This is a genomic window from Bacillus sp. FSL E2-0195 (genome assembly GCF_038003645.1).
Taxonomy (GTDB): Bacteria; Bacillota; Bacilli; order Bacillales; family Bacillaceae_G; genus Bacillus_A; species Bacillus_A mycoides.
In genome coordinates this window covers 881,715-997,057 of sequence record NZ_JBBOPN010000001.1, presented here as the reverse complement: position 1 = coordinate 997,057, position 115,343 = coordinate 881,715, and the positions used below count along the sequence as shown (strand labels likewise).

The window sequence follows — 115,343 nt, the reverse complement described above, 5'->3', positions numbered from 1 at the left end:
GACATGAGCAGAATGCAAATCCTGTTTTTAGCAGGCGGTATCTTCAATATTGTTACCGATTGGATTAAAAGAGGGTCAAGGGAGTCTCCTCAGGCACTTGCTGCAAAAATATACGAGATTCTTCCATATGGGACAACAGATACAAGGAATTTGGCAAATTCCTGATACAACTATTCTACCTTTTATTACATCTTAAAAAATGGGCACCACATAAAAAGCTGTAAGTATTTCATCTAACCATAAACGACCGTTTTTGGTTAAAAGAGCAAAACTTTCTTTCATATAGTCTCGCCACACATCCATCAACTTAAGATCTCATAATACCCTCAGAACGAAAAACGTGTACATTTCGCCCGCTTTTTATTGTTTTGGGGTAACTCGTTCTTTTTAGCTTGATGGGCATGGGGTACCGCCAGCATTTCGGAAAAAAACCAGGCTAAGAGTACGCAAGATTTTATACAGTTTTTCTGCTAATCCAGTAACCTAAAAACCATGCCAGGATAGGAATGTATAAAAAAATGCATAGATCCATAGAACAAAAAAGGGAGATTTACTTATGAGATTAGGGCTCCTCCTTATTCTTGCTACTGATAATGAGACGTTATGTTAACTAGACGTGTATGAGATATACAATCAAACAAAATTTTTCCATTTTTATTCTTATTTTAAAATAGATGCACAATCAAAATTCCACCAACAAATAAGATTGAAAATCCTACGACTATATATAATCCGTTTTTTGGTATTCCTAATATAATTGCAAGATAACTAAAAGAAAAAGCCCATTATGCTAAAACTATGATTTCTAACATCTTCTTTTTCATTAAAAGTTAAGCACCCCAAATCCCCTTAAAAAAGTTGCATTCGGAATATTGTAAAAAAACAAAAAAAAGACCCTACAAGAGGGTCTTTCATCAGCTAATATTAAGCTTTTTGAACATTAGTAGCTTGTAGGCCACGTTGTCCTTTTTCTACTTCAAATGTTACACTTTGTCCTTCGTCTAAAGATTTGAAACCGTCGATTTGGATAGCTGAGAAATGTACGAATACGTCTTCTCCACCTTCACGCTCGATGAATCCAAAACCTTTGTCTGCATTAAACCATTTTACTTTACCTTGTTCCATAATTGTTGCCTCCTAGTGTGGATACCCACACATATGTTACTACCCTTGCTCAAATACCTTAGACGAAAAACAAAATTTATTCTTAATCTCAAACCGAACAAAAATAGGTCTTTCTTAAATTAACATACTTTCTAAAAAATAGCAAATTTCAAAAATAAGTCCTTATGGTAATTAGCTACTAATAGTTGTTACTGGAGAAAAAGTCACTATGATAGTCATCACAGCAAGAAATTTCCAAAGGATCTCAACAATATCATTGGTTTGATTTTTTTCAGACATTCAACAACTGATAAAATTAGCTATTTTCGAGTTAAATTTTACTTCTGATAACGGTAATTATGTAAATGAGCTGTCCATATGGACAGCTTATTGTATTTTTGCTTAGCGTGTTTTTTTTGATGCATGTTGATCGTTTTTATCGTTTTGGAGTAACTCGTCCTTGTTAGCTTGATGGATATGGGGTATTTGCATTTCTTATCTTGATGGCAATGTGAAACTATCCCTAATATAAAAATACTTTGTCTTTACAAATAATACTCAAACATTTTTGCAACCTTTTCTTTCATTTTTTCTTTTATAGATAATTGATTGACGTCAGAGGATGTTACTTGCTTTGAATTTTGTAAGTCTGCATTAATCACTGGTTTTATTCTCGAAATATAGATAGGGTCATGAATATAACAGTTCATTTCTTCATTTAAATGAAACGAGCGTGAATCAAAATTCACGGTCCCAACCATCAATACTTTTTCATCAATCAAAAATACTTTACCGTGTAACACCCCATTTTTATAACCATATACTTCCATCCCCTGTTTTAATGCTTTTCGGATATATGGATATGCTGCTTCTTTAACTAATAGTGCATCCGAATGAGGTGAGAATAGAATTTTGACACGGACTCCCCTCTTTCTTGCATCTACTAATGCGTTCCAAATAGTTCTGTCTTTTGGTATAAAATAAGGTGTTAATATAATGATGGATTCTTTTGCTTGTTGAAACAGCATTGCATAATCTTGCCCAAGTTTTTCTCCACTATAATATGCAGTAAATCGTTGCGAGGTTGCTCCCTTTTCCTTTACCGCATTGTGTATCGGAATCGGTTTCTCTGAGTTTTTATTCCAGTCTAATACAAATTGGTGTTCTAAATCTTGAACTCCTTCTCCTCGTATTTGAAGATGATAATCTCTCCAATAACCAAGTTTTTCTTTTTCCCCCAAATACTTCTTTCCGATGTTGAATCCGCCAATGTAACCAACCTTTCCATCAATAACTGAAATACGACGATGATTCCGATGATCCAAAGAAGAAAAAAGATAAGGGAAAACAGGTTTATTGTAATATGTAAAATGAACTCCTTTTTTAACTAATAATTCTCTTTCCTTTTTCTTTAGTAAAATTCCACCTAACCTGTCCACTGCATAGTATACTTCTACACCTTCCTGACTTTTTTTCCGCAATAGCTCTAGAAACTGATGACTTACTTTATCATCAGCAATAGAAAAAAAGTTAATATGCACGTAATGCTTTGCTTTCTCTATATCTGAGAATAATTGATTGTTTAACTGTTTCCCATCTGTATACATAGTAATATCACTTTGACGCATAGGGTATTGACTAGAATTCTGGCTAAATACCCCATTTTTTTCGGCTATTGTTCTGTCAATTTCCCCCCAAACAAACAGAACTAAACATCCACCGATAAATAAAAAGAGGAATGCTCGGAAAATTCTTCCTATCTTTTTCAGCATATTTAATCTCCTTTATATATTATCGTTTTATTTCTGTTAGTTTTTGTTATTGGGACAAAACTATTCCATGCATCTATTAGCTAAAAAATTCTCCTTTGAATGATTAACTATAAAATTTCTCATTCGTATATCCCTAAAATTGGAAATCGTACTTTGATAACAAAATAGGCATTCTATATTTTGAAGTACATTTACAAGGAGGAATACTACATGACAGTAAGTACTAAACTTAAACAAACTATCGCTGGATTAAAGAGTGCTCAAGCATGCCTAGAAGGATTTGTTCTTGATACTGATAACAAGCAAGCAAAACAATTATATAAAGGTGCAGCACAACAAACTCAAGAAATTATTGAATCTTTAAATCCTCGTCTTCAACAAATTGAACATGAAGAGCCTCAGTACAAGTAATAACATAATACCTTTCACATAGAATATCGTCCCCATGGAAGAGTGCCCAGCTTAAATAACGATTATCATAATGCTGATTACGATTAAAGGGTATCGCCATATGCCCATCAACTTAAGAAGCGGAATACACAATCTGCGTATGCTTTTATGAAACGACTCGTTCAAACTTTTGGAGAACCAACGGTTCTGACAACAGATAAGGCCCTTTCTTTACTTTGTTCACTCAAAAAATTAAAGGTGAATGACTTTTATAAAAGTACTACTCATTCTACAATCAAACATTTCAATAATTTCAATAATTACATAGAACAAGATCATCGCTATGTAAAGCGCCGGTTTGCTAAATCCTCAGGATTCTAACACTTCGCATAAATCTGTCCTTATAGGTCAAAATATGTAAGGTATTGTGCTGGAATGCACTTGCCTATTCTAAATAAGGAGTGAGATGCGTGGCTGATAAAAACGAACGTAACCGTGTTGATAATGATACTGGCGAAGCGGTAGGAACTGGTGTCGGTGCTGTCGCTGGAGCTGCTTTGGGTTCTGTTCTTGGTCCACTTGGTACCGTTGCAGGAGCTGTTGCAGGAGGAGCGATGGGTAACAAAGTCGGCGAAGGTGCCGATGAGGCTAATGACAGTGTTGCGAACCGAGAAGATTAGACTTTAACCAAAGTGACACTGAATGAATTGGATTCCCAAAAAGGGAGTCCTTTTTTTTATTAAGTTAATTCAGCTTTTTTAGGTAAATTCCCAGTAAGATTGTGAATCAATTCACTTAAAGTAACGTGTGCGTTAGTTCAACAAGCTATAAGCAGCAATCATAATCATTTTCTTGGTCTTCCGCAATCGGGCGCTATTGCTGAATAAACCTTAGATTATCAATCGACTTTATTGTTATATTTTTGAGTACAGTGAAGTATCTTATATCGGAAATTAAACAACTATATTTTAACCCCGTCCTAAATTTAGAACGGGGTTATGCTTGTTTTAGCTTTTTAAATTTAATAGCACCACCTAAATGGAAGTTTTACCTCGAAACGAAGAGGTAACTCCAATTCTAAAAGAAGGGCCTGAAGTGTTTTGGAGTTTGTAGAGTTGATAGATGCTTTAAAATATATTTCACCAAGTCGTGATAAACCTTTTAAAGCTTATAAGCATATTACTGAAAATTGGGATGATAACTGGGATAGTGTAAATTCACAGTGGAAAAATATAATTGGAGGATTATCAATTTCTAGTGTCCAAGGTGAAGCATTCAAGGAAGTTACTAGTACCATAGAAGGTTTCTTTAAGGAACAGGAATGACTTAATAGTCATTCCTGTTTGTTTTTTTGCGGTATCAAGTTAAGAAGCACATTCTTCCCCAAAAATCATAAAAATGAACTTCGGTGCTATAAAAAAATTCCATTTAGGGGGTACTTTAATATCCTAAAACAAAAAATGAGCTAACTCCTCCTAAATAGCTATATAGAGATAAAGTTGTTATTACAACATATTTTCCACTTTCAACTTAGTTATCATTAGAATGTTTTTCTATAAAATCAAGGATTCTGGCATTAACTTCGTTAGAGAACTCACCATTGATTGCGTGAGATGCATTTTTCCAGTTAACTATATCTATATCTTTAACGTATTTTTTCCCAGTTTCAACTGCTTTTACAGAATTGTGCATTGTACTTTTTTCAGCCATTAATGCAAGCACTGGAACATTGATATTTTTCAAGTCTTCTTTACTAAATAGATCAGGTGCTGGTGTTTTAAGTTTATAGTTACGCATACCCGACTCGATTAACTTAGCGATAGGCTCATCGTCATTTGTTTCTGCTCCTCCAGATACATAGCTTAACATCTTTTGTCTTATAAACTTAGGTACAATAGGGACGGCAGCTGGAATAGATGCAAGAATCATCTTTATGGGCATTTGCGCAAATACAAAGACTGGGTCCAATAAACTAGCCGTAGCAATATGCTCTGAATTATATCTGGCCAAATTCATTGTTGTCCAACCTCCAATGGAGACACCCACGATATGCACTTTTTCTAAACTTAATTCTTCAATTACTTCATTTAACCATTCTGCTTGTTGTTTTTGGTTTTCAATCACCTTCGTTTGCACACTCATTCCAGGTTCACCGAGTAAATCTATCGTGTAAACAGGCCTTTTCTCCCTTAGCCCTTCTAAATTGGGTACCCACATTGGAGTAGATGCACCACGTCCAGGGAGTAAGAGTATTGGCTCCTTATGTTTGTTTTCCTCTTTAGTAAAGTAATAAGCACGAATTGTGCCATATTTAGTTTTTATATCTTTCGTATCGTTAGGTTTTGGAAGAAGTGCCATTGATTCATCGTAGGCAATTTGAAAGTCTTCCTTTCCTTTTTCAGATGTAAAGTGACCAATCCTATTTTCATCTCTCTTCACTTGAATTCCTCCTTTCTACAAATATATTAATGAACTTTATCAATATATTCATGACAATAATCCGTTGAAAATTTATCTTCTTTAAGCCAAAATTCTCATTTAGAAAAAAGAAAAGACACCCTAAGGTGCCTTTCTCCGACTTGAACCATCTTAATTTTAATAATATATATTGGACTCCCATCCAAATATTATTTTACCATGTTAAGTTGTTTTGTTCATTGAGAAATATGGTTCAAATCTATATTTTGTTTTAACTACCTTTTTAAAGAATCTTCTAGGAATCCTTCTAATTCCTTTTTGATTTCTTCAGGTTTCATCTGGTCAACTGGTTTATAATTACCATTAGCATCATAGTTAGCCGAATCCTTTTTAGGATCATATGTAGATGGTGCCTCTTGTCCTGCAGATGAAGAAGGAACTGAGTTGGAATTCGTAGTAGTATTAACAGGTTCTTCTTTTTTCTTTATTTGATTCATATCAGAATTATAATCTGATTTAGTGTATTTTTTATTATCATTAATTACTAATTCTTTATAAAAAACATCCATTGTGTATTTGTCATTGCCATCAGAAATATGGAGATTGTCATAAATGCAACGGTTGTCATTCCCACATTTAATTAGGCTTGAAGATCCATCTAGCTTATTAACAGCATCTTGCATCACTTCATATTTTTCCATTGTTTCTAAATCAGAGAATCGTTCATCTACATTTATATTAATGTTTACTGAAGTTCTATCTTCCTTTTTACCACCTTCTTTGTAACTAGCCTCTTCAATATACGGAAACAACTTGCTATCTTTTAATTTTTCCGTAGCATCTTCTTCTACAACTTTCATGTCTGCTGAACAACCAGTGAATATAAGACACGTAGTAGCTATCAATAAACTCATAAATACTTTCTTCATATACATCACCCCTGATTTTATTTATGTCTGAGGACAAAATAAAAGCACTCTTTCGAGTGCCTAATTACGACTAACTCCCAATTTCGATTCAACTTCAGTTAAACTAGCTACAGCATTGATTAGTTTTTGATCAGAAAGTTGGATTGATTTTTGAGCCTCATCCATTCTTTCTTTCATTGGAGCTACCCCTTTTATTCCTTGAGTCACAGCTCTTCCAGCATTACTTCTATAGTTCGTTGCTAGTCCAAAATCAACTCTGAATTTCTCAATCTTCTCTTTTAATACAGGATCGTTTAGCTTCGCACCGCTTTTAAACGCAGTATTTTTATTGGATAGTTCATCGTATCGATTTGTAACTGACTCCATTTTCTCTTTTAAAGTGTTCTTGTCAATAGATGCAGGATCTTTGCTTGCTTCGCCCCAAATAGGTCTCCAGTCCTGATTCCAAATTTCATCATATTCTTTTATCATGGCATCAATAGTAGGCTTGATTTCGTTTTCGTATGTAGCCTTATCAGCGTTTACAGCTGGCTTAGGTTCTTCCTTTTTCTTAGCTTCATCTTGTTGCTTCTTCTGTTCTTCTTTTATTGGAGCATCCTTTTTGCTTTCTTGTTTTGGATTAGTAGATGCTTTTTCTTTCGAATCATTACTACCATCAATAACTGCAGCAACAAAAATGATGACTACTATTGCTATTACCCCTAAACACCCAAACTTAAAAATTTTACCCATTATGTAGTTCCTCCAGTGGTTAAATGTAAGATTTACTGCACAAGCATAACAGAAACAGTTACAACTATTTTGTCATATTCTGTCGAAGAGCAATAAAAAAGACACCCTAAGGTGCCTTCCTCCGACTTGAACCATCTTAATTTTAATAATATGTATTGAGGTAGCGTCAGGAAAATGCGGATTTACAACGTTAAGGAAATTTCAATATTAAAAAGCCTAATTTCTCAATTAAATATGAAGAAATTAGGCTTTTTTCATTTAGTGATGAAACCCATTATCACATTTCGTATCATGTGGCATAGGCCCGTCCAGGGAATCCAGAAAGGCAACGGTCTGTTTGAGGTTCCTCAAAAATAAATGCGCGAGATCCATGGAAAATCCATTTCGAACCACAACGCGCATAATCGTCACCGCTTCCATATCTGGAGGCAATGGATAGGCGGGTACTTGCCAGCCGAACACACGCAATTGTCGAGATAAATCATAAAGATTCCAGTTTAATGTGTAACCATCTTTCAATCGCCAAGCGAAAACCGGAATATCCGAACCATCGGACAAAAGTTCGAACGGTTCCATCTTCTGAATCGCCTTGCTAAGAAAAAGAGCGACTTTCTGAGAAGCCCTTTGGACATCATAGTACCCACTTTTCCCCAAACGCAGGTAATTGTAATATTGCAGGAGCACTTGTGCGCCAGGACGAGAGAAATTCAGGGCAAAAGTCGGCATGTTCCCGCCCAAATAGGAGACGCGGAAGATTAGATCCTCAGGGAGATCTTCAGCTTCCCGCCAAATTATCCAACCCAACCCAGGGTAGACTAATCCATATTTATGTCCGGATACATTGATGGACTTCACCCTCTGTAATTGAAAATCCCAGACTAAATCTGGTTGAAGAAACGGTGCTATAAATCCCCCCGAAGCCGCATCCACATGCATGGGAATGTCGAGGCCTGTCCTCTCCTGTAAATCGTCCAACGCTTTCGCAATGGCGGCAACCGGCTCGTAAACCCCGGTATAAGTCTCACCGAGAATCGGTACCACACCAATCGTATTTTCATCCACGGCAGCGAGGACCCCCTGAGGATCCAATCGGGGATGCTCTGGGCTAACCTTCACATAGCGTGGTTCAACCTCCCAATAGTTCGCGAATTTTTCCCACACAACTTGAACAGCAGAACTAAACACAATATTGGGCCGATCCACCGGCTTCCCTTCGCTTTTGCGTGCATTTTGCCAGCGTCTCTTTAACGCAAGCCCCCCGAGCATACATGCTTCCGACGATCCAGTTGTTGAAACGCCCATAGTCGTAAGGGGAGTGGGCGAATGCCAGAGGTTTGCTAAAATGCGGACACACCGCTCCTCAATTTCGGCTGTCTGTGGATATTCATCCTTGTCAATCATGTTCTTGTCGAATGATTTGGCATATAAGTGCTCTGCGGCAGGCTCCATCCATGTGCTAACGAATGTTGCAAGATTCAAGCGGGCATTGCCATCAAGAGCAATTTCATCATGGACGATTTGATACGCTGTTTCTGGTAACATGCCTTCATCAGGCATGTGAAAGCGCGGAACGACTGATTCTCCTTCGCGGGCAAACAGAGGATTTACAGAAAATTCGTGAGGCAGCTCCATTTGCACGTGACGCGGTAGATATTGTAGATTATCTGGCATGATCTCTTTTCCTTCGTATGCATCGTTTTGAACTTCTGCTTTTCGATCCTGTGGCATACAAGTCCCCCTTAATTAATTGTTTAACAAACATATTATTTACAAAAAAGCATTTGTTACACCAAGGGGACAATTCTAATAAAAGGTGCTGCCACCATTCGAATTAAAGGAGAAGCCATGAATGGACTTGCAAGAGCTATTTTCTTCGGAAAACAAGGTGAGCTTAGGGAACAAACCATACAGCATCAATTGCAAAGGGCCAGTGCCTTAAACATAATTATCAATGCCATCAGTATCTGGAATACTTTACATCTAACAAAAGCAGTTAAATATCAAAAACGGATAGGTAGTTTTAATGAAGACTGATTGCATCATATGTCACCTTTAGGTTGGGAACATATCAATTTACTAGGAGAATACCATTTTAATTCAGAGAAAGTGGTCTCATTAGATTCTCTAAGACCATTGAAACTTTCTTAGCGTTGTAAATCCGCATTTTCTTGACTCTACCCCATGCCCATCAAGCTAACCAAGTACACCATTTACAAATTCAAAAGAATCCCCCTCAAAGCATCAGCTTTAAGGGGGTCCTCCTAGTATTTTCTCTCTTCATACAATCGATTTGCTTTATATGAGAAAAAGAAAAACATACCAATCGCAGCTGGGATAAACAACCATGAAATGCCCCTCATTAATGCAAATGGCGTTTCAAATAAGAATGATCCTAAAAATGCTGCGCCGTGCATATCCCATAATCCTGGTGTATAGTATAGGCCTTTCGGATTTAACATCACTCCTAAATCAATTGTATTATTAAACATAAATAGCATTAATAGAGGAAAATAACATATTGCTAATTCTAAAAATGTCTTAGATAAACGTTTATACTTCCCTGCTCGTGACATTTGATCTGAAAAAATGTCATCTTCACTTTCCTCATCTATCTTTTTAAAATATTGCGTGCCTGCCCACCATTTACCGGCTATATGCTTCCAGCCGCTATCTTCAAATAACGTACAATAATTAATAAAATCACTTCGTCTATAAAATATTCTATAATCTATTTTAATTGTCGCATCCTCTGGTTCTGCGATTTTAAATTTATAACCAAATGTATTACTTTTTAGTTGATAGCCTTTCCAAGCCATCTCTTCTAACCATTTTTCCTCTTTCTCAAAGTCTAAAAAGAATTTCAATCTCCACATCTTCGCTTCCTCCTAACTATACATTTAATAAGCTTTTTGTAACCCCAATAATGTGCTGCATCCTCATAAAGTCTAAATGTAATACTTCTTTCCCCCGCTCAGTAATGACATACACTTTTCTTCGTTTATCTTCACTTTTTACCGATTCTATTAATTGTTGCTTTAATAAATTTTCAACCGCACCATACAATGTACCCGCTGCGATTTTCACTTGATGATTACTAAGTTCCTCAACCTTTTGCATAATTAAATATCCGTGTGCTGGCTCTAATAAAGCTAAAAGAACGTAATACGTTGTTTCCGTTAATGGTAAATTTTTATCTCTATTCATAAAGACCTCCAGTGTAACGATTAATATATAGCTAAACTATATAGTTGAACTGTATAGTTGAACTGTATAGTTGAACTGTATAGCTTTATTTTATACAGTCTAACTGTACATGTCAAATTTAGGTACAAAAAAACAACCTAGATCTCATAGGATCTAGGTTGCTTTTTTACATAAACGTAATCGTCACTAAAGAATATCCTTCTTTCGCATTATACGGCTCAGCTTTATAAGAAACACGGTTCGCTCCTTGCGGATAACCGATTTCTCCAATTACTTTTTTCACATCTTGCAATGCGCCATCCATTGATTGTTTATAAAGAATTTCAATCTTTGCTGACTTTGTGCTATAACGTTGCTGCATTTTATTTTTGAATTCATTATAGTTATTTGCGATATATTCATTTCCTAAATAATTTAACTTTGTATCTTTTAATATTTGCTGATATGCAGGTGTTTTCGTACCACCTGTCGCAATTTTATTTGTTAATGTACTATAATAGTTTGTTGTAGCTTGCGGATAGTCCCCGCGGTTCCACTCATGATTTCTTGCGATTTGCTCATCTGATAAGTTGAAATAAGAATACGTTACGCGGCCTTGTTCATCTGGCACTGGATCATCAAATGTTGTATCAAGATGGTACCATTTGTTATCGATTTTCACTAAATTCCAAGCATGAGGCTGACCGTCTCCAGTTCCTACTACAAAATGATTCTCAATTCCAGCTTCTTTTAATAATTGATAGGTTAATAGTGTGTAACCTTGGCAAACGGCAGAACGATTCGCGAGTGCCTCATATGCTGTATACGCTTTATAAGACGTATCGTAAGAAACATGTTTTACAACATAATCATGAACCGCCTTCACTTTTTCATGATCATCCATTCCCGTTTGAATAATAGAAGAAACGATCGCTTTCGCTTGTTTCATCACATACTCTGTTTGTTCTTTCGTTTCGCGATATGTAATATTTAGCGTAAATGTATAATTTCCAGGTGATCCAGATAGTGAGTATGAAATATTCGATCTATTATAATTTGTATACTCATTTTTATTTGCGACTTCTTCATATGCGTTAAAAAGTGTATTCATCACTTCTTTTGTATTACTGTTTTTCGTTTTATATGGAAGTGTAATATTCGTTTCATACGTATTAATACGCGTTTGTACTTCATTTTTGAATGCTGCTAATAATGCCGCATCTCCCGTATCTTGCACCGCAACCTCAGGCTTTTTATATTTCAATGCATTATATAAAAACTGTGCATACTGTTCACGCGTTACCGTTTTAGCTGGTTCAAATTTCCCGTCTCCTGTACCAGATGCAATCCCGTTTGACTGCACCGCACTAATCGCGTTTTCTGCCCAAAACCCATTTGGAACATCATTAAATGTATGTTTTTGTTTAGCTGAAACTTGGAACGCATTTTTAATAATTTGCGCCATTTCTGCACGGCTAACAGAATCTTTCGGTCTAAAACCGCCATTTCCATCACCTTTAAAAATTCCCAATTTCGTTAACGTTAAAACCTCTTCCGGAAACATTGTAGAACCTGAGCGAATATCACGATACGGATTATTTAAAGTAGACCCATCTTTTAATACATAACGAGCACCATCATTACTAAACGTACCACCTTGCTTATTCGGTACTAACACACGATAAATTAAAGCTGCAACTTGCTCCCTCGTCGCAACATCACCAAAACCAAACTTTCCATTTCCATAGCCTGAAATAATATTTTTGCTCGCTAAGTCTTTAATCGCAGGATAGGACCAGTGCGATGTAGGTACATCCGAAAAAGTACCCGTTTCAGCAGCTTTCACATCACTGCCATTTGTATATAATAAAGCACCACCAATAAGTGATAAGGATGTAATTGATTTTAATAGTTTTATGTACATAATGTATTCTCCCAATACGTCTTCTATTTTTGTTATTTTTTGTCGAAAAATCTAAAAGAATATGACAAAACACATTATACAATTAAAACTTTTCGGAGGATATATTAAATTTCAAAATATGCAAAAACTCATATTGTTATAGAGATTCATACTGATATTATGCTGTTTTACTTACGAATATATAAATAATATCGTTTTTCGAGCTTTATTTCGCTAAAATGTAGCCTATAAAAACAATGCTACCCCCATTAAAATCGCAATATAATCCTGAGAACATACCTTTTAACATAATTCATTGTATGATTGCCAATTTCATGTCCTTTATTTAAAACAGTTTTTACTAATTGTAATTATTGGAATCCACTTCATACCTCCATGCAATATTCTTTGGAATTTTTGGATACATTAAATGTGCATAGCATTGGAGTTTGCATATATTTCACTTTTGTATTTTTGGACCACGTATTAGGAGGGTATTTATGATGAAAAGCTGTACAGCATTCCTTATTATTGATGTACAGGTAGGTTCATTTGAAGAGAAAAAAGTCCTATATAATAGAACGGAATTATTAAGAGTTATTCAATTATTGATTTCTAAAGCCCGTTCTGCTTCAGCCCCTATTTTTTATATGAAGTTTAACGGGAAGTCTGGTTCCTTGCTTAGCCAAGGGACACCTGGATGGGAAATTCATAAATCAATTGCTCCAGCAACAGGAGATGTCGTTCTTGAAAAGAATCATCCGGATTCTTTTCATAAAACGAGTCTTCAACAAGAGCTGGAAATGAGAAATATAAAACGAGTTGTTATAGCAGGAATTCAATCTGAAATTTGCATAGATGCAACATGCCGGCGTGCATACAGCTTAGGGTATGACGTTACTCTTGTAAAGAATGGACATAGTACATATAATTCTACAATATTATCGGCGTCTCAAATTATTAAGCATCATAACGAGATAATAGGTCAATGGTTTGCCTGCGTAAAAAATTCCGAAAGTATAGAGTTTTGATTCCATTTCTATATTTGATAGTCTATATATTTTTTACTATAGCCACTTTCAAAGAATTGCTTTCCAGTGAACTGCTTCCTAAACTAAGCTGCCTCGTTTCCACAATAAGAAGAGAGCTGTCCATAAGTCAGTTTCACCAACTTATGGACAGCTCTCATAGTTTCACCTTATTCTATCGATGAATCCAAACTGCACCTGCAGACTTGTCTTCAGCTTGACCTACTACTTCAAACTTCAATCCTAGTTTCGGCAACTTACGTCCTGCATCTGGAATTGCACTGTTGATGTACTGCTTAGAGTCATCAAATTTTGCAACGCCTGGTAATCCTTTATAGTCAAAGATACCGCGAGTTGGCGAATCTACTCTCCATGCTGGCGTTTGATCAAATGAGAATGCCGCATCGGCAATTTGATAACGCGTACTGCTCTTCACAGTCGGTTGTCCGTTTAATGTACCTACGATTGCCTCTGGATGAGAATCTACTACTCCTAAGAATCCTTCACCTGGATGAACACCTACCCAGTTATCTGTAAAGCTTTGATCCGCATACCATACAACCATTCCTGTATTAAAGACTGGACCACGCGCATGTTGTAACGCCGTGTCAGAACCAGCGTAATTTCTCCACTCTACATAGTAGTTATTTTTTTTCTGTTCCAATCCGTTAGACACAGTAAATCCTTTTAATGTCATTGCTGGCTGGCCTTCTGCATCATCCGAGAAAACAACTTTGCCATCTACAGTTAATGCAGCATTATCTAACGCAAATCCTTTATAAGCTACTGCAATATCTGTTAAATACTCAAATTGCAGTTTTACTTTTTTTCCTTTGAATTGGCTTAAATCATATGATTTATCAACCCACTTACCATCAGTTGTATCCGCGCCGCCTTTTACATCTTTTTCGCCCATTCTATCAATACGTGTCTTCGTTCCGTCTTCTGCAATCGCATATACGTCAAGGAAATCATACTTCGCTTCAAGTTCGTAGAATGCCTTATAATCAAACTTAGCATCCTTTGCATTTGTTAAGTCAAATACTGGTGTCTCAAGTGTTGTATGAATGTCATTTCCTTTTGTGCTGTAATAAAACTTCTTCCCAAATGCCGATTCGATATTTTTAATATCCTTGTCCGGCAAGTTAACACGAACGATTCCTGGTCGTTTTGATTTTGTAACACTTTGATCTAAATATGTTGCAACACCGACTCCTGTGCGAAGTTTATCATAATCTACCTCAACGATATTTGCCCAGTTGCCCTTCATATTCTTTTGGAAAAACTCTTTATTTTGTGGTGAGAAGCTTGTTGGCTCTGTTCCTGCAATTTTTCCAGCCCAGCTGCCGCCGCTCATAATAGACCATGACTCAACAGGTTCACCTTGTCCCGAGTACTTCGTATCGTACTCATCTGGTAATCCTAAATCATGACCATACTCATGCGCAAACACACCAACCGCTCCATCTTCAGGCTCGATTGTATAATCGTATGCAGCCATCTTTCCGCCCCAATTTGAAACAGAAGATTTTGTGCCATCAATCGCATATGGTTTTGATCCAAGTTTTGAACGATGAGACCAAATCGCATCATCTTTCAATTTACCGCCGCCAGCTTCTTGACCAACGCCAGCATGTACAACCATTAAATGATCAATAATGCCATCTGGCTCGTTTTTATTTCCATCACCATTTTGATCGTATTGATCAAATTGGTCATAATCAGCTAAGTTAATTCCTTTTGCTACCGCTGCTTTTAATGCTTCTTTCACAAGATCACGTGGCCCTAAAGGACCTTTGTTATCATGACCAGTACCCGCATCCGCACCATAATCTGAAGCTTTTCCTGGAACAGTAAGCCATTCCGTTACAGTTCCATCCACTGTGTAGCTCCCGCCAGATTGTTCTTCATAATATTGTTTAAATGTGTTAATCTTCGATCCATCAAATAACGTAAATGGTTCATTACCAAATAACATTTTTTGATAATGTTCACGATTGAAGTCCTTAGAATACATGTATCCTGGCTCTTGATCAATATTGTTATGCTTAAAATCGCTAAATTCTACAAGTAAAACAAGTACTTTATCTTTTCGAACAGCACCGTTGTACTCTTCTTGCTTCGCTGGTGCAGTAGGTACTTTTCCATTTAATTTACTAGAATTCAATCCTGCACCTTGTCCAGCTACTGGCCCTACTGTTGGCTGCTGCGCCTGTTCATTTTCCTTCATTTTTGCATCTTTTACTTTTTTCATAAAATCAGAAGCTTCTTGCGTAAGACTATCTCCTGTCAAGATTTCTTTACCAGGGTTTTCCCCTTTCTTTTTCTCAACATATTTCTCGACAGCCTTTGACGTCTCAGCTTGTGATGCAGATTGATCAATTACGCCCCGTTGTTTTAGCGCTTCTGCCAAACGCTCCTCCGGTATTAAATGCTCATCTATTGGTAGAGATGATGGCGAATCAGCATACGCCGCATGACTTCCAAAAGCAAAACTACTACTTAGTACTGCCGCTGTTGCTAAAACTGATAATGGTTTTAACTTCTTATTCTTTTTCAATGCATTTCCTCCCCAGTGTCTGCGAATTATCGTTTTTTTTGCCGATAGCAACATAATATTCTCTTTATAGAGAATATTCAATGTTTTTCAACAATTAAATGTTGAGAAATATTTTTTTGTGCAGGGTGGGATACGTAGGATAAAAAATACAACATAAAAACTGATACTTTTCTTGCTGGTGCAAAAACTCTAAAAACCTTGTAAGTACGCTCTTAAACTTGGACATACTGATACTATTAATTTAGCAAAGGTTTGCAACAGAACCTTATTTTTTAATCAATATTATTTAACTGACTCTACTTGTTTTTCTAATTCTATTCCAAGGAATTTAGCAAGCTCAAGCATACCAAATTGATTAGCTACAGACTCTGCGTCAGAATTATAGTTTGTGTTTGTATTAATATCATACGTATAAATTGTTCCATCCGAACTGCGAATAAATTCAATACCAGCGACAGTAATTTCGTTTTCTTTCAAAAATTCTTTGTATTGTTCAATAATTGGCTCTTGGAAGTCCGATATAATTTCAAATTTTGTTGACGACTCTTTCTTACTCTCTTCTCCTACTGGGCAAAAAGCATCGTGAATAGAGCACGCATCTGCTGGACAAAGCTCAAATCCTTCTGATGTATCTACTGTAACTGCATATACAAACTGACCGCCTACAAACTCACAACGTGTAATATATGGTTCTGGCGCTTCAATATACTGCTGGATTAAAGTAATTCCATCAATGGGCTCTTCAAATGTCGGACCATCCAAATATTGCTCTAAAGCATCAATGGAATGAAACAGTTGAACACCAAGACCTTTACCTGCACGGTTATGTTTTGTAATGAATGGCACTTCCCCTAACTCCTTTGCTGCTTTTACTATATTATCACGGCCAACAGCACCAATTGTTTTCGGCACTTGTATCCCAAAATTTCTTAATGCTGCATATTGATTCAATTTACTTACTTCAAGGCGTAATGCACGAGACCCATTAAATACTGTTCGTCCGTATCCCTCTAACCAAGCAAGAACTCCTTCAGTCAACTCAGGTGCATATCGATGCCCTCTCGTATGTGAAGAAGCACTCATACGGCTATAAAAAACACCTTGGGGAGGTTCTTTTTCTAACGAAAGTGTTCCTTCATTTAAAAACCATTCCTCATAAGGTAACTCCAGTTCTTCCAATCTTTTCACCAAATGATCCGTCCATTCCTTATTCTCATGTAATATGTAAATTTTACTCATTTGTAATCAATTCCTTTCTTTTTGCTTCAACTAATGGCATCACTTTTTCAGAAAATCGTTTCATCTCTTCAAGCTGTGGAGAAAATTGTAAAAGTAATAACGTAATACCCACTTTTTCAAAAGCAAGTATCCTTTCTGCAATTTGTTCTGGTGTTCCGATTAAATTAGGACGTAATCCACGATTAGATACGGAATAATCATTGAGCTTCACTTGCTGTTCCAAATGCGATTTACTAATAAAATCTTGGTAACCCGCATAACCTAGAGCATCGTCTTTCACATCCGTTATACGTCTCCATTCTTCTAACGCCTCTTCTTCTGTATCACGACAAATGACGTAAGCCGCGAGCCCGAATGACTGCAATGGCTCCTCTGTAACTTTCTTTCTACGATTCTTCATATCTTCTATTTTCACAAATACTTCTTCCACTGTTCCCCCATGCATTACATATGCATCCGCGTGATTTACAATGACCTCTTTTCCTCGCTCACTCTCACCACCTGCATAGATCTTAATCCCTTGTTTCTGCACAGGTTTTGGACTTAAATGTGTATTATGAAGCTCATAAAAATTCCCTTTATAAGAAAACTCTTCTTCTTTCCAAAGCTCTTTCAAAACTGTTACAAATTCCTCTGTGCGATCATACCGTTCATCATGTGCGGTAAATACCCCGCCGTACTGTCTCGCTTCTTCTTCCCACCATGCTGAAACTACATTCAATGTAAAACGGCCATTACTTAATTGATCAATATTCGCTGCCATTTTCGCTGTAACTGCTGGATTGTGAAAACCAGGTCTTACAGCTGTCATAATCTCTAATCGATCTGTTACCGCAGCAAGTGCTGCCGCAGTTGTCCACGCCTCTAAACTTGGTGCTGAAACACCTTTTATATCATTTAAATTTAATTCTGCTATAAGTGTTGTTGAAAAACCTAATTGTTCTGCCGCTTGCGCTGTTTGTTTTGCATACTCAAACGTAGGCGGCATAGATTCATCATCTACATTTCGAAGCCATCCCCCAAAAATCGGCAACCAAAAACCATACTCCACTACCTATTCCCCCTTTAACTTTTAACCATAAAAAAAGCTACTCTTATCGAAATAAGAGTAGCCTTCTTGACTAAATGAACCGCTCTTATCTTTCAGGTGTTTTTCACCTGCAGGATTTGGCACCTTTCGTCTAAAACGAGGTTGCCGAAGTTTCATAGGGCCCGTCCCTCCACTTCTCAACATAAGAATTGTTTGATTTCCATTTATTATAATCATCAGAATAATAAAAATCAATCGTTTAATACTTATTTTTCCGATAAACATTAAATGATATATGAAACATCATATTGTTATAGAGATTTATAGGGTATTATGTTGTTTTACTTGCGGATATATAAAGGGCTATGTTATATCATGTCGAAAACATCATTTATAACCAAGTTGCTTTACTTCTATCTTAAAAACACAGAAAAATAAATATCAATCAAATGAGGTGTTAGTAACATGAAAAATAAACGATGCGAGAATTGTGGTTCTACTACATTTAAAGAAGGAAGGATTGGATCTGCTTATCATGCATATGTTTGTGAGGATGAATCTAGTAGATTCTTTTCAGGAGGGAAACGTTCCAAACTATTAACCACATTTTGTTTAGAGTGCGGTGAGGTGCAATCATTTAGAGTTGAAAAACCGGAGATATTTAAAGAATAAAATAATACTAATTACATATTTACAGTAGGAATGATAACAACGGACGATTTCGCTACAACTAGAGTAAATACACCAATCATATTAATAAAAAACAAGAATAAGGTGTCTAAAGGACCCCCTATTTTGAGCCAATAATGAGACATTATGTTAATCTTAATAGAATCTCTTTATAATATGTATAGTTGCACAAAATTGAGAAACTTAAGGAGACAGATCAATTTTATGAGAAAATCATTCATATTACTTACTTTAATTCTAGTATTAGTCAGTGTTACGGCTGCTTGCACACAAGATAAAAAAGATAGTGCCGTTGAAAATGGTCCAATAGAAGAACCAACCGCAAAAAATGAAAATGAAGAATTAATAAATTTTGAAGAAAAAGAAGATATGAGCCGCTTGGAACAAGGTATTTTATTAGTTGGTGAGAGTGTTAAGGGAGGCTATTACTTGACCGCCGTTCAAAATGCATATTTAAATGCTAGTAACGATTCCGTCGTTGTTAATGTCTCTGTAAAAAATGTACGAGGTCAAACGATTGGACTATCAGAATTAAAATATAACTTAAAAGATGAAAAAGACGGAAAGGCCTATGAAGGAAAGGTGCTTGATCAAAACCCTTCTGATATACAAGTTAAACCAAATGAAACGGTAGAATTAAAAATAGCTTTTGAAGTACCAAGTACCGCAGATGAATATATGTTTTATATTGAAAGCTCTTTAGATCCTCTAGGAGCACACTGGAAAATCGATAAGCTGCAATCACAAAAAAACTAAATCTAAAATACAATATAAAAGTCCCTCTACCTAAGGCAGAGGGACTTTCTAATTACTATCTCAAACTACCCGCAATCTCCGTAAAGATAACTCCAAGTGCATGTGCACCTGCATCTGGATAGCCTAAACTTCTTTCACCAACTGTACCGGCGCGGCCCATACGAGCTACGATTTCTTTCGTATACTCTGCTCCTTTAACCGCTGCTTCTGCTCCTTTTTCAAAGGCAGTTTTCACGTCTACTTCGTTTGAAGCGCTGTCTAACCAAGAGTCTACACATGGAGCAAGTGCATCAACAAGCGTTTTATCACCAACTACCGCTCCTCTACCGAACGATCTTTCACCGATAGATTGTATGCCTTGAAGTGCCGCTTGCAACATTTCAGCGAACTCTCCAGCTGTTAGCTCACGTTTTTTGCCTGCTGCTTTACTAGCTGCGCGGAACGCTCCGCCCCAAATTGGACCAGAAGCACCGCCGCAATGTTCCATAATAATCATCGAACAACCGTCAAGGAACGAGCCAATCGTTACATTCTCTTGTCCTACAATAGAATGCCACTCACGTTTTAATTGCTTAAATCCTTTTGCGACACTCATTCCGAAGTCTCCGTCACCTGCATGTGTATCTAACTCACAGAACGGTACTTCGTTTTTAATAATAATGTCGCTCATTTTATCAACGAGATAAATCATGTTGTTTAATGTAATGACATTATCTTTAATAACAGCGTGCTCTTCCGCTGTTTCTATTTCGAAGAAAACTTCCTTCTCTTCTACATCTTCAAGCACATTCACGTACTCTACACTTTCAACTGGTCCATCTACTTTAAACGCTGGTGTATTACACTCTTTCGATAACAACGTTTTTAACTCGTCATCTAACTTCATTACTGTTAAAGACATACCTGCCATATCAATACTCGTCATATAATTACCGACGAATACTCTATTAATCTTAATATTTCTAGCAGCTAATTCTCTCGTAACTGCGTTATTAAATAGGTAAAGTTCTTGCAGTGGTGTTCCGCCAAAACCATTTACTAGCAGTGCGATTTCCTCACCATCTTTTACTCCTAAATCTTTTATTAAATCATTTGTCATACGGTTAGCTAATTCATCTGCTGACAGCGTTTTTTCACGTTTAATACCTGGTTCACCGTGAATACCTACGCCGTATTCCATTTCATCTTCCGCAAGTGTAAAAGTAGGTGATCCGCTTGCTGGAACTGTACAAGAAGTTAATGCTAAACCGATTGTGCGCACGTTAGCCACTGCTTTTTCCGCTACAGCTTTCACCGCTCCTAAATCCATTCCTGCTTCCGCTGCTGCGCCGGCAATTTTATGCACTAAAATAACTCCCGCAACACCGCGGCGTCCTACTGTATACAGGCTATCTTCTACCGCAATATCATCGTCTACTTTTACGTAGTCGACTTCAATTCCATCTTCAGTCGCTAAATGTGCACCGTTTTTGAAATTCATAATATCGCCGCTATAATTTTTAATAATTAATAACGTACCTTTTTTACTAGCTGTCTCTTTAATCGCCTGATATACCTGAATTTGTGAAGGAGAAGCAAACACATCTCCGCACACTGCCGCATCTAACATTCCTTTTCCGACTAGACCTGCATGCGCTGGCTCATGACCACTACCGCCGCCGCTAATTAACGTTACTTTATTTTCATTCATTTCTTTCTTCTTAATAACTTTATACTTTTTCAAAAGCTCAAGCTCTGGATGAGCCATAACCATTCCGTTACACATTTCCATTACTAATGTTTCTGGTTTGTTTATAATCTTTTTCATTGTAGTTCTCCCTCAATTCCTTTAATATATTGTGATATATTTGAAATCTTCTTCTTACTACTCATGTTAAAATGAAAGCGTTTTATAGTAAACGGACAAAATGGACAATCTGTCTAAAGACACCGCTCTCATTTGTCCCGCATTAACGGGCAGTAAGACCCCCACCTCAAAATGCAATGAAAGCAAAGAAGTTAGGTGGGAGATCAACTGCCCGTAAATGCCCGATTGGTTCAACTAATAATCAGTGGGGGATGAACCTCCCCACTGATTAAAGTTTCACTGTATAGATAAGATTTTCATATTACTAACATTCTAGGGATGATTCAGATGACCTCTTCTATAATTTCTAAAAAGATAATCGCGAACTCATTGAAACATTTAATGGAAACAGAATCGTTTCATAAAATATCAGTGAGCGATATTATGTTACACTGTCAAATGCGTAGACAAACTTTTTATTATCATTTTAAAGATAAATTCGAACTATTAAGCTGGATTTATAAAGAAGAAACGAAAGAAAATATTATAGACTTTCTTGATTATGAAACATGGGAAAACATTTTCGATTTATTATTTGATTACTTTTATGAAAATCAAAAATTTTACCGAAATGCCTTTAAAGTCATTGAGCAAAATTCGTTTAATCACTATTTATTTGAGCATACGAAAAACTTATATATGAAGATTATTGATGAACTATCCATGAGCTGTAGATTCAGCCTTTCGAATGAGACAAAAAATACGATTGCCTCTTTTTATAGTCACGGCTTCGTTGGGACGATAAAAGATTGGATTGAAAGCAAATGTGAAGTAGATCCATCCATTATGTCTTCTCTCATGAAAAATATGATAAACAATCAATTACTACTATTACTCGAGCAATCAGCAAAGTAATTAAAGGGTGGCAAAAGCAATGAAAAAGATTATGAATGATGTAGAAAATATTGTTCAAGATATGCTGCATGGCTTTTATTTTGAACATAACGACAAAGTAAATTACGACGAAACACATAACATCATTTATGTAAAAGATATCGCAGAAATGAAACAAAATGTCGCCATTATAAGCGGCGGTGGTAGCGGACACGAACCAGCCGATATTGGCTATGTAGGAAAAGGTATGCTTACAGCGGCAGTAAACGGCAGTATCTTCACTCCCCCTACAGTGGAACAAATTGTGGCGGCAACTCGCTTAATGCCACAAGATAAAAGTATTTTATTCATTATTAAAAACTTTAAAGATGACGTAGAAAACTTTTTAGCTGCAGAACAAATCGCCAAAGAAGAAGGAAGACAAATTGACCACATCATCGTAAATGACGACGTTTCAATTGAAGATGATGCTTCTTTTAATAAAAGAAGACGCGGCGTAGCTGGCACCGTTTTCGTTCAAAAAATAGTAGGTGCGGCCGCTGAGAGCGGTCATTCTTTAGAAGAACTAACAGCACTTGGCCAATCTGTCATCCAAAACTTACACACATTAGGAGTCGCCCTTTCACCTGCAAACGATCCAGTACAAGGAAAAGCTTCATTCACATTAAACGACGATGAAGTCTTTTACGGCGTTGGTATTCATGGCGAAAAAGGTTACCGCAAAGAAGCACTATCCTCTTCTGAAATATTAGCAATTGAACTTATGAACAAACTAAAAAGCATTTATCGCTGGAGAAAAGGTGACAACTTTGCCATCCTCATTAACGGACTCGGTGCGACACCATTAATGGAACAATACATTTTCGCAAACGATATTCGCCGTTTATGTGAGCTGGAAGGCTTACATGTGAAGTTCGTAAAGGTTGGTACCCTTCTCACTTCTTTAAATATGAAAGGTGTTTCGCTCAGTTTGCTTAAAATAGAAGATTCGGATTGGGTGAAGTGGTTGAAGGCGGATGTTAGAGCGAGTGGTTGGTAACAATAAACTAAACATTATGATGATTGAACGTTTAGTAATCAAAAGTACTGACTTATATGAAGAATGTATAAACCTTAGGTATCTGTAAATAAATCGAAGCATACATACTATTTGCAAGTTATCCGCCAGTTTCGAAATGCGGTTATCCAGTCGGAGAAAGGCACCTTAATGTGTCTTTTTTTTATTTTCAAAAGGACCTGCTCAATTATTGCGTAAAAAACATAAAGTAAATTGAATCCGTTAAAATACATGAGTGACCCCTTGTTTTCCCCTCTTATTAAAGGAGGAACTATTATGGGATTTGGTGGTAGTTGTGGCGGCTGTGGATTTTCTGGCGGCTTTGCTTTATTAGTAGTATTGTTTATTTTATTAATCATAGTTGGAGCTTCTTGCTTCTGCTAAACAAACTATCGGAAAAGACACTCTTATATGGGTGTCTTTTCTTTGTAAACTAAAAAGAATGAGAATGAAAGCCTTTGGTCATAATTACGACTAAAGGCTTTTTCTATATAAAAAATGAAACATAGTAAAAATAAAGTACTTACTTAAATTGTTTTTCACTTTACAAACTATATCCAAAAAGTTGGATAGTTCCTTTTACTACTCATATTATTAATAAATAAAGCAATAACTACAATAACAACGGAACCAACTAAAACCGGCGTTACTAAATAACTCCAACTATTTGCTCCTAAAATAACGACAATTGGATCAGCCCCTGCCGGAGGATGCGTTGTTCTTGTTAACATCATAATAGCAATCGACACCCCGACTGCTAAAGCAATTGTCCAATATTCATTCCCAAACAAATGATATATTGATAGACCAATGAAAGTTGAAATCAAATGTCCTCCAATAATATTACGCGGCTGAGATAGCGGTGCATTCCAAACTCCAAACGCTAATACACAACTCGCTCCAAATGGAGCCATTAGTAATTCTGTAGAAGTTATACTCGTTAAATATGTTAAGGTGAGAATTGTTAAAAATCCCCCCAGTAGTCCCGTTAAAGAATCCTTTATATTTACTTGTAATGGACTTCTCCCTTTCCCTTTCATTTTTGCAAAATATCGTACACTTATTGGTTGAGCCTCTTTCTGCTTAGCTGCTGTTATATTATCCATCGTTTTCCTCCTTTATCGCGCTATTCGCAGGGATGGACATCCCACTGACTAAAGTCTCACTTTATTTACCAATAATTATAACCCGAATTAACTAACCTGTAAATATTCATTTTAGAGGTTAGTTAAAAGATACAAAAAAAAGAATCAACTGCTATAAGCTGATTCCTAAACCTCTTCAGATTTTCGAACCTGAAATTTTGCTGCTTTTTTCCGGTTCCCACATATTTTCATAGAACACCATTTTCGTTTTCCACTTTTATCTATAAATAATAAAACACAGTCGGGGTTTGAACACCTTTTAAGAGAAATAAGCTTATTTTCTGCTATTAACGTTAAAGCATCAAATGCAATTAACGATACAAGTACATCCTCAATTTCTCCAACTGGGATAGGTACTAGACGCTGTTCAATGACTTTATATGTAAATGGTGCCTTCTCAATTTGTTTTTCTAAATACGCAATAAAATCATTAGAAATTTCGTGCAGATCAGCAATTGCCTCAAACTGTTTTCTCAGTACTTCTCTTACCTCTAATATGCTAGATGTAACTTGATTCACTCGCTCTTGAATTCCTATAAGTGTTTTTTCATTCCAAAAAGGAAGATTAGCCTTTATTACATGTAGCCATTCTAATACATCTTCATCTGTTATTAATAAATCATAACGTTGTCCACGCCTAACTAACTCTGTATTCACTAAATCTAATGAGAGATTTCCAGATATAAGCGGGAATTGTTTTGTTTCCTGCATGTACTCATCACCTACTCTTTAACCAATCATATTCTAAAGCAATATGACGGTGCAACTTTTTATAAATTCACATCCAGAAAAAAGCCCTATTACTAGAACATCTCATCCACATTTAAAGGAATCTACATACGCCTTCTCCCCTTAAAATCACCAAAACCCATTTACAAATCTATAAAAGTAGATATAATATCCTTATGGAACCTTTATTAATTTATAAAGCATTGTCAAATGAAACAAGATGTCAAATTTTATCATGGTTGAAAAATCCAGAAAACCATTTCGATGAAAAACCTTATCTAGAGCAAGGCCTTAACTTTCAAGTTGGAGTATGTGTAGGAGATATCCAGCTTAAAACTGGCTTAGCCCAATCGGTTATTTCTAGTTATTTATTAACTATGAAAAAAGCAGGACTACTAGACTCTGACCGAATTGGAAAATGGACATACTATCGCCGAAATGAAAAAACAATACGAGAGTTTTCTGAATACGTTCAAAACGAATTATAAAATGAAAGCTAATAATCAATCTGCATACTAATTGATTATTAGCTTTCACACATTCTGCTTTTTTACAGGCATCAATTATTTTTTTATAAAATTGCACTACCTATAAAGCAAGAAACATAGAAAGGAGAAAATTTTTTAACATATCATATCTAGTTATTTAGATATCTGTTATTGTATTTCAAATTACATAGTCCTGATAATATTGGCATCCAATCATACTTGTAATAATGCTTCTTTGTTAATGAATTTACTTTCAAAATACTGATACGAATGGAGAGTTTTATAAATGAAAAAAGTAAATCCTTTACTTATTCTGACACTCGCAATAGGTGTGTTCGGAATTATTACTACCGAGATGGGTATTGTCGGCGTATTACCACAAATCACTGAAAAATTCGGAATTTCAACTACACAAGCTGGATTTTTAGTAAGTATATTTGCACTAGTTGTTGCTATTTCTGGTCCGTTTTTAATTCTGCTCGTCTCTAGTATTAATCGCAAAATAATTTTATTAACAGCAATTTTTGCATTTGTTATTTCAAATATAATCTACGCTTATACAACACAATTTGAAATCATGCTTATTTTTCGTATTTTACCGGCAGCACTTCATCCACTCTTCTTTTCAATCGCTCTTGTAACAGCTGCTAAACTTGTCCCTCCAGAAAAGAGCGGTCAAGCGGTTACAAAAGTTTTCATGGGAATTACTGTTGGCTTTGCTTTAGGTGTACCACTAACCTCTTACCTTGCAGACCAATTTTCACTCGAAATTGCTTTCTTATTCGGAGCGCTTGTTAACACTCTTGCATTCATTGGAATACTAATTCTACTTCCTTCTATGCCTGTTAAAGAAAAAATGTCTTTCGGCAAACAAATTCGTATACTCGGCAAACCAGGATTATGGTTAAATATTTTAACCGTCACATTCCTTTTTGCAGCCACGTTTTCCGTATACAGCTACTTCGCTGAATACCTTGCAAAAGTAACTTCCATGAACGGATCTCTCATCAGTATCATGCTATTCATATTTGGTATCGTTATGATTTTAGGCAATCATTTATTTGGTAGTCTCCTGCAAAAAAGTATAGTAAATACAGTAATATTATTCCCTATCCTATATTCTATTGTTTACATATTGGTTTATTATTTAGGTTCCTACCTTGTTCCAATGATTTTTATCGTATTCATTTGGGGAATCGTACATGCTGGTGGATTAATTGTTGGTCAAACATGGTTAATAAGCGAAGCAAAAGAAGCGCCTGAATTTGGTAATAGTCTATTCGTTTCGTTCTCCAATCTCGGAATTACTTTAGGAACAACTATTGGAGGCTGGTTCATTTCAAACTTAGGTATTCACCAGCTTATTTGGAGCGGATTCATTTTCACACTACTCTCATTTCTGTTAATTATAATAAAACTAAAATTTTTCAATTCTAATAGCCAGGCTTCATTATCAAGTTAGTACATTTTCAGTTTCAAATTTTATAAACTAAAAAGTATAATGATCAAAGCCTTTAGCCATAATTACGACTAAAGGCTTTTTTGTATATAAAGTGAAACTTTACTCAGCGGGGGTTTTGTTCATCCCCCCACTGAGTATTAGCCTTCACCAATCGGGCGTTTACGGGCAGCAGGGCTCCCACCTAACTTCTTTGCTCCAGCTGAATTTTGAGGTGGGAGTTTTACTGCCCGCAAATAGCGGGATAAAAATAAATCTAAAAGGAGCTAATTTTATGGAACATAATCAAAATGGAGTACTTGCTTTAATTGTTTTGTTTTTAGGATTAGTGTTTTTTGTTAGTGGAATGGTTTATCATTTATGGGGTTCTTATTAATTTCAACTTTTAGAAAGATAAATAATTTAAAAACTAAAACGTATATTGTAATTATCGATATGGCATATTTCCAAAAACAACTTAACATGGTAAAATAATATTCGGACGGGAGTCCAATATTATTAAAATTAAGATGGTTCAAGTCGGAGAAAGGCACCTTAGGGTGTCTTTTCTTTTTTGTTAATTAATAGCTTGTTCTCTTCTAGGTAACTCTTTAAAATATAAATTTTAATAAAAAAGACGCTCATGCAGGATCCTTTCTATCCTCTTCATTATAATCAAGAAGACACTCTTTCATTATTTTTGTATCTCTCGGTAACCTTTTTTCAAACTTTGACCATCCGTCGAAGATCATTTTGTTTGGCAAAGGACACACAAATCCTGTAATACAATCCCAAAAAGCATCCCAGTTTTCCACGTACAAATCAGGAAACTCAAGCTTCTCTTTAAGAAGTAAATGCAATTCTTTTGCATTATAAATGTTGCTTACATCTATGACAATAATTGATTCATGTTCATTACTCAATTATATATATAAATCATACTTAGTTAAATTGGGTTGATTTTATAAGGAGTCAAAAACCTCTAAATGTTTATTTTATAATTATATAAATAATCCTAACATCTTCAAAAATTGATATAATGATACAGTTATTTATAGCAATCAGGGAGATGTACAGCATAAACTATACACATATGCCAAAAGAAATAGGAATGATTAAGCGGACTCCATTCGCTTCAATACCGAAGAAATTCATCGGTATTGGTAATATTGTTAAAAAACAAACAAAAGTGGAGCGCCCTAAATTAGCCCAAGACAAACAAGAAATTATTGAAAACAAGTTACTATGTTCATTTCTTTCTGAAGAGAAGGTATTGATTACTTATTATAGAGATGGTCATTTACTTACTAGATATGTGACTGTAACTGACATAAATCCGATAAAGAATTTAATAACTTGCACTGATGCATCTTATAACAGAGTTTTCCTTAAATTTATAGATGTAATTGATTTGAGATAAAAAACATACAGTTTTTCAAATATATCCAGGAATAAAAATGAAAGAATCTTGTATTCTAGGTTAAATACAGATAGAGAAAAAGTGTAAGTTCTTGTGAGAATTAGCAAGATAAAGGCTGTTTGTTTAGGTTTTGGACTGTCTGTTATGGTTATCGAATTTACAAATACAAAAGAGGAACAGAACACAATAGAGAAAACTAAAGAAGCATTTAGATAATAGTTGAAAACGCCCGATTAAGGACGGCTTCAACTATTATCTAACTTTAATATATTCATACCACCATTTACCACCTGATCAAGTATCCACCCACCAAGTAATCTTATCTAACTCTGTATTAGGTAGGACATCGGTTTGGATATAACACATAGTCCAGAAAGTGAATCAACATTAACGCTACCTTTTATTCCTCGTTCTGCCATAGCTTGAATAGCTTCATCTAAGGAGTTAGTATCGAATCCACCTGACTTAACGTATTGATATCCACATTAGAACCGCCGTTTCCTTCACAATTCCCAACAGTTTGTCCCGTTAGAGCGTATAGTCATACCCCCTCCTTATGGTAATTCTTTTTGTAAATCTCTTTATTTAAATGTATAATTGTATGAAAAGTTCTAAAACTTTGAATCGAGGTGAAAAGCATGAGAAGTTTTGGCTCATTAATGATCTCTACTATCTGCTCAATAATCCTTATAATTTGGAATGCCTATTCCTTCTATGATGGATTCACGATGGGACGTACGTATTACTGGGTTAATGGCATCGCAGCTGTTATCTTCTTTCTATTCTTTATCGTAGACATGCGAGAGATCTGCAAGAAAAACTATAGAACCTCAGAACAATAGGAGTTGATACATATGTGGAAAAAAATTAAGAATTATAGATTGAGCTTAAAAGATTTAAAGTTCATGTTATGGCTGTTCGGTATTACATGCTTTATATACAGCTACAATTTCATTGTAGGACTTGCTTTTGTCCACAAATTCCAAATTTATGATTTAGGTGGTGCTATAGCGACATTCGCCGCATTTATGGATACTAGAAATAGGATTAAAAATAAAAATTATAAAGCAGCTTAATATAAAAAGGATCCTTTGCGGTTTCCTTTTTTCTATGTAAAATAAAAAAGCATCGAATTCGCTACTTTAATTGTTTGTTGTTTGCTTCTATTTCTTCTTCATTAAATAATTTTTGTACATTTCTTTTTAAATCCAATCCTTTATAAACAAGTTCCTTGAACTCTTTCATAGATAATGGATCATTCAATACTTCCCATAATCCTATCAATTCTGTATATTTAGGTGCCTCCGTAACATACTCGTGTGATTTAACTGTTTCGAAGTGTCTATGGAATTCCCAATGACATTCTTCGCATAAATAGTAGAACCCGGAACACCTGTCATTTACACTCAAACTATTTTCTGTTCTATGGTTTCCTAGCCCCATTGTTATTCCTCGCTTTCTACTTGTAAATTTCTATTTCAATTGAATATGCAATATTTCATATTTCATTATTGTAATATTTCTTTATTAACTATCACTTTCTAGTTTATCATTAATATCCATTGATAAATCAACGTTTGTAATTTAATTCCTTATATTAAACCCCGACAAGATACTTTTAAACACTTTATTCAAATAATTATATTGGAATTTCTTGTTATACAAATCTATACGTGTTTTGTGTATTATATAGCAGAAGAGTAAGGTAAGAGTTACTCTTTGCCATTTTAGAAAAGGTTCTGTTGGAGACAACAGGACCTTTTTTGTTCGAATTTCAATAAAACAATTCTTAAATTCCATCTCATTGGAAATAACTATATAATGAAACTGATTAAATATTAGGAGTGCTATTAATGTCTGATATAATCCGTCTCTTAATTATCATGATGATTGCAACCTTTTTATTTTCTTCCATAATAATGGAGTTTAAAAAACCTCAAAAAAGCATGTTTTGGTTCTCAATTGAAGTCTTGTCTCTCCTCGGAGTTTTACTGCTAATAAAGGAATTTTTTATCAATCATATAACATAGTCCCCTGAATAAAATTCAATATTCCGTCAATACTGTAGACAACCGATTAAGTTACTTTCTCCTTGTTCCCCCTTGGAGAACCGAGCAGTTAGCTTTTGCTGACTGTTCTTTTGTTTGAAATTAAAATAGCGTTTTTGTTCCAAATGATGCCCTCATTAATTCGGACACATTTACCATTATTTTTACCAAAAAATTCATGATATCGTTAATTAGTCGAGTACGTCATTACTTGACGATTACCCTTAGGAGCCCCGCAGACAATCGGGGTTTCTTTTATTTAGAGCCATTGTCTCTTTTAGGGTGATATAGTCCTTAAGATCTTGTTAAACCAGTGTAATTACGGTTGGAACTTCATTCTGTTTGACACATATCCCCAGGCTATCTGGACATGATAAAAGATGAGGTGACTGACATGAAGGATAAAATATTAGAATTAGTACCAGGATCGGTAAAAAAATTACTCCAGAAAAAAGTTAAAGATGGAAACCGATGCATCATTGATTTGGTTGTGGATGATGCAACTGCTTATGGATTTGAACCGGAGCAAGTAATCCCCTGTATCATGGCGGGTTATTATGTTTATGAATCTACCACCTATCCCAGTGAAATGGAAGAAGAATTGAAGCTAAACTTGGTTTTTCATGCGGCCAATCGCTCGGCAATGAAGCTTCTGTCTTATGGGAAGTATAAAGCGAAACAATCGGAAAGTGGATGGATGAGATATACAAATCCATAAGGTTTACTTAACATACCCTAACTAGCTTGGTGAGCATGAGGCAACGTCACATGCCCATCGACTTGAGATTTTGAAATACCCCAAAGTATTTTGGTGAAAAAAAGCAACATTTAAGTTCCTTATGACATTTTTCTAATATAAGTTGTAACATTGCCTAAACAACAACTACCTTGTGGATTGTTTACTTCACAACCACATCGATTTTCTCTTATGTTTTCGCGAATATGCTCTACTGGATTAGGAGTAAGTCCATTTTCTACATATTGTTTGATTTTTTCTTTTGTCCAATCAAAACAATAGCAAATTGGTGTAGTTGCTGAGTCATCTTTTTGATTTACAGCTACCTTTATGTCCGATACAAAGTATTTTTTATTATTCGTATCAAAATAGACTACATCACAATCTTCGTTTGAACAAAAATAGTGATTTTCTTTAGCATTTAATGTTTCTAATGCCGATGGTTTAAGCAATGATTTTAGTGTAATCAACTTTACATTCTTAGCTTTATTTTTACATGATGGACAATGACCATTATTTTTAATTTTTATTCCTTTAAGGTTACTACAACAATCTTCCATTATTCTCCCACCTTTACAATTTATTATTTTTATAAATATTCTTCTACTTTCTTTTCTGAATCTATTAAAGTTTCGATAATAAGATATTGCATCTGTCTCACCTCATATAAAGTATAAACCCTGTGCCATAGTACAGGGTCAAGGAAAGTATTATTTACTATATTATCGATTTACTTTCTTAAAATAAACTGTCATTATTCAATAAGCCTTTTTCAGCAATATACTCCGATTGCGAAATTCTAAAACTACATTTAGGGCGATTAACCTTTATCACCTCGTAACTCTTTACTACAACGTTTTACAAAAAATACTGTTATTAAAATAATAATTCCTATACTCAAAACAAGTAATTGATCGAGTGCAATCACATCACGAAAAATCCAACGAGAAACAAAACCGAAGCTAGACATGCACACACATATAAAACCAAAATAATTTAACCATCTATGTACATTTTTCATTCTTCCCCCTCCTTAAACTTGCATTTTATCATTCCATCCTGTTTTTGGGTGTGAGTGCTGGCTAGTCGTGTGGTGATACCCCTATATAGGGCTTTTTCTTTTTTCTCAATGACCAATATTATTAAAATTAAGATGGTTCAAGTCGGAGAAAGGCACCTTAGGGTGTCTTTTCTTTATTTTCAAAAGGACCTGCTCAATTATTGCGTAAAAAACATAAAGTAATTTGAATCCGTTAAAATACATGAGTGACCCCTTGTTTTCCCCTCTTATTAAAGGAGGAGCTATTATGGGATTTGGTGGTAGTTGTAGTAGTTGTGGCGGCGGCTTTGCTTTACTAGTTGTATTGTTTATTTTATTGATCATTGTTGGAGCTTCTTGCTTCTGCTAAAAAACTATCGGAAAAGACACTCTTATATGGGTGTCTTTTCTTTGTAATAAAAAGCTCTCCATAAAGGAAAGTTTTTAGGTTTATACATTCAAGTCATCCAGATTAGTTATTTACACAACACTTTATCACTTTCGGTCTTTAGTGTGAAATACAAATAATCCTTCCGCTACACAAAGCTGCTCAACTAACTTTAATTCCTTAAGTTCAAAACTTATATAGTTAAAAAAGCCGATTAGTGTGTGTTGATTAAAGTTTCACTTTATTTCTTCGCATCTTTCATGCTGTAATATCCTAAATTAATAATAATTAAGAAATACCCACCCATAATTCCAGCAGCAAATGTCCACATGAAATCATGGTGTTCAATTTCATACATAATAATCGCACCGAGTATCGCGGCTGCAAATCGATTCATCATTCCAAGCATCGGTGCTTTTTCTTTTTTTACAATGCTATCTCCGAACTTTTCAATACGCCTCCCTAAAATCCATACGCAGTACATACTAACTAGAAGGCCAATGCTTATCCCTACAAAATGGGCTGAGAAAGGTGTCATAGACCAGCCCAATAACATCACGCCTAGCAAACAATATATTTGTATGTTAAATGATCTTAGTGCCATACGAATCATGTTACGCTCCTTATCTTTCTCATTATATTTCCGTATCATCAATCCCATCTTTCGAACTTCAAGCTTTCCGATATATCTTTTTTAAAATGAGGGAATTTTATTTTACTCACCATTAAATAAGCGAGTATGCATGTGCCAAACGCCACGGAAACTGGATTATTCAAAAAGCATAAAATGAGAAGACACATTGCCGCAAATGGAATGGGCATTCCGATAAATGTCGGAAGTTTGCTTTGTTGCGTGTTAAATCTCGCAAGTCGAAGCATGCCACAAACACTGTAAGCAAGCGCACATAACATCCCGATGGACTGCAAATCTTTTAAAGCGACACTATATGCAAGAATAGACGGTGCTACACCAAAAGTAACTAAATCCGCAAATGAGTCTAACTCTCCACCTATTTCCGAAACAGCATCAAGTTTCCGAGCGACCATGCCATCAAAAAAATCAAATAACATTCCTGTAATAATAAAAACTGCTCCCAAATACATATCGTGAACGAAAACAGCATAAATAGCCAAAAGCCCACATACAAAATTTGCTATCGTGATCATATTTGGTATGTAACTCATAACAGGATTTTCCTCCTTTCTACTAATCCCTTCATGTAGACTTTCTTACTCATTAGAATCAATAGCCTTCTGTTTTTCTTCCAATATAACTTTATTTATTTTCATTAACGTATCAGTCATTTGCTCTAAAGCATTTATATCGATTTTAGAAAAGTATTTCTCAATTAATACGTCATCTAACTCAGACAACCGCTCTATATACTTACTACCGTTTGGACCAAGTGTAAGGAAATACTCCCGTTTATTATTAGGGTTTACTTGTTTCGAAATCATCTTCTGTTTTTCCAATTTCGATAAAACTTGGCTCACAGCACTTTTCGATATATTAAAAGTACTCGCAATGTTATTTGCTGTCGTGTTTTCATTTAAATTGATATAAAATAGCATGCTCTCTTGCTGCCCTGTAAGACCGAACTCATCCTTTAACTCCTGAAATAGTAAAATGTAGAAGTCATTGTAGGCTCGATTCATTTCATTAATTACTTCTTTATACGATCTAGTCATAGCATTCTTCCTCCAGTCATGCTGTTATTTTATTTCGTTTCAGAATATAGTTTAGTTAACTTAACTAAACTATATTATACCTTTATGTTCGTGTAAAGGGAAATATCGCTCCATCCTTCACTTACCATCTTACAAAAAAGAAGACATCTTAATTGATGTCTTCTTTTTACATGTGACTTTACCCACAAAGTTGCCACTAAAGAAAGCATATCTTTGCCGTGGATTAGTTATTAACCCATAAGCTTGCCGTGAATGCTGTTGGTTTGTAATAAAGTTTGATTAAAATGCTTGGGGTTATTTATTGTTTGTGAATAATTTTTTTTAAAAGTTTACTCCTTTTTCTACCTGTGTTTGCCCAACAATCTCGCCCTATTGTTGAATAAGGTTCAATTTCAAACAAATAAAGCCATTAATATTAAATCTTGATAGTCGCCATCCAATTTTACACCCTTTACTTTTCTACCCTCTTCAAAAAAGCCTAGATTCTTATATAACTGGATTGCCCCTAAATTATCCTCCATTACCTCAAGAGAAATTTTTTCAATCTTACTGTTATTTTTAGCCCAATTGATTAGCGTTTCTAGAAGAGCTCTTCCAATACCATAATTTCGATATTCAGGTAGTATGGTCATCGCAAAAGCCCCTTGATGACTAATTTTTTCTTTGTTTCCGTTCTTAAAATCGATTGCACCGACTAACTTACCATCAACTTCAGCAATAAACTTTACATAATTTGGATTTTCATAATAAGCTTTTAACGTTTTTTGAATAGCATCAACACTCGTCTTTTTTACATCCTCAACCGTACTTAGCATGTATGGAGCGTTTATTAAAGCTTTTGAAGCAGAATCTAGCATTCTTTCTGCATCCTGTTCTTTAGCTTCTCTAATTGTTACTGTTTTTCCATCTTTAGATTTATAAGTAAAAACGTTAGTTGATAATATATTACACACACCCTTTCGGAATATAATTAATCGGATTTTTTAACTATTCCAGAATTCTTAAGTAAGAGAAAGTCGTATCACCTTTTTCTGCAATCGATCTCCTTCAACCTAATAACAATTATTTCAAATATTTTCAATTTTGACAAGAATCCATTCCATTATATGGCCCTTTAGTGGAGTAACTTTATTGCTACTCAACAGTTCCTTAATCCGCCTTTCAGTCCAGACCTTCTTTTCACTATAAAAACATCTCTTTAGATAAACAGATTCAAAAGGACAAAACATCACGTCTTTTTTATAAACACCGTGACTTTATTTAAAAGCGGCATTAAAAATATTCTTCAAATCCTAGAAGCATAAGTTTGCCGCAACCAAAAAACATAAGCTTGCCGTTTCGGCAAACTTATGTTCATATCACATTATACTTAAGACTCCAAACTCTCACCATTCGTCTCAATTACTTCTTTATACCAATTGAAACTGTTCTTTTTCAATCTTTTTAATGAACCTTTTCCTTCATTATCTTTATCAACGTATACATATCCGTAACGTTTTTTCATTTCTCCAGTAGAGGCACTTACAAGATCAATCGGTCCCCAGCTTGTATATCCGATAATATCTACCCCGTCTTGGATTGCTTCTGACATTTCCGTCATATGTTTTTGCAAGTAATCAATACGGTATTCATCATTCACTTCGTCTTCACCATTTAATTGATCAATTGCACCAAGACCATTTTCAACGACAAATAAAGGTTTTTGGTAACGATCGTAAAGCTGGTTCGCTGTAATACGGAAGCCTGTCGGATCGATTGTCCATCCCCACTCTGATTTTTCAAGATATGGGTTTTCAACAGAACCAAATACATTTCCGCTCGTTATACTTTTTAACACTTCGGGATCCGTACTTGTTACTCGGCTTGAATAGTAGCTAAAGCCAATATAATCAACGGTATACTCTTTCAAAATGGACTCATCTTCTTTTTCCATTTCAATCGTTAAACTATTATCTTTAAAGAATCGTTTCGCATATCCAGGATATTCTCCTCTTGCTTGTACATCAATGAAGAAGAATGATTCACGGTCTTGCTCCATCGCGCGTAGAACATCACCTGGATTACATGTATATGGATACGTCGCACCTGCAGCAAGCATACAACCAATCTTCGCATCTGGAATAATTTCATGACACGCTTTCACAGCTAAAGCACTTGCGACAAGTTGGTGATGCGCTGCTTGATATTGAATTTGTTTTTTGTTCTCACCTTCTTTAAATGCTAGCCCTGCTCCCATGAAAGGTAAATGCAAAAGCATATTAATTTCATTAAATGTCATCCAATATTTCACTTTATCTTTATATCTATTAAAAATCGTTTTTGCATACGTCTCAAAGAAATTGACAAGCTTTCTACTTCTCCAGCTTCCATACGTTTCTACTAAATGAACAGGAACATCAAAGTGAGCCATCGTAACGACTGGTTCAATGCCATACTTCAACAGTTCATCAAATAAATTATCATAAAACTTTAATCCTGCTTCATTTGGCTTTTCATCATCACCATTTGGGAAAATACGTGTCCATGCAATAGATACGCGTAACGCTTTAAATCCCATTTCTGCAAACAGCGCAATATCTTCTTTATAACGATGATAAAAATCAATTGCTTCATGTGATGGATAAAACTCCCCTTCTACCGGTGTAAATGAATGAATGTTTCCTTTCATAATGTCCCAACGGTTTTCACCAGTTGGTAATAGATCCACCGTCGTTAACCCTTTCCCGTCTTCTAAATATGCGCCTTCCGCTTGATTGGCTGCGATTGCTCCACCCCATAAAAATCCTTTAGGAAAAATAACTTTAGACATATAGAAAAACTCCTTTATATAAGAATTAACGAGGAAAGGCATTGCAAGTTTTAAAGAATACCTTTCTTCGTTTGAACCTGTATGAAATGTAACTACTATTTAACTGCTAACTCTAGTAAAGAATCTCCTGCTTGAATCTTTTCTACTTCAGTTTTTTTAATGCTATATTTATCATAATTTGTAACAACAACTGGTGTTGTCACAATATAACCCGCCTTTTGAATTTCAGCTATATTAAATTCAATAAGTAATTGCCCTTTTTCTACTCTTACTCCTTGTTCAATATGAGAAGAGAAAAATTCGCCATTTAATTTCACAGTATCCATACCAATATGGATTAAAATTTCAGCACCTGAATCCGCCGTAATTCCTACTGCATGATTTGTTGGGAAAAGTGCAGAAATCGTACCTGAAACTGGTGAAAATAACTTTCCTTCTGAAGGCTCAATTGCAACCCCTTCACCTAACGCACCTGATGCAAATGCAGCATCATCAATATGTTGGAGTGGCTTAACTACACCATGAAAAGGACTAAAGATTATTTCATCATCGTTTGATGCAGCAATTTTACCAATTGTTTCAGCTGTTTTTGTAGATGTTTGCTTTTTAGTAAAACCAAATAAGTAAGTAAGAATAAAACCTAATATTAAGGAAACAACCATCGCAATAATTGCGCCCCAAAATCCAGCTGTGATACCTTCTTTCGGACTAATAAATGTTGGAAGCGCAAATATCCCAAGACCACCTGTCATATAAGCTTGCGTACCGAATATGCCAAGTATTCCGCCGCCAATTCCTCCCGCAATACAGCTCATAATAAACGGCTTTTTAAGAGGAAGTGTAATACCATAAATCGCCGGCTCTGTAACTCCGAAAATACCTGAAATAAAAGCTGGAATACTGAGCGTTTTTATTTTCTGGTCTTTCGTTTTCATCCAAACTCCAAGAACAGCCCCAATTTGAGCAAATGAAGTAGCGAATATAAGCGCTAATATAGGATCAATACCATGCACTGCTAAATTATTATAGCCAATCGGGACAATTCCCCAATGAAGTCCGAAAATAACGAGCACTTGCCAGAAAGCACCAAGTACTATCCCTGCTACTAATGGACTTAAATTATAAACCCAAAGTGTAGCCTGTCCTAAAAATTGACCTGCCCACGTCGCAATCGGGCCAATCACAAGAAATGTAACTGGTACAACGATAAGTAATGTGAAAAATGGTACTAAAAATGTTTTCACAACATCCGGAATGACTTTCTTTAAAGACTTTTCTACTTTCGATCCAAAATAAGTAGCGAGAATAATTGGAATAACAGATGACGCATAATCCATTAAAATAACTGGTATTCCTAAAAACGTAATATGAATTGGTGATTCAAACATCGTTCCAGCAAATAGCGTATATAATGGCTCACTTGCTTTTAAACCTGATAAAGCTGGATAAACTAAAGCTCCCCCAATTGCCATACCAATGAAAGGCGATCCTCCAAATTTCTTACTTGCTGTATATCCTAGGAAGATTGGGAAGAAATAAAATAACGAATCCCCAACCCCGTTTAATATTTGATACGTTCCTGACTGCGTACTTAACCAACCTAACGCTACAAATAGTGCATTAAATCCTTTAATCATCCCTGTTGCAGCTAGTACTCCTAAAATAGGAGTGAAAATGCTAGAAAGAATATCTATAAGACTACTCTTTTTCTTCTCACCCGCATTTTCTTCCTCTGTTTCTTGAAACCCTCCAGCAGCAATAACCGCTTTATACACGTCGGATACATGGTTACCAATAACAACTTGATATTGTCCACCGCTTTTCATAACAGTTACAACATCTTCCATACTCTTCAGTATTTCCGTATTCGCTTTACCTTCATCTTTTAACTGAAACCGTAAACGAGTTATACAATGTACAACGCTATTTATATTTTCTCTCCCGCCAACATTTTTCAGTATGTCTTTTGCCAATTGTTCATACTTCATAGTAGTTCCCCTCCTTACAATCATCCCATTTATCATTTATAAAAGAAAAAACCTAAACTAACTCTAATAACGTGATACATACGAATCACTCAATTAGAAGTCAATTTAGGTTTTGCCTGCCAAACAGTAACAATCCCGTCTATTCAATTACATAGTTCATTGCGCTTCGTTACACGATGAATGTGCAACGTTACATACACTTTTTCATCTTTTGAAAGATGACTATTATGTGCTTTTCGTAAGTATGCTTCTATTTTTTCTGTACAACTATATGCTTCATGATACTTACTTCTCACTTGCTCATATAAAAAATCATCTTCGGCCGAATTCAATTCCTTCTGCATTAAACGCTGGGCAAAATATCGTAAATGTGTTACAAACCGACTATAATTAAATGAATTTTCATCTAAGTTCATCTTATAGTGGTACTTTACAATATTTAAAATATCTTGGACGATTTTCGTCATCGCCACCGTTTGCTGCATCGCCGGCTCTCCTTGCTGCGCATTAACGAAATGTAGCGCAATTGACCCTGCTTCATCTTCAGAAAGTCTAAACCCAGTCTCTTCTTCAATCATATTCAAAGCTTGTAGACCAATTTCAAACTCTTTCTGATAAAACCTCTTAATCTCCCAAAGCAAAGTATTTTTGAGATCCATTCCTTCTTTATGCCGCGTTAAGGCGAAACTTAAGTGATCCGTTAATGTAAGATAAATATAATCACTTAAAGCCCCTGGCAAAACTGTCTTAGCAAACTGAATAATTCTCTCTGTAATTTCTAAATTCTGCACAGGAATTTCAGTTAACAATCTAGCAAGTTTCTCTGATAATTCTTTTGTTTCTAAAACAAAGGTTTTTTCTATTTTAGATTCATCAATTGTATCGCCTACTTTTTTCTGAAACCCCAAACCTCTGCCCATAAGTACAACTTCTGTCTCATTATCCTTCATCGTACAAATAACATTGTTATTTAAGATTTTATGGATTCTCATATTGTTCCGCCTTCTTTTTCTTAAAATCACAAAAGGTAATAAAAAAACCTAAACTGATTCCAAAAAACTACATATGTAGCCTCCTTGGATCAATTTAGGTTTTGCCTGCCGAACAGTAACAATCCTTGTAATTATTAACTTACCTTTATTATACACAAGGGGTAAGCGTTTGCAATAATAAATTATTGAAATTTTTTTTACAAAGGAAAACATGCCTAATCATTTTTCAATTCCTCATTAAATTCCATATAGACCCATTACTGGTTAAAATGTTATAATTAAAACACCCTACATAGTTACTCATGTTCAGGATGAGAAACTAGCGTCTTATTAAGTAATGCGCATAACTTAAATAAACAAGACACTGCAAAGTGTCTTGTTTATTTGCATCAAGTTTCCTTTTTATCCCAAAACCAATATAATAAAATGTAACATTTAATACATATAAAGAAAAATATAGATTTATTAAATCATTATGGCACCCATGAAAGTACTTTTATTTTGGAGGAACAAACTATGAACAAAAAGTTATTAACATCATTATTATGTAGCTCATTCTTATTTGGATTATCAGCTTGCAGTTCACATGATACATCTAGCAGTAACACGAAAAACGAACAGGAGACTTCTAAAGAAACAAAGAATGATGAACTTAGCAACAAGGATCCTCAAAAAGAACTTCCCACCCATGGAGATTCTTCTGATGTATACATATCAATACACTCTGCCGATTCATTAGATGTTATAGGTAATGGAGAAGTTAAAGCACAAGGTGTATTTAAAGTATTAGACGTCGCAGTTTATAATCGTCAAGAGGAACCCATTACACTAAATAACAATAACTTTAAATTAATTGACGGAACCGGAAGAGAATATCACATTTCTAATGAATCTCAATTAGTACTTAAAGCTGCAAATACTGCTACATTTAAATTTGGTGTTCTTAATCCTAATGAAAATTCGGAAGGGAACATTGTATTCGATGTTCCGAAAAATACGCAAGGATTAACTTTGAAAATTAATGGAGATATGCTGGATGAAGGGATCGAGTTAAAGGTGGAATAGTCAAAGAAAATACAAACCGCCTATCACAACTTATACTAACATAACAAAAAGTACAGCCTCTGTATTAACTACAGTAGACTGTACTTTTTCATTTGTGATTTTGTATAACTCACTATAATAGGATTCCTTAGTTCTTTTGAGAAGATGCTCTCCAATCACGAAAAGATGTTGGAAACCCAGAATGTCCACGTTGCTTTGTAACAACTGGTTTCTCTTGAAGAGTAGTTGATTTCTCTTCAGGAATAGTTGGTTTTTCTTCAAGAATACTCAAAGCTGTTTGCATTTTCTCCAGCTGTTCTTTTAAAGCTTGCTGCTCAATCTTTAAATCCGTAAGTAAACGTAATATCATCTCAGAATTAGCCATAACGATCTCCTTTCCCCCAATGCACAGAATAAAATACCATATGTAATAAGCGGAATACTCGTGACAAAAATAAGTTCGTCAACTCTTTTAAAATACCGAGTACTTTTATTTTTTCAAAAGGACCTGCTCAAGTTTATCCGTAAAAACATAAAGTGATATAAATCCATTAATATATGGACTTTATGGAAGGAGGAGTTAATATGGGCTATGGTGGTAGTTGTGGAGGCTATGGTGGTAGTTGTGGTGGAGGCTGTGGTTTTGGCGGTGGATTCGCCTTACTTGTTGTGCTCTTTATCTTATTAATCATCGTTGGAGCTAGCTGTTGGGGCGGCGGATTCGGCTGCTAATAAGAGGCACTCTTGAGAGTGTCTTTTTTTTATTTCTCAATATAGGGCTAACATATATGTGTTACTATCAAAAGGCGAGATTCCCTAAGCGTAATATAGTAGTTTACCAACTATGAAAGCCACTGTCACAAGAAAACAGTAGGCTTTTATTTTGTTATTTAACAAGATTAAAACATGAATTGCCATTTCCCCTCAGTAACATTTTTAAATTGACATAGCACTTCCTGCACCATATACTGTTAACAACAGTATACTGTCATTAACAGTATATATTCTAATTCATTCTAGGAGGTATATTCATGAAACATACAGGAAGACATACAGGTGCATTTCTTTTGTTATTTTTAGCAGAAGGTGATAACTATGGCGGACAGCTACTTCAGAAATGTGAAGAAGAACTTCCGGTCAATCCAATTGATAGTGCCATCCTTTACCGCACGCTGAAGAAATTAGAAAACGAAGGTGCTATTGAATCTTATGTAAGTACATCAGTTCCAGATAAGCCGAGAAAGATGTACAAAATTACTACAGCCGGAAAAGAACAATTAGCGGATTTTCAAATGGATATTGAGGAAAAAATGAAAAACTTATCATTTTTCTTAGACAAATATAAAGACTTAAAGGAATCTAATCATGATTAATGGCGCTATCCTTTACACTTTGGCCATTATTCTTACGGGGATTTCTTTTATGAAGGATCGGAATAAAACGAAATTTGCCCTATTAAAATCATGGAAAATATTTCAAAACCTTCTCCCTGCCATGCTCTCCATTATGCTTTTCGTTGGACTATCACTTTCTATCTTAACGCCGTCCTTCATCTCTTCCATCATTGGAGAACAGTCTGGATTTTTAGGTATTATTTATTCAGCACTACTCGGATCTGTGGCACTTATCCCAAGCTTTATCGTGTTCCCACTTGGTAATACGTTAGTACAGCACGGCGCAGGTCTTCCTCAAGTTGCGGCACTCATGTCTACACTAATGTCAGTAGGAATTACAACCTTGCCTATGGAACAAAAGATATTCGGACGAAGCTTTGCTTACGCTCGTAATGCATCTGCATTACTCATGTCACTCCTATTCTCATATATCATTTGGGTGGTGATGGTATGAAGGAACTAAAAAGATATCGCTTCTTTTTCATTTTGCTGATTGGACTTATCATTCTAACTTTTATAAACCAATCTTTAGGATGGAGCGCATTACAATTAACGGGGAATAGCATTTTAGATATGTTGTTTCTACTCCCCCCTGTCCTAATATTTGTAGGGTTACTTGATCAGTGGGTGAAGAAAGAAACGCTAATGAAATACATGGGAGAAAAGTCCGGCATATATGGAATATTATTCTCCCTATTATTAGGCGGCATTGCAGCTGGTCCCCTCTATGTTGCCTTTCCGATTGCAGCACTACTATTAAAAAAAGGTGCAAGCATTAGGTACATCGTATTTTTCTTAGGCGTTTGGACAACTGCGAAATTACCAATTATGGTGTATGAATTTTCTTCATTCGGAGCTACCTTTACGCTCATTCACATTTGCTTCGGTCTGTTGTTCTTCTATGTAATGGGCATCGTTTTTGAGAAGTTTTATGATCAACGGCAGTTGTTGCAGTATGATATTACGAAAGAAATGTAAAAAGACATCTTTATCTTGTAAAGATGTCTTTTTAATATGAACCTTAATTTTCGTTCTGTAAAACCCTCGCTGCCTTTACTTCCTTTTTCTCTTCTTTTAAGAACAACGATACGATAAAAGCAATAACGATAAAGATTAACCCTAGTGTAAATGCGCCTTGGAATCCAGATGTTAAACCGTTTAACTTCTCTACTGGATCCATTGGATTTGCTGAGCTTTCCATATACTTAGTTGTTCCTGAAGACATTTTCGAAATAAAGATAGCTGTACCAATTGCGCCAGCTACTTGCTGTAACGTATTAAACAGTGCTGTTCCGTGCGGATATAAATCTGGTGTTAATTGATTTAATCCATATGTTTGTGCTGTCATGACAAACATGAGTCCAACCATTAATACGCTATGCATGACAATAATTTGTACCATTGATGTATCAGGAGTAATGCCTTTAAATAAGAACATTGCAATACCCACTAACACAATACCGGGAACGATAACAACTTTCGGGCTAAATTTATCAAATAGTTTACCTGCGATTGGTCCCATTATGGCGCTAATAATACTTCCTGGAAGCATTATTAGTCCTGATTTAAATGCTGTAACGAGTAAAACTGTTTGTAGGAACATCGGTAATAAAGTCATCGTTGAAAATAACGACATCATCACAATGACGATTAATCCAACTGATATTGTAAACATCGGCACTTTAAATGCACGTAATTCTAAAATTGGATTCTCAATTTTTAATTGTCGCACGACAAAAATACATAGTGATATAAGCCCAACAATTAAAGCGCCGTACACTTTAGCATCGGACCATCCTAAATCACCTGATGCACTAAAGCTATACACAAGCCCGCCGAATCCTAATGTCGATAAAAGAATAGATGGATAATCTACTTTTGGTCTTGTTAACTCCGTAACATTTTGAATGTATTTCATCCCAATCATAATTGAAATGATCACGATAGGAATAACAATGTAGAATAACCAGCGCCAATTTAATGAATCCACAATTACTCCTGATAATGTAGGACCAATTGCTGGAGCTGCCATCATTACAAGTGCGATTAATCCCATTGTGGCACCGCGCTTTTCAGGCGGGCAAATAATTAAAATCGTATTCATTAATAACGGTGAAATTAACCCGGTCGCTACTGCTTGGACGATACGGCCGATTAATAAAACGGAAAATGTCGGTGCGAATCCCGCAATTAATGTACCGACTAAAAATGTTACCATAGCGATCAAAAACATTTGTCTCGTTGTGAGCCATTGCTGAAGTAACGCTGTAATCGGGACTAAAACACCAACTACTAACATGTATGCTGTAGAAAGCCATTGAATCGTTGAAGCTGTTACGTCGAATTCTTTCATTAATACAGTTAACGCATTACCAAGTAATGTTTCGTTTAATAATGCAACCATTGCCCCTAAAAGTAATGCAATTAAAATCGGGGTATGTTTCATATTAGAAGTATCAACTTTGCCACTTGCAGGGCTCTTAGTTGTTATATTCATTTACAAATTCTCCTCCTGTTTCTTACTTAAAAAGCTTTAAATACACCGGAACACATGTAATATAATATACATATGTAGATTAAAAAGGGAGAATCAATTTTCAGCCATTGTATATTTAATCTACAAAAAAGGAGAATTGTAGATGAATGATAATGAAAAACAACTTGATTTACGTATTAGACGTACACATAAATTACTATGGGATTCCTTATTTGAATTAATGACGCAATCAAAACAGAAATATAGTACTATCACGATTAACCAAATTTGTGATCGTGCAATGGTACACCGAACAACTTTTTATAAACACTTTGAAGATAAAGATGCTTTATTAGCATTTGGATTTAAACGCTACAGCAAGATGATTGCTGAAATACCGATTTCAGATCGATTAAGTAAACCATTTCAAGTAATGGAACAATTTCTACACCATGAAGAAATCGGTAAAATATTAGAGACGCAAATGTCTGATGAACAATTTATTAGCCGTACACAGTATTTAAGTCACGAAACGAGAAAACAAGAAATAGAAGCGTTAAATCAACTTTGCAAAAACCATACGATGCCAAATGATTTAATCATTGAATTTTATTCAGGGGCAATCACCTCATTAAGTGCATGGTGGTTTAAAAATGAAAGAAGCGTTTCTGCTGCTGAAATGGATAGGTATCTCCACCAACTTATTAACCGGAATATTTTTCAGTTTGAAGAAGAATAACTTCACCATCAAAAAAACGCCTATATGAAATAGGCGTTTTTTACATACTATTACTTACCGATTTTCTTCAAATCCGAACTTTCTATAATTGAACGAGAATATCCATCTTTCCCAACTCGCACCATAGCTCTTCCCAACTGCTCAGAAGTTATCACACTGCCGAATCGCTTCAACAGAGGATTAAAGGGCTTCATCACATCATACATTAATTGGTACAATTTCGTTTTTGATTTCACACCATTTGCCGGAATGATTAATCTTAGTCTAAACATATACGCAGATTTGAAAGGTAAACGTAATAACTCATTTTCCGTTCTCTCCTTCACTCTCGCCCACATCGTACGTCCTGATTCTGTACTATCTGTTCCGCTACCGGATACGTAAATGAATGTCCTGTTTGGATTTAACTTCGCTAATGTTTTTGCGGTAGATAACGTTAATTCGTACGTAACTATAGAATAAAACGTCGATAAATTTTCGTTCCAAATATTCAGAATTAATATTAAAATAAACAATGGGGATAGGGGTATGGAATCATAAATTATACATAACGAGGGAATAGAAATGAAAATTCAATTAAAAGCTGATTTAATGCTACTACTAGTTACATTTTTTTGGGGTGCATCCATCCTACTTACAAAGCTTGGACTTGATGGCATAGAAGAATATAATTTAATCGCATTACGATTTATTATTGCCTTTCTTTTATCAGGTTTAATATTTTACAAACATTTATTCAAAGTCGATTTTAAAACTGTAAAATATGCTTTTATACTAGCTTCCGTTTTATTTATCGTCTATATTTTCGCGACTTTCGGTACAAAGTATACAAGTGTCTCTAATGCTGGTTTCTTACTATGTCTCACAGTCATTTTCATTCCGATATTATCAGCTATATTTTTAAAACACATTCCTGAAAAGAAAGTTATATTAGGAATTGTGTTAACGATAATAGGAATTGGCTTATTAACATTAACTAGTGAATTCAAGATCGGTAACGGCGATATATTTTGCATATTGTCTGCTTTATTTTATGCCATTCATGTCATCATTACTGGAAACGTAACAAAACATGTGAACTCGATTGCGCTCGGGGTCATACAACTCGGTTTCGTCGGCCTATTTAGTCTTATTTTTTCATTAGTGATGGAAACCCCAAAACTTCCTAGCACGATCAACTCATGGCTAATCATATTAGCCTTAAGCATATTTTGCACCGCAGTCGCTTTCATCGTGCAAGTTATCGCCCAGCAATACACGACGCCTACACATACGGGACTTATCTTTTCATTAGAACCTGTCTTTTCAGCAGGCTTTGCCTTTGTTTTCACAGGCGAAACGCTCACAGGGAAAGGCTATTTAGGGGCGACGCTTATATTATTGAGTGTGTTGATTGCTGAGGTGGACTTTAAGAGTTTGTTGAGGCCTAATTATAAGAAGAATATAGAGTAAACATTTCACTATGATCAATAAACATACCCCAGAAAAAATATGAGTTTATATCATTCTCTTCACTTAGATTTTCTTTTAAATGAGACTTTTTTAGATGCTATCTTCGAATAAGGTAGCATCTAAAAAATGTTAAAAGAAATTTACCCCTAGTATCTTCTTATATTTTATGTAGCCTTCATATTTGACCTTTTCTACGTTCTTTGAAGTGAAGATGTTCCAAATTACTTACTGAATATAGTCATACAGATTTTTCGCTAACAATAAACAAGTTACTGTAATGAAAAGAGCACGAACATACCCGCTTCCTTTTTTTATAGCAAATTTGGAGCCAACAATCCCTCCAGCAATTTGAGCAATCCCCATTATAAAACCATACGCATAGTTTACTTGCCCTACATACATAAATATCAACAATGCACCAACATTACTTCCTAAATTAAGAAGCTTCGCATTACCTGCTGCTTTTAAAAAATCATACCCAATAAATAAAAGAGCAAACATTAAAAACGAACCTGTGCCAGGACCTAGAAATCCATCATAAAAACCAATAGCAAAAACAAAAAAAGTAAAGATAATGACGTGTCGACCAGACAATTTTTTATGAGTGGAAATACTACCCCAATCCTTTTTGAATATCGTATAAATGGCAACCGCACCAAGCATGATCAGCATCAATGGCTTCAGTACTTCTGGGTTCATTAAATGAACGGTCCATGCCCCTATTATGGAACCTATGAAAGTGAGTGGAACTAATTTAAACGCCGATTTCAAATCAAGATTACCAGAACGATAAAACACAATATTACTAGTTGCACTTCCCATTGTCGACGCTAGTTTATTCGTAGCTACTGCACTTGCTGGATTCAGTCCTGTAAATAATAAAGCTGGTAAAGCAATGAGTCCTCCACCACCTACAACTGAATCAATAAATGCAGCTAAAAATCCAAAAGCAATCAAAATAATTAATACTGATGGGTCTAAATAAAAATCCATACTATTAATCTCCCCTTTAGTCACTATCTGAATAGTAACTAATAATTTGCTAAATGTAAACAGTTATTGTAACGTTGAAATATAAAAGCAAACATCGGAGGACGAAAAAAGTGGACTACATAGTGCAACAGCTTAAAAAAATTGGTTTTAATGAGTATGAAGCTAAATCTTATGTATCTCTTGTTAAACAGGGGCCTGTCACAGCCTACCAAGTGAGTAAGGATTCGGGTATCCCAAGAGCGCGAATTTATGAGATTTTGGGTAACCTTGTAGAAAAAGGAATTGTCATGAAGGAAGAAATAAATGACACCACTCGCTATTCACCTCTACCTGTTGAAATCTTTTTACAAAAGGCGCAATCAGAATGGCAGTCTACTTATGAAGGAATCAGTGATTCATTAAAAAAACTAGAAACTTTCGAGGAAAAAACGGATAATCGAGTGATTACTTTAAAAGACAATAAAACAATAATTAGCTACTGTCAGGCATTAATAAAAAAAGCTCAAAAACGTATTGTCATTTCAATGTGGGATGAGATGTATGAAGCGTTAAAAGAGGAACTATCTGAGGTAGCTGATAAAGTTACAGTACAAGGTATTACCCTGCATGTTGAAAATCCCATTAAAAATCTAGAAGCCCATCGTATAACACCTTATACAGAAACTCTGTCTACAGAACATTGGTTTATTTTATCGATAGATTCTAAAGAGATGATTTATGGACCATCACTTGAGGAGCGTAATATTGCTTTTTATACAGATGATCCCGTTCATATATACCTATTAGAGGATTATGTATGGCATGATGTTTTAGTGAATCGACTTGTACAACGTAGCCAAGATGATTTGGAGCAATGGATTACTACAGAGAGAAAATCCTTCTTTATGGAAAAATAAGAAACATATTCAAAGAATCAAAAAACAAAGCATAAGTTAATGAAATGGAACACTTATGCTTTATTTTATTTACAAAGTGATACTCCAGTCTTTTAACTATTTCCCCTCCACAAACCGCCCAAACTCCTTCAAGAACCTCAGCTTAAAACTCCCTACAGGCCCATTCCGATGCTTTGCCACATGGATTTCCATCATCTCTTTCTGCATCGTTTCCTTATCATAATAATCCTCACGATACATAAGCATAATGACATCCGCATCTTGCTCAATTTGTCCCGTCTCTCTTAAATCAGATAAAAGCGGACGCTTATCTTGACGTGATTCTACGGAACGAGACAATTGTGACAATGCTACTATACAAACATTTAAATCACGCGCTAACAACTTAAGCTTACGTGAAATTTCACTAATCTCCTGAAATCGATTGCCCTTATGCTTTGGATCGCCAGTAATAAGCTGCAAATAATCTACAATAACTAAAAGCTTTTTATCACCGTGCTTCCGCTTTAACTTACGAGTCTGCATCCAAATATCCTGCATTGTAACACCGGCTTTATCATAAATCTCAAGTGGTAACTCACCAATCTCCGCAAACGCCTTACTCACCTTTTCCCAGTCTTCTATCGTAAAACGATGCTTCGGATTTTTCAGCCTACCTCCTGACACTTCGCCCGCGCAAGACGCCATCCTTTTTAACAATTGCTTACTGCTCATCTCTAATGAAAACAGCCCAACTGCCGCTCCAGACTTCGCCGCATGTAGCCCAACATTTAACGCAAACGCAGTTTTCCCCATAGAAGGACGCGCTCCAAGAACAACAAAATCACCTTCCTGCAATCCGCACGTCATCTTATTTAACGATATATAACCAGTCTCAATACCAGTATTCTCTTTCGTATCTTGATGAAGCTCTTCATACAAACCAACTAAAGCATCCTTCAAATCAAACTCACATACATAGTCCTTTTCCTCTAACTCACAAAGCTCCGTAATCGTCTCACCAATAATTTTTTCATTCTTCTCCGCAATAAGACGATCTCCCATCTTGCGCCCAAGAACACCAGCCTGATACATTTTCCATGCACCTCGAACAAGCCCCTCATAATAAGAAAAGTTGGCAGTTGTAGGCACACCCTCTATTAATGCTATAAAATACTCCATCCCCCCGATATTCTCCAAAAAATTTGGATTCATCCTAGAAACGAGCGTCACAAGATCAATTGGTTGCCCTTCATCTTCAATTTTTCGCATTAACCGAAATATAGACTTATGCACCGGCATAGAAAAATAATGCTCCGTCAAACGGCACTCCTTAATAAGCTCTCCATCAATTAAAAGAGAACCTAACACCGTCTTTTCCGCCTCCACATTTTGAATACTCATGGACGCCACCCACGTTCCGCTAAAAACCGCTGCAGCTCTTCCTCTGACAGCGCATTCTTCTCCCACTCCTCGCACCTCGTCAAAAACTCCTCCGTCTCCCCAGTACTAACAGACGAATCCTTCTTCCTAAACTGAGTCGTATCCGCCTCAACCTCACACACTTTCGTAAATCCTTTCCCGTGCCAACCTCTCAAAATCCCCTTCACATAAGCAACCGTCCGCTTATTATTCTCAAACGCAATTTGAAGAGCCTTCAGCACAAGCTCCTCTGACAAATCTTCCATCCACGCACTCAGTTCCTCCACAGTATGAGGAGACAAACTACCAAAATGTTGCTCATAAAAAGAAAACACGCGACTTCCCGTCTCTTCCTCTATAACCTCTTCTTCCGCCTCTTCACAAACTGGATCTAGATCCACATCAACAGCCAAATCACTCGGCATACCGAAATGTGCTAAAAGCATCGGAACATTCAGCTCCTCCTCTACGCACTTCTGAAGAAACATATGTACAAACTCCTTATTCTTCACACCCTTCAGCTCACGAAGCACACACTTCTCCACATTCGTATTCGTCACAGGATTATAACGAAGCCAATTTAGAATAAATAACTCCCGAGTATCCGCATCATAAAGAATCTTCCCATAATCAATGAAGCGCTGCACCAACTTATCAACCGTCTCCCGATTATAACCAGTCTCCATCTCAGCTAACCGCTTCGGAAACGGAAAAATCCCGCACTGCGTCGTCTTCGAACAAGTTAACAAATACACATAAAAATACCGCTCCTCCGGCGTCAAATCCAAAACAAAATCATCCTGCCAAAAATTCACCTGCACATTACGATACACCGCCATCCCAATTCCTCCCATTCTCATTCAAAATGAAAAATTCCTCTTTGTACTATATATAGGAAGGAGGGGTGGGTTTTTGGCGTGTTATTTCAAAAATTTTTTGACTACTACTACGGTGTTTGTTGTTGTTTTTGTTTTGTTGTGTTTTTTCTTAGTGATTTATTACTTGGGAGGGGCTTTGTAGGGGTATGGGAGGGGCTAGTTATCGGTTACTTCGATTAAGAAGACTCGATTTTGGAAGCCGCCTCTTTCTTTTGCTTTCTTTTTACGGATTGTATTGATTTCTTCTAGTGTTGTGCCTTCGTATTCGGCTAGGGCGTTTATTAGTTCTAGCAGGTCGGATAGTTCTTCTAGTTTATGTTCTTTTGTGTCTGCCTCTAGATACTCGGTTAGTTCTTCTTGTGTTTTCTTGCAGATTTCTTTTATGTATTCGTCTTCAGGTAGAATTCTTGTTGTGGGTGTTTTTCCGTTAGCTTTTATTATTTGTGGGATTTTGTTTCGGATTAGTTTGTTGTAGGTTGGCATGTGGTTCCTCCGTTAGTTTTTCTTCTATTATAATGGAAAAGCAGTTTAACTAGGTGTTAAACTGCTTCATTGCTTCTTTTATATATTTTTCTTCTCCGGTTGTGAAGAGGGCTGGGAGTTCGGATAGTGGGAGGTTTGATTGTTTAATTATGTCCTCTATATCACTTTGAGATGTATCAAGATAGTTCGTTACCTCTTCTATTAAATTAAAAAATTCCTTCAAGGTAACTTGAACATCTTGATGACTCGGATCCTTCTCTTCTACCTTACACTTTTTCAACTTCCCTATCATATCCATAAATCGCCGATCAAATTTTTCTTTTAATTCCTTATTATCATAAAACGCTCGAACACTATCCGTTGAAAAGTGTTCCTCTAACCATTCTTTATTTTCTTTCTCCCATATGAAAGTTTGCAAAAACGAAGAAAACAAAGCGATATCCACGCGTTCTTCCTTTTGAAACTTCTTCGTCATCTCATCCATATGTGAAAGCACCTTCGCAATTCTTTCTTGCTCTACCAAAAGCACTTCCCTTTGAAAATGCATTTGTCTTAAAAATTCTTCTGTCTCTATATCACGCTGCAATATAATATTTTGAATTTCCCCAAGCGAAAACCCAAGATGCTTAAACGATTGAATTTGCTGCAGCACATACAAATCATCTGTCGTATATAACCGATGCCCACCCTCAGTATAATCGCTCGGCTTTAATAAATTAATTTTGTCATAATAACGAAGCGTCTGCACCGTAACATCCCCAACACTTGCAAACTCACTAATCATCCACGCCATATCATCACCTACTCCGCTAACTTCTCTTTCACATACTGAAGCATATAAGAAAAGCTCATCTCATTCCGCCTACAATATTGAAACAAACCTACAACAAGCAATACAAAAGGAACATTCCTTCTATAACGATGTTCATACTCACTAATACCGTCATAAAAGTACTCATACTTTCTTTTTCGTAAAATAATATAAATCGCAATAAACAACACTGCGGCCATAATAAAAATTCGCTTTCTCCTTATCTCCACTTCTTGTTTCATCACCTATTCTCCTTCCACTGCGTACTTATCTTCTTTAAATAACGGAATTCGAATGAAATAACGATATGGCTCGTCGCGTATTACTTTCCACGCAACCATGATCACTTGAACTACCTCAAGAGCAAACACAATCCAAAACAAAACATCACTAATACGCGAACTAATATTAAATAGAAGAAAAATTAACAAATGAAAGTTGAACGCCTTTCGGCAATGATATTTGTACACTTCATTTTTACGTGCCAGTGTAATGTACATGAGTAGTGGTGAAAAAATTCCTATTGCGGCTGATAGTAGTAACATGATGATGGTATTTCTTTTTTCTTTTGTGGTGGTTTTCATGATTGGTTTGGTCCCCCCTTTTTGATTTGTCTTCTTTAGGTTAGGGGGTGACGTTGGGGGAGGTGCAAGAGGATTATATAGATTAAATTTAGTAACACCAATATAAATAAAATATGACCTTTATCTTGACAGGGTGGAGGTCATCATTTTAATTTTACATCCACTTTATTTACAAATAAAAAGAAGAGCATATACCTCATATGCTCTTCTTCCCATAGCTAACAATACACTTTATCCAACTAATATTTATCTATAATATTTAAATGTTTCTCCACTTCACCTAAAATCATTAGTTCCATGCAAAAATAAATTTGGCCTTTATCCATGACTTAATCACCTTTGTATCTAAGTGCTATTCCTTAACATTTAGCACTTCTAAAACCTCCCTAAACAACACCGAACTCCTACCAACAACCAACTCCAAAGCAACCTCTTTAACTAGCCCATCTCTCCCCACCATAACAACCCCATTCTCATAATCAACCCAAATCTGAACGTCCTGCACATAATAACTCTTAACAGAAGATGCCTCATCTAAGTTGCAATGATCCAGCTCAACCTTAACTTGTTTCGTAAAACGACGTAACGTTTTCCAAAGACTTCGTTCTTCTTTTGATTTCATAAATAGTTCTGGAAGCTCTTGTACTTCTTTTAATAAAGATATAGTTGTTATTGTGTATGTTTGAATGCCATATCCTACTGGGCGGATGAGGTGGTCTAGTTTTTTCCATGGTTCTAGTTCGAAATGTACATATTCATCGTTTTGTTGCATTTGAATGTGTTTGATTTTGGCTACGTATTGAATGCCGCCTTTTTCTCCGTGCCATTTTTTCGGTGCATATAATGCTATGTACTTCGCTTCTTGCCATCCTGGTTTTAACCGCGTGACCGGTAGCTGATATAGGCCTTCTTTCCTATATGTTTCATAGTCACTTTCAGTTTTCACGCTGCCCACTAATACTTTTTCTTCTAGTGAGGAGTGCCATTCTTCTTTTGTTCCTCTTGGAAGAATGCCTTCTCTTATTATTTCTTCTGGGCTCTTTTCAATGAGATGGTCTAAAAATTGTTCGACTAGTCTTGTTGCGTTTGGTAAGAACGGGAAGCCACCGATATTTACTTTTTCTATACTTTTATAAAATGGATGGTTCTCGTATGCTTCCTCTTGGTTCCACGGAAATAGTACGTACGCTCCGTAAGCTGTTCGTTCAAATGGTCCTTCTTGTTCTACTACTAGTGCATCTCTGTAACGATGCATTGTATTAATGTCTTCTTCCATTGGACCAGGGGTGCCATACTTCCTTTTATAATGAGAGCTTTCAGCAAAATCAATTCGATATTTCGCATCAAAAATGTATTGGTATTGATAGCTCTTTCCCTTTTTCTCAATAGCGAGCATCGTATCTGGTTTTTGTGTAACTGTTGGCAGTCCGCTGTTTCTTTTCTGGAAGTAAAGTTCTATTACTTCATCTGTGACTGGATGTTTAAACGTTCTTTTTGCGGTTTTACTTTCATCAAGCGTTACGTATAAACCGTCTTGTTTAACTTGAATAACATCTTGATGGAGCGGTGTATACTTTTTCGATAGAATTTGTCCGAGTTTTAAATATGTCCAGTATTCGTATAATCTAGCGACATCTTTTACCGACATTTTAAAAATTTGTCCTCTTAATGTTAAACCGCGCGATAGCATCAAGAAGATTTGATACGCATCTCTATAGCCTGCCGCCATTTGGATAACGAGTGAAAAGACTGAGCGATCCAATTTTCCGATTCCTCTCCAAAATGGATCGTTCAATTCATTTTTCATTCGATACTTCATATTCTTTACACGTTCTAGCAAATCTTCATCAGTTACACCACGTGTATATCTAGACTTTGGCTCTAGCGCCTTAAGTAAATCATCTATTTTATGTACGACTCTTTGAATCATCCATTTAACAAATCGATTTTCCAGCGTATCATAAGACACTTCCTTATAAGCTGTAATGCCTTTAGTTGGTATACTGTTTTCTCCTTGCAGCAGGTGCGGTCGTTTTCGCAAATAGTTCATTCCGACAGAATCCAATTTACGAATTTTTTCTCCTCGTACAAGTTGATGCCTAGTCATAAGCGTATGATGCGGTTGCCGTTTAATGTGAGAGATTGACTTCATAAAACGCTCAAAGGAATCGTTTAAAATACGATAGAACTCACTCTTCGATGGATTTGTAGCGTAAATTGCAGATGCTCCTAAGTAAGTTCTTTTCAGTAAATGAAACGCTAAATTATAAATTTCATCATTTACTTCATCTAATAAAGCTCTATAATCATCCTTATAATCAAGTTTTGACGGGAAAACTTCAAATGTAACTGTTAGTAAAGTTTCTTTATCATCTTTAATTTCAAACGTTGTATTTCCTACTTCATTTGGAAACGAAAGATTTCCCATTAACACATGAAGTGAACCCATTTGAATAGAACTAACTTGTTTTCGAAAACCCGGATGTTCATGATAAAAAGAAAACTGCCTATTATTTTTCGGAACAACAACAAGTTGATAACTTCTATTCTCAAAAAAGATTGGCGGATGTTCGTTCCATTCATCCAATTTCTTCAATCTCGCATCAAATACAGAAACGGATTCCGCCTTCCCATCTACATGAAAATACATCATTTCATCTGCGTTCATAGCTTGATATTCTTTTAAACTCTCGTATTTTTCATGATAAGGATTTCCTTTAATCGTCAATGATAGCTCCTCTGTTTCAATCTTAACTATCTCTATTTCATTATTAGATCCAGAAAGAGGTGAAACCATCATACTCGAACCTCCTTAACATATGAGACAGCTTGTTAGCTGAACGAGGATACTTAGCATATGAAGCATCGTTATTGCCGCTATCATATTCTTCATTTGCACATAATACATACAACTGCTTTAATATCTCTTCTGTTCTTCCATCACTACCTGCAAGACGCGGTAAAATCTTTTGATATATTTGATAATCAAGTGCTTCATCGAACGACAATAACTTTCCTTGTTCGTTGTATGCCATATAGAAACAAATTTCATCTCGTATACGATACCCAACTTGAGCCCCAACTGATTCAAGTGTTTTATTTATTTCTATTAAAGTAGTTGATATATTCCTCACAAGATCTTCGTTTTCTTTAAAACAATCTTTTAGATGAAGATACTCGGCTGCTAAGGAGCGATTCGAAGCAATTTCAGCTTCCTTCTCTTCTACATCCATTAAGAAATTAAAATAATCTAAGCTAACGGTATTAAATTCAATTGTATTCGCACGATCTAATACTTTCTTACTTAACGGATGTGTCGTTTCATCCATATTTACAGTTCCGATAATATATACATTTGACGGAATCGTAATATGCTTATTCGTAATTGACTCTGGAAGAACAGGTGACGTAACAATTTTTCCATCTTTCCATTTACGACTTTCAATTACACTTAAAAAATCACTAAAGTAGTATTCCACTCGAGCCAAGTTCATCTCGTCCAACACTACAAAATACGGTCTATTTGGATTTGCATCTGCGGCTTCAAGAACTTTAATTAACGGTCTTTCTTGAAACTCCCCTTGAAGGTTCACATAACCAAGTAAATCAGAGCTATCACTCCAATCAGGTCGAACCGGAATAAGCGTAAATTGTCCATTCTCTTCCATAGCTCCTAAACTCTCCGCAAACCACTGAACAATTTTCGTTTTCCCTGTACCCGAAATGCCTGATAAAATCACAAACGGCTTCGTCTTTAATGAAAGGAAGAAATTAATAAGATCCTTTTTCTCATAATAGAAACCTTTACTTTGAATATAAGAAGACACATGATCGATAATTGATTGCTGATCTAAATATACTTCTTTCCTCTCATAGATCATTTCATATTTCGTTCCTTCCTCTTTGTAAGCAATAAATCCCTCATAATAACGAAGCATTTCTTCCAAGTCTTCAACTAATTCTGATTCGCTTGGCATTTTATTAACATCATACGCAATATAAGCCGCTGTTGAATTCGCATATCCTTTCGCTTTCGGACTTGTCCCTAGGAAGATCTCATCATCTTTTTTCACCTTTTGTGACATTTGTATTTGCTCTCGAATCTCTTCTTTAATTTTATCCAATTCATCTTTATCCGTTTTAGTTACCCCTTGTGCTATCGTTAAATATAATCGCTCCATATCTTCACTAAATAAATAAACGATATAATAACCACTCTGCGTAGATTTCGTAATGTCTTTATTCATGATCGCAAGCCATGGAACAGCAGCCCAATTTCCTTGTCCAATTGATCCTGTGACAACATACTGATTATGATCAATAAATGGCAACCTCGTTATTTCCGTTGTCATCTCATTCCTAACAACCGATCCCATTTTATGACCCGCAAATCTTTCTGTTCTTGCCTGTAAATACTCATTCATAACCGTTAAAAACTTTTCACGTAAATTACTGTTCATGCTACCGCCCTTTTCCCCATCATCTTTTTCATATTGTTCAATAGGAATCCATTCATCATTAATTACTCCTACTTTTTCAAGCCAATCTAGTAAATTATTCGTACGCCGCTTCGCTACCGATTCGACCATCAAATTATCCCCTAATGAATTTCGGACAATCGTCATTCCAAAATCAACTAGAGCTTCTTTCTTTTCATCCTTTGAATGCTTCTCTAACAATCCAAGAACGAATAAAACATGACGGAAATATTCTTGTTTCAAAACTAGCTGTGCCATGTAGTTTTTCTTATCTTCCGATTGAACATATTCGCTTAATAGCAGCTGATTCATTTCATGAGATTCATTCAAAAAGCCCAACAACCTTAGATCTTGACGTGCGCGAGACTTCCTACTATATAAATTTTCATCCATTTGTTCACGTAACGTACTTGGATTATATGTACCATTCATGATCTCTTCTAAAAAGAGCATGACTTTATCATATTTTTCACTTGGTAGGTTATCAGTTTGGGCTTCTTTAAATGTAATAGCTCCTGCTCCCATTACATCCACAAATGGAAACTGTGAAAAGAAAGCTACCATGAAAGTATTACATTCACTCGCTTGTCCAAAATCTTCACTCTTTACTGTACGCATAGCGATAAATTTTCTCCAAGCAACCTTAAGAATTTCAAAACTCGCTTTAAAATAAGATGGTGCTTCCTCATCATATTGCTCACGTGAAAATTTAGCTTCAACGTATAATCCTTCATCATCTTTATTTATAACCAAATAAGTTTTATCACCATTTATATCTTCAACCTGCTTCGTTAATTTAGCCAATTCAATTATGAGTTGCTCTAACATTTTCATCCTCCACCGTTACAATTACTACTATTTTACCAAACTATGTATAAAAGAAAAATCATACAATATGATGTATGATTTTCTACTCTATTATTTAAAATACTTCTGATAATCCTCTTCATTTTTAAATTCAATCGGTCCGACATCCATTCGAAACTTCCCGTTCTCGTACAAGAGTGGTGAAGCCTCTGAATGGTCTTTTGAGTAGCTTTCTACATGTGAAATTTTCATCTCATTTGAATTCGTGAAATCAATATGAGCAATACACACCCAATAAGCATGGTCATTTATTTCTAATAACGGTGCTGTTACAACGCTTCCCATATGATTATCGACAACAGCTTTAGCCTTCATAGAATAGAAACTACCTATTCCATTTCCGACAGCACTATATGCAGCAAATAAAACATATTTTAAAGCTTCTGATCGGTAAATACGAATTGTTTCTTTTCCTGGCTCTTGTGAATCACCGTCCAACACAATGTACGGCGACACTTTAGACGAACCGAGATTTTTATAATAAATCTTTCCTATCTCTCCATTAGTCGTTACGTAAAAACAATATAAGTCTAAATCTTTATTTGTTTCCCACTCTAAAGTAGCAGTTACCATTTTAGATTTTTGTATATTTATAGATTGTTTTTTCTTCAATTCAACCTTCACTACATTAATAGTTTTTTGTACTTGAGGTGGAGTAGGAACTATTTTCTTCTCTACAGGAGGAGCAGTTTGTTTTTCATCATCTGCGATTTCTATCCCAAAATTTTCACATAATTCAGCTAACCCACCAAAATAGCCAGCTCCAATAGGATTGAATTTCCATCCTCCCCCATGTCGATACAGCTCTCCAACAATAATGGCACTCTCATCTGTAAATGGATGTGTGATAGGAAAATGAATAATTTCTAATCCTGATTGTGCGTTGCTTATTTTTAATTGAATATGTGAAACATCTCGTAGCGCCTGTTTCTTCTCTTCGGCATTATGAATTGTAATCGAAAATACAATCTTTTGTACGTCATCTTTTATATGAGTAAAATCTATCGAAAATCTTTGTTTATTTCCATTTGTTTCATTTTGGTCCAATTGAACAGATCGACAACTAGAATAAGGTTGTCCATAGAAAACGAAATCTTCTTCTTTAGTAATTTTCCCATTAAAACCTACTAAAAAAGCTGATGCATCTACATCCATATTCATCGGGGCATCCCAAGTTAAATCTACCAGTACTCCTCTAATCCCCGGATGATTCTTTGTGACGTCTATCTTTTGTCCCCTTACTAAAGTATGTATCATCATAATTCCCCCGTCCTACACCTTTAATGTTTTAACATTCAGTTCAATTATACTCCTCTTTAGATTTTCAAGGGTACCCTCAAGATATTTCGTTCCTTAATACTTGTCCAAAGGAAGGTTTATCATAACTTCCAGCATGAATGTATAAATGCTCAGATGATCTTGTCATGCCTACATATAATAGCTTACGTAGTTTAATATCATTTTGTTCGAGCTGCATTCTCTCAAACTTGTCTACATCAACTAAAAATACAATTGGTGCCTCAAGACCTTTTGATGAATGATATGTCGTTATAATTAAATGTCCTTCAGTAATATTTTTTGTAACTTTTACTTTTTGACGTATCTCATAATTTAATTTCATCTGTATACTCTCACAATCTTTTCGCTCTCTACACAAAATTAATATATCTTCTGGCTTATAGCCCTTGCGCTTAATAAGTTCGTAAACTCTATTACTAATATCTTCATATGATCCTTCAATAAAACTAACTCCATCTTTCATTTCATTCTCAAAAGATAGCTCACTCATTGGGCAATAAAATTTATTTACCTCCTCTTCCAATTTCTTTTCTTGCTTCAAGAAATTAAGGGCTAAATCTATATGTTGACTACCGGCACGATATGATTTCTTTAGTAAAGAACTTCGTCCACGCATATCAATACCTAAGCTCTTCCAACTATGATCCGAGTTATTATAAATGCTCTGTAGTCTATCTCCTGCTAAAAATAAATTTATCCCAGTAACAGTTTCCTTTTGATTATTAACATACATATGCTCTTTACAAGACTTCACACACAATCGAATCCAATCATCTAGAAAGTCTTGATATTCATCCACTAAAACGGCATCATATGACGCTTGCGCTCGCTGTATAGCAATTTCGGGCAACTCTTCATTCCACCATTTCACATTAGATTTCTTTGGTACACATATACTCGCTGTATCTAGCGCAAATTTATGAAAAGTGCTAACATCTATATTCTCCAAGCGCACATTCATAAAGGCAAGATCAGCTGCTAAAGAATTCAATTTATTTTCAATTTTTGTTTGTAACGACTTATTATACGTTAATATCTTTATTTTCCATTCTGGATGTTCACGTACCAGATGAATCGCACGAGCTAGCAATAAAACTGTTTTTCCACTACCCGGAACCCCAGTTACCATATAATGGCCATACGGTACACGTTTTGCAAAACGTTCTTGCTCTGCATCTAGTGCGGTAATTAATTCTTTTGTACTGATTTGATTATCACTGCAACTAACTTTAATTTCCGGGAATAATAGAGTTCGTATTGCAATAATTTCATCTTCTTCTACGAAACTAAATTCATTTTTGAATAATTGATTTATATTTACTTTACTTAACATGTCAGATGAAATATACTGCGCTGGTGGCTGATTAAATACTTGCTCTAATCCACTATCTTCAATCTTATTAGAATGAAGATATGGAAATATAACATTAGTATGTAATTTAAACTTTAATTCGTTCCCTTCACTTTTTAAAATATCTTGCAACCTAAATAACCTCTGTGCTGCAGTATGGTATAAGTTAGCTTTACAAAATGGATTATCTACCTGTTTTCCATCTGCTAAATCTACCTTTCTTCTATCCGCTCTACTAATATAAGAAAGTTCCCAATCTTTCACTTCAAAGATTGTTACACCTCTTTGTGAATCAATTAAAATAAAATCAGGTTCTAAATGTCTAAGTCTTGGCTGAATATATAAATACGCTTCTCTCTGCACATCTTTATATAAAGACCGAACCTTTTCAAGCACTTTTCTCTCACCTGGAGTCAAGCTTGGCAAATCATTCGGTATAATGTGTAAACCCACAAGAATCCCCTCTTTTTTTCATATTATGAACATTGTATGTTTATAGGAACCTAATATAAATATATACAAATAATCAATGTTAAAAACTAAAATCTTATCACAATTTCTCTTTTACTATTAAAAATATTATTACACGCTATTATCATTTTAAATTATATACTAAAATATAAGTTTTCTGGATTATTTTTCTATTCCCAAAACAAAAAGACACTTTTCATAGTGTCTTTTCCATAAGTCTAGGACCTTTTATATCCCTAATTTCTCTTTTCTCTTTTCCCTTGATTAATTAGCTTAATAAGTTTCTCTCGATTAATTAATACAACCCGATTCACTTTAGCAAGTTTGTATGCAGCGGCTGTAAATTCACTATTTGTAACAACCCATGTTTCATTAGCTTTATAAAATTCTTTTGCACCAACAATCTCCTGGACAGATTTAATTCCAACGTTATTTTTATAGCGTTTTGCCTGTACAATAATTCTTTTATCATTTTTTCTCAAAATTAAATCTGCACCAAAATCGTTAGACGCTTTAGTAACCTCTGTTTTATAACCCAAAGCCTGAAATAGACTTCCTAAATATTTTTCAAACTGGTGTCCGCTCATTTTATCAATATCATAAATTCCTGATTGCCGAAATTCTCGTAGTTTTTTTACATTCACATACATATATAATAATATGATTGCTGCTGATAGCATTACTATCGGTACTAAAAATTCTGGTTTCCACAACACTCCAAAAAACGTCATAACTAGTAAAGATCCCAATATTGATTCATCTTGCTTCTTCTTTCGCTTAGCCATCTTAACTCCTTTTCACTCATAAACCATAATAATTACTTTAATAACCTATATAAAATATCCCACCTAAAATAACTAATGCTATAGCACCTTTAATAATAGGTAGCATATCATCTGGTATATAAGATCTAATAATTACTAGCAAGGTACATACAACAAATATGAAACCAAGGAGTATCCACCCGTCCCAAAGTACTTCTTTTAGTGATTCTGGCAACTCTACATTATTAACATCCATTTTATTTCCCTTCCTATCTTAACTTATAAAATTATAATAACGTATTATTTTTATAAAAGGAAATGTTTATATTAAGACATTTTCAACTACATAATCCATGCTTAAACTTTTAAATACACATGCTAAGAATGATATAGATATTTTATAAGTACAAAGTACCAAAATTACTTATCTCCTCTATCTCCACCAACTATCTCTCCATACCATCCATAACTCTCCTCAAGAAACAACCTAGTCTCCCCACTATCCTTATAAAAATCCTCCCAACCCCTCTCCCTCAAAATCCCCTTCCAACTATCACTCTCCACCATTCTTTTAATAACACCATCCCAATAAGCAACCTCTTCCTCTGTCATATCTTTCGGGCCCATAATTCCTTTCCAGTGCTGGAATATGACGTTGATTCCTTGTTCTTTCCACGTTGGGATTTCTGGTAGTCGGTCTAGTCGTTTTGGTGCGGATACGGCTAGTATTTTTATTTTGCCGGCTTTGTATTGTTTTTCGGCTTCGGATAGGGTCATTGTTGCGGCGTTGATTTGTTTGTTCGTTAGAGCGTTTATGATTTTTTCTTTGTTTTCGTAGACGAAGAATTGTAGTTCGGCTGGGTTTATGCCGAATGCTTTGCTTACTTGTACGAAGGATAAGTGATCGTCGTTTCCTAGGCCTGGGGCAACGCCGATTTTGAAGTTTTTCTTGTCTTGTTTTAGTTGTTCCATTAGTTCGTTTGCGTTTTCTATGTTTGAGTCTTTTGAGACGGCAACGACTTCCCAGTCTGATGCTAGCGTTGCGAGCGGTGTGAAGTCTTTATATGTTAGTTTACTGTGGCCTAGTAGGTTGTTCGTTATGAGTAAGCTTGAGTTAATCGCCAGTACGTGACCACCTTTTTGTTTCGTATATTTCCATCCGACATCACCGCTGCCGCCTATTTTGTTTGTGACAGTGATTGGTTTTGTGAAGATTTTCTCTTCTGTCAGTGTTTTCTGCATCGCCCGTGCCGTTAAGTCCCATCCCGCTCCTTGAACGTTTGGTGCAACGATTTCTACTTTGTCTATGTTTACTGTATTCGTTTGAGATTTTTCTGAAGAACAACCAGCTAGTACTCCTGTTATGATCCATATACATAGTAATAATCGTTTTTTCATAGCCCTCGTCCTATTCGATACTTTCGTTCTGGTCGTCCGATAATGCCATATGTGTATTCTACTGTGCATTCGTTTGTCGCTACTAAGTATTCTAAATATCTTCTTGCGGTTGTTCTGGAAGCCCCCATTTGTTCTCCCATTTCTTCTATTGTAATTCCCTCTTCGAATCCTTTTATAATTCCTTTCACTTTTTGCAGTGTTAGTGGATCAACACCTGTCGGTAAGTTTTTCATGTCTTGTATTTGCGAAGTGCCGAAAAAATTATCGATTAGTGCTTGATTTACTTCATTGTTACTATGTAACAGTTGCTTCTTTCTTTTATAGTCTTCAATTGTGCGAACAAATTTATCTAACGTGACTGGTTTTATAAGGTAGTTGCTTACGCCATTTCGAATTGCTTTTTCTAACATATGGTTTTCATTTGCCGCAGTAACCATAATAACGTCAACGTTTGGAAAGTCAGCATGGATTTTCGACAATAAGTCTGTGCCGATCCCGTCTGGTAAATAATTATCTAATAGAAGTAAATCGATTTCTTCCTTTTGTAGTAGTTCCATCGTTTCTTTTGCGTTCAATGCTTTTCCGATCACTTTTACATCTTTTATTTTTGATAAAAACTCTTCTTGAATTTGCGCGACGCGGAAATCATCTTCTGCAATTGCAACCTTCAACATATGCCCATCCCCCTGTTTGTCATATACTTTCTTTCAATGTTTTCGGAAGGTAAATTGTAAAAATAGCTCCCCCATTTTTCTCGTTTTGAATTTCAATTGTTCCTCCTAGTAAATCTACCATTTCTTTCACGTTTGCTAGTCCGTAACCACGATCATTTCCTTTCGTTGAAAACCCTTTTTGAAAAATGGTCGTGATTTTTTCTGCCGGTATCCCTGCTCCACTATCTATCACTTCAAACACAATGTCGTGTCCAATATCCGTAACAAAAAATGAAACATTCTTCTCCCCTCTTTCACTCACCGCATCAAACGCATTGTCGATTATGTTTCCAAGGATCGTAATAAGGTGCGAAACTTTTATATGTTCTGGTAACGGTTGAAGCGCACTATCTCCTTCAATATGAAAATCAATTTTCTTCTCAGATGCTGTTCCGATTTTTCCTAATAAAATAGCTTGTACTTTCGCATCATGAATTTGATGGAATAAAATATGGTTTTGGCTTTGATGAATATTAGATTCTTGTTGAATAAATTCAATCGCTTCTTTGTAGTGCCCTAACTGGAGTAATCCTGATAAGACGAAAAGTTTATTTGTAAATTCATGTGTTTGAGCGCGTAAATCCTCAGAATACTTTCTTACCTCAGATATCGTATTCACTAAGTTTTGCAGTTCTGTTTTATCTCTAAAACTACATACAATACCTACCGTACTGTTATTTTCGAGTACCGGTGTCCTATTTAAAATAAACACTTTATCTTGAAACGCGATTTCTTGATCGCTTTCTAACACTCTCTCCATATTAAATTCCGGTAAAACTTTTGAAATGTGCTGCTGCATATAGTCATCACTTACATGCAACATTTCTTCTGCCGAAGTGTTCATCATAGTAATAAAACCGTTTTGATCAATAGCGATGATTCCTTCTTTTATGGATAGTAGTATCGCACTTCGTTCCCGGTATAACGCTGCAATTTCATTCGGTTCTAAACCGAGTGTATCTTTACGAATGCTACGTGCTAGAAGAATGCCGCCAACACTGCCAGCTAGTAATACAGCTAAGGAAAAGAGTATAATTTCTTTCGTTCTGCTCAGTATGTTAGATTCGATACCTTTTATTGAAAACTCTACTGTCACAACACCTACTACTTGATCGTAGTCTCCGTTATGAACAATAATGGGTGCCTTCGCCATTAAAGCAGGACCACTTTCCCCATTTCCTTCGAGCGTATAATAGCCACCAAAAGTGAGTGCTTCATAGTTATATGGATTGTTACTCTTTGTACCAATCAACCCCGAATTAGAATGGGAATACATCACCCCAAAGCGATCTTCTATAATGACATAATCTGCACCAGCTTGCTCACGAACTTGTTCCGCAATGGATTGAATAGTACTTTTATGCTCGTTGTATTGAAAAGCATCTTTTATAGCTGGCATAAAAGACAAAGATTTAGCCGTTTGCAGTGCTAGCTGCTCTACTTGGCGCTTCGTATCAACGGACTGAATGTAAACGAATATTCCCGCTAATAGGAGAACGACAAATAAAATTAATGTAATAATTAAGCCTAATATTTTCGTTTGTAACGACAATTTTCGTGATTTTTTCATACTCCATATCCTTTGATAAAATATTCAAAACTATCAATCTCCTTTTTCTATTATTATGACAAAACTGAAAATGAATCAACTATTAAAAATAACCATGTACATAAAGTACAAAAAGAATAAAAGTGTCACAATATTGAGATTTTATTCTTTAGACAGTACAATTCAACTACAATGAACGCGCTTTCATAATTATCATTTTATTTATAAGCAAGAGGAGGAATTAGTATGGCTCAAGCAAAATCTAATCGAGTCGCCGGCAATATCTTCAAAGGTTCCGTCGGCAATTTAATTGAATGGTATGACTGGTACGTTTACTCTGCTTTCGCTGTTTACTTCTCAGCAGAGTTCTTTCCTAAAGGAGATCCAACGAGTCAGTTACTGAACACAGCAGCTATTTTCGCAGTTGGATTTTTAATGCGCCCTATCGGAAGTTTATTAATGGGACGTTATGCGGATCGGCACGGACGCCGGGCAGCATTAACGCTTTCGATTACGGTTATGGCCGGTGGTTCTTTAATTATCGCCTGTACACCTAGTTACGAAAGCATCGGTATTATGGCACCAATTATTTTAGTTCTTGCCCGTTTACTGCAAGGATTATCACTCGGCGGAGAGTACGGAACTTCCGCAACATATTTATCTGAGATGGCTAGTAGTGGACGCCGTGGTTTTTATTCAAGTTTTCAATATGTAACGCTCGTTGCTGGACAGATGGTTGCGTTAGGTGTTCAAATTGTTCTTCAGCAATTACTAAGCGAACCAGATATGAAAGCTTGGGGATGGCGTATTCCATTCATTATTGGTGCGATGGGAGCAGTAGCTGTATTATGGCTTCGACGTACAATGGATGAATCGGAGCAGTTCTCAAATATGGAATCAAAAAACCGCGAAAGCGCAGGAACCGTTCGCGCTCTTATGAAACACCCGAAAGCAGTATTAACAGTAGTCGGCCTAACACTAGGAGGCACTGTTGCATTCTATACGTACACAACATATTTACAAAAATTCATGGTAAACACAGTCGGTCTTCCGAAAGAAGTTGTAAGCTGGATTAACTTTGCCGCACTACTTATATTCGTTGTACTTCAACCAATTGCAGGGCTATTATCCGATAAAATTGGACGCCGCCCACTATTAATGGCTTTCGGTATTCTCGGAACGTTACTAACAGCACCAATCTTCTTCTTCATGGAAAAAACGACAGAACCAATGATAGCATTTTTACTCATGATGGTCGGCCTCATTATCGTTACTGGTTACACTTCCATTAACGCAATTGTAAAAGCCGAACTCTTCCCAACTGAAATTCGCGCACTTGGCGTAGGTTTACCGTATGCACTAACCGTTGCGATATTTGGCGGAACAGCCGAGTTCATCGCATTATGGCTAAAGAGTATCGGAATGGAATCACTATTCTACTTCTACGTAGCTGGATGTATCGCGATAAGCTTTATTACGTATTGGCGTATGGATGAGTCATCGAAGACTTCGCAGATTGAGGCGGAGCTTGGTGGTGGAGATAAACTAGCTAATAATAAATCTAGTTAAAATTACGTATTCTATGTTCTTCGTTTACCCGAACTCGATTTGCTTTATTTAAAAAAGCATAATTCATTAATATACAATTTAAAAACCTCTACTTATATGTAGAGGTTTTTGTATGACGAAAAAACACATAGTTCCATTGTTATTTTACAAACCCCAAATTCTGCCTCATCTTAAAGTGGAACAAATTTATCCCTTAGAGTGTCTAATAAGTGTATTTCTAATATTAGTTGTCCAGATTGGATACAACATATCCCGTTTGACATCTATTTTTATGTATTACAAAAAAAAAGAAAGGACTTATTATCCCAAAAAGTGAAAAATATGCATCGTAATACTACTGTTAAGTATTACAAGTTTAATACTTTCACAGGTGAAGCATTACAAGTAGCAAAAAAAAAAAGAAACACCCCAAACCGTGATTTATCAATCATATAAACGTTTTGGATGTCCTTTAACCTGTGAAATTTTAGCTGCAGTAGTATTGTTACCCTATGCTATCTTTAATTGCATTGGTATTTAGAATACCTAGACAAAATCCATATATTCTTGAAAGAGGTTGAAAATTTATGTTCGTTTTAAACAAGTTCTTTAACATTTTACATTACAAAAAGATTGTGCCTGTAGTATTACTTTCATGTGTATCACTTATAGGCTGTTCCAATAGTAACACTCAATCTGAACCACCTAAACAAACGAATCAAGCTAATCAAATTAAACAAGAAAATACAGGTAATCAATCTTTCGCTAAACTTGAAAAAGAATATGATGCTAAGCTTGGTATTTATGCACTGGACACAGGTACGAATCAAACTGTTGCTTATCATTCAGATGATCGTTTTGCATTTGCATCTACATCTAAATCATTAGCTGTGGGCGCTCTTTTACGCAAGAACTCATTAGAAGCTCTTGATCAAAGGATTACGTATACTCATGAAGATCTTTCTAATTATAATCCAATTACTGAAAAGCATGTTGATACAGGAATGACGTTAAAAGAACTTGCAGATGCTTCTGTTCGATATAGTGACAGCACAGCGCATAATTTGATTCTTAAACAGTTAGGGGGACCCTCTGAATTTGAAAAAATCTTGAGAGAAATGGGAGATACTGTTACTACTTCAGAACGATTTGAACCTGAATTAAATGAAGTGCATCCAGGAGAAACACATGATACCAGTACACCAGAAGCGATAGCTAAGACACTTCAATCATTTACATTAGGAACTGCACTTCCAATAGAAAAACGTGAGCTATTAGTAGATTGGATGAAGAGAAATACAACTGGGGATAATTTGATTCGCGCTGGCGTACCAAAAGGATGGGAAGTAGCTGATAAAACAGGCGCGGGATCTTACGGAACAAGAAATGATATCGCAATTATTTGGCCACCAAATAAAAAGCCGATTGTTCTTGCTATACTTTCTAATCATGATAAAGAAGATGCTAAATACGATGATAAACTTATTGCAGACGCAACCAAAGTCGTGTTAAATACCTTAAAAGCTACGGAATAAATGATAATAGGTTAAAAGTTTTCTATTTTAGGCGGGTGTTTTCATCAACTAAAAATTTAATAGTGTCCCAAAAACGAAATTTGGTGCTAACTTGTAATAAAAGGATCATTTTTATTGTTTGGGGATAAATCGTTCTTTAAGCTTGATGGCGATTTGGTGCTATCCCTAAAACATCTGGACTGTAATAGCCAACTAAAAAATGCAAACAAAAAGACCTTTAATCAGTCGTTTTGTTTGCATTTCCTTTTTCTAGAACCACAGAAAAGATAAGTACTATAGTTAACACCATAATAAACCTTACTTCACTTCCATCACTTACAAAAAATGAATACAAAGTATACATTAAAATTAATATTCCATAAATAATTTTGTTCAATGTACTCCCTCCTTTTTGCCTTATATATTTTAGTATAAAAGTTTGATTCAAGCCCTATATCCAAATGAAAATCACCTGTTATATACACAAAGTACTCTTCTCTTGTTAATTTATCTATTTTCACTATATTTATCTATTTTCTTTTTATAACTCAAACTTCTTCGAATCGTACTTTTCTAGAGTTTGCTGTAATTCATTTTTTTCATATGGAATATGTTTATCTGTCTGTACATCCTCAACATTTTCTCCACCTATTAATAATCTCCTGTACTTAAAAGAGTGCCCTGTTAATACTGTTGTAATCATTTTGTATTGCCCTCCTTTTGTTTGATTACTTGTATCATAAAACAAGTATCTGAAGTTGATATGTAGTCTATCTAGAGTGTATGTAAATTTAAAAAATCTCTAATAAAATGTTTATGTTGTAACGTTACCACCAAAACTAGTGCTTCAAACACCATAATTTGAAGAGACAGTAACCCCTATTCTAGCTTGAATTCCTCCTATAGTTCTATATTGAGTAAAACTAGTTAATCCCTACAATATAAAAAGAGCACCCCTTTTGGATGCTCTTCGTTATAACTATATATTATTTAATTTCCTTCTTTTGTTGGTACCATTTTTCCTTCTTGAGAGTCTGTGCCCTCTGTTCTCTCAACAGTTTTTGCATGTTCTGGTTTTTCATGGGCTCCCATTTCAAATCCAGGTTGAGAATCTGTACCTTCTTTTGTTGGTACCATTTTTCCTTCTTGAGAGTCTGTACCTTCTGTTCTTTCAACAGTTTTTACGTCTCCTTTAGGAGTTGCTGGCACTGCATCTTTAGGTAAATCAAAGTTTTGTGAGAAAGACGTTGTTCCATCTGCACTCTGTGTAATTACTTGATTTGAACTATTTTCATTTGACTTTAAATTGTCCATTTTCGCATCATCTGCACCTACTGCACCTCCCGCTACCAATCCTGTGCTTAAAAGTGCTCCTGCTAATAATGTTTTAATCATTTTTCATTACCTCCTGTTTATTTGTAATATTCATCAAAAAAGTATCTAGAGTTAATGTTTTAGTCATTATCTTTATCTACTTGCTTTTTGATTACATTTAGCATAAGACAAGAATCTATAGTTGATATGGACTGTATCTGGAGATTATGTAAAGAAAAATAGATGATCAATTGTATATCCTAATGGATGCTTAGACAAAATTGAAACTTTATATGAGCTTGAACAATTGAGTTCCCCTTTGTTTTTGGGTGTGAGGTTTTTAGCTGGAGTGGAGTGAGGGACTAACCTTTTCTAATTTGAAAGCAAACTTTTATTATTAGTTCACATTCAAAACACTGTAAATAAAGATGTTAAAAATCCGTGAACAAAAAACCACATCTCATTGATGTCCACCCCCTCAGAAATAAAGAACAGATTGAAGATATGAAATGGGTTCTCAAACTTCATTATTCTGAACGAGACTATATTCTCTCTCTTATTGGGATCCATACAGGATTCAGTGTCAGCGATTTACTCCAAATTCAAACAGAACCATAGTAAAGTTAAAACGGAAAAAGAGAAAAGAATTCAAAATCAAAGAGGGGGAAACAAAGAAAGAACGCATGATTAATCTTACTTCTATTTTTGATGAAGTCTATTCGTATACCAAACTCTAGAAAATACCTGGTTATTCCCATCCCGAAAAAGAGATCCATCCATTAGTAAGATCCAGGCTTATCGGCAATTACAAAAAGCCGGAGATTTTGCCGATATAGAATCCATCTGGACTCACACCTGCGGAAAACCTTCGGCTATTGGTTTTATAAACAAACATAAGAAACGTTCAATTAAAAGTTCGTTTTTTTCATGTAAAAAAACATTAGTAATTGGAATAGAACCATTATATTTTTTCAAAAAATCTATAAAATCAGTTGGTAATTTTATCTCACAATATTCCTCAAATGATTCAATTAATTCATCATTTGGTGATTGAAGTTTACTACCATTTTTAATCTTCATTTTGAATTTCATTCCAATATTCAGGAAAAAAACGAAGATTTCGCTTGTTTTGGAAGACTCCTACTTTTAACTTCTGCAACATATACTCCTACAGAATTTAGTTTCCTAATAATGTGAACTATCTCTCCACCCATCATCATATCTAAATACCTTTAGATTCTTTTGCAATGACTATTGCTGATAATTATCTAGGAAAAAAGACTTTAAAACCTGAGATAATGGGAGAAATATGAAATAATAGATAGAGCGGACTTCTATAAGAAGTCCGCTCTATCTATTATTTCAATTCTTTATTTTTTCCTTTTTTAAATTCTTTTTGTTTATCTAGCCAAATATGAATTAAATCTACTAATTCAATCGTTTCTATCTCACAAAAATCTCCCTTACCATCTTCAGCCAAGTTGTCTAGGACAGTAGTTGTATCTTTCCGAATTTCTAAACCGCAAATGTTTCCATTTACTACTACGTAATTTTCTTTCCCATTTAAAACACTATGTATTTCTTCTAAAATCCAATCTCCAAACGCAGAAACTTCAACGCCTAAAAAAGTCTCAATAAGTTTAATTTCTTGAGGAAGCCTCATAACTAGTTTTCCATTGGTAAGTACTTCAAAGCTATATGGATATTTCATTACTATTGTACTCCTTTATACTAAAGATAAAATTTATTCCGATGGGAAAGCAGAGATAATTTTCCCATTCCCATCTATATACATGCTAATCCTTATACCCTCTGAACCTATTACAGAATATGTGTTACCAAATTCATACGTTCTATTATTATATGCTTCATTTATATTATCTACAATCTTTAGGAAAAAATGTGGAAAATCCTCTATTTCCAGTTTTAGGGGTTCCATTTACTTCTACCCTAGCTTTATAGATGCCTTGATCATTTAATATCTCTTCTGTTCCGCTAATTATTTTTCCAGGTGTATTCTCCAATACTTCAGTATGATAACCCATTGCGTCACCACGCCAATTTATTTCACCCTCTAGGATATGTTTGAGTGTATTTGGTCTAAATTTTTCTGTATGTTGTAAATTAGATATAATTTCCCTATTAGAAAGTGAAGATGTATGATTTTCATCAACAAAATTACTCCCACCGGAATCACTTTCACCCCTAGCAAACTGATAGGTCGACAGCTTTTCTTCAGCTTTTTTAAAATCAGGCGTATCAGATCTAAATCGCAAACTATTTCCACCAGCAAAAGCAAAGCGATCTCCCAATTGTAAATTACTTGTAATATGTGAAATAGCTTGCGGAATCTTATTTTTTGCTAGTTTGGTCACTTTACCCGCTTGACCTAATTTACTTGCTTTACTTAATCCTTTATCACCAATAAGTCCTACTCCAACTTGTGTTAAAGCATAACTTCCCCACTTTGCCCGACTTTCTGCGTCTCCATTTATTACATCATTAATAAATGAATCCGATAATGCATTATACATGGTACTAAGGGTATCAATAGGGTGCAAAGCAGCGTTCCCCATGTTTTCCCACGTTTCCCAATCTCCTAAAGCTTTTATTCCGTCTATTGTATCGCTAACTGCTTGTCCCGTCCCATCTACAATACCGTCCCAAATTTTTTCACCAGTAGATTTTTCAGGTAGCTTACCACACATTTCACCTTTAATTTCTTTTAAAATATATACCAACCTATTAAAAAGCAAATAAAAGAAGACTAAAAAGCAAATAGTAGTCTTCTTTTTCTAATTAAAATATTAAAAACCAAAAAACTAGCTTTTTTGTGACCAATTAGCACAAAATCTCGTTCTGGGGGTACAATAAAATTTTAGCTTGATGGCAATGTGGCGGTAACCCTTTTATAATGATTTTGGGTAAGTTATAAATAGTCTCTACCTATTAATATTGTATAATTCAATAAATTTGTTAAGACTGTCTTCTAATCTCTTAATTGTGTTTGGATACTTTTTCGAATAACCCTCACACATTTTTTTTAAATAATGATAAAGTGTTCGATAATCAATTATTACCTCATCACCACTGTATAATGCAAATTCTACTCCTTCAAATGAATCTCCATTGGCAATATCATACTCATCCAAATCTCCTGGAAAAGTACATGCGCCATATTCCTCTCCAAATCCTACTCCTTCACAAACTGAATTGATTACCTTTAAAAATCTTTCATCATCTACCATATTAAACACTGCTTGTATAGGGAAATGAGTTAAATCTAGTAAATCCTCATCTTTTAATCTAAATTCTCTTTGCATACATATCTCTCCTCGTATATCTTTAATTTATTCTGGAAAAAAAGAAGAGATTTCTCCATCTTTATGGTATCCTCTCCAAGTTATCTCTTTACTGTCAACACCTGTCCATTCTCTTGAAAGAACTCCATCACTAGTTTTTAATTTAGCGTCATTAGCTGCTTCAATTCCACGGTTAATAAATTCCTTATCACTTATAATTTTAGGATCATAAATGGTTTTTGTGAATACTTTATTTCCATACTCTCCTGTAGGAGTGCCATCCATATTTAACTTAGGCATATTGTATTCTACTGTTTTTACACCTGGAATTTTTGAAGAGTATCCTTACTATTTTGAATTGCATTACGCCCAACAAATACACCATGTCCAACAAGACTAACTCCAGCCGTTGTAGCAGCTGCATCAAATGTAATAGCAATTGGTGATGCTAATCCACCAGTTCCTACTGTTGCGACTAGAGTTAAAAAATTAGAGCCGCCTATGACGGTAAGACCTTCTAGAATTTCTATAATGGATGCCGCTCCTGCTATAACATTTCCCGTGAACCTTCCCGCTTGATAAGTTAACTTGCTTTCTAATTCATCATTATCAGGTGATTCTAGTCCAATAACGCTTTCGAAAGCCGCGCTGCCAGCGCCTTGAAAAAATTCTTTCATAAATTCCCAAGTACTGATAGCTGTTTTTTCATACCATGGTCTATTTGCTTCTTGTTCTCGTAAAGCAATTGCTTTTTCAATTTGTGCTTTACGAGCTTTACTTTCTGTAATTGCTTGAATTGAAGTTGTCCATTCCATATTCAACCCTTGTGTACTAAATGTACCACTTGCAGGACTAAAACCTTTTCCACTTTGTACCTCTGCTAAACCTTGTGCGGTACTAGCAGCTAGTTGAAGTGCTGTATCATAATTACTACTAGAAGTATAATTAAATTCATATAGATGTTCTAATTTTTCTTGCAGTTTTTTCCTCATGACAGTAAAAAGATTTGCCATAGCTTCCATACCTGGGATTGGCATAGCTTGACTGATGGCTTCCATACTTGCTTTCATTCGGTCAATTTCTCGAATTTGTTCTAATATTTCTTGTTCAATTACATCTGTGGAAGCGACTTGTGATTGAAATTGACTTGGAAAAGCATCATTCTGACGGATTAATTCTTCACATAAATAAATGATTCCTTGCGCTAAAGGACGAAAGGTTTGAACAAAAAATGCTTTTGCACTACTATATGTTTGCCCTTGTAACACAGTATCAACTGCAAAAGCGTCAATCGACTGAATCGCTTGTTCCATGCCTTGAATAGTAGCGATACATACAGCATTCATGCTTTGAGTTTGGCTTTGTACTTCTCCGAAATACATATTTAAACTCATGCATTGACCTCCCTTGCTAATTTTTGTTGTTGATAGGAAAGGTCGTTTTCTAAATCACTAAGGTCTCGTCTTTCTTTAAGCAACGTTTCTTTTTTGTTTTCCAATTCAAATGTGACTTTTCTTTCAACATGTTGTGCATCTTGATATGTATTCATAAGAAACTGAGACATTTCTCTATCACCATGCCAAGTTCCTAAAATTCGATCAAACAAACGATGGCTTCGACCTCTCCATTCATAAAAATCCGCTTCCGCTTGCTCCTGAATGTGAATCGCGGATTGATTTCGGTCTTGTTCTTCAAATACACTTCTTAACTTTTGATTTACTTGATTAATTTGTTTTTCAATATCTTGACTCATCATATTCCTCCTACCATTTTACCTTTACGTAGGTTGTCACATTAGCGAAAAGTGTTGTGAAGTTCGTTATCCATTCTCTCAAACTCTTGGGCTACTGAATGAATATTATCGACCGCTTGTTGAAAGGCAGTGGAAAATTGTTTCGTAAAATCTAACATTTGTTGATTCGCTTCTTGTGCTTTGGAGTTAACAGATAGTGTTGTACGCGTCGCCTTTGTTATAGGACGATTTGTTGCACTTTGGATTATATCCGAAGCTGTTCTCATCTGCGTAGCAATTTGTTGTGCCTTTTGAAAATTACTTTGAAATTGTCCCATCACTCAAATCCTTTCTCTAATTTTCAGAACATGCCAAAGAAATCCCAATAAATATATGAAATTTCTCTATCAATATCACTCTTTTTAAACGTGTGTCCAGCTAAGCTGGGCACGCAATCAAATGAGCCATACATTATAAGCTGTATGGCTCATTTGAAATGCTTGTTATATAGAGTAAAACAATTTTTATTTCAAACCGAAATTACGTGATAATTCTTCATCATGAGAAGCAACAGCCTCTGCAGTTTTATTCAGCTGCATATTAATTTCTTGCAATAGCTGTGCAAAGCTTTGTACTTTTGGCTTTAATTCATTGAACTGTTGATCAAAACCTTCGAAAGCACGACCTTCCCATTCTCCTCTTAATTCATTTTGTAAGTTTTGTAATTGACGTAAAATATCCTCAATTTGATTTGCACCTTGTCCATATCGAGTCGCTTTTGATTTAAGCTCCTCTGGTGACATACGAATTTGTCCAGCCATTTTCATTTCCCCTTTAATACATAATAAGTAAAATATATTTTGGTTAATTTTACTAAAAATATTATAATGTATTATTTTGAACTTTTAAACGTTTTATCTTTCTATTGAATATTAGAATATTATCAATTCTAATCATTAAATATTCTACTTTTTCTTGCTTTACAAGATTTTATGCAAAAAAGAACACCAAAAGGCAGTCCCTCAAAACTCAATCCTATCCCGCACTCCACCGCTTTCTCATACAAATAATTCGCAACTATAATATCTACTACAGCCAAACCAATTGATTTGAAAATAGTAATCTCTTCATCTAGGGGTAGCGTCCTATCTCCATCAACTTAAAAATTTAATAGTGTCCTCAGAACGAAATTCTGTGTTAACTTGTAACAAAAAAAGAGGAGCAATCTCCTCTTAATAAATAAACACTACTTAATTTGTTCCTTATACTCATGGTTAACAAGTACATACCATTTTCCTGTATCAAATTTTTCTTTATTAATCACGTAAACTTTACTTTCTCTCCTTACCTCCCCTGGTTTTAATTCCTTAGTAATAGTAGAGGTCTCGCCTTTTTCAACCCCATAACTACTAGCTGCCCACACATCACTTTGGTAAGCATTATCATTTTCATCCACTAAATCCACTGATGGTAAAACGGCTAATTTCATCGGTTCGTTTGTGATGTTTTTCCCTTCTGCTTCTACCACAATAAAAACATGTCCATCTTCAGGTTTTTGGAATCCTATACTTTCTTTACCAACCTTATCTCTTTCTACAACTCTTTTTACAGTTACATCAAATTTAGGTGTATGAAAATCCTTGTTTACAGCATACTCTTTTTCTTTTATTTTTGATTTCTCTTTTGTTTGTTCTGTATTTTTCTGCTTTGTATTCTCTTTCGTTTTCGCTTCATCAGTTGTTTGCACTTTCTTTTCTTCTTGTTTAGAATTGGTTTCTTTAGATTCTGAAGAAGTTTTGTCGGATGTATTGCCGCAACCAGATAAATTGAATACTAAAGCGCCACCTAAAATACATGTAGTAAATTTTTTCAACATCTCTTTTTATCCCCCAATAACACGATATGTAAATTCCTTACTTATCATAGCAAAAAATACCATCTTAAATTGTTGTATTTTGTCGAATGATTAAGAATAATCAATCGTTTTTATTGCATATAAAAAACATGATCTTGATGTAGTACCAAGATCATGCTTTACGTTGATGTTATTTATAAAATACTTTATCCACATTATACTTCGCTTGAAATTCGTTAATCATATATGTTTCGTAAATTTCTCTTTCCATCGGATCTTCTACAATACATACATCAATACAATACACTTCATCACGATGATTTTTAATTGGTGATACATTATCTTCAAAATGCTTTTTAATACGTTGTCTTACTTTACGTGCTTTCCCAACAAAAAGAAGTTCGTCATTAAAATCATAGTTAAAAAATAAGGGGAATTATATGATAGGAGATGCAAATATAGACAGTCGCTGACCATTAGTCTACAACTAATCCCACACCCCCACACAAAAGAAAAAAGCACCAGGTCCCCCCAGTGCATTTCCTCAACTCTAAAACAAATGACAAGCCACCTCATGTCCCTTCGCAATCTCAACCATCTTTGGTACTTCCTGCGCGCATTTTTCAGTGGCGAATTTGCAGCGCGTTCTGAATTTGCAGCCGGATGGTGAGTTGAGTGGGCTTGGTACTTCTCCCTCTAGGATGATCCGTTCTTTGCCTGTGTTTGTTGGATCTGGTTCTGGCATGGATGAGAGTAGTGCTTGTGTGTATGGATGTGCCGGTTTTGTGTATAGGTCTTCGCTGTCGGCAATTTCTACTATGTTTCCTAAGTACATGACTCCAATTCGGTCTGATATGTGTCTTACCATGGATAGGTCATGGGCGATGAATAAGTATGTGACGCCTGTTTCTTCTTGAATATCTTGCAGCATGTTTACGACTTGTGCTTGGACTGAGACATCTAGTGCTGAGATTGGTTCGTCACATAGGATGAAGTCTGGTTTTACAGATAGTGCGCGCGCGATGCTTATGCGCTGTCTTTGGCCTCCGCTAAATTCGTGCGGGTAGCGATATAGGTGTTCTTCTTTTAGTCCTACTTTTTTGAGCAGGTCTAGAATGATTTCTTTTCTTTCTTCCGCTGTGTAAGAGCCATGAATGTTCATCGGTTCGCTAATAATTTGGAATACGTTCATTGTCGGGTTTAATGATGCGTATGGGTCTTGGAAAATGATTTGCATTCGTTTTCTGTATTCTTTTAGTTCACTTTCCTTTAGATCTGCGATATCTTTTCCATCAAATAGGATGTTACCTGAAGTGACGTCGTGTAAACGAATGATACTTCTTCCTGTCGTTGATTTTCCGCAGCCAGATTCTCCTACTAGTCCGAATGTTTCACCCTTTTTAATTGTGAAGCTTAGGTCATCGACTGCTTTTAATTGCTCTGTTTTTCTGCCGAATAGTCCTTTTTTGATAGGAAAATACTTTTTTAAGTTCCGAACTTCAATTAAGTTTTCTTCATGCATGTGAATCACCTACCGCCCTATCGTTTAGCCAGCACATGGAGCGTCTTCCGTTTCCAATTTCAAAATATGGTGGACGTTCTTTTTCACAAATGTCCATTTTATGTGGGCAACGCTCTGCGAATGGGCATCCTTTCGGCGGGTGTAGTAAGTTTGGCGTTACACCTTGAATTGGTGCTAGTCTTTCTTTTACGCCGTTCGATATTTTTGGCAGAGAGTTTAATAACCCTTTCGTGTATGGATGATTCGGCGATTGAAAAATATCAAGTACATGTCCTTCTTCCATAATAAGCCCGCCGTACATAACGATGACGCGTGTACAGTTTTGCGCAACAATTCCAAGATCATGTGTAATAAGAAGTAACGACATATTCGTTTCGTTTTTTAAGTTTTTCATTAAATCTAGTATTTGCGCTTGTATCGTTACATCAAGCGCAGTCGTCGGTTCATCCGCAATGAGAAGGTCTGGATTACAAGACATTGCCATTGCGATCATAACCCGCTGCTTCATACCGCCGCTTAGTTCATGCGGATATTGTTTTACCCTTTCTTCCGGTGAAGAAAGACCGACTTGTTTTAGTAAGTTGACCGCGATATTTTGTGCTTCTTTCTTTTTCACTTTTTGATGCCTTATAATTACTTCTGTCATTTGCTTACCAATTTTCACAACTGGATTTAATGCCGACATTGGATCTTGGGAAATAAGTGAAATTTGATTTCCTCTAATAGAGCGTAATTCTTTCTCCGATTTAGAAAGCACGTTTTCATTTTGAAAAAGAATCTCTCCTTCTTTCACTTTCCCTGGCGACGTAACGAGAGCCATAACCGATTTCGCCATAACGCTCTTTCCGCTTCCCGATTCGCCAACAATCCCAACGACTTCACCCTTTTTCAAACTAAATGAAACGCCGCGAACAGCTTCTACTTCGCCGTCTTCTATGAAAAAAGAAGTCTTTAAGTTTTTCACTTCTAATAGTTTTTCAGACACGCTTTTCACTCCCCCTCACTTAAAACATTAGTTCTCATGATGAGCCCCTTTTGGTGCGAAAGCTTTTTTCAACGCTTCACCGATTACGTTAAAACTTAGTACAGTTAATAAAATAAGGAACCCTGGGAAGAGTGTTAAATACCAAGCTTCACCTATGTATCCTTGCGCATTGTTCAGCATGCTGCCCCAAGAAGAATCTGGTTCTCTAATACCTAACCCTAAGAAGCTAAGTGATGATTCCATTAAAATCGATGTCGCAATTGTTAATGTCGCTGCGATTATAATGGTTGATAAAATGTTCGGAATGATGTGTCTTACAATAATCATCAATGATTTTTGTCCCGACACTTTTGCGTATAAAACGTACTCACGCTCTTTTACAGATAACGTTTCTGCCCTTACGATACGCGCGGTATCCATCCACGTTAATAATCCGATAATAAGAACAAGCGTTGTAATTCCTGGTTTTAAATACGCATTTAATAGTAGCATTAAGAAGAATGATGGAATCGACATAAGAACTTCAACAATTCGCATTAAGAAGTTGTCTAACTTTCCGCCAAAATATCCGCTAATTGTTCCTACTGCGGTCCCGATTGTAATGGAAACAACCATCGCTAGAAAACCAACAGCAAGGGAAACTCGTCCGCCATATAACGCTCTCGTTAAGTAATCCCTTCCGTAATCATCTGTGCCGAACGGATGACTCATACTCGGTTCTTGTAAACGATCTGGAATCGACATTTTACTAGGATCGTACGGTGATACGAATGCGAAAAGAGACGCGATTGTTAAAACACCCAGTATAATAACTCCCATTACTACAAACTTATTTTTTGTAAAACTATTTTTTATCGTTTGAAATCTCCTATTGTTCATTCCAAATCACCCCCTCATTCGAATGCGCGGATCTACAACGCCATATAAAATATCAGCAATTAAATTACCGAGAATTAACATGAACGATGATAATAATGTGATTGCCATAATAATCGGATAATCAAACCTAAAAATAGCATTTACCCCGAGTGAACCAAGTCCCGGCCATGAGAATACTGTTTCCGTAATAAAAGCTCCGCCTACTAAACTCGGAATAGATAATCCGAAAATTGTAATGATCGGTATTAATACGTTTCGAAGTACGTGATTAAATAAAACTGTTTTCTGTGAAGCACCGTACGCATATTGAATTTGTACGTAATCTTCTTCTAATTGCTGAATTGTACTTGAGCGAATATATCTCATATAGACAGAGATGTTTTGGAACGCTAGCACCATGCAAGGTAAAATACCGTGCTGGACAATATCCCAGAAGGAATCTTGACCGACTGTGCGCATACCCATACTCGGAAGCATGTTCAACTTTAAAGAGAATAAGTAGATTAATAGTAACGCGAACCAAAAAACTGGCATTGAGATTCCCACATAGGAGATGAAGTTCACAATGCGGTCAAAGAACGAGTTCTTTTTCACACCTGTAAATAATCCAAGCGGGATTGCGATTACAAATGAGACGAGTAAAGATGATCCCATTAACCCGATTGTTGCGGGTAATCTTTCTGTAATAAGTTCTAAAACAGGACGATGGTTTTGAAGTGAGTACCCAAAATTCCCTGTTAAAATATTTTTTAACCATAAAAAATATTGCACGTAAATCGGCTGATCTAGTCCTAAACTTTTGCGAATACGTTCAACGTCAATCGGACTCATATTCGGCGTTACAAAGTTTCGAACGGGATCGCCCGGTGCTAGTTTTATTAATAGAAAAGAAATAATAGAAATAACAAATAAAAGCGGAATCGCATTTAAAAGCCTCTTTGCAATTACTTTATACACAAACTTCCCCCCTCAAGATAAAGTGAAACTTTAATCAGCCCTACTCCCGCCTAACTTCCTCGCATTCGCCAAGTTTTGAGGTGGGAGTCTTACTGCCCATTAAAGCGGGGTAAAGAAGCTGATTTCCACCAGCTTCTTTACTGTTTCTTATTTCACTTCATAGATTTTCGATAGATCTTCAAACATTGTGACAGGAATTGCTTTTGCTTCTTTTAATCCATCAAATTTTTTATCTACTGCAATAACTGCTTTCGGATATGCGATTGGTAGATAAGGTAAGTCTTCTCTAGCTGTCTCTTGAATTTTATGGTATAGCTCTGCGCGTTTTGTTTTATCTGTTTCAACCGCAGCTTCTTCCCATAACTTATCGAAGTCAGCATTTTTATAACGTGCATAATTGTATTCTGCATTACTTAAGAATAAGCTCTTATATGAATCAGGCTCTGGTCCCATTATGTAACCACCGAATGTAATGTCATATTCTTTATTTTCTTTATCTAAGCTCTTCTCACTTGCCGCACTAGCATCTAATGCATTCAGTTCAACTTCTAAGCCAACTTCTTGTAATTTTTGTTGTGTATAAAGCGCTAAGCTTTCCATAATTTTATTATTCGTTACATACATAACGCGTACTTTTTCTTTATCTTTCACGCCAGCTTTCGCTAATAAATCTTTCGCTTCTTTTTTATCATACTTATAATCTTTAATGTCTTTTGCATAATACATAGCGTCTGGCGTTAAGATTGAATTTGCTGGTTCTGCGAATTGACTAGAAACGAATGCTGAGTTAATCATTTCTTTCTTATCTAACGCATGCGCAATTGCTTGGCGCACTTCTTTTTTCTTCATAAGATCTGTATTTTGGTTATAAGATAAGTAGAATAATCTACCTTCAGGGAATGTCACCATTGAGAAGTTCCCAGTGCTATCTAATTTCTTAAAGTCTTGCGGCTCAATCATCTTCATGTTGATTTGACCATTTTGTAGTGAAACATTTGCCGTATTACGGTCTTTTACAACACGATATACGATAGAGTCTAATTTAGCTTTACCACCGACATAATCATCGAAACGATCTAATGCAACGTACTCATCTGATTTATACTCTTTAAACTTAAATGGACCTGATCCTACAGGTTGTAAGTTTTTCTTACTCTTCACTAAATCTGCTTCACCTTCAAATACATGTTTCGGAATTGGGAAGAAATCGTTCATAACCCCTTCGAAAGATGCACTTACTTGTGGTAATACAAATTGAGTCGTTAGCTCATCCACTTTTTTCACCTCAAGCGGCTTTCCTTTAAAAATAAAGTTTTCACGGCTTGAACTATTTTGCTTCTCATCTAGAATAGATTTGAATGTAAATACAATATCATCTGATGTAATTTTCTTACCATCATGCCATTTCAAATTATCCTTTAATTTTAAAGTCCATGTTAATTGATCCTCTGAAGGCGTAAAGCTCTCAGCAAGAACAAATTTTTTCTTACCGTCTTCCATATGATACAGCGGTGCATATAAAGCTTGCTGTATCGTTAATGACACTCGATCATTCGCATAAAGCGGGTTCATCGTATCTGGATTATCACTAACACCAACTGTTAACGTTCCTCCATCTTTCGGAGTCCCTGATTTACTAGTTCCTGCTTGCTTCGAAGAATCTTTCTCCCCTGAGCAAGCCGCTAATGCAATAAGTAATAGTAGGACAAATGGTAATGCAAACAACTTCTTCTTCATATTTCGACCCCTCTCGACTATTTACACCTATAAGAAAACTCGGAATTAATACCGAGTTTTCTTATAGGTTTTAAATTACCACTACCCGTATGTATTGTCAAACTTTTTCGCAAAGATAGACAGTTTGAAATCTATTAATGAATTCTTGCGATAAAATATATTTATGCGGGGGAGAAAATAAAAAGACCTCGAATAGATGGCCTCGTAAAATGCGTTGAAAAACTAGCAACCTACAGAAAGTTTCTCTGAGATGGTTGTTATATATAATTGAAAATGTAGAATGGGATTAAAGATAAAAAACACTTTTAGGAGGCTCTTATGACATTTGATGAATTGAAAAAAAACAAACCCACAACCCCATGGATTGAGAATGATGAAGATGGCGAATTTTTCACTGAAGAAAATATAAGTGCAACAAATAAAGTTCTCGACACTTACATTAACAATTTAGAGCTATTGGGAGAGAATCCAACCGAAGTCAAAATAATGCAAGTCGTTAAAGAAGTAGTTGTTAATATAAATGAATTAAATGACGAACATGACTATTTTATCGAAACAATGGAAAGAGAAGATCTCTATGAATTTATCGATACAGCAGCACGAATAGCTGGCTTAGAATCCGAAGAAGATATAACAGAAGAATGGCGGGAATGGTAAAAAAATCTGCATACTTGATATCTAAATTTACTCCTTCATAAAACTTTGTCCCTTATTCTCCAATTGGAAAATAAGGGACAAACAAAGCTAATCAAATACTGATATACATTAAAATCTCCATTCATTTCCCATTACTTTAAAATACAGTTTTTCAAACCCACTAAAATACTTACTATAAATACTTAACATTTCAATATATGTATGAATAACTTGACTTAAATCAAAATGAACACCATCTTTAGCTAAGTCATAGCTATCGTCTAGACTATACAATTCAAAGTATTCCGCCTCCCAATGCACCCCCCTGTTGACTAAAAGTCTAGTGGTGCATTTAATTGATTCTTCAATCGTCAGTTCATGTTTTTTTAGTTTTTCATGAATGACGGAAAGAGTTAACTTAACAGTGTATTCTTCATCAACTGTGCTACTAAACTCAAATAACTTCCCTTCAATATCATCTATCTTTGCTTTAGACATTAAGGATATCTCAATTATTTCATATGGCGGGCTGTCACTTGCTTCAATCAATTTATCACACCATTGAATTACTTCAGCTTTACTCCACAACCCACAGCAAAGCCCTAAGCCATAAATACGAGTTAATTTTCGAACTAAATCCAAGGTTTCTCACCTGCAATTTCTTATATGCATTTTTGTTTAATTTTAACAGAATATATAATACATCACATAATTTCTTTGCAAACACTACACATTACAATCGAGATGCATACGCGCATTATAAACAAAAAGACCACCCAAAGGCAGCCTCACAACTGAATCGTAGTACCCATTCCACACTCCACCGCTTTCTCATACAAATACTTCGCAACGATAATATCCACTACCGCCAAACCAACCGATTTAAAAATAGTAATCTCTTCATCGTTCTCTCTACCAGCTTTTTCTCCGCTTATAATCTGACCAAGTTCGGCGTGGATGTCGCTCGCCTCAAATAACCCTTCTTTTATAGGAACTTGAAGGTCACCTGTTTCTTCTAGTGCTGCTTCTTTTGATTCGACTACTACTTTGTTTGCATTCGCGATGGCGTGGGATGGTAGTTCTTGCATGCTCGGTCTAAATGAACCGACGGCGTTTATGTGGACGCCTTTTTGTAGTTTTTCTGAGAAGACTGGTGTGGATGCATTCGTTGTTGTGATGATGATGTCTGCTTCGCTTATTGCTTCATTTGGATTTGTGTAAACGTAAGCCGGTTTGCCTAATTTCTCTTGTATATATTGCGCGAATGCATAGGCTTTTTCTTCCGTTCGGTTATATAGAATGATTTTTTCGATATCCCTAACGGCGAGTACAGCTTCTGCAATTCCTTTCGCTTGTTCACCTGTACCGATAATGCATAAGTTTTTTGCGTTATGACGAGCTAAATGTTTTGTCGCTACTCCTGATAAGGCACCTGTTCGAATCATCGTTAAGTACGATCCTTCTAAAAGCGCAAGCGGTTCTCCCGTTTTAAAGTCTGATAGCATAACAATTCCGTTTATCGTTTTCTTTCCTATCTTTTTGTTCTGCGGGACTACCGTTACTACTTTTAAGCCAAGTGCCTCAAGCCCTTCCGCTACTGAAGGCATAATTAATGCGGTATTTTGCTCGTTCGCAAATGGTAATGAGCCACGAATTGGTGTGATCGTTCTTTCTGCTGAAAATTCTTTTAAAGCAAGCGCCGCGTATTCAATGACTTCCTTCATATTTACTAAGTTTCGTTGTTCGTTCGCGCTTATGACTAGCATATCTTTCCACCTCCTCCTCTTATCCTAACAAAAATCCCCGATTCAAATCATCCCTCGGATCTACAACGAACTGATGAAATCCTGTAATAAATGCATTCCCCGTTACTTTCGGAACGACAGCTTCATATGTATCTACCGCTGTTACCGACAATACTTCTCCCTCAAATTGGCCGTCAGTAATGCATTCGTGGATGAACATCTCTCTTTTTTGTAAGGCATCTTTTTCAAAAAGAGTTGCGATTCTTGCGGATGTTCCTGTACCGCAAGGGGAACGGTCTACTTGCCCATCAGCAAAGATCGTTACATTTCGTAAAGTAGCGTCTTTTCCTTTCGGCTCATCTGAGAAAATAACTCCGTATATTCCTTTTAAATCTTCTTCAAGTGGATGTTTTACTTCCATTTGACTTTCAATGTAGTGTTTAATTTTACCGCCCCACGTTTGAATTGCAGCTAAATCTTTGAAATCGACTTTCAAACCAAACTCTTTACTATCCACTACAGCGTAGAATGCTCCGCCAAACGCGATATCTACTTGAAATTCATAGTCATCTATTTTGATAGGAACGTCTTTTTTGTATACGAACGAAGGAACGTTTTCAAATGATACTGACTCTACTTCGCTCCCGTTAAATTTTGCGTACGCAATGACTTCCCCAGCAGGGCTATCAATAATAAATTTTTGTTTTTCACCTGTCACTTCAAACATACCTGTTTCAATTCCAACTGTAATAACAGCGATAATTCCGTGACCACACATCGTACTCCAGCCTTCATTGTGCATAAATAATACGCCAAAATCAGCATGAGGACTTGCGGGCGGAGTAATGATACAACCGTACATTCCGTGATGTCCTCTCGGTTCATACATAAGAACCTCGCGAAGATGATCCAAATGTTCCATGCAGTATGCGCGTCTTTCTAATTGCGTTTCTCCCTTTACCTCTGGCACTCCGACCGTAATGATTCGAAGTGGTTCCCCAGCTACGTGAGCATCAATTGTTGTGTATATTTTACTAACCTTCATTTCTATCTCTCCCCTATATGTTAATACTATTTTCATTGCAAGTATCATGCCAACGCATAGAGTATAAAGTGAAACTTTAATCAGTGGGGGGCTTCATCCCCCACTGATTATTAGCCCACGCCAATCGGGCTTTTACGGGCAGTTAATGCGGAATAAATCTGTATACATTTTTTGAAAAATACACACTACTGTCTACTTTTTTATACAGTAGGTGATTATTAGCCCCAAAACAAAAAAATCCCCCGAAAACTCAGGGGATGATTTAAGCCATAGATTTACGGGATTTGAGTTGAAAATCGAATTTATTCTTCACTCCCCAAGCTTTCCCACTCACTCAAATACATGACATCTTGTTTTACTTTTTTCTTTTCAGGAAGTAAACATAGAAATTCTAAAGAATTGCCGTCAGGATCGTAAAAATAAAGATTTGCACTAGGTGTCCAAGTTTGAACCATAGGCTCGGAAGGTTCAAGACCGAAAGCAGCCCTTGGGTTTATTCCTTTATTAAGAAGCCATTCTCTTGCATGAATGATTTCTTCATAGTTAACCTTGAATGCAAAGTGACTTGTATGGAATGCTTCTTCCGATACTTCCCAAATGCCCAGCATTTGTTCCTTCTTATTTTCTTTATCAAACCAAAAGAAAGCTACACGGCGTTCTTCAATAGTGCGAGCATGAAATAATCCAAGTTTAGTATAAAACTCTTTTGCCACTTCTAAATTTTTTGTTTTAACATGTGTTTCATATAAAGTACCTGGAAACAAAGCATATCCCTCCTTTATATTTTTAGAAATCCTTACTATAAAGCCTACTTTAATAAACTAGAAATAGAAGTGATATCGTATTTCCTTTAAATATTTTTCAATTTCGTAGCCCTAATGCTGAAGAAAAACCATCACTGATTAAAGTTTTACTTTATAAGAAGGGGTTCTTCAAATTCATGATTTACGGTAATATTATCGTTCAAAGTGAGGCGGATTTATGACTCAAATCACTCAGGGGACCCATTACCCATCAAACCCTAACCGCCACCACATCCGGCACTTGCTTAGCAATCTCCTCACCAATCTTTATACTAGCCGTTGCAGCCGGAGACGGTGCGTTGCAAATATGCAGGGAATTTACACCAGGGATAATGCAGAAGTCATCAACCATATTTCCGTTTGATAAAATGGCTTGTGCCCTTACACCTGCATGGGTTGGGACAATATCTTTCTCTGTAAGTTCTGGTATTAAGCGCTGTAAGCTTTTTAGGAATGATTGTTTACTAAATGAGCGCACCATTTCTTTTATGCCTTCTTTCATATTTGGCATCGCCATTTTCCAAAAGCCTGCGTATGTCATTGTTTCCATGAAGTCTTTAATATCGAAGTCCGTTTTCGTATAGCCTTCTCGCTTAAAGCTTAATACTGCATTCGGTCCTGCATGTACGTCTCCGTTTATCATTCTTGTGAAATGAACGCCTAAAAATGGGAATTCTGGATTTGGAACTGGATAGATTAAATGTTTTACAAGATGGCGTTTTTCTGGGACAAGTTCGTAATATTCACCACGAAACGGAACGATTTTCATATCCGTTAATATCCCTGTCTTTTTCGCAATGCGATCACTATGTAAGCCGGCGCAGTTAATGAGAAATTTCGTTTTAAATATCCCTTGATTCGTCTCAATTGTTACAGCGTCTTTCTTCTCAGTAATACGCTCCGCCGCTGTTCCTAAATGTACTTCTCCCCCGCTTTCTTGGATCAAACGGGCAAATGCATAACTTACGCCTTTATAATCAGCAATTCCGCAAGAAGGAACACGGATTGCCCCAAGTCCTTTTACATGAGGTTCAATTTCAGCTAATTCTTCCTTACCTATCTTTTCAATATGTAAATCGTTTTGTAAGCCTCTCTCATATAAGTTATGTAAAAGAGGAAGTTCGTCCTTTTCTGTAGCGACAATTACTTTTCCGCACATGTCATAAGCGATGTCATTTTCTTTACAAAATTGAACCATAGCTGCGTTTCCTTCTTTGGCAAACTTCGCTTTATAACTCCCTGGTTTATAATAAATTCCAGAGTGAATTACTCCGCTATTATGTCCAGTTTGATGATGTGCAAGTTCCTTTTCTTTTTCAATGATCGCGATTTTCGCACGAGGGAATTTTTTCGTTAAAGCCATTCCCGTTGAAAGCCCAACAATTCCTCCGCCAATAATTATAAAGTCATACATCCTACTTCCCCCTTAATATGATGAAAGGCAGGCCCTTTTTAAGACCCGCCGTACAAACTTATTTAGAAAAACAACCACGTTGACGCATTAGTTCTCTATATAAATCTTTATTTTTTTCAAATGCAGCTCTTCCGTGCATCCAAAATAAGTTGTTTAAAAGAACTAAGTCACCAATTGGTAATTTCAATGCATGTGTTGCTGGTGAGTTTTCAACAGAATACGATAAGTCTTTCAAATAGTTTGCTTGTTCAATATTATCTGGATAGGCAAACTGATCAATAAAACAAATACATGGTGCGTTATTCACATCAAAAAATGTTTCACGATAGACGATTTCTTGCGCATTTTTACTTGGTGGTGCTTTATACGTAACCTTAACAGATGCGAGCGAATGATTTCTAAATTTCTGAAGGTCTTCCCAATCGTCTAAATGTAGTAAACGAGATTCTCCGCCTACTGCATTTTGCTCTTCAATTTTCATCATAAGAAGCCAATCTGTCGGCTCATCAACGAATGTACCGTCTGTATGCAGTGTAAACAATCGGTACGCTTGACGAAGGTAAGAATCACTACTATCCGTATCTTTCACATTAAACCTAGCATAATACGTTCCTGTCATTGCATCAAAGTTTGGCTCCCCGATTAAATGTGTTAATGCTGTTGCAAATTTCACGTAGTCTGCTGGATCTGCCGTTTCACCTTGCACCCCAATTGTAAATCCGCCCGTTTCACGGTCATGAACAATGCCGCGAATGTTATCCATAAATGATTGCCCAAAAATCTTTCTCATTCCATCCGCAAGATTAAATCGAGAATAGGGAATGTATTGCAGTGACTGCTCTGAATGCTCTTTTACCTCTTCAAAAAACTGCTTAAGCAATTGCTGTTTTAGCGTAATATGATATAAACGTTTATGCTCTGGATGAGGAACAATTTCATACCCCTCATATTTCTTTGCAAATTTCATCTTTGCATTTTGTTCTGTAATAATCGACATTTCAATTCCTCCCTAATTTAAATATGAAGAACTTATTGACGCTTTTTACAGACAGTTATCCTTATCTTCTTATGCTGAGATTCGGTCTTACTGTCCTAACAACGAAAAAGCCAGTTATACGCATACCACGACATAAAATCGTAGAAACGTACAACTGGCTCATAATTACGAGTGTTCTTTAATCTCTTAAAGTACAATAATAATAGACAGTTTGTATGAAAATATTTGTAAAACAGGAAAGCAAGATCGAATATAGAGAAGGCTAATTTCTCGTATGGATCTTATTAATTAAATAATAATTCAAAATATTCTAACTGTCAATTCGTTTTTTATTATTTTCTCTACATACTTTATACGTTTTAAAAATCCCCTTACTTTCTACACACCCTCTTTTTTTTTCATCTCTTGTTTTACAACTTGAACTTCATTTAACTTTTTCATATTCCTTGCCTCCTCAATAAAATAAGCCAGTCGTATCTCTTTAAAAGAAATACAACTGGCTCTCGTTTATGGTTGTAAACTAGATAGTTTTTATGGTGTTGTTTCCTCGTACTCTCCTCTGGGCTGTTCATCATTTAAATAACTTACATATTGGCGATGTAAATCTTTTACCGCACTGACGATCGCATTTTGCGCTTTTCCTTGATAATGATCCGTAATATCTTGAACGATTTCTTCAATACCATCTTGCAAACTATGTCCTCTCAACATTTGAGCGACGAAGTCTCTACCATGCTCTGTCGCAAGCGTACATGACGCTTCAATAATGACATGATATTTATGATCTGCCTCAATTGTAATTGTTAATGTTTCATACATACTGCGAACAGCCATACCTTTCGGAAGTCTCGAATGTCCTGCCATAAAAAAAGTCCCTTTACGCATATTTCATCCTCCGTTACTATGTTAAGAGCCAGAAAAACAATGTACACATTTGCATTGAATTTTACTACCCTTATCCTTATAGCTCGTACTTCTGCTAAGGAAGTTCAAGTGGAAAGAAGTTGTTCCTCTATTCATTTTCAAAAAGGCATTCGGGCTTACAGCGAGGCTAATCACTGTCATCCGATAATAAGTTAATCATAATGAAAATAAACTGAATATTCAATATTAAACTTCGCAAATTTCATGAATAAACAAGAAAATTCTCTCGCCCAGGCACATATACTGTTCAAAAGAAAGAAGGAAGTGGTCTCATGTATTACGGAACGAAAGGCTGGTACGTAGCTGAACTAAAGAAATTAGGTGTTCGCTACCATGAAGGACGAAAACTAGAAAGTTACCGCGGACACGTATTACGCAATTTATTAATCGCACAACAAGAGACAACGAAAGAAGAGTAATTTACTAACAAAACAACTCTCGAGATATATCGTCTATTCAACAAATCCCGTCAAATCTCCCATCTAAACTACCAACTAATCACACATTGATACAAACTAAAAAAAGGTCACCTACACAGGCATGCCCATCAACTTAAGAATTCAGAATCACCACAAAATGAAAAAATAAGCTTTTTTGTCACAAGTGTAGCTTTGTAAAAAAGATTGATTAAAAACATCAAACCTCTATAGATTTCTTAGAGGTTTGATGTTTTCTTGTTGGATATTTATGTTAATCTAACGATAAACATTGTGAAGAAATGTACTTCAACTAACGGGGCAGGTTAGTTGAAGATTGCTTTGACCTTTGTTCAACAATTGGGCCATTTAGTTGAAGATCTCATCAAATAAGTAATGATATTTAAAGGAATAATTCATTCTGATAAAGAACATTAAAAAACGTGATGATAAGGAGGCGATTGTATGGCAAATCATGTAGAAAATCTATATAACTATCATGTATGGGCAAATCAACGGATTATTGATCATCTTAAGACACTTTCTCCTGAGAAATATCAAAAGGAAATGAAAAGTGTCTTTTCTTCTGTTTCAAAGGTTTTATCTCATCTCTATTTGGTGGAATATGGATGGCTTCATACCCTTGAGGGTCAGAGTATGAATGAAGCAATGCAATCTTCATTTCAAATTCAAGAAAAGATTGAGAAACTGCCCATTGAAGACTTAGAAACGGAATTTCACACTTTAACATCCCGGTTTAAAACCTTTTTGAACAGACAGGAAGATATGGAAAAGAGAATAATGTTGGATAATCCATGGGCAGGATTAAGAGAAACAAGTATATCTGAAATGGTCTTACACGTTGTGAATCATGGAACCTATCATAGAGGGAATATTTCAGCTATGTTACATCAGTTGGGTGATTCTTCAGTTATGACTGATTATGCTTTTTATTGGTATTCTTGAAATGTTATTCATTAAGGCTCAGTAAAATAATCAAACTTTTTTATAAAAATCTCATACTTAGCTAAAAAGGGTAACTCCATTTTGATCAACCTTTATTCAAAATGGAGTTTTTGTATTTGTTGTTAAATAAAAAAGGATAATCAGCCTCATAATGGACTAACTATCCTGTAATTTATTAATTTAATAATTTAATAAACGGGTGACCTTTCCTATTCACAAACAAGAATTTGTCTAGAAAATGATCCTTTTCTTGTGATACAGCGGTCTGTAATTTCAAATCCCGCTTCATGAATCATGTCGTCCATTGTTTCCATCGTGACAACGACTACTTTTTTTGCAATACGGCGCGCACTTGAAAGAATTGAGAGTTGATCTTCTGGCGTTGCGTGCGTAAATAGATCGTACGGCATATCGATAATTGCAACGTCGTAGTTCTCAGTCAGTTCTTCAATCGGTCCTTTTGTTACTGTTCCTTCAAACCCGAAATGTGCGATGTTTTTTCTCGTTCCAAGAACCACAAGTGGATTTATATCTCTACCAACGATGTTAATTCCCATAGAAAGTGCTTCTACTACTACTGTTCCAATTCCGCAGCACGGGTCAATCGCTCGTACTCCCTCTGGGTTTGGTACAGCGATATTTGCGACAGCTCTAGCAACACGTGTGCTCAGTGATGTCGAATAGCTATGCGGTTTTTTTATGTGATGATACCAAACTGGATCACTTTCTACATAGTGTCCGAAGTACCAGCGTCCTCCAAGAGGAACAATTCCGAATACACGCTCTGGATTACGAACATCCGCTTCTCCTTCAATATGCATACCGAGGTCTCGTTCAATAAGGCGTCTTTCTCCATATTCAATTTTATTTTCTTTACCAAGATCATTGATTTTAACGAAGATAACTTTGAATGTCGCTCCCGCTAAATCAATTTGTTCCACTTGTTCTAAAATGCTTTCTAAGTCGTCCCCTTCATACATAACCTCGACGCGCTCTTTAATAAACGGACTTCTACTCGGAGCAATCTTGACTTCACTTTTTAAAATATTAACGTGAGACTCCATCCCAAAGAACGAGCGCATTTCCAAGTAACATAAAGCACGCTCCTCTTCGCGAAATGCATACGTATATATACATGCAGGTGTTTTACTATGATTACTCAATCTATTATCATCCTTTATCGTTTAAAATTGTTATGATCAAAATTACTCAAATACTTTTTCATATAAAATTAAATGATATCATATGCCCGAAATAAAGAGAAACCTTTATAATTCATTTAATAAATAAAAGAGACTGCCTCTCAGCAATCTCTTCTATCATTCTCTATATTTATTAACGGAAAGAAGATACGTTGTTACCCATTGCTTCGTAGTAATCTAAAATCCCTTGATAAATAGCTCCTGCTGCACTTTGTCTCTGTTCTGGTGTAGCAATTTTATCAGCATCGCTTTTATTATCTACAAATGCTAATTCTGCTAATACAGCTGGCATCGTGTTTTCTCTAATTACATATAAATCGCCTTTCTTCACACCGCGATCTTTTGTTCCAAGTGCATCTACAAGACGCTCTTGAATTTTCTCTGCTAATAAACGACTTTCTGATACATTCGGGTTTGTCCCTCTTGCTGTCGCTGATTCATAGTAGAATGTTTCTGTACCTTGTCCTTGTTTACTATCCGTACCATTACCATGAATACTTACAAAAATATCACCTTTATTTGCCTGAGCAAATTCTACACGTTTTTGTAAAGACTCAGCTGCAGTGTTTCCTGGACGTGTATCATTCTCACGAGTTAACAACACAGTAAACGGTGTCTTTTTCTCAAATATTTTCTGTAATCGTAATGATACATCTAATACGGTTTTACTTTCTTTCTCATAATAACCAGGGTTCCCCGAGTCAATTCCACCATGACCTGGATCAATAATAATCGCTTTACCTTCTAGGAAGTTACCTTGCTTCACTGGGTTTAATTGATTTTTATCCACCCATTGGAAACCAGCCCCCATACGGATACGAATCCAGCTATCTTTTTCTTCAATAACAGTTACTTGTTGTGCTTTATGTGTGCCTGCCACTGTAGACGTATGTGAAGCTTCTTGATAAGTAGTGAATTCTTGATTAATAGACTCTGTTTTTTCTTGTAATGGCGTCCACTTCTCACCTTTACTTGTTACAACTTTCATCCAACCATCCGCTCTTTGCTCTTTCACTTCAATCATTTGTGGCTTATGTTGAACGTCAGTAATACCAGATGATAACGATGCTTGATGATATGTAATAAAGTTTCTATTCATATACATTCTTTTCGATGTATTTGTTTTATTTTTATCTGCCATTGCGATGAACTGAGCTGCTTCAGCACGACTTACAGTACCATCAGGCTTCCAACCATTTCCTGTACCCATTGAAATCTCTAAAGCTACTAAAATATTAGCTTGTTTCTTACCCCAATGAGGTTCCAAATCTTTAAACTGTGTTGGAAGTTCTCCAATAATTTTCTTATCTAATGAATATGCTTGTACAAGCATAGATGCCATAGATGCACGGTTAATTTGGCTTGATGGATTGAATTTCCCAGTACCATCTCCATTAATTACACCCGCTTTTTCTACCGCAGCAATATATGGTGCTGCCCAATGATCTTGCGAATCTTTAAAAGATGGTTTCGCTTTTGGATCAATTGGTAAGCCAAGAACTGCTGCTAATATTTTTGCAGCTGATCCTTTATCTACTGCTTCCGATGGAGAAAACGTTCCGTCTGGTTTTCCATCAAGCGCTTTTTTCCCTACTAAATAGTCAACCGATTCCTGCGCCCATGTAGGAACATCCGAAAACTTTTTCCCTGCTGCGAAACTACTTACTGGAGATGATAATAAACTTGCGGCTAAAATACCAGCCGCGACTGCACGATACTTCATAAAAAATAATACTCCTCTCAAAAACCATTTATAATAACGCGTAATCTTAATATGCAAATCATAATAAATCCGAACAAAAAAAATTAGTGCGCCTCTATCATTTTATAATACTAGAATTCTGTAGTAAACCTACTTTCTTAATATTGTAAAATAAAATACAATTTAAGTAGTTTTTATACACAAAAAAGTGGCTGATTCATAGAATCAACCACCCTCTCACTATTCTACTATCATTTCTGATAACACATATGCATAAACAAGCGCTTCTGTATGTGCAATCGAGCTTTCATGCGTACGCTCAAATGCGTGAGAAGAATCAATACCAGCTCCAATTAATGCATGTTTCACATCAAATCCAGCGCCAATCGCAGCTGATGCGTCTGATCCGTAGTATGGATAAATATCCACTTTATATTCAATAGCATTCGCTTTCGCCAGTTCAACTAAATGTTTACGTAAAGCGTAATGGTATGGACCGCTAGAGTCTTTCGCACAAATGGATACTGTATATTCATCAGATGCTTGTCCATCACCTAACGCTCCCATATCAACTGCTAAATATTCTACCGTTTCCTCTGGAATATTTGAGTTTCCACCGTACCCAATTTCTTCATTATTAGAAATTAAGAAATGTGTTGTATATGGCAATGTTACCTTTTCATCTTGCAATCTTTTAATTAATTTTAATAGAATTGCAACACTTACTTTATCGTCTAAATGACGTGATTTTATGTATCCACTCTCTGTAATTTGAACGCGTGGATCAAATGAAACGAAGTCTCCTACTTCAATTCCTAACTCACGTACTTCATCTGCTGAAAAGACACGCTCATCAATACGCACTTCAATATTTTTCTCATCGCGCTTCGCTTCCCCTGCATCTTTGTACACATGGACAGAAGTTTGATGCATTAAAATTGTACCTGTATATTTCTTACCGCTTGACGTTTCAATTTCGCAATATTCTCCTTCTACAGAGTTCCAGCGAAATCCACCAATCATAGATAGACGAAGACGACCGTCAGGCTTAATTTCTTTCACCATCGCACCTAACGTATCAACGTGTGCAGTTAATAAACGATGCTGCTCATCATTCTTTCCTTTAACCGTTAAAATAAGAGCGCCTTTATTATTACGCTTCGTCTCTACATTCCACTCACTTACATAATTTTCAATAAAACTAATAATTTTCGCCGTGTTTCCAGATGGACTTGGAATAGAGACAAGCTCCTTAATAAGTTCCATCGTTTCTTTCGTATGATGTGCCATTGTCGTTTCCTCCTCATTTTCTCTACTATTTAGTATAGCGAAATTACGATAAAACCTCTACTCATATAGTTTAATTTTCTAAATTATAATAAAATTCACTTTATCCTAATCTCAATGACAAAAAAGCACCGCATTATCTCCATTAACACTGTGCTTTTTCTATAAAGTGAAACTTTAATCAGCCCGCATCAATCGGGCTTTTACGGGCAGCCCGACTCCCTCGCATTCGCCGAATTTTGAGTTTGGGGTCTTACTGCCCGCAAATAGCGGGATAAAACTACTCTTCCGAAACGTCCATCAAATAAATCCCTCTTGTAAATCCGCCGCGCTCTTCTTCTTTCTGCTTACGAATAAGCTCTACATCTTCCATTGTTGCACCTTCTGCACGCGCTAATGAAATAATAATTTCAAGTGCATCTGCAAGTGAATCTAGCGCATGTTCACGCTCTTTCATCGAAGCAAATTCACGAATTTCTTCTGTACCAATTTTCGCTAACGCTTGTATGTAAGCTTGCCCTGTTAATTTTTGTGCTGTATATGTTTTTCCAGACATCAAAATTTTCTCCGGGACACGATCTCTTACTAACCTGTTATAAGTTGACATCACTTTTCCTCCCACTTTTAATAACACCCAAGCTCTGCTTTATAGAAAAACCACTCTTTTTTCACACAAGCACTTAACATATCAATTCCTGATCCGTGCGCCTTTACTACCGGAAAGAAGTAATGCTCTGGTTCTTCTTTCTTATCGCCGTATAAGGTTTGGTACTCATCAGGAATCGCCTCTTTTTTCACATCCCGTTCTTTCTTCACTTCACCAGAGAAAGCAACAGTTGGATGTCCCTCAAAGAATAATGCAGTCCGTACCGCAAGAGATGGTGTACTATGCAAAGCATAATATGTTAGTAAAATAATAACGATAACACCGATAATTTTCTTCATTTATTACTCCTAAAAAAAGTGCTAACACAATTATACTAAAATGTGTTAGCACTTTCTTCCCTTTATCTCGAATTAACGGGCAGTAAGACTAATAATCCGCGGGGGATAAACAAATCCCCACGGATTAAAGTTTCACTTTATTCCCCTTTAAATGCTGGTAAACGTTTTTCTAGAAAAGCAGCAATACCTTCTTTATGGTCCGCTGTTTGTCTCATCGCATATTGACCACGCTTTTCGAGCTGAAGCGTTTGTTCTAAATTAGAACGATTTACTTCACATAAAATTTGTTTCGTTTGAATCATTGCCTTGATTGGTTTTTGTAACCATTCATTAATTTTTTGCTTCACAGCCGTTTGGAAATCCTCACCGATTACTTCGTCAATTAAACCGATATCTAGCGCTTCTGTCGCTGATAATTTCTTCCCTTCCCAAATGATTTTCTTCGTCATATTTTCACCAACGCGCTTTTGAAGGAAGAAATGGCCGCCACCATCTGGAATTAAAGCGATTCCAATAAAGTTCATCGCAATAACTGATGATATATCTGCCATGACATAATCAGCTGTTAATGCAATACTTAATCCAAGTCCAGCAGTCGGCCCATGAATTGCACTAATAACAAGCTTTGGCATCGTATATAACGTCACAACGATTTCAGAAATTGTATTCATGATGCCTTCAAACTTACTTTCATCATTACTTGAAAGCATTGATTTAATATCTCCACCCGCAGAAAAACCACGGCCACTTCCGCACAACACAACAACGTGAACAGAACTTTCCGCCACTTCTTTCAACTTTTGTAATAACTCTTTTAACGTTGGTTCATCTAATGCATTTAAAACCTCTGGACGATTAACCATAACCGTCGCTACGCGCCCTTCATATTTCACAACAACAGATTCTGTTTTACTTGTTACTTCCATTATATATACCCCTCTTTTCAACATAAAGATTATACTTATATAATTATAGAAAGCATGTTAAAAATCCTTCTTTTTTCTCAATTTTCTGTCTAATAACCTCATAATTTGTATATATCTCCGTATAAAACATACAATTTCGTTAAAAAATATAGAAATTAAAGTCGGTTTATCAATGCTTTTCATCTATTTACCATTACAATGAAATGGTGTATTCTTAAGTTTGATGCAAAAAAACAAATATTGAAATTCATTCGCCTTATTATGTAAATAAGGCTTTTATCCCCATCTCTTGGGTATTGAACTAAAGGAATGAAGAAATGGAGGAATATATGGTTAATAAGTTGAAACAAACGGATAACTACTTCCCGCATTTCCTATTGCTATTCATTGTGTTTCAACCAATTTTAGATTTATTAACGTCTTTTTCAATCTATGTATTACACATGAGCGCAACAGTTGGAATCGTAGTCCGTTTCGCCTTTATGCTTCTTGCATTAGGTTATCTACTTCTTCATAGAAATCAACATGGAGCGAAAAAGTACATTCTCTATTTATGCCTACTCGGGATCGTACTAGCAATTGGTCTTGTAAATAATATGATGATTAAATCCCCAGTTTCATTTGGCGAAGAAGTGAAATTCATTTTAAAGAGCATATATCCAATTGTACTACTGTTTGGATATATTATCGTCTTTAAAGAGTTAAAAAATAAAGAATATGCATTTCATAAAATCATTACATATTTCTTATATGCAACTTTAATTTTAAGCATCACACTGATTGTTGCAATGCAAACTGGTACAGATTTCCCAAGCTACCCTCACTCAAAGATCGGTTCAAGAGGTTGGTTCTTTGCTGGAAATGATTTAAGTTCTATTTTTGCAATTATGTTCCCAATCGTAGTGCTCTATTCGATTCATAAAACAACTTCTTTCTCGAAAATCTATTACTGGATTCCAACAATACTTGCGATGTATGCAAGTATTATGGTCGGAACAAAAGTAGGATATGGTGCAATTGTTCTAACGCTTGGCGTGGCACTTTTATTCTCATTCATTGAATATATGGTTCATCGCAAAAAAGAAGGAAAAGGATTCACATATCTCGTAAATACAGTTGTTGCCGCTATTATACTAGGAGGTTTAATTGCCCTTACACCGCATACTCCTATCGCAAAAAATATGGGCATCCACATGCAAATATACGAATACAAAAAATCAGTACAAGAAGAAAAGGATAGAAAAGAAGGAAAAATAATTAAAGAAGATCCTGACGCAGAGAAAAAACATGCAAAAGGTGAACTAACAGACTCTGAGGTCAAAAGTTTAATTTACAGTGATCGCGATAAGTTTTTAAAAGTATACAAACAATACTATAAAGACGCACCACTATCACAAAAATTATTCGGAATGGGCTATGCTGGTAACTATACGGTTAAAATTAAATTAATCGAAATGGACTTCCATGACATATTCTTTGCATTCGGAATCATCGGTTCTCTTATTTACTTCATACCATTCCTTTACTTCGGTATTAAATTATTACTCAGCATCATAACAAACTTTAAGAAAATATTAACTGTGAAATATATGCTATTAGCTAGCACCGTTGTACTATCACTTGGAATTGCCTTTATGTCCGGGCACGTATTAACAGCGCCAGCCGTTAGTATTTTCTTCGTTGTTATACTCGCTTACTTAATTGTTGATTTAGAGGCGGAATAAAAAAAGCAGCATCCAAATGGATGCTGCTTCTTCTTTTGAAAGTAATACATGAAATTATATTAATGATTCTACAGAAGATATCGATTTACCGACAAAGTTTGATAAAGCAGCAATCTACAAAAAAAGACTAGATCACATTATGATCTAGCTTTTCAAAATTTCCCTATTGAAAAGACGCCCGAATCTCCTCCAACACCTCATCAATATTATCCTTCGTAATAACAATACCGAAGTCTTTCGGGACGTTGCTATCTTCCTCATTTACAACTTTATGCGCAATCAACTTTCCAACTTCCGGTCTGAAATGATGCCCATCCATATAGTTATCTAAATTCGTTGTAACGGAATTAAGATACATGAAATGGTGCACTTCTCCAAATACATCTACAGCGTCATGAAGCCATTTTTTATAATCTTCCCATCGCCCTGATTGAATCATCGTACGGAACAGAGGCTCTGAAACAGGCGTTGTAAAAATATAAAACTTCGTGTTCGGATTATGAGCCTTTACTGTTCCTAATATTTCTTTCATATTTTGATACTCATAATTCCCGCCATAAATCTCTTTACTAAACTTATCTACTTGCGCCGCTATTTGCGCATCACGTTCTTCTTTCGTATAATCGCGCATCGATTTTATATTCTCTCGATTGTACCGGTCAAGATTCGTACTATGATGGGTGGAATTTGCAATTGTATTCTTTGAATAAGTAATCCCGTCCATACTTACATACGATTTAATCGGATACAATAAACTTTGCGCCTGATTAATATACGCTTCTGGTTTATCAAAACCAATTTCCCTATTTTTGTTCGTTCCAAGGAAATCTAAACCAAGTACAATAGACTCGAGTCCACTACCTTTTTGTTCTTTTGCATATTCAATATATGCATCATACTCACGCGGATCTGTACTGCTTACCGCATAATTAAATGCGTTTAACCCGGTGAAGTCATTCTCGTTAATAAAAGTCGTTCTACTACTTCCAAGTATAACTCCATCATATGTAAACGGACGGTACGTTATATAATTTGTTTTCTGTTGTCTCTCGTTAAACCCGTACTGAACATCATTCCACTTATTTTTATGCGGGAATAACCAAAGTGAATCTATATAGCTATTAAATATCCCGACACCTGCCAGAGGAACAAAAACACATACAAAAACGAAAATAAGCCAATGTTTGTTTTTCATATTCTCCACCTAGAAATTAAAGTATAAAAACTCACTAATACTCGTTAAATGTAACACGCTATATACGAGCAATACTGCAGTAAATAAAGCAGTCCATACATTCGGACGGAATGAATCTTTTAACTGAATTGAATTTTTTAAGAAGAAACTAATACATAACGCTCCGAAAATATACGCTACCATTTTTGGATCTAATAAAGAGACATGGTACCCTTCACTAAATGAAACACCGTACTCTTTTAAAAATTGCAGCTTCTCTATTATAAATGCTGGGAATACGCTATTTGCTAATTCGATTCCATTTAGTCCGAACATTCCTTTTAACACTTTCACCGCATCATGCATAGATGTTGCCCTAAAGAATACCCACGTTATATTAATGAAGAAAAACGTAACGAACCAACCAGCAAAGGCTGGCATGCGCCCTCCTGCTTTACTCCATAGGCGATGAATAACAGAAGCCAAACCGTGCAAGAATCCCCAAAAAACAAATGTCCAACCAGCTCCGTGCCAAAGTCCACTTATTAAAAATACAATCATAATATTTACGTATGTACGCGTAATTCCTTTTCGATTTCCTCCTAGAGAAATGTATACGTACTTCGTTAAAAACTGGCTAAGCGTCATATGCCAGCGATGCCAAAAATCTTGTATATTCACTGCTTTATACGGTGAATTAAAGTTTTGAGGTAATTTAATATTAAACATTAAAGCGATTCCAATTGCCATATCACTATATCCACTAAAATCAAAATACAATTGGAACGTAAACGCTAACGATGAAAGCCATGCTTCGACAAATGTTAATGATTGCTGCACATCAAACCCTTCATGTACAAGGGGAGATAATACATCTGCAATACCTACCTTTTTGAAAATACCAACTGCAAATACAAATATACCAAGAACGATATACTTCGATTGCCAGTGCTTTTTACTATCGTCAGCAAACTGCGGCATAATTTGCGCATGATGCACAATCGGCCCTGCAATAAGCTGCGGAAAAAACGTTACAAACAATGCGTAATCAAGAAAATGACATGCTTTCGTTTCACCACGATACGTATCTACTAAAAATGCAATCTTTTGAAACGTATAGAAACTAATCGCAAGTGGTAACGTTAAAGATAATAATGTAAACTGAGTTCCAAATAATGAATTCACATTTTGTAAGAAGAAATCATAATACTTGAAATAACTAAGCATTCCTATATTAAATATTAACCCTACCGTTAAAAGAAGTTTACTCTTATGTTTTACGAGCCTCATTCCGATAAAGTAGTTCACAATGAGTGACACTAACATAAGCGGTAAATATTTCACATTCCAATAACTATAGAAAAATAAAGAGGCCGCAACAAGCCAAGCCTTCGCTAATGTAGCATGTCCAAATTTATTTAATAGAAAATATAAAAGAAATGCTATCGGTAAAAATAAAAAAATAAACTCAAATGAGTTAAATAACACACCATCTCTTCCCTTCCAAACAAATCACACCTTATTCATCTTATCTTATCCAAATAGTGAGTGTCAAAAGGATTCCGCTCCCCTTTTCTTCTATTATATATAATAATCATTTTAATCGAATTATTAACATGATAAAATATTAAGGGCACTTTTATTTAAAAGAATATATAATAGAAATGTCGGTTTTTTGCACGAAATGTATTTTTGAAAAAAGTGAGGAGAGTCCTTTGGTATTTAGTAGTTCTGTTTTCTTATTTATCTTTTTACCTCTCGTATTATTTTTCTATTTTATAGTGCGTGCCGAGCTACGTAATTTCGTATTACTTGCATTTAGTTTAATTTTCTATGCATGGGGAGAACCTCGATTCGTCCTCTTAATGCTCTTTTCTATTATATTAAACTACTGCTTCGGCCTACTCGTGCATCATTATGATAAACGAAAAAATATGAAAGTCACATTTTTAATTATGGCTGTGGTCGGAAATATTTTATTACTTTCTTATTTTAAATATATTTCATTTTTCACAGACATTTTAAACAACGCTTTACATTTATCTATCCAGGTGGAACCTATTCCACTACCAATTGGGATTTCATTTTATACATTCCAAGCGATGTCCTATGTCATCGACATATATCGTAAAGACGGGGATGTTCAAAAGAATCCACTTAACTTAGCACTATATATATCAATTTTCCCGCAGCTTATTGCCGGACCAATCGTTCGTTACAATATCGTTGCTGATCAAATTAAAACGCGCATCCATTCTTTTGAACGATTTACAGAAGGTATCCAAATTTTCGTTTTAGGATTAGCGAAAAAAATGTTAATCGCCAATCAAGTTGGATTTGTCGCAGATAAAATCTTTGCCTTACCACCATCTGAAATGAGCGCTGGAACGGCTTGGATTGGTATTATCGCCTATACACTTCAAATCTATTTCGATTTCTCAGGATACTCTGATATGGCAATTGGACTTGGAAAAATGTTCGGATTTGATTTCCCGAAAAACTTCAATTATCCGTACATCTCGAAATCCATTTCAGAATTTTGGAGAAGATGGCATATTACACTAGGCTCTTGGTTCCGCGACTATATATACATTCCGCTCGGCGGAAACCGTGTATCCAAACTAGCAAATTACCGTAACCTCTTCATCGTATGGGGATTAACCGGTTTATGGCACGGGGCAAGCTGGACCTTTATCGCCTGGGGATTATATTACGGCTTTATTATCTCGATTGAAAAAGCTGGATTCGAGAAAATATTAAATAAGCTATGGAAGCCGCTGCAACATGCATATGTACTAATCATCGTTATGATTGGTTGGGTCTTCTTCCGAGCTGATAACTTCGCATACTCGTTCCAATATTTAAAAGCGATGTTTGGCATAGGGAGGCAATCTTTCATCGATGACAACACAATGCTATATATACATGAATACATTGTCATATTTATCATCGCCTTTATCGCAGCGACACCAATTTTGAAACGTGTTAAAAACATATTAGAACTTGCACCAAAAACGTATACATTCACGATGCAAATTGTACGTCCTATATTATTACTAACATTATTTATGATTTCGATTATGTATTTAATTAATTCGACGTATAATCCATTTATTTACTTCAGGTTTTAACTTATCCCGCTATTTTCCGGGCAGTAAGACCCCCACCTCAAAATTCAGCGAAAGCAAAGAAGTTAGGGTGGGATCGGGCTGCCCGGAAAAGCCCGATTGGTTAAGGCTGATAATCGGTGGGGGATGAACAAAACCCCCACTGATTAAAGTTTCACTTTATGTAGGAAGGAAAAGTTATTATGAAAAAATTGGGGAACATCGTCCTATTTATCGGTTTTCTCACCATTATCTTTTCATTTGGCATATTATCGCTTCTCAAAACTGATCGAGCAGTTTCGCCCGTTGAAAATCGTCCGCTCGCTCAAAAACCAGCTCTTACAAAAGAAGTTGCCTTAAATGGTAGTTTCTTTAAAGACTTTGAGACATATACAAACGATCAATTAATCGGAAGAGATGATCTCATAAAAAACTATACACTTACCCAAATTAAAATGGGCAAGTCTCTCATTAACGATATTATTCTAACTGATGATAAATGGCTTCTGAAAAACCCTGCTTGGACTACAAAATATAATGAGATTGACCAAGCTATGCCAGCTGTAAACGACTTATCTCAGTTTTTAAAAGAACAAAACATTGAGTTTTACTTTGCCTTACCACCGTCCAAAACGAATGCATTATCATTTAAATTACCTTCTCATATTCACACATATGCGCAGGAAAATTTAAATTATTTTCTAAATAAACTTCCAGCGGACGTAAAGCCAATTAAACTCATGGAACATTTTAAGAAAAACTATACAAATGAAGAAATACAAAGTATGTACTTTAAAACAGACCATCACTGGAATATGGATGGTGCCTTCTTAGGCTATCAATATATAATGAACACAATCGCGCAACAATCTTCTATATATAAAGGAAAAGAAATAAAAACAGAAGATTACACTCGTACGTGTGCTCCAAATACACATCTAGTCGGAAGCTTTAACAACCAGCTTTACCAACTGATCGATGCGACTGGAGAAAAACTATGCTACTACACACCGAAAGACGGTTTCAACTTTACGAGCGTAGCCGCAAAAGATGTAAATGGCACAGTATATCGCACATTAGATGAACTATACGGCGTAGAAAAACAAAATGATACAACATCGTACGCAGGCTATTATGCAAATGACTATCCAGAAATCGTCATCGAAAATAACAATGCACCAAATGATGTACGAGCTTTAGTCCTAAAAGACTCATTCGCAAACGCAATCGTGCCTCACTTAGCACAAAGCTTCAAACACACATCCATCCTCGACCTTCGTCACTATCACGAAAAGGATGTATATCAATACATTAAAGACAACAACATTAACATGGTATTGTTCGTGTATAGTGATTCGAATTTGAGCGGTGAGATGTTTAAGTTTAAGAAATAATTATTAAAAATAGGTCTCTTTAGAATCCTCTAAAGAGACCTATTTTTTTCGAAACCAAAAACAATCCCCATGTCATAATGACATGGGGATTGTAAATCTAATTATTAGATTTTTTCTTTAATAACGTTGATTGTTACAGCTTTTGTACCATACTCAGTAGTTGGTGCAAGTCTGTCTTTCACAACTTTAAAGATTACTGTACCTTTATCTCCAAACGCAGTTGTTACACCTTTGAAGACATCATTTTTCTCAGTAACAGTTTCGTCAGTTAAGAAGCTAAATAGTTCGTTTCCTTCTTTAGATACTGTATCATTTGATTTAACAGCTGTTACATAACCAAGCGCAACATCGTTACCGTCAAATGTAGCATTGTCGTTACGATCTAGGTAAACTTTACCTTGCTCTGTACCTTCATCAACGATACGTACTTTATGTTCTGTTGAGATGTTTAATTTGATGCCATTTAGAACATCATCTTTATCACTCTTCACAACGTCTAGTACTCTGTCGATATTAACTTTGCGGTTTTCGAATTGCTCAACTTCTACATCTTTAAATTTAACAGATGTAATTTGGATGTTTTCTTGTGTAACAGTAATTGTTGCGTGTCCAGCTGTAGCGCCATCTTTAGTTAAGATAACATCTGTAACACCTGCTTTTTTACCTGTTACTTTTAATGTTTTTCCTTCGATTTTCGCTGAAGCGATACCTTCATTACCTACTCTTAATTCATATCCTGCTAAATCAGCTGCATCAGCATATACGCCTTCTGTAGTGTAATTAGATAATTGATAGTTTACTGTATTTCCAGCACCAAGTGTAGTGTCAGCAGCTTCACCTTTTTGACCAGCTTTAGAAACAAGCTCTAAGCGTGGAGCTTCATGACCGATGTTGCTCTTCGTAACTTCAACATGAAGTGATCCGTAACCTTCACCACTTGCATTTGGATTTTGGAAGTGGATTGTACCAGCTCCAACTTTCGCACCTTTAACTTTAATAGAAGATGTACCGATAGAACCTTCATTTGTCGTAATAACCTCTAATGCAGTTACAGCGCCTGTTTGTGGGAATACTTCTTTAATAGCACCTTCATTCGCACCAAATGGATCGCCGTATTGGTCAGTTGTTACGAATGTAACTGGTAATTCTTTACCATCTACAACTTTTAATTGATCTGGGTTAGCTTTTACAGTTGTAAGTTTACGAGTATCCGTTTTTACAACGAAATCAAATGATTTTGTTACATCGCCCACTTTAACAGTAATTGTTGCAGAACCAGCTGCTTCTGCTTTAATTTCACCGTTTTTAACAGAGATAACACCTGGGTTAGATGATTTTAAGATAATCGCGCTAGGATCAACAACTTTGTTCTCTTTGTTAATTTGAGCAACAACTTTATGGATACCTGCTTTTTCACCAGCAACTAATGTTTTGCTGTTTAATGTGAAGTCTGTTCCACTTAAAGCTTTAGCATAATTTACACCAGCTTTATCTGTATCTACCGCAAACACAACATCTTTAATTGCTGTTGCTTCTGCATCAAGATTTTTCACTTCGATGATACCAGTGTTAGAAACTGTGATGCCGCCACGTTTTGTCACTTGTACTTCAACTTTGTATTTACCTTCGTCGATACCAACTGCTAATTTACCAGTTGTTGACTCTGCAGTACCACCTTCAAAGATATTTGCTGGAGTACCATCTAATTTATTCGCAACAAATTTCACATCATGACCAGCGATATCTAAATACTCGATATCAGCATTGCCTTTTTCTTCATTTAATTTGAAAACAACTGCTTGGTCTGCACGATCGTCATCGAATGTAAGTTGTTCTACGCGTAATTTTTTCACTTCGTATACATACTTCACATTAAATGAATCGCCTTTTACTTTAACAGGAAGCTCTTTATTTGGAGCGATTTTTCCGCTTAACGTTACAACTGCAGATTTTCCATCTTTACTCGCTTCAAGTGCGATCGCTTTATTTCCTTCAAGCGTAACATCTTCAGCAGTAAGATTGTTTAACCCTGTACCAGTTAACGTTAATTGTGTTGGCTCAGTAGCAGTAACGTTTGTTACTTTCGCAACACTGTTATCTGATTTTGCATATTTTTTATCTGTTACTGCGATAAATTGAGCTGCTTCTGCACGAGATACAGTTTTATTTGGCTCCCATTTGCCACCAGTACCTACAGAGATTCCAAGATTAATTAGGATGTTTGCTTTTTCTTCACCCCAATGTCCTCTTAAATCATCAAATGTTGTAACTAATGTGCCATCTACTTTTTCTTTTAAGTTATAAGCACCTACTAGCATAGATGCGAAAGAAGCACGGTCGATTTTTCCTTCTGGATAGAAGTTATCTTTACCGTCACCTTTAACGATACCTGCTTTTTCAACTGCTGCGATATATTTAGCAGCCCATGTATTTTTAGCATCTTTGAAAGATGGCTGAGCATTTTCATCAACTGGTAATCCTAAAATTTGAGTGAAAATTACAGCTGCAGAAGCGCGATCAATTGCTTCAGCTGGGCCATATGTACCGTCTGGCTTACCTTTGATTGCACCTTTATCTACTAAGTAGTTGATAGAATCTAATGCCCAATGATCAGCTGGAACATCCGGGAATGATTTACCTGCTGCTGCTACTGGAGATACAACTCCTGCTACCATTGCTGCTGTCATTGTACCTGCGATTACTTTTTTGTAAGAGTTAGTCTTTGCCATTTTATTATTTTCCTCCTTTAGGACTATGTGCTACTAGTTTCATATCATATGTAATTTGAAAACTAGTTACTTAAAAAGCCATAAAACAATAAAAATACAAAATATCATGCGAAAAGTAGTTCACATAATAAAATGATACAAACCGTTAAATGTAAATATAAGGTTTAAATACCATTTTTTGAAACAAGTTCATCATACTATACAAAACTATTCGTTATCAAGAACTTTCTCAAAAGAATATTCGACACATTCTGATAATTCAGTCTTTTTATTGTATTATTAAGATATTAATAATACTAAAATATAGAAATGAACAAACTTTTTTCCTAAAAACTACTATCACCGCGCTTCGTATATTTTTCATATCAAATACACAATTGGAATTATAGCACATATTTCCACTTCATCACCTAAATGTTTTTTACAATAAATACAATTTTCAGACTACATTCGACTTAAATTATCGTAATTCGACATTTTCCACTTCTTTTCGAATGTTTTTTTAACGAAAAAAGGTGTTAATTTACAAAAAATTTACATATTAATGGGGTATTTTTCTTTTTTTGAAAACGCTGTCATTTTATTTCTCAATAAACTAACTATCAATCTTCAAAATATGATCACTTTTCCACAGATTGTTTTATATGAAAATTAGACCATAAAAAAAGAGCCCACATAATGTGGACTCTTTCCATTGAAATAAATTTCAATTAGCGAGCTACTGTTACTGGTTTGAAAGCAACAAGTTTGTTAGCTGCTGTATCAACTGTATTTAAAGTTGCATTATCTTTAAATTCTTTAGTTTTAAGTGTTAATGTACCAGTTGCTAAGTTAACATCTGTTGGAGCTGTTACTTTAAGTACTACTTCTTTAGCTGCTTTGTCATCAGCTTTTGCTACTGTTAACGCTACACCATTTAGGTCAATAACAAAGTCAGTTGCATCAACGTTCACAGCTTCAGAGAATGTTAAAGTAATTTCTTTAGCGTCAACTTTTGTAATTTTAGCTGACTGGAATTCAGGAGCTTTTGTATCTACAACGTTTAATAATAGGTTTTTCGTACCCATTTTCACTCCGTCTTTGTTTGCAACATTAGCTACTGTAAATTTAACTGTTTCTGATTTTTCGAAAGTAAATGTAGATGGTAACTCAATAACTGCATTTGTACCGTCTAATACGATTAGAGCACCTTCTGGTAATTTAGCACCAGCTAATGTGTAATTGTTTACATTAGAAGCTGATTCAGCTACTTGGCCACCTTTTACTTCTTTATCAAAGTTTACTGTAATTTTATTTGTAGCTTTATCAAAAGCCACGCCTGTTACTGCTGGAGCTACTTTATCTGTTTCTTTTTCAGATTCTTTTTCTACAACTTTCACTTCTTTAGTAAATGCTGCAGACTCATTACCAGCTGCATCTTTTACAAGACCTTTTGTAGCAGCTACTTTGTAGTTACCTTTTGCTGGGAATGTTAATGTAATACCTTTGCTGTTGTCTTTTGCTGCTTCGATTGTCACTTCACCAGTTACATCTCTGCTTGTATCTAAATTGATTACACGAATTTTTCCGTCTTGTTTAGTTACATCTTTATCAAAAGTAAATGTAGCTTCTTTATTTTGATCTGCCACAACTTTAACTAAGTTAGGAGCTACAACATCTTTTGTAACTTTTACTGCTTTAGATACTTTAGTACCTACATTGTTTGCTAAATCTTTGTAGCCAACAAATTCAACTGTAAGATCTGCAGCTGTTTCTTTATCTGTAAGAGCACCCGGTACTGTAACAAGCGCTTTTGTTTTATCTTGATCAAGAGCAATTGTAGCCTCTTTTACTACTGTATTACCTTTTTTCACAACTACTGTACCTTGTGCAGAAAGTTCTTCTGTAAATGTAGCTTCTAATGTAGCTGTACCATTAGCAAGGTCTTTTACTTTAATTTCTTTTACTTCTGGAGCTGTAACGTCTTTTTCTACTTTGTAAGTAGCTTTTCCTTCGTACATTTCCATTGCGTTACCTGATAAATCTTGAGCACCCGTTACGATAACTGAGAATTCTTTACCGTTCTCAAGGTTTAAAGTGTTAGTAGAAGTGAAAGTATTATTTTCAACTTTTCCGTCTACTTTTTGACCATTAACGATTACAGTTACAGCTTTTGCTGTATCTAATTTTTCACTAAATACTACTTTAACTTTTCCGTCTGGAGTAGATACTGTAGATACAGTTGGAGCTACTTCGTCATTAAAGAAGATAACTTCTAATGCTTTTGGAATTTCTTTACCATCAGCAGCTTTTAAGCCTTCAACAGTTAGAACGTAAGCTTCTTTATTTTTAAGTTTTGCATCTCCATCTAAAGTTACGATTACAGATTTTTTATCTTCACCGATTTTTGTAGTAACTGCTGTTGCGTTAGTTCCTTGAGAAAGAGTGAATTTCGCGTTCTTCACATCTTCTTCTTTCACTGTAGCGCCAAGTTTAACTTCGATCTCTTTAGCATTGATTGCTTTAATAGACTCAACTTTAGCTTCTTCTTTTTGTCCGAACTGCTTGTCAGTCTTAGCAATAAATTGAGCTGCTTCTGCTTTAGTTACAGATTTATTTGGCTCCCATTTGCCGCCAGTACCTACAGAGATTCCTAATTCAACTAGGATGTTAGCTTTGTCTTTACCCCAGCTATCTTGTAAGTCGTCGAATTTAGTTTCTGGAGTACCAGTTACTTTAGTGTCTAATTTGAAAGCTGGTACAAGCATTGCTGCCATAGAAACGCGGTCGATTTTTCCGTCTGGATCGAATTTACCTTCACCTTTACCTTTAACTACGCCAGCTTTTTCAACTGCTGCGATGATTGAAGTAGCCCAGTGGTCTTGAGAATCAGTGTAAGATGGTTTAGCATCTTTCTCGATTGGTAAGTTTAAGATTTTAGCCATCATTGTAGCTGCTTCTGCACGAGTGATTTCTTTTTCAGGCTCGAACATTCCTGTGCCATTACCTGCAATTGCGCCTTTTTCTGTTAAGTAGTTAATAGAATCAATTCCCCAGTGATCAGCTGGAACGTCTGGGAATGATTTACCTGCTGCTGCTACTGGAGAAACAACACCTGCTACCATTGCTGCTGTCATTGTACCAGCGATTAATTTTTTGTAAGAGTTAGTCTTTGCCATTTTATATATTTCCTCCTTCAGGAATGTAATACTAGTTCCATAATGTTTTAAATAGATATTCTATTTAATGTTGAAACTAGTAAATATAAATGTAGTTAAGATCCTATATATAGAAATGATTCCATAATACAGAATAATAAACATATTACACCATATTTATCTGAATTTAAATCCTTAAATTCGACAAAAAAGTGAATTTTCGTAATTCTAATGTTCATTTTTTTCGACTTTTATTTTAAATAATCAGATTACAAAATCAGAATATTTAAAATAGACGAAACATTGTGTCAGAACTACGTTTGTACAATATTTATATAACCATTTACAACTATAGCAGAAAAACGCTTGCAATTTCAATATCTAACTATAAAGATATTACGACATTAATCGACAAGACGTTTTTATAACTTTCGACATTATTCTTAAATTCATTTTTTGAACAAAACCGACATCATTATCCAATTATTTTCATGTAAAACGTATTATATCAATATTCTTTATATGCTAATGTTAAGATTTTAAGATAAAAACATACCTACTCCGGAACAACCAAACCTTTAATCTGTTATTTTTTTCGACATCATTCTACATTTTTATGTTTTTTGTCGACATTTTATTTTTTCTTCAATACGCTTCTCTTTCAAACTTTTACTTACATAGCAAAAAAGAACAGGTGATCCCTGTTCTTTTTTCTACTCAATTATTGAATAAAAAGAGGAATGGCCTCTATTCCATTCCTCTTTTTATAGACTCTTTTGCATGTAAGTCATTAATAATATATTTGGACGCTATGGAAATTTGCTCTCGCAATTCCTCTACCCTTTGTCCTAACGTTTCCTGTACATATTCTGTCTGCTCTAATTGCTTAATCGCCATACTATGTAATGTTTCTGTCGTCCAGTCTCCATCCACATTCCCAATAATCGGCTGATTTACTTGTTGTAAAAACGAATCGATCTTTGGATCATATGAAATTCCAATCATAGGCGTGTTTGCAACTGCCGATAATATAAGAGCATGCAGTCTCATTCCTATTAAAAGAGAGCATTCTGATAAAATAGAGATTTTCTCATGAATATCCATTTTATAAGGGAGCATGTGTGCTTCTTCTCCCATCAAATTAATGATATCCCTTGATGCATTTTGATCAAATGGTCCATGCATCGGTACAAATAAAATATGGTATCCCTCTTGCTTAAGCTTTTTCAGCGTATCTGCTAACTTCTTCATATAATCTTCTTTTGCATCCCAGTACCTTACACTAACCGCAACGACCTTTCCTTGCAGCGCATGTTTTTGAAGCCAATTGGATTTCTTTTCTTCTGGCTGACAAGCTAATACTGGATCTGGAACAAGTTCGATGTCTTTCTTAATACCAATTTCTTTTAAGTACAAAAAAGAGTCTTCATCACGTACTGATATATATTCAGCCTTTGATACATGCCATTTCACTAATAAACGATTTTGCTTCTTCGTGATAGGCCCGATTCCTTGGGCGTAAATATAATACGGCTTTTTCAAAAAACGGGCAAGCCGCATAATACCCGTATAGTATAAAATACTCTTAATACTCGTCTTATCTTGTAAGAGACTTCCGCCTCCGCTAATTAAACCATTACTTCTCTTTATTTCTCGGTAAATCGCTCTTATATCCCATCGGTTTACTGCTTCTACACCGTACATTTTTCTTGTATAGTCGGGGTCATTTGAAAGTACAACAAGCTCAAGAGTAGGATCCTCTTCATGTAGCGCTTTAATAATTGATTGCAAAATTGCTTCGTCCCCAACATTATAAAAACCATAATATCCTGATAAAACTAACCGCACTCTTAATCTCCTCCAACATTTCGCAATCAACTCTTTTTGTAATTAAACAAATTGTTATCCATTCCTTGCCGAGAAAGGTTTGATAACTTCAAATTGATTTCTTTCACAAACATCTAACAAGTCATACCCATGTATAATATTGTTCATTTTCTATAATCAACGATTTTATTTACGTAAAAATGGAATTTGTTCTTTCGATATCCAGTTTAGTTTCAATGCACATATGCCATATAACACTGAAGCTATACTTAGCGCTACAGCACTATATATCATTGCTAAAATCCTGGAATCTGTCACATTGATTAATGTAGACCCAAAGTATAATGCTATACCTAAAATACTAGATACTCCAATCACAGCCAAAAATTTCCCTATAGCTATTGGATAGGAAAGATCTTTTCTAATATAAATATGATTTGCGATACAAATCATTATATAAATAATTAGAGTACTATACGCTGCTCCATTTATACCGAATTGGTTTACTAGCGCTATATTTAATACAATTTTTACAAAACTTACACCGATGACAATCCATGCTGCTTGCATCGAACGATTAATCCCTTGCAAGATTCCTATTGATAATACCATAAGTGATGTGAAATACGAGCTACCAATTAAAATAGCTAACATGCCACTTCCTTTTGTATCTGTAAATAATGCAACATTAAGCGGTACTGCAAGCGCCATAAGCCATATCGTTATCGGCATTGTTAAAACGTGCGCAAATTCATTTGTACGTTTTACTGTCAGTTTAGCTAAAGCTATATCTTTTTTTGTTAAAGCAGCTGTTAATAATGGAATTAACGGAAATACTATCGCACTTGCAAATACAACAATTAATTGCGTAAATGCAAAACCACGGCTATATATACCAAATTGTTCCTGAATAGTTGTAGAAGATTCATGTAGCACATGTGGAATTGTTACAGAATCAACTAAATTTAAAACAGGCATCGATAACGCTCCGATTGCAATTGGAATTGAAACACGAAGTATGTTTTTCGCGTTTGTCTTAAAATCTTGTAATGAATATGTTTCGCTCTTACAGCGATACGTGCTTTTCACATATTTCATTCGCAAATATATGAGTGACGTAATAACACCAAAACAAGAACCAATCATTGCTCCGCCTGTTATGATATCACTACCTTTATTCCAATATACAAATATATAGGCTATTGTTAGCATAAAGAATACGCGTATCAACTGTTCAATTACTTGTGATACACCAGTAGGTATCATATCTCCAAACCCTTGGAAATATCCACGGTACACTGCCATATACGGTGCGATTAATAAAGCAAACGAAGTAACAATTAATGCTAGCCTCGTCTCTTGCCCACCAAGCATATTTGCAATGCCACTCGATCCAATGATAATAATTAAAAATCCGAGCACCCCAAATATAACACCGATAATAGATGCGGACGTAAACAATTTAGCTATTCCGTCA

113 protein-coding genes, 8 pseudogenes and 1 riboswitch (2 of these 122 cut by a window edge) are annotated in these 115,343 nt (G+C 35.6%); of the genes and pseudogenes, 36 read left to right on the top strand and 85 right to left on the bottom strand.

Features of this window, described 5'->3' with window-relative positions:
- A protein-coding gene (locus MHH59_RS05100; protein ID WP_048516921.1) for a TetR/AcrR family transcriptional regulator crosses the window boundary here: on the top strand, window positions 1-165 show its 3' end. Its footprint begins 351 nt before the window's first position; 165 of the gene's 516 nt are visible here — the last part of the coding sequence; the start codon falls outside the window, past its left edge; its stop codon occupies window positions 163-165.
- 759 nt (window positions 166-924) lie between these two features.
- On the opposite strand, the gene MHH59_RS05095 is transcribed toward MHH59_RS05100, so the two are convergent.
- Window positions 925-1,125, bottom strand: a complete 201-nt coding sequence (locus MHH59_RS05095; RefSeq protein ID WP_000434816.1) for a cold-shock protein — start codon at window positions 1,123-1,125, stop codon at window positions 925-927.
- A 524-nt stretch (window positions 1,126-1,649) separates the two neighbouring features.
- Window positions 1,650-2,876, bottom strand: a complete 1,227-nt coding sequence (locus MHH59_RS05090; protein ID WP_016126658.1) for a phospholipase D-like domain-containing protein — start codon at window positions 2,874-2,876, stop codon at window positions 1,650-1,652.
- Window positions 2,877-3,086: 210 nt separating this feature from the next.
- Between MHH59_RS05090 and MHH59_RS05085 the strand changes: the two genes are divergently transcribed.
- The 4 genes and pseudogenes from MHH59_RS05085 (at window position 3,087) to MHH59_RS05070 (ending at window position 4,591) form a co-directional block, all read left to right on the top strand.
- Window positions 3,087-3,287 (top strand): DUF1657 domain-containing protein, encoded by a 201-nt coding sequence (locus MHH59_RS05085; RefSeq protein WP_000218933.1) that lies wholly within the window; start codon window positions 3,087-3,089, stop codon window positions 3,285-3,287.
- A gap of 114 nt (window positions 3,288-3,401) precedes the next feature.
- A pseudogene (locus MHH59_RS05080) lies at window positions 3,402-3,644 on the top strand (DDE-type integrase/transposase/recombinase); the annotation flags it as partial.
- Between the two features lie 92 nt (window positions 3,645-3,736).
- Window positions 3,737-3,946 (top strand): glycine zipper domain-containing protein, encoded by a 210-nt coding sequence (locus MHH59_RS05075; RefSeq protein WP_000764047.1) that lies wholly within the window; start codon window positions 3,737-3,739, stop codon window positions 3,944-3,946.
- 435 nt (window positions 3,947-4,381) lie between these two features.
- The gene (locus MHH59_RS05070; protein WP_159147430.1) at window positions 4,382-4,591 is read left to right on the top strand and encodes a hypothetical protein; all 210 of its coding nucleotides are present in this window, start codon (window positions 4,382-4,384) and stop codon (window positions 4,589-4,591) included.
- A 205-nt stretch (window positions 4,592-4,796) separates the two neighbouring features.
- Here MHH59_RS05070 and MHH59_RS05065 read toward each other — a convergent pair whose 3' ends face one another.
- The 4 genes from MHH59_RS05065 to MHH59_RS05050 all read right to left on the bottom strand — a co-directional run bounded on the left by MHH59_RS05065 (window position 4,797) and on the right by MHH59_RS05050 (window position 9,073).
- Entirely contained in the window at window positions 4,797-5,705 is a 909-nt protein-coding gene (locus MHH59_RS05065) for an alpha/beta fold hydrolase (RefSeq protein WP_340850906.1), read from the bottom strand.
- A 254-nt stretch (window positions 5,706-5,959) separates the two neighbouring features.
- Window positions 5,960-6,619, bottom strand: coding sequence for a hypothetical protein (locus tag MHH59_RS05060; RefSeq protein ID WP_340850905.1), 660 nt, complete (start codon window positions 6,617-6,619; stop codon window positions 5,960-5,962).
- A 54-nt stretch (window positions 6,620-6,673) separates the two neighbouring features.
- Complete coding sequence (locus MHH59_RS05055) at window positions 6,674-7,345, bottom strand: hypothetical protein (RefSeq protein ID WP_003187718.1); 672 nt, start codon at window positions 7,343-7,345, stop codon at window positions 6,674-6,676.
- A 258-nt stretch (window positions 7,346-7,603) separates the two neighbouring features.
- Complete coding sequence (locus MHH59_RS05050) at window positions 7,604-9,073, bottom strand: glutamate decarboxylase (RefSeq protein WP_340850904.1); 1,470 nt, start codon at window positions 9,071-9,073, stop codon at window positions 7,604-7,606.
- Between the two features lie 105 nt (window positions 9,074-9,178).
- On the opposite strand from MHH59_RS05050, the pseudogene MHH59_RS05045 reads away from it, so the two are divergent.
- A pseudogene (locus MHH59_RS05045) lies at window positions 9,179-9,493 on the top strand (Tn3 family transposase); the annotation flags it as partial.
- A 113-nt stretch (window positions 9,494-9,606) separates the two neighbouring features.
- Here the strand turns inward: MHH59_RS05045 and MHH59_RS05040 are convergent.
- The 3 genes from MHH59_RS05040 to MHH59_RS05030 all read right to left on the bottom strand — a co-directional run bounded on the left by MHH59_RS05040 (window position 9,607) and on the right by MHH59_RS05030 (window position 12,452).
- Window positions 9,607-10,218 (bottom strand): DUF2812 domain-containing protein, encoded by a 612-nt coding sequence (locus MHH59_RS05040; RefSeq protein ID WP_002186530.1) that lies wholly within the window; start codon window positions 10,216-10,218, stop codon window positions 9,607-9,609.
- A gap of 16 nt (window positions 10,219-10,234) precedes the next feature.
- Entirely contained in the window at window positions 10,235-10,549 is a 315-nt protein-coding gene (locus MHH59_RS05035) for a PadR family transcriptional regulator (protein ID WP_001078071.1), read from the bottom strand.
- A gap of 166 nt (window positions 10,550-10,715) precedes the next feature.
- Entirely contained in the window at window positions 10,716-12,452 is a 1,737-nt protein-coding gene (locus tag MHH59_RS05030) for an S-layer homology domain-containing protein (RefSeq protein WP_340850903.1), read from the bottom strand.
- A gap of 479 nt (window positions 12,453-12,931) precedes the next feature.
- On the opposite strand from MHH59_RS05030, the gene MHH59_RS05025 reads away from it, so the two are divergent.
- Window positions 12,932-13,462, top strand: coding sequence for a cysteine hydrolase family protein (locus MHH59_RS05025; protein ID WP_033730911.1), 531 nt, complete (start codon window positions 12,932-12,934; stop codon window positions 13,460-13,462).
- A 172-nt stretch (window positions 13,463-13,634) separates the two neighbouring features.
- Here the strand turns inward: MHH59_RS05025 and MHH59_RS05020 are convergent, their stop codons facing one another.
- The 3 genes from MHH59_RS05020 to MHH59_RS05010 form a co-directional block, all read right to left on the bottom strand.
- Window positions 13,635-16,019, bottom strand: coding sequence for an immune inhibitor A domain-containing protein (locus tag MHH59_RS05020; protein WP_340850902.1), 2,385 nt, complete (start codon window positions 16,017-16,019; stop codon window positions 13,635-13,637).
- A 282-nt stretch (window positions 16,020-16,301) separates the two neighbouring features.
- A complete protein-coding gene (locus MHH59_RS05015) occupies window positions 16,302-17,258 on the bottom strand; it encodes an ATP-grasp domain-containing protein (RefSeq protein WP_088004991.1) in 957 nt (318 codons plus the stop codon).
- Window positions 17,251-18,309, bottom strand: coding sequence for an LLM class flavin-dependent oxidoreductase (locus tag MHH59_RS05010; RefSeq protein ID WP_215566445.1), 1,059 nt, complete (start codon window positions 18,307-18,309; stop codon window positions 17,251-17,253). Before MHH59_RS05010 ends, MHH59_RS05015 begins: the two co-directional genes overlap by 8 nt.
- A gap of 82 nt (window positions 18,310-18,391) precedes the next feature.
- Window positions 18,392-18,497: riboswitch (SAM riboswitch) on the bottom strand.
- A 256-nt stretch (window positions 18,498-18,753) separates the two neighbouring features.
- On the opposite strand from MHH59_RS05010, the gene MHH59_RS05005 reads away from it, so the two are divergent.
- Together MHH59_RS05005 and MHH59_RS05000 are read left to right on the top strand one after the other, a co-directional pair.
- Window positions 18,754-18,960 (top strand): hypothetical protein, encoded by a 207-nt coding sequence (locus MHH59_RS05005; RefSeq protein ID WP_002186538.1) that lies wholly within the window; start codon window positions 18,754-18,756, stop codon window positions 18,958-18,960.
- 222 nt (window positions 18,961-19,182) lie between these two features.
- Window positions 19,183-19,734: a DUF4352 domain-containing protein gene (locus MHH59_RS05000; RefSeq protein ID WP_002169003.1), complete on the top strand. Its 552-nt coding sequence runs from the start codon at window positions 19,183-19,185 to the stop codon at window positions 19,732-19,734.
- 55 nt (window positions 19,735-19,789) lie between these two features.
- Here the strand turns inward: MHH59_RS05000 and dhaK are convergent, their stop codons facing one another.
- The gene (gene dhaK / locus MHH59_RS04995; RefSeq protein ID WP_340850899.1) at window positions 19,790-21,541 is read right to left on the bottom strand and encodes a dihydroxyacetone kinase subunit DhaK; all 1,752 of its coding nucleotides are present in this window, start codon (window positions 21,539-21,541) and stop codon (window positions 19,790-19,792) included.
- A gap of 327 nt (window positions 21,542-21,868) precedes the next feature.
- Between dhaK and dhaS the strand changes: the two genes are divergently transcribed.
- The 3 genes from dhaS (at window position 21,869) to MHH59_RS04980 (ending at window position 23,855) form a co-directional block, all read left to right on the top strand.
- Window positions 21,869-22,435, top strand: a complete 567-nt coding sequence (gene dhaS, locus MHH59_RS04990) for a dihydroxyacetone kinase transcriptional activator DhaS (protein ID WP_002140640.1) — start codon at window positions 21,869-21,871, stop codon at window positions 22,433-22,435.
- Window positions 22,436-22,454: 19 nt separating this feature from the next.
- Entirely contained in the window at window positions 22,455-23,453 is a 999-nt protein-coding gene (dhaQ, locus tag MHH59_RS04985) for a DhaKLM operon coactivator DhaQ (RefSeq protein ID WP_340850898.1), read from the top strand.
- Window positions 23,454-23,747: 294 nt separating this feature from the next.
- The gene (locus MHH59_RS04980) at window positions 23,748-23,855 is read left to right on the top strand and encodes a YjcZ family sporulation protein (protein WP_000505673.1); all 108 of its coding nucleotides are present in this window, start codon (window positions 23,748-23,750) and stop codon (window positions 23,853-23,855) included.
- Between the two features lie 167 nt (window positions 23,856-24,022).
- Here the strand turns inward: MHH59_RS04980 and MHH59_RS04975 are convergent, their stop codons facing one another.
- On the bottom strand, window positions 24,023-24,577 hold the full coding sequence (locus MHH59_RS04975) for an HPP family protein (RefSeq protein WP_002125693.1): 555 nt from the start codon (window positions 24,575-24,577) through the stop codon (window positions 24,023-24,025).
- A gap of 165 nt (window positions 24,578-24,742) precedes the next feature.
- Complete coding sequence (locus MHH59_RS04970) at window positions 24,743-25,327, bottom strand: CGNR zinc finger domain-containing protein (protein WP_002125692.1); 585 nt, start codon at window positions 25,325-25,327, stop codon at window positions 24,743-24,745.
- Window positions 25,328-25,521: 194 nt separating this feature from the next.
- Here MHH59_RS04970 and MHH59_RS04965 point away from each other — a divergent pair, with 194 nt between their 5' ends.
- Together MHH59_RS04965 and MHH59_RS04960 are read left to right on the top strand one after the other, a co-directional pair.
- Complete coding sequence (locus MHH59_RS04965) at window positions 25,522-25,833, top strand: ArsR/SmtB family transcription factor (RefSeq protein ID WP_002011018.1); 312 nt, start codon at window positions 25,522-25,524, stop codon at window positions 25,831-25,833.
- A 286-nt stretch (window positions 25,834-26,119) separates the two neighbouring features.
- Window positions 26,120-27,295 (top strand): MFS transporter, encoded by a 1,176-nt coding sequence (locus tag MHH59_RS04960; RefSeq protein ID WP_340850897.1) that lies wholly within the window; start codon window positions 26,120-26,122, stop codon window positions 27,293-27,295.
- 617 nt (window positions 27,296-27,912) lie between these two features.
- On the opposite strand, the gene MHH59_RS04955 is transcribed toward MHH59_RS04960, so the two are convergent.
- Window positions 27,913-28,194 (bottom strand): barstar family protein, encoded by a 282-nt coding sequence (locus tag MHH59_RS04955; RefSeq protein WP_033710138.1) that lies wholly within the window; start codon window positions 28,192-28,194, stop codon window positions 27,913-27,915.
- 155 nt (window positions 28,195-28,349) lie between these two features.
- Between MHH59_RS04955 and MHH59_RS04950 the strand changes: the two genes are divergently transcribed.
- Window positions 28,350-28,691, top strand: a complete 342-nt coding sequence (locus tag MHH59_RS04950; protein ID WP_002125679.1) for a YolD-like family protein — start codon at window positions 28,350-28,352, stop codon at window positions 28,689-28,691.
- A gap of 294 nt (window positions 28,692-28,985) precedes the next feature.
- On the opposite strand, the pseudogene MHH59_RS04945 reads toward MHH59_RS04950, so the two are convergent.
- A pseudogene (locus MHH59_RS04945) lies at window positions 28,986-29,173 on the bottom strand (N-acetylmuramoyl-L-alanine amidase C-terminal domain-containing protein); the annotation flags it as partial.
- 156 nt (window positions 29,174-29,329) lie between these two features.
- Here MHH59_RS04945 and MHH59_RS04940 point away from each other — a divergent pair.
- The gene (locus MHH59_RS04940) at window positions 29,330-29,533 is read left to right on the top strand and encodes a hypothetical protein (RefSeq protein ID WP_340850895.1); all 204 of its coding nucleotides are present in this window, start codon (window positions 29,330-29,332) and stop codon (window positions 29,531-29,533) included.
- 12 nt (window positions 29,534-29,545) lie between these two features.
- Window positions 29,546-29,767: a hypothetical protein gene (locus tag MHH59_RS04935; protein WP_016093184.1), complete on the top strand. Its 222-nt coding sequence runs from the start codon at window positions 29,546-29,548 to the stop codon at window positions 29,765-29,767.
- A gap of 61 nt (window positions 29,768-29,828) precedes the next feature.
- Here the strand turns inward: MHH59_RS04935 and MHH59_RS04930 are convergent, their stop codons facing one another.
- Window positions 29,829-30,134: a hypothetical protein gene (locus MHH59_RS04930; protein ID WP_002134718.1), complete on the bottom strand. Its 306-nt coding sequence runs from the start codon at window positions 30,132-30,134 to the stop codon at window positions 29,829-29,831.
- A gap of 999 nt (window positions 30,135-31,133) precedes the next feature.
- On the opposite strand from MHH59_RS04930, the gene MHH59_RS04925 reads away from it, so the two are divergent.
- Entirely contained in the window at window positions 31,134-31,457 is a 324-nt protein-coding gene (locus MHH59_RS04925; protein ID WP_002064068.1) for a hypothetical protein, read from the top strand.
- Window positions 31,458-31,576: 119 nt separating this feature from the next.
- Here the strand turns inward: MHH59_RS04925 and MHH59_RS04920 are convergent, their stop codons facing one another.
- On the bottom strand, window positions 31,577-32,035 hold the full coding sequence (locus tag MHH59_RS04920; RefSeq protein WP_340850894.1) for a putative iron-sulfur cluster-binding metallochaperone: 459 nt from the start codon (window positions 32,033-32,035) through the stop codon (window positions 31,577-31,579).
- Window positions 32,036-32,295: 260 nt separating this feature from the next.
- Complete coding sequence (locus MHH59_RS04915) at window positions 32,296-32,496, bottom strand: hypothetical protein (protein WP_002087259.1); 201 nt, start codon at window positions 32,494-32,496, stop codon at window positions 32,296-32,298.
- A gap of 286 nt (window positions 32,497-32,782) precedes the next feature.
- Here MHH59_RS04915 and MHH59_RS04910 point away from each other — a divergent pair, with 286 nt between their 5' ends.
- Window positions 32,783-32,884, top strand: coding sequence for a YjcZ family sporulation protein (locus MHH59_RS04910; protein WP_000505688.1), 102 nt, complete (start codon window positions 32,783-32,785; stop codon window positions 32,882-32,884).
- Between the two features lie 259 nt (window positions 32,885-33,143).
- On the opposite strand, the gene MHH59_RS04905 is transcribed toward MHH59_RS04910, so the two are convergent.
- The 7 genes from MHH59_RS04905 to licT all read right to left on the bottom strand — a co-directional run bounded on the left by MHH59_RS04905 (window position 33,144) and on the right by licT (window position 40,380).
- Window positions 33,144-33,515, bottom strand: a complete 372-nt coding sequence (locus MHH59_RS04905; RefSeq protein ID WP_340852906.1) for an ATP synthase subunit I — start codon at window positions 33,513-33,515, stop codon at window positions 33,144-33,146.
- A gap of 38 nt (window positions 33,516-33,553) precedes the next feature.
- Window positions 33,554-34,087: a CDP-diacylglycerol--serine O-phosphatidyltransferase gene (gene pssA, locus MHH59_RS04900; protein WP_201055675.1), complete on the bottom strand. Its 534-nt coding sequence runs from the start codon at window positions 34,085-34,087 to the stop codon at window positions 33,554-33,556.
- Between the two features lie 45 nt (window positions 34,088-34,132).
- On the bottom strand, window positions 34,133-34,591 hold the full coding sequence (locus MHH59_RS04895) for a MarR family winged helix-turn-helix transcriptional regulator (protein WP_002125665.1): 459 nt from the start codon (window positions 34,589-34,591) through the stop codon (window positions 34,133-34,135).
- A gap of 392 nt (window positions 34,592-34,983) precedes the next feature.
- Window positions 34,984-35,544 carry a GNAT family N-acetyltransferase gene (locus tag MHH59_RS04890; protein WP_002125663.1) on the bottom strand — a complete coding sequence of 187 codons (561 nt, stop codon included), beginning with the start codon at window positions 35,542-35,544 and terminating at the stop codon, window positions 34,984-34,986.
- A 416-nt stretch (window positions 35,545-35,960) separates the two neighbouring features.
- Entirely contained in the window at window positions 35,961-37,400 is a 1,440-nt protein-coding gene (locus MHH59_RS04885; RefSeq protein ID WP_201055673.1) for a 6-phospho-beta-glucosidase, read from the bottom strand.
- 95 nt (window positions 37,401-37,495) lie between these two features.
- A complete protein-coding gene (locus MHH59_RS04880) occupies window positions 37,496-39,388 on the bottom strand; it encodes a beta-glucoside-specific PTS transporter subunit IIABC (RefSeq protein ID WP_201055671.1) in 1,893 nt (630 codons plus the stop codon).
- A gap of 143 nt (window positions 39,389-39,531) precedes the next feature.
- A complete protein-coding gene (gene licT, locus MHH59_RS04875) occupies window positions 39,532-40,380 on the bottom strand; it encodes a BglG family transcription antiterminator LicT (protein ID WP_002130869.1) in 849 nt (282 codons plus the stop codon).
- A 516-nt stretch (window positions 40,381-40,896) separates the two neighbouring features.
- On the opposite strand from licT, the gene MHH59_RS04870 reads away from it, so the two are divergent.
- Window positions 40,897-41,445, top strand: a complete 549-nt coding sequence (locus tag MHH59_RS04870) for a DUF4352 domain-containing protein (protein ID WP_002169011.1) — start codon at window positions 40,897-40,899, stop codon at window positions 41,443-41,445.
- A 127-nt stretch (window positions 41,446-41,572) separates the two neighbouring features.
- On the opposite strand, the gene MHH59_RS04865 is transcribed toward MHH59_RS04870, so the two are convergent.
- Window positions 41,573-41,809, bottom strand: a complete 237-nt coding sequence (locus tag MHH59_RS04865; protein WP_002140614.1) for a hypothetical protein — start codon at window positions 41,807-41,809, stop codon at window positions 41,573-41,575.
- Window positions 41,810-42,009: 200 nt separating this feature from the next.
- Between MHH59_RS04865 and MHH59_RS04860 the strand changes: the two genes are divergently transcribed.
- The 4 genes from MHH59_RS04860 to MHH59_RS04845 all read left to right on the top strand — a co-directional run bounded on the left by MHH59_RS04860 (window position 42,010) and on the right by MHH59_RS04845 (window position 43,796).
- A complete protein-coding gene (locus MHH59_RS04860; RefSeq protein WP_000540380.1) occupies window positions 42,010-42,156 on the top strand; it encodes a YjcZ family sporulation protein in 147 nt (48 codons plus the stop codon).
- Window positions 42,157-42,455: 299 nt separating this feature from the next.
- Window positions 42,456-42,797, top strand: a complete 342-nt coding sequence (locus MHH59_RS04855) for a PadR family transcriptional regulator (RefSeq protein ID WP_002159060.1) — start codon at window positions 42,456-42,458, stop codon at window positions 42,795-42,797.
- Window positions 42,790-43,272, top strand: a complete 483-nt coding sequence (locus MHH59_RS04850) for a hypothetical protein (RefSeq protein ID WP_050000899.1) — start codon at window positions 42,790-42,792, stop codon at window positions 43,270-43,272. The genes MHH59_RS04855 and MHH59_RS04850 overlap by 8 nt, the downstream gene beginning before the upstream one ends.
- Window positions 43,269-43,796, top strand: a complete 528-nt coding sequence (locus MHH59_RS04845; RefSeq protein ID WP_002087271.1) for a permease — start codon at window positions 43,269-43,271, stop codon at window positions 43,794-43,796. The genes MHH59_RS04850 and MHH59_RS04845 overlap by 4 nt, the downstream gene beginning before the upstream one ends.
- Window positions 43,797-43,839: 43 nt before the next feature.
- Here the strand turns inward: MHH59_RS04845 and MHH59_RS04840 are convergent, their stop codons facing one another.
- Window positions 43,840-45,315: an MDR family MFS transporter gene (locus MHH59_RS04840; RefSeq protein ID WP_063226607.1), complete on the bottom strand. Its 1,476-nt coding sequence runs from the start codon at window positions 45,313-45,315 to the stop codon at window positions 43,840-43,842.
- A gap of 142 nt (window positions 45,316-45,457) precedes the next feature.
- Between MHH59_RS04840 and MHH59_RS04835 the strand changes: the two genes are divergently transcribed.
- Window positions 45,458-46,033, top strand: a complete 576-nt coding sequence (locus MHH59_RS04835) for a TetR/AcrR family transcriptional regulator (RefSeq protein WP_002186556.1) — start codon at window positions 45,458-45,460, stop codon at window positions 46,031-46,033.
- Window positions 46,034-46,083: 50 nt separating this feature from the next.
- Here MHH59_RS04835 and MHH59_RS04830 read toward each other — a convergent pair whose 3' ends face one another.
- Window positions 46,084-46,548 carry a hypothetical protein gene (locus tag MHH59_RS04830; RefSeq protein ID WP_201055669.1) on the bottom strand — a complete coding sequence of 155 codons (465 nt, stop codon included), beginning with the start codon at window positions 46,546-46,548 and terminating at the stop codon, window positions 46,084-46,086.
- Between the two features lie 49 nt (window positions 46,549-46,597).
- On the opposite strand from MHH59_RS04830, the gene MHH59_RS04825 reads away from it, so the two are divergent.
- Window positions 46,598-47,485: a DMT family transporter gene (locus tag MHH59_RS04825; RefSeq protein ID WP_002134700.1), complete on the top strand. Its 888-nt coding sequence runs from the start codon at window positions 46,598-46,600 to the stop codon at window positions 47,483-47,485.
- Window positions 47,486-47,710: 225 nt separating this feature from the next.
- Here MHH59_RS04825 and MHH59_RS04820 read toward each other — a convergent pair whose 3' ends face one another.
- Window positions 47,711-48,478 (bottom strand): TSUP family transporter, encoded by a 768-nt coding sequence (locus tag MHH59_RS04820; protein ID WP_000348421.1) that lies wholly within the window; start codon window positions 48,476-48,478, stop codon window positions 47,711-47,713.
- A 110-nt stretch (window positions 48,479-48,588) separates the two neighbouring features.
- Here MHH59_RS04820 and MHH59_RS04815 point away from each other — a divergent pair, with 110 nt between their 5' ends.
- Window positions 48,589-49,374 (top strand): TrmB family transcriptional regulator, encoded by a 786-nt coding sequence (locus MHH59_RS04815; protein WP_002166243.1) that lies wholly within the window; start codon window positions 48,589-48,591, stop codon window positions 49,372-49,374.
- Between the two features lie 96 nt (window positions 49,375-49,470).
- Here the strand turns inward: MHH59_RS04815 and dnaB are convergent, their stop codons facing one another.
- The 15 genes from dnaB to MHH59_RS04740 form a co-directional block, all read right to left on the bottom strand.
- Entirely contained in the window at window positions 49,471-50,757 is a 1,287-nt protein-coding gene (dnaB, locus tag MHH59_RS04810) for a replicative DNA helicase (protein ID WP_215598994.1), read from the bottom strand.
- Window positions 50,754-51,614, bottom strand: a complete 861-nt coding sequence (locus tag MHH59_RS04805; protein WP_201055667.1) for a DnaD domain-containing protein — start codon at window positions 51,612-51,614, stop codon at window positions 50,754-50,756. Before MHH59_RS04805 ends, dnaB begins: the two co-directional genes overlap by 4 nt.
- 195 nt (window positions 51,615-51,809) lie before the next feature.
- Window positions 51,810-52,136 (bottom strand): nucleoside triphosphate pyrophosphohydrolase, encoded by a 327-nt coding sequence (locus tag MHH59_RS04800; RefSeq protein ID WP_078206484.1) that lies wholly within the window; start codon window positions 52,134-52,136, stop codon window positions 51,810-51,812.
- Window positions 52,137-52,185: 49 nt separating this feature from the next.
- Complete coding sequence (locus MHH59_RS04795) at window positions 52,186-52,929, bottom strand: MerR family transcriptional regulator (protein WP_215598995.1); 744 nt, start codon at window positions 52,927-52,929, stop codon at window positions 52,186-52,188.
- 8 nt (window positions 52,930-52,937) lie between these two features.
- Window positions 52,938-53,189 carry a hypothetical protein gene (locus MHH59_RS04790; protein WP_016126636.1) on the bottom strand — a complete coding sequence of 84 codons (252 nt, stop codon included), beginning with the start codon at window positions 53,187-53,189 and terminating at the stop codon, window positions 52,938-52,940.
- A 3-nt stretch (window positions 53,190-53,192) separates the two neighbouring features.
- A complete protein-coding gene (locus MHH59_RS04785; protein ID WP_016126635.1) occupies window positions 53,193-53,531 on the bottom strand; it encodes a DUF4870 domain-containing protein in 339 nt (112 codons plus the stop codon).
- Window positions 53,532-53,883: 352 nt separating this feature from the next.
- Window positions 53,884-56,328, bottom strand: a complete 2,445-nt coding sequence (locus MHH59_RS04780; protein WP_201057133.1) for a restriction endonuclease-like protein — start codon at window positions 56,326-56,328, stop codon at window positions 53,884-53,886.
- Window positions 56,303-58,837, bottom strand: coding sequence for an MrcB family domain-containing protein (locus MHH59_RS04775; RefSeq protein ID WP_201055663.1), 2,535 nt, complete (start codon window positions 58,835-58,837; stop codon window positions 56,303-56,305). The genes MHH59_RS04780 and MHH59_RS04775 overlap by 26 nt, the downstream gene beginning before the upstream one ends.
- Window positions 58,838-58,927: 90 nt before the next feature.
- The gene (locus MHH59_RS04770; protein WP_201055661.1) at window positions 58,928-60,133 is read right to left on the bottom strand and encodes a TerD family protein; all 1,206 of its coding nucleotides are present in this window, start codon (window positions 60,131-60,133) and stop codon (window positions 58,928-58,930) included.
- A 79-nt stretch (window positions 60,134-60,212) separates the two neighbouring features.
- On the bottom strand, window positions 60,213-61,979 hold the full coding sequence (locus MHH59_RS04765) for a UvrD-helicase domain-containing protein (RefSeq protein WP_215577425.1): 1,767 nt from the start codon (window positions 61,977-61,979) through the stop codon (window positions 60,213-60,215).
- A 254-nt stretch (window positions 61,980-62,233) separates the two neighbouring features.
- Complete coding sequence (locus tag MHH59_RS04760) at window positions 62,234-62,782, bottom strand: restriction endonuclease (protein ID WP_064473746.1); 549 nt, start codon at window positions 62,780-62,782, stop codon at window positions 62,234-62,236.
- Window positions 62,783-62,819: 37 nt separating this feature from the next.
- Window positions 62,820-63,017 carry a hypothetical protein gene (locus tag MHH59_RS04755; RefSeq protein ID WP_201055653.1) on the bottom strand — a complete coding sequence of 66 codons (198 nt, stop codon included), beginning with the start codon at window positions 63,015-63,017 and terminating at the stop codon, window positions 62,820-62,822.
- Window positions 63,018-63,181: 164 nt separating this feature from the next.
- Window positions 63,182-64,159: a tripartite tricarboxylate transporter substrate binding protein gene (locus tag MHH59_RS04750; protein ID WP_201055651.1), complete on the bottom strand. Its 978-nt coding sequence runs from the start codon at window positions 64,157-64,159 to the stop codon at window positions 63,182-63,184.
- Window positions 64,156-64,833, bottom strand: a complete 678-nt coding sequence (locus MHH59_RS04745) for a response regulator (protein ID WP_098102542.1) — start codon at window positions 64,831-64,833, stop codon at window positions 64,156-64,158. Before MHH59_RS04745 ends, MHH59_RS04750 begins: the two co-directional genes overlap by 4 nt.
- Window positions 64,834-64,852: 19 nt before the next feature.
- Window positions 64,853-66,442 (bottom strand): ATP-binding protein, encoded by a 1,590-nt coding sequence (locus tag MHH59_RS04740; protein WP_098168896.1) that lies wholly within the window; start codon window positions 66,440-66,442, stop codon window positions 64,853-64,855.
- 225 nt (window positions 66,443-66,667) lie between these two features.
- Here MHH59_RS04740 and MHH59_RS04735 point away from each other — a divergent pair, with 225 nt between their 5' ends.
- Both MHH59_RS04735 and blaIII read left to right on the top strand, forming a co-directional pair.
- Window positions 66,668-67,990, top strand: coding sequence for an MFS transporter (locus MHH59_RS04735; RefSeq protein ID WP_098633287.1), 1,323 nt, complete (start codon window positions 66,668-66,670; stop codon window positions 67,988-67,990).
- 566 nt (window positions 67,991-68,556) lie between these two features.
- Complete coding sequence (gene blaIII, locus MHH59_RS04730) at window positions 68,557-69,504, top strand: class A beta-lactamase BlaIII (protein ID WP_000497835.1); 948 nt, start codon at window positions 68,557-68,559, stop codon at window positions 69,502-69,504.
- 217 nt (window positions 69,505-69,721) lie between these two features.
- Here blaIII and MHH59_RS04725 read toward each other — a convergent pair whose 3' ends face one another.
- From MHH59_RS04725 to MHH59_RS04715, 3 genes are all read right to left on the bottom strand, one after another.
- Window positions 69,722-69,880: a hypothetical protein gene (locus tag MHH59_RS04725; RefSeq protein WP_016119701.1), complete on the bottom strand. Its 159-nt coding sequence runs from the start codon at window positions 69,878-69,880 to the stop codon at window positions 69,722-69,724.
- A gap of 144 nt (window positions 69,881-70,024) precedes the next feature.
- Window positions 70,025-70,186, bottom strand: a complete 162-nt coding sequence (locus MHH59_RS04720) for a hypothetical protein (RefSeq protein ID WP_002125612.1) — start codon at window positions 70,184-70,186, stop codon at window positions 70,025-70,027.
- Between the two features lie 287 nt (window positions 70,187-70,473).
- On the bottom strand, window positions 70,474-70,878 hold the full coding sequence (locus MHH59_RS04715; protein ID WP_340850884.1) for an alpha-ketoglutarate permease: 405 nt from the start codon (window positions 70,876-70,878) through the stop codon (window positions 70,474-70,476).
- 360 nt (window positions 70,879-71,238) lie between these two features.
- Here MHH59_RS04715 and MHH59_RS04710 point away from each other — a divergent pair.
- A pseudogene (locus MHH59_RS04710) lies at window positions 71,239-71,691 on the top strand (tyrosine-type recombinase/integrase); the annotation flags it as partial.
- 51 nt (window positions 71,692-71,742) lie between these two features.
- On the opposite strand, the pseudogene MHH59_RS04705 reads toward MHH59_RS04710, so the two are convergent.
- The 17 genes and pseudogenes from MHH59_RS04705 to MHH59_RS04625 form a co-directional block, all read right to left on the bottom strand.
- Window positions 71,743-71,877 (bottom strand): annotated as a pseudogene (locus tag MHH59_RS04705) (SMI1/KNR4 family protein); the annotation flags it as partial.
- A 277-nt stretch (window positions 71,878-72,154) separates the two neighbouring features.
- Window positions 72,155-72,508: a type II toxin-antitoxin system toxin gene (locus tag MHH59_RS04700; protein WP_000877044.1), complete on the bottom strand. Its 354-nt coding sequence runs from the start codon at window positions 72,506-72,508 to the stop codon at window positions 72,155-72,157.
- A gap of 33 nt (window positions 72,509-72,541) precedes the next feature.
- Window positions 72,542-73,514: pseudogene (locus MHH59_RS04695) on the bottom strand (EndoU domain-containing protein); the annotation flags it as partial.
- Window positions 73,515-73,739: 225 nt separating this feature from the next.
- A complete protein-coding gene (gene cdiI / locus MHH59_RS04690) occupies window positions 73,740-74,120 on the bottom strand; it encodes a ribonuclease toxin immunity protein CdiI (RefSeq protein WP_002114737.1) in 381 nt (126 codons plus the stop codon).
- A gap of 27 nt (window positions 74,121-74,147) precedes the next feature.
- Window positions 74,148-74,399 carry a CdiA family toxin C-terminal domain-containing protein gene (locus tag MHH59_RS04685; RefSeq protein WP_002114738.1) on the bottom strand — a complete coding sequence of 84 codons (252 nt, stop codon included), beginning with the start codon at window positions 74,397-74,399 and terminating at the stop codon, window positions 74,148-74,150.
- 23 nt (window positions 74,400-74,422) lie between these two features.
- Window positions 74,423-75,493: pseudogene (locus MHH59_RS30800) on the bottom strand (T7SS effector LXG polymorphic toxin); the annotation flags it as partial.
- Window positions 75,490-75,852 (bottom strand): DUF3958 family protein, encoded by a 363-nt coding sequence (locus MHH59_RS04675; RefSeq protein WP_002166286.1) that lies wholly within the window; start codon window positions 75,850-75,852, stop codon window positions 75,490-75,492. The pseudogene MHH59_RS30800 and the gene MHH59_RS04675, both read right to left, overlap by 4 nt.
- A 41-nt stretch (window positions 75,853-75,893) precedes the next feature.
- Window positions 75,894-76,169 (bottom strand): TIGR04197 family type VII secretion effector, encoded by a 276-nt coding sequence (locus MHH59_RS04670; RefSeq protein WP_002125601.1) that lies wholly within the window; start codon window positions 76,167-76,169, stop codon window positions 75,894-75,896.
- 186 nt (window positions 76,170-76,355) lie between these two features.
- The gene (locus MHH59_RS04665; RefSeq protein ID WP_002125598.1) at window positions 76,356-76,652 is read right to left on the bottom strand and encodes a WXG100 family type VII secretion target; all 297 of its coding nucleotides are present in this window, start codon (window positions 76,650-76,652) and stop codon (window positions 76,356-76,358) included.
- Between the two features lie 128 nt (window positions 76,653-76,780).
- Window positions 76,781-76,954 carry an ornithine cyclodeaminase gene (locus MHH59_RS04660; protein WP_256508206.1) on the bottom strand — a complete coding sequence of 58 codons (174 nt, stop codon included), beginning with the start codon at window positions 76,952-76,954 and terminating at the stop codon, window positions 76,781-76,783.
- 123 nt (window positions 76,955-77,077) lie between these two features.
- Window positions 77,078-77,707, bottom strand: coding sequence for a hypothetical protein (locus tag MHH59_RS04655; RefSeq protein ID WP_002069205.1), 630 nt, complete (start codon window positions 77,705-77,707; stop codon window positions 77,078-77,080).
- Window positions 77,708-77,876: 169 nt separating this feature from the next.
- Window positions 77,877-78,098 (bottom strand): annotated as a pseudogene (locus MHH59_RS04650) (nucleotide excision repair endonuclease); the annotation flags it as partial.
- 138 nt (window positions 78,099-78,236) lie between these two features.
- Entirely contained in the window at window positions 78,237-79,208 is a 972-nt protein-coding gene (locus MHH59_RS04645) for an ABC transporter ATP-binding protein (protein ID WP_016119685.1), read from the bottom strand.
- A complete protein-coding gene (locus MHH59_RS04640; protein WP_002169052.1) occupies window positions 79,201-80,193 on the bottom strand; it encodes an ABC transporter ATP-binding protein in 993 nt (330 codons plus the stop codon). The genes MHH59_RS04645 and MHH59_RS04640 overlap by 8 nt, the downstream gene beginning before the upstream one ends.
- A 27-nt stretch (window positions 80,194-80,220) precedes the next feature.
- Window positions 80,221-81,072, bottom strand: a complete 852-nt coding sequence (locus tag MHH59_RS04635; RefSeq protein WP_002035185.1) for an ABC transporter permease — start codon at window positions 81,070-81,072, stop codon at window positions 80,221-80,223.
- A 6-nt stretch (window positions 81,073-81,078) separates the two neighbouring features.
- Window positions 81,079-82,029: an ABC transporter permease gene (locus MHH59_RS04630; RefSeq protein ID WP_002035186.1), complete on the bottom strand. Its 951-nt coding sequence runs from the start codon at window positions 82,027-82,029 to the stop codon at window positions 81,079-81,081.
- A 147-nt stretch (window positions 82,030-82,176) separates the two neighbouring features.
- Window positions 82,177-83,766: an ABC transporter substrate-binding protein gene (locus MHH59_RS04625; RefSeq protein WP_078206463.1), complete on the bottom strand. Its 1,590-nt coding sequence runs from the start codon at window positions 83,764-83,766 to the stop codon at window positions 82,177-82,179.
- A gap of 318 nt (window positions 83,767-84,084) precedes the next feature.
- Here MHH59_RS04625 and MHH59_RS04620 point away from each other — a divergent pair, with 318 nt between their 5' ends.
- Window positions 84,085-84,423 carry a hypothetical protein gene (locus tag MHH59_RS04620; protein ID WP_002125589.1) on the top strand — a complete coding sequence of 113 codons (339 nt, stop codon included), beginning with the start codon at window positions 84,085-84,087 and terminating at the stop codon, window positions 84,421-84,423.
- Between the two features lie 108 nt (window positions 84,424-84,531).
- Here MHH59_RS04620 and MHH59_RS04615 read toward each other — a convergent pair whose 3' ends face one another.
- The 7 genes from MHH59_RS04615 to MHH59_RS04585 all read right to left on the bottom strand — a co-directional run bounded on the left by MHH59_RS04615 (window position 84,532) and on the right by MHH59_RS04585 (window position 91,291).
- The gene (locus MHH59_RS04615; RefSeq protein WP_002030070.1) at window positions 84,532-85,044 is read right to left on the bottom strand and encodes a hypothetical protein; all 513 of its coding nucleotides are present in this window, start codon (window positions 85,042-85,044) and stop codon (window positions 84,532-84,534) included.
- A 146-nt stretch (window positions 85,045-85,190) separates the two neighbouring features.
- A complete protein-coding gene (locus MHH59_RS04610) occupies window positions 85,191-86,168 on the bottom strand; it encodes an ornithine cyclodeaminase family protein (RefSeq protein WP_078203464.1) in 978 nt (325 codons plus the stop codon).
- A gap of 19 nt (window positions 86,169-86,187) precedes the next feature.
- On the bottom strand, window positions 86,188-87,240 hold the full coding sequence (locus MHH59_RS04605; RefSeq protein ID WP_340850882.1) for a proline racemase family protein: 1,053 nt from the start codon (window positions 87,238-87,240) through the stop codon (window positions 86,188-86,190).
- A 254-nt stretch (window positions 87,241-87,494) separates the two neighbouring features.
- Window positions 87,495-87,956 carry a VOC family protein gene (locus MHH59_RS04600; RefSeq protein WP_002010888.1) on the bottom strand — a complete coding sequence of 154 codons (462 nt, stop codon included), beginning with the start codon at window positions 87,954-87,956 and terminating at the stop codon, window positions 87,495-87,497.
- Between the two features lie 250 nt (window positions 87,957-88,206).
- Window positions 88,207-89,409 (bottom strand): L-2-hydroxyglutarate oxidase, encoded by a 1,203-nt coding sequence (gene lhgO, locus MHH59_RS04595; protein ID WP_340850879.1) that lies wholly within the window; start codon window positions 89,407-89,409, stop codon window positions 88,207-88,209.
- A 58-nt stretch (window positions 89,410-89,467) separates the two neighbouring features.
- Entirely contained in the window at window positions 89,468-90,406 is a 939-nt protein-coding gene (gene glaH, locus MHH59_RS04590; RefSeq protein ID WP_078178423.1) for a glutarate dioxygenase GlaH, read from the bottom strand.
- Window positions 90,407-90,937: 531 nt separating this feature from the next.
- A complete protein-coding gene (locus MHH59_RS04585; protein ID WP_001225455.1) occupies window positions 90,938-91,291 on the bottom strand; it encodes a DUF3870 domain-containing protein in 354 nt (117 codons plus the stop codon).
- Window positions 91,292-91,602: 311 nt separating this feature from the next.
- Between MHH59_RS04585 and MHH59_RS04580 the strand changes: the two genes are divergently transcribed.
- A complete protein-coding gene (locus tag MHH59_RS04580; protein WP_103458279.1) occupies window positions 91,603-91,749 on the top strand; it encodes a YflJ family protein in 147 nt (48 codons plus the stop codon).
- A 462-nt stretch (window positions 91,750-92,211) separates the two neighbouring features.
- On the top strand, window positions 92,212-92,712 hold the full coding sequence (locus tag MHH59_RS04575) for a DinB family protein (protein WP_001273686.1): 501 nt from the start codon (window positions 92,212-92,214) through the stop codon (window positions 92,710-92,712).
- 209 nt (window positions 92,713-92,921) lie between these two features.
- Here MHH59_RS04575 and MHH59_RS04570 read toward each other — a convergent pair whose 3' ends face one another.
- The 6 genes from MHH59_RS04570 to MHH59_RS04545 all read right to left on the bottom strand — a co-directional run bounded on the left by MHH59_RS04570 (window position 92,922) and on the right by MHH59_RS04545 (window position 98,774).
- Window positions 92,922-93,875 (bottom strand): TRM11 family SAM-dependent methyltransferase, encoded by a 954-nt coding sequence (locus MHH59_RS04570; RefSeq protein WP_078422021.1) that lies wholly within the window; start codon window positions 93,873-93,875, stop codon window positions 92,922-92,924.
- 172 nt (window positions 93,876-94,047) lie between these two features.
- Window positions 94,048-95,637, bottom strand: coding sequence for an N-acetylmuramoyl-L-alanine amidase (locus MHH59_RS04565; RefSeq protein WP_340850876.1), 1,590 nt, complete (start codon window positions 95,635-95,637; stop codon window positions 94,048-94,050).
- A 219-nt stretch (window positions 95,638-95,856) separates the two neighbouring features.
- Entirely contained in the window at window positions 95,857-96,906 is a 1,050-nt protein-coding gene (locus MHH59_RS04560; RefSeq protein WP_340850875.1) for a M42 family metallopeptidase, read from the bottom strand.
- Between the two features lie 277 nt (window positions 96,907-97,183).
- Complete coding sequence (locus tag MHH59_RS04555) at window positions 97,184-97,510, bottom strand: nucleoside triphosphate pyrophosphohydrolase (protein ID WP_002125566.1); 327 nt, start codon at window positions 97,508-97,510, stop codon at window positions 97,184-97,186.
- A gap of 17 nt (window positions 97,511-97,527) precedes the next feature.
- On the bottom strand, window positions 97,528-97,848 hold the full coding sequence (locus MHH59_RS04550; protein WP_002010902.1) for a hypothetical protein: 321 nt from the start codon (window positions 97,846-97,848) through the stop codon (window positions 97,528-97,530).
- Window positions 97,849-97,985: 137 nt separating this feature from the next.
- Window positions 97,986-98,774: an enoyl-CoA hydratase gene (locus MHH59_RS04545; RefSeq protein WP_002010905.1), complete on the bottom strand. Its 789-nt coding sequence runs from the start codon at window positions 98,772-98,774 to the stop codon at window positions 97,986-97,988.
- A 329-nt stretch (window positions 98,775-99,103) separates the two neighbouring features.
- Here MHH59_RS04545 and MHH59_RS04540 point away from each other — a divergent pair, with 329 nt between their 5' ends.
- Window positions 99,104-100,498: an O-antigen ligase family protein gene (locus tag MHH59_RS04540; RefSeq protein ID WP_340850873.1), complete on the top strand. Its 1,395-nt coding sequence runs from the start codon at window positions 99,104-99,106 to the stop codon at window positions 100,496-100,498.
- 163 nt (window positions 100,499-100,661) lie between these two features.
- On the opposite strand, the gene MHH59_RS04535 is transcribed toward MHH59_RS04540, so the two are convergent.
- Entirely contained in the window at window positions 100,662-101,693 is a 1,032-nt protein-coding gene (locus MHH59_RS04535; RefSeq protein WP_002125557.1) for a hypothetical protein, read from the bottom strand.
- Between the two features lie 9 nt (window positions 101,694-101,702).
- Window positions 101,703-103,160 carry an MBOAT family O-acyltransferase gene (locus MHH59_RS04530; RefSeq protein ID WP_050000869.1) on the bottom strand — a complete coding sequence of 486 codons (1,458 nt, stop codon included), beginning with the start codon at window positions 103,158-103,160 and terminating at the stop codon, window positions 101,703-101,705.
- Window positions 103,161-103,387: 227 nt separating this feature from the next.
- On the opposite strand from MHH59_RS04530, the gene MHH59_RS04525 reads away from it, so the two are divergent.
- Entirely contained in the window at window positions 103,388-104,803 is a 1,416-nt protein-coding gene (locus MHH59_RS04525) for an MBOAT family O-acyltransferase (RefSeq protein ID WP_050000868.1), read from the top strand.
- A 179-nt stretch (window positions 104,804-104,982) separates the two neighbouring features.
- Window positions 104,983-106,173 (top strand): secondary cell wall polysaccharide O-acetyltransferase PatB1, encoded by a 1,191-nt coding sequence (gene patB1 / locus MHH59_RS04520; RefSeq protein WP_002125551.1) that lies wholly within the window; start codon window positions 104,983-104,985, stop codon window positions 106,171-106,173.
- Between the two features lie 104 nt (window positions 106,174-106,277).
- On the opposite strand, the gene MHH59_RS04515 is transcribed toward patB1, so the two are convergent.
- From MHH59_RS04515 to MHH59_RS04500, 4 genes are all read right to left on the bottom strand, one after another.
- On the bottom strand, window positions 106,278-108,902 hold the full coding sequence (locus MHH59_RS04515; RefSeq protein ID WP_050000867.1) for an S-layer homology domain-containing protein: 2,625 nt from the start codon (window positions 108,900-108,902) through the stop codon (window positions 106,278-106,280).
- 710 nt (window positions 108,903-109,612) lie between these two features.
- Window positions 109,613-112,060 (bottom strand): S-layer homology domain-containing protein, encoded by a 2,448-nt coding sequence (locus tag MHH59_RS04510; RefSeq protein WP_340850872.1) that lies wholly within the window; start codon window positions 112,058-112,060, stop codon window positions 109,613-109,615.
- A 726-nt stretch (window positions 112,061-112,786) separates the two neighbouring features.
- Complete coding sequence (gene csaB / locus MHH59_RS04505; RefSeq protein WP_215564010.1) at window positions 112,787-113,887, bottom strand: polysaccharide pyruvyl transferase CsaB; 1,101 nt, start codon at window positions 113,885-113,887, stop codon at window positions 112,787-112,789.
- 165 nt (window positions 113,888-114,052) lie between these two features.
- On the bottom strand, window positions 114,053-115,343 hold the 3' portion of the coding sequence (locus MHH59_RS04500; RefSeq protein WP_002125543.1) for a putative polysaccharide biosynthesis protein. The gene runs 230 nt beyond the window's last position; only the last 1,291 of its 1,521 coding nucleotides appear in the window; its start codon lies beyond the right edge, outside the window; it ends in the stop codon at window positions 114,053-114,055.

Excerpts from the sequence above, each read along its gene's own strand:
- MHH59_RS05095 (WP_000434816.1), bottom strand. The coding sequence starts at position 1,125 with ATGGAACAAGGTAAAGTAAAATGGTTTAATGCAGACAAAGGTTTTGGA.
- MHH59_RS05090 (WP_016126658.1), bottom strand. The coding sequence starts at position 2,876 with ATGCTGAAAAAGATAGGAAGAATTTTCCGAGCATTCCTCTTTTTATTT.
- MHH59_RS05085 (WP_000218933.1), top strand. The coding sequence starts at position 3,087 with ATGACAGTAAGTACTAAACTTAAACAAACTATCGCTGGATTAAAGAGT.
- MHH59_RS05060 (WP_340850905.1), bottom strand. The coding sequence starts at position 6,619 with ATGTATATGAAGAAAGTATTTATGAGTTTATTGATAGCTACTACGTGT.
- MHH59_RS05055 (WP_003187718.1), bottom strand. The coding sequence starts at position 7,345 with ATGGGTAAAATTTTTAAGTTTGGGTGTTTAGGGGTAATAGCAATAGTA.
- MHH59_RS05050 (WP_340850904.1), bottom strand. The coding sequence starts at position 9,073 with ATGCCACAGGATCGAAAAGCAGAAGTTCAAAACGATGCATACGAAGGA.
- MHH59_RS05040 (WP_002186530.1), bottom strand. The coding sequence starts at position 10,218 with ATGTGGAGATTGAAATTCTTTTTAGACTTTGAGAAAGAGGAAAAATGG.
- MHH59_RS05035 (WP_001078071.1), bottom strand. The coding sequence starts at position 10,549 with ATGAATAGAGATAAAAATTTACCATTAACGGAAACAACGTATTACGTT.
- MHH59_RS05030 (WP_340850903.1), bottom strand. The coding sequence starts at position 12,452 with ATGTACATAAAACTATTAAAATCAATTACATCCTTATCACTTATTGGT.
- MHH59_RS05025 (WP_033730911.1), top strand. The coding sequence starts at position 12,932 with ATGATGAAAAGCTGTACAGCATTCCTTATTATTGATGTACAGGTAGGT.
- MHH59_RS05015 (WP_088004991.1), bottom strand. The coding sequence starts at position 17,258 with ATGAGTAAAATTTACATATTACATGAGAATAAGGAATGGACGGATCAT.
- MHH59_RS05005 (WP_002186538.1), top strand. The coding sequence starts at position 18,754 with ATGAAAAATAAACGATGCGAGAATTGTGGTTCTACTACATTTAAAGAA.
- MHH59_RS05000 (WP_002169003.1), top strand. The coding sequence starts at position 19,183 with ATGAGAAAATCATTCATATTACTTACTTTAATTCTAGTATTAGTCAGT.
- dhaK (WP_340850899.1), bottom strand. The coding sequence starts at position 21,541 with ATGAAAAAGATTATAAACAAACCAGAAACATTAGTAATGGAAATGTGT.
- dhaS (WP_002140640.1), top strand. The coding sequence starts at position 21,869 with ATGACCTCTTCTATAATTTCTAAAAAGATAATCGCGAACTCATTGAAA.
- dhaQ (WP_340850898.1), top strand. The coding sequence starts at position 22,455 with ATGAAAAAGATTATGAATGATGTAGAAAATATTGTTCAAGATATGCTG.
- MHH59_RS04980 (WP_000505673.1), top strand. The coding sequence starts at position 23,748 with ATGGGATTTGGTGGTAGTTGTGGCGGCTGTGGATTTTCTGGCGGCTTT.
- MHH59_RS04975 (WP_002125693.1), bottom strand. The coding sequence starts at position 24,577 with ATGGATAATATAACAGCAGCTAAGCAGAAAGAGGCTCAACCAATAAGT.
- MHH59_RS04970 (WP_002125692.1), bottom strand. The coding sequence starts at position 25,327 with ATGCAGGAAACAAAACAATTCCCGCTTATATCTGGAAATCTCTCATTA.
- MHH59_RS04965 (WP_002011018.1), top strand. The coding sequence starts at position 25,522 with ATGGAACCTTTATTAATTTATAAAGCATTGTCAAATGAAACAAGATGT.
- MHH59_RS04960 (WP_340850897.1), top strand. The coding sequence starts at position 26,120 with ATGAAAAAAGTAAATCCTTTACTTATTCTGACACTCGCAATAGGTGTG.
- MHH59_RS04940 (WP_340850895.1), top strand. The coding sequence starts at position 29,330 with ATGAGAAGTTTTGGCTCATTAATGATCTCTACTATCTGCTCAATAATC.
- MHH59_RS04935 (WP_016093184.1), top strand. The coding sequence starts at position 29,546 with ATGTGGAAAAAAATTAAGAATTATAGATTGAGCTTAAAAGATTTAAAG.
- MHH59_RS04930 (WP_002134718.1), bottom strand. The coding sequence starts at position 30,134 with ATGGGGCTAGGAAACCATAGAACAGAAAATAGTTTGAGTGTAAATGAC.
- MHH59_RS04925 (WP_002064068.1), top strand. The coding sequence starts at position 31,134 with ATGAAGGATAAAATATTAGAATTAGTACCAGGATCGGTAAAAAAATTA.
- MHH59_RS04920 (WP_340850894.1), bottom strand. The coding sequence starts at position 32,035 with ATGGAAGATTGTTGTAGTAACCTTAAAGGAATAAAAATTAAAAATAAT.
- MHH59_RS04915 (WP_002087259.1), bottom strand. The coding sequence starts at position 32,496 with ATGAAAAATGTACATAGATGGTTAAATTATTTTGGTTTTATATGTGTG.
- MHH59_RS04910 (WP_000505688.1), top strand. The coding sequence starts at position 32,783 with ATGGGATTTGGTGGTAGTTGTAGTAGTTGTGGCGGCGGCTTTGCTTTA.
- MHH59_RS04905 (WP_340852906.1), bottom strand. The coding sequence starts at position 33,515 with ATGATTCGTATGGCACTAAGATCATTTAACATACAAATATATTGTTTG.
- pssA (WP_201055675.1), bottom strand. The coding sequence starts at position 34,087 with ATGAGTTACATACCAAATATGATCACGATAGCAAATTTTGTATGTGGG.
- MHH59_RS04895 (WP_002125665.1), bottom strand. The coding sequence starts at position 34,591 with ATGACTAGATCGTATAAAGAAGTAATTAATGAAATGAATCGAGCCTAC.
- MHH59_RS04885 (WP_201055673.1), bottom strand. The coding sequence starts at position 37,400 with ATGTCTAAAGTTATTTTTCCTAAAGGATTTTTATGGGGTGGAGCAATC.
- MHH59_RS04880 (WP_201055671.1), bottom strand. The coding sequence starts at position 39,388 with ATGAAGTATGAACAATTGGCAAAAGACATACTGAAAAATGTTGGCGGG.
- licT (WP_002130869.1), bottom strand. The coding sequence starts at position 40,380 with ATGAGAATCCATAAAATCTTAAATAACAATGTTATTTGTACGATGAAG.
- MHH59_RS04870 (WP_002169011.1), top strand. The coding sequence starts at position 40,897 with ATGAACAAAAAGTTATTAACATCATTATTATGTAGCTCATTCTTATTT.
- MHH59_RS04865 (WP_002140614.1), bottom strand. The coding sequence starts at position 41,809 with ATGGCTAATTCTGAGATGATATTACGTTTACTTACGGATTTAAAGATT.
- MHH59_RS04860 (WP_000540380.1), top strand. The coding sequence starts at position 42,010 with ATGGGCTATGGTGGTAGTTGTGGAGGCTATGGTGGTAGTTGTGGTGGA.
- MHH59_RS04855 (WP_002159060.1), top strand. The coding sequence starts at position 42,456 with ATGAAACATACAGGAAGACATACAGGTGCATTTCTTTTGTTATTTTTA.
- MHH59_RS04850 (WP_050000899.1), top strand. The coding sequence starts at position 42,790 with ATGATTAATGGCGCTATCCTTTACACTTTGGCCATTATTCTTACGGGG.
- MHH59_RS04845 (WP_002087271.1), top strand. The coding sequence starts at position 43,269 with ATGAAGGAACTAAAAAGATATCGCTTCTTTTTCATTTTGCTGATTGGA.
- MHH59_RS04840 (WP_063226607.1), bottom strand. The coding sequence starts at position 45,315 with ATGAATATAACAACTAAGAGCCCTGCAAGTGGCAAAGTTGATACTTCT.
- MHH59_RS04835 (WP_002186556.1), top strand. The coding sequence starts at position 45,458 with ATGAATGATAATGAAAAACAACTTGATTTACGTATTAGACGTACACAT.
- MHH59_RS04825 (WP_002134700.1), top strand. The coding sequence starts at position 46,598 with ATGAAAATTCAATTAAAAGCTGATTTAATGCTACTACTAGTTACATTT.
- MHH59_RS04820 (WP_000348421.1), bottom strand. The coding sequence starts at position 48,478 with ATGGATTTTTATTTAGACCCATCAGTATTAATTATTTTGATTGCTTTT.
- dnaB (WP_215598994.1), bottom strand. The coding sequence starts at position 50,757 with ATGAGTATTCAAAATGTGGAGGCGGAAAAGACGGTGTTAGGTTCTCTT.
- MHH59_RS04805 (WP_201055667.1), bottom strand. The coding sequence starts at position 51,614 with ATGGCGGTGTATCGTAATGTGCAGGTGAATTTTTGGCAGGATGATTTT.
- MHH59_RS04800 (WP_078206484.1), bottom strand. The coding sequence starts at position 52,136 with ATGCCAACCTACAACAAACTAATCCGAAACAAAATCCCACAAATAATA.
- MHH59_RS04795 (WP_215598995.1), bottom strand. The coding sequence starts at position 52,929 with ATGGCGTGGATGATTAGTGAGTTTGCAAGTGTTGGGGATGTTACGGTG.
- MHH59_RS04790 (WP_016126636.1), bottom strand. The coding sequence starts at position 53,189 with ATGAAACAAGAAGTGGAGATAAGGAGAAAGCGAATTTTTATTATGGCC.
- MHH59_RS04785 (WP_016126635.1), bottom strand. The coding sequence starts at position 53,531 with ATGAAAACCACCACAAAAGAAAAAAGAAATACCATCATCATGTTACTA.
- MHH59_RS04780 (WP_201057133.1), bottom strand. The coding sequence starts at position 56,328 with ATGGTTTCACCTCTTTCTGGATCTAATAATGAAATAGAGATAGTTAAG.
- MHH59_RS04775 (WP_201055663.1), bottom strand. The coding sequence starts at position 58,837 with ATGTTAGAGCAACTCATAATTGAATTGGCTAAATTAACGAAGCAGGTT.
- MHH59_RS04770 (WP_201055661.1), bottom strand. The coding sequence starts at position 60,133 with ATGATACATACTTTAGTAAGGGGACAAAAGATAGACGTCACAAAGAAT.
- MHH59_RS04760 (WP_064473746.1), bottom strand. The coding sequence starts at position 62,782 with ATGGCTAAGCGAAAGAAGAAGCAAGATGAATCAATATTGGGATCTTTA.
- MHH59_RS04755 (WP_201055653.1), bottom strand. The coding sequence starts at position 63,017 with ATGGATGTTAATAATGTAGAGTTGCCAGAATCACTAAAAGAAGTACTT.
- MHH59_RS04750 (WP_201055651.1), bottom strand. The coding sequence starts at position 64,159 with ATGAAAAAACGATTATTACTATGTATATGGATCATAACAGGAGTACTA.
- MHH59_RS04745 (WP_098102542.1), bottom strand. The coding sequence starts at position 64,833 with ATGTTGAAGGTTGCAATTGCAGAAGATGATTTCCGCGTCGCGCAAATT.
- MHH59_RS04740 (WP_098168896.1), bottom strand. The coding sequence starts at position 66,442 with ATGAAAAAATCACGAAAATTGTCGTTACAAACGAAAATATTAGGCTTA.
- MHH59_RS04735 (WP_098633287.1), top strand. The coding sequence starts at position 66,668 with ATGGCTCAAGCAAAATCTAATCGAGTCGCCGGCAATATCTTCAAAGGT.
- blaIII (WP_000497835.1), top strand. The coding sequence starts at position 68,557 with ATGTTCGTTTTAAACAAGTTCTTTAACATTTTACATTACAAAAAGATT.
- MHH59_RS04720 (WP_002125612.1), bottom strand. The coding sequence starts at position 70,186 with ATGATTACAACAGTATTAACAGGGCACTCTTTTAAGTACAGGAGATTA.
- MHH59_RS04715 (WP_340850884.1), bottom strand. The coding sequence starts at position 70,878 with ATGATTAAAACATTATTAGCAGGAGCACTTTTAAGCACAGGATTGGTA.
- MHH59_RS04700 (WP_000877044.1), bottom strand. The coding sequence starts at position 72,508 with ATGAAATATCCATATAGCTTTGAAGTACTTACCAATGGAAAACTAGTT.
- cdiI (WP_002114737.1), bottom strand. The coding sequence starts at position 74,120 with ATGCAAAGAGAATTTAGATTAAAAGATGAGGATTTACTAGATTTAACT.
- MHH59_RS04685 (WP_002114738.1), bottom strand. The coding sequence starts at position 74,399 with ATGCCTAAGTTAAATATGGATGGCACTCCTACAGGAGAGTATGGAAAT.
- MHH59_RS04675 (WP_002166286.1), bottom strand. The coding sequence starts at position 75,852 with ATGAGTCAAGATATTGAAAAACAAATTAATCAAGTAAATCAAAAGTTA.
- MHH59_RS04670 (WP_002125601.1), bottom strand. The coding sequence starts at position 76,169 with ATGGGACAATTTCAAAGTAATTTTCAAAAGGCACAACAAATTGCTACG.
- MHH59_RS04665 (WP_002125598.1), bottom strand. The coding sequence starts at position 76,652 with ATGGCTGGACAAATTCGTATGTCACCAGAGGAGCTTAAATCAAAAGCG.
- MHH59_RS04655 (WP_002069205.1), bottom strand. The coding sequence starts at position 77,707 with ATGTTGAAAAAATTTACTACATGTATTTTAGGTGGCGCTTTAGTATTC.
- MHH59_RS04645 (WP_016119685.1), bottom strand. The coding sequence starts at position 79,208 with ATGCATGAAGAAAACTTAATTGAAGTTCGGAACTTAAAAAAGTATTTT.
- MHH59_RS04635 (WP_002035185.1), bottom strand. The coding sequence starts at position 81,072 with ATGAACAATAGGAGATTTCAAACGATAAAAAATAGTTTTACAAAAAAT.
- MHH59_RS04625 (WP_078206463.1), bottom strand. The coding sequence starts at position 83,766 with ATGAAGAAGAAGTTGTTTGCATTACCATTTGTCCTACTATTACTTATT.
- MHH59_RS04620 (WP_002125589.1), top strand. The coding sequence starts at position 84,085 with ATGACATTTGATGAATTGAAAAAAAACAAACCCACAACCCCATGGATT.
- MHH59_RS04610 (WP_078203464.1), bottom strand. The coding sequence starts at position 86,168 with ATGCTAGTCATAAGCGCGAACGAACAACGAAACTTAGTAAATATGAAG.
- MHH59_RS04605 (WP_340850882.1), bottom strand. The coding sequence starts at position 87,240 with ATGATACTTGCAATGAAAATAGTATTAACATATAGGGGAGAGATAGAA.
- lhgO (WP_340850879.1), bottom strand. The coding sequence starts at position 89,409 with ATGTATGACTTTATAATTATTGGCGGAGGAATTGTTGGGCTTTCAACG.
- glaH (WP_078178423.1), bottom strand. The coding sequence starts at position 90,406 with ATGTCGATTATTACAGAACAAAATGCAAAGATGAAATTTGCAAAGAAA.
- MHH59_RS04585 (WP_001225455.1), bottom strand. The coding sequence starts at position 91,291 with ATGCGTAAAGGGACTTTTTTTATGGCAGGACATTCGAGACTTCCGAAA.
- MHH59_RS04580 (WP_103458279.1), top strand. The coding sequence starts at position 91,603 with ATGTATTACGGAACGAAAGGCTGGTACGTAGCTGAACTAAAGAAATTA.
- MHH59_RS04575 (WP_001273686.1), top strand. The coding sequence starts at position 92,212 with ATGGCAAATCATGTAGAAAATCTATATAACTATCATGTATGGGCAAAT.
- MHH59_RS04565 (WP_340850876.1), bottom strand. The coding sequence starts at position 95,637 with ATGAAGTATCGTGCAGTCGCGGCTGGTATTTTAGCCGCAAGTTTATTA.
- MHH59_RS04560 (WP_340850875.1), bottom strand. The coding sequence starts at position 96,906 with ATGGCACATCATACGAAAGAAACGATGGAACTTATTAAGGAGCTTGTC.
- MHH59_RS04555 (WP_002125566.1), bottom strand. The coding sequence starts at position 97,510 with ATGTCAACTTATAACAGGTTAGTAAGAGATCGTGTCCCGGAGAAAATT.
- MHH59_RS04550 (WP_002010902.1), bottom strand. The coding sequence starts at position 97,848 with ATGAAGAAAATTATCGGTGTTATCGTTATTATTTTACTAACATATTAT.
- MHH59_RS04545 (WP_002010905.1), bottom strand. The coding sequence starts at position 98,774 with ATGGAAGTAACAAGTAAAACAGAATCTGTTGTTGTGAAATATGAAGGG.
- MHH59_RS04540 (WP_340850873.1), top strand. The coding sequence starts at position 99,104 with ATGGTTAATAAGTTGAAACAAACGGATAACTACTTCCCGCATTTCCTA.
- MHH59_RS04535 (WP_002125557.1), bottom strand. The coding sequence starts at position 101,693 with ATGAAAAACAAACATTGGCTTATTTTCGTTTTTGTATGTGTTTTTGTT.
- patB1 (WP_002125551.1), top strand. The coding sequence starts at position 104,983 with ATGAAAAAATTGGGGAACATCGTCCTATTTATCGGTTTTCTCACCATT.
- MHH59_RS04515 (WP_050000867.1), bottom strand. The coding sequence starts at position 108,902 with ATGGCAAAGACTAACTCTTACAAAAAAGTAATCGCAGGTACAATGACA.
- MHH59_RS04510 (WP_340850872.1), bottom strand. The coding sequence starts at position 112,060 with ATGGCAAAGACTAACTCTTACAAAAAATTAATCGCTGGTACAATGACA.